The organism is Paenibacillus sp. O199 (assembly GCF_001636635.1).
Classification (GTDB): Bacteria; Bacillota; Bacilli; order Paenibacillales; family Paenibacillaceae; genus Paenibacillus; species Paenibacillus marchantiae.
Window position 1 is genome coordinate 200,543 of sequence record NZ_LGRP01000009.1, and the last position, 82,984, is coordinate 283,526.

89 protein-coding genes and 1 riboswitch are annotated in these 82,984 nt (G+C 46.5%); of the genes, 78 read left to right on the forward strand and 11 right to left on the reverse strand.

Annotated elements, in window-relative coordinates; all coding sequences use genetic code 11:
• From metG to A6049_RS16370, 5 genes are all read left to right on the forward strand, one after another.
• The coding region (gene metG / locus A6049_RS16350; RefSeq protein WP_240321472.1) for a methionine--tRNA ligase at nucleotides 1–1,847 on the forward strand (1,847 nt) is incomplete at its 5' end.
• 313 nt (nucleotides 1,848–2,160) lie between these two features.
• A complete protein-coding gene (locus A6049_RS16355) occupies nucleotides 2,161–3,150 on the forward strand; it encodes a metal ABC transporter solute-binding protein, Zn/Mn family (RefSeq protein WP_063565679.1) in 990 nt (329 codons plus the stop codon).
• Nucleotides 3,151–3,205: 55 nt separating this feature from the next.
• Nucleotides 3,206–3,964, forward strand: coding sequence for a metal ABC transporter ATP-binding protein (locus tag A6049_RS16360; RefSeq protein ID WP_063565680.1), 759 nt, complete (start codon nucleotides 3,206–3,208; stop codon nucleotides 3,962–3,964).
• A gap of 48 nt (nucleotides 3,965–4,012) precedes the next feature.
• Nucleotides 4,013–4,816, forward strand: a complete 804-nt coding sequence (locus A6049_RS16365; protein ID WP_063565681.1) for a metal ABC transporter permease — start codon at nucleotides 4,013–4,015, stop codon at nucleotides 4,814–4,816.
• 48 nt (nucleotides 4,817–4,864) lie between these two features.
• Nucleotides 4,865–5,578 carry a cytochrome c biogenesis CcdA family protein gene (locus tag A6049_RS16370; protein WP_024631017.1) on the forward strand — a complete coding sequence of 238 codons (714 nt, stop codon included), beginning with the start codon at nucleotides 4,865–4,867 and terminating at the stop codon, nucleotides 5,576–5,578.
• Nucleotides 5,579–5,719: 141 nt separating this feature from the next.
• Here A6049_RS16370 and splB read toward each other — a convergent pair whose 3' ends face one another.
• Entirely contained in the window at nucleotides 5,720–6,790 is a 1,071-nt protein-coding gene (splB, locus tag A6049_RS16375) for a spore photoproduct lyase (protein ID WP_063565682.1), read from the reverse strand.
• A gap of 232 nt (nucleotides 6,791–7,022) precedes the next feature.
• On the opposite strand from splB, the gene mntR reads away from it, so the two are divergent.
• From mntR to A6049_RS16390, 3 genes are all read left to right on the forward strand, one after another.
• Nucleotides 7,023–7,451, forward strand: a complete 429-nt coding sequence (gene mntR / locus A6049_RS16380) for a transcriptional regulator MntR (RefSeq protein ID WP_063565683.1) — start codon at nucleotides 7,023–7,025, stop codon at nucleotides 7,449–7,451.
• Nucleotides 7,452–7,659: 208 nt separating this feature from the next.
• Nucleotides 7,660–9,258, forward strand: a complete 1,599-nt coding sequence (locus tag A6049_RS16385) for a family 10 glycosylhydrolase (protein WP_063565684.1) — start codon at nucleotides 7,660–7,662, stop codon at nucleotides 9,256–9,258.
• A gap of 84 nt (nucleotides 9,259–9,342) precedes the next feature.
• Nucleotides 9,343–10,344 (forward strand): patatin-like phospholipase family protein, encoded by a 1,002-nt coding sequence (locus A6049_RS16390; protein WP_063565685.1) that lies wholly within the window; start codon nucleotides 9,343–9,345, stop codon nucleotides 10,342–10,344.
• Nucleotides 10,345–10,412: 68 nt separating this feature from the next.
• Here the strand turns inward: A6049_RS16390 and A6049_RS16395 are convergent, their stop codons facing one another.
• Entirely contained in the window at nucleotides 10,413–10,745 is a 333-nt protein-coding gene (locus tag A6049_RS16395) for a hypothetical protein (protein ID WP_063565686.1), read from the reverse strand.
• 5 nt (nucleotides 10,746–10,750) lie between these two features.
• On the reverse strand, nucleotides 10,751–11,743 hold the full coding sequence (locus A6049_RS16400) for a DUF1385 domain-containing protein (RefSeq protein ID WP_063565687.1): 993 nt from the start codon (nucleotides 11,741–11,743) through the stop codon (nucleotides 10,751–10,753).
• A gap of 215 nt (nucleotides 11,744–11,958) precedes the next feature.
• Between A6049_RS16400 and A6049_RS16405 the strand changes: the two genes are divergently transcribed.
• The 5 genes from A6049_RS16405 to A6049_RS16425 all read left to right on the forward strand — a co-directional run bounded on the left by A6049_RS16405 (nucleotide 11,959) and on the right by A6049_RS16425 (nucleotide 16,471).
• The gene (locus A6049_RS16405) at nucleotides 11,959–12,537 is read left to right on the forward strand and encodes a YqhR family membrane protein (protein WP_063565688.1); all 579 of its coding nucleotides are present in this window, start codon (nucleotides 11,959–11,961) and stop codon (nucleotides 12,535–12,537) included.
• Between the two features lie 77 nt (nucleotides 12,538–12,614).
• Complete coding sequence (gene aroQ / locus A6049_RS16410; protein WP_063565689.1) at nucleotides 12,615–13,058, forward strand: type II 3-dehydroquinate dehydratase; 444 nt, start codon at nucleotides 12,615–12,617, stop codon at nucleotides 13,056–13,058.
• 39 nt (nucleotides 13,059–13,097) lie between these two features.
• Nucleotides 13,098–14,171, forward strand: coding sequence for a M24 family metallopeptidase (locus tag A6049_RS16415; protein WP_063565690.1), 1,074 nt, complete (start codon nucleotides 13,098–13,100; stop codon nucleotides 14,169–14,171).
• Between the two features lie 297 nt (nucleotides 14,172–14,468).
• A complete protein-coding gene (gene efp, locus A6049_RS16420) occupies nucleotides 14,469–15,026 on the forward strand; it encodes an elongation factor P (protein ID WP_053784402.1) in 558 nt (185 codons plus the stop codon).
• 191 nt (nucleotides 15,027–15,217) lie between these two features.
• A complete protein-coding gene (locus A6049_RS16425; RefSeq protein ID WP_063565691.1) occupies nucleotides 15,218–16,471 on the forward strand; it encodes an aspartate kinase in 1,254 nt (417 codons plus the stop codon).
• Nucleotides 16,472–16,549: 78 nt separating this feature from the next.
• Here A6049_RS16425 and A6049_RS16430 read toward each other — a convergent pair whose 3' ends face one another.
• Nucleotides 16,550–17,299 (reverse strand): 2-phosphosulfolactate phosphatase, encoded by a 750-nt coding sequence (locus A6049_RS16430; RefSeq protein WP_063565692.1) that lies wholly within the window; start codon nucleotides 17,297–17,299, stop codon nucleotides 16,550–16,552.
• 276 nt (nucleotides 17,300–17,575) lie between these two features.
• Here A6049_RS16430 and spoIIIAA point away from each other — a divergent pair, with 276 nt between their 5' ends.
• The 26 genes from spoIIIAA (at nucleotide 17,576) to A6049_RS16560 (ending at nucleotide 40,282) form a co-directional block, all read left to right on the forward strand.
• Entirely contained in the window at nucleotides 17,576–18,580 is a 1,005-nt protein-coding gene (gene spoIIIAA, locus A6049_RS16435) for a stage III sporulation protein AA (RefSeq protein WP_063565693.1), read from the forward strand.
• Nucleotides 18,573–19,091 (forward strand): stage III sporulation protein SpoIIIAB, encoded by a 519-nt coding sequence (gene spoIIIAB, locus A6049_RS16440; protein ID WP_063565694.1) that lies wholly within the window; start codon nucleotides 18,573–18,575, stop codon nucleotides 19,089–19,091. Before spoIIIAA ends, spoIIIAB begins: the two co-directional genes overlap by 8 nt.
• A 29-nt stretch (nucleotides 19,092–19,120) precedes the next feature.
• Nucleotides 19,121–19,324, forward strand: coding sequence for a stage III sporulation protein AC (gene spoIIIAC / locus A6049_RS16445; protein WP_017687585.1), 204 nt, complete (start codon nucleotides 19,121–19,123; stop codon nucleotides 19,322–19,324).
• Nucleotides 19,325–19,356: 32 nt separating this feature from the next.
• Nucleotides 19,357–19,746: a stage III sporulation protein AD gene (gene spoIIIAD / locus A6049_RS16450; protein WP_017687586.1), complete on the forward strand. Its 390-nt coding sequence runs from the start codon at nucleotides 19,357–19,359 to the stop codon at nucleotides 19,744–19,746.
• A 21-nt stretch (nucleotides 19,747–19,767) separates the two neighbouring features.
• The gene (spoIIIAE, locus tag A6049_RS16455) at nucleotides 19,768–20,958 is read left to right on the forward strand and encodes a stage III sporulation protein AE (RefSeq protein WP_063565695.1); all 1,191 of its coding nucleotides are present in this window, start codon (nucleotides 19,768–19,770) and stop codon (nucleotides 20,956–20,958) included.
• Nucleotides 20,959–20,988: 30 nt separating this feature from the next.
• The gene (gene spoIIIAF / locus A6049_RS16460) at nucleotides 20,989–21,867 is read left to right on the forward strand and encodes a stage III sporulation protein AF (RefSeq protein ID WP_063565696.1); all 879 of its coding nucleotides are present in this window, start codon (nucleotides 20,989–20,991) and stop codon (nucleotides 21,865–21,867) included.
• Nucleotides 21,868–21,882: 15 nt separating this feature from the next.
• Nucleotides 21,883–22,521, forward strand: a complete 639-nt coding sequence (gene spoIIIAG / locus A6049_RS16465) for a stage III sporulation protein AG (RefSeq protein WP_063565697.1) — start codon at nucleotides 21,883–21,885, stop codon at nucleotides 22,519–22,521.
• Nucleotides 22,522–22,587: 66 nt separating this feature from the next.
• Complete coding sequence (locus A6049_RS16470) at nucleotides 22,588–23,427, forward strand: SpoIIIAH-like family protein (protein WP_063565698.1); 840 nt, start codon at nucleotides 22,588–22,590, stop codon at nucleotides 23,425–23,427.
• 139 nt (nucleotides 23,428–23,566) lie between these two features.
• Nucleotides 23,567–24,031 (forward strand): acetyl-CoA carboxylase biotin carboxyl carrier protein, encoded by a 465-nt coding sequence (gene accB / locus A6049_RS16475; RefSeq protein WP_063565765.1) that lies wholly within the window; start codon nucleotides 23,567–23,569, stop codon nucleotides 24,029–24,031.
• Between the two features lie 55 nt (nucleotides 24,032–24,086).
• Nucleotides 24,087–25,430, forward strand: a complete 1,344-nt coding sequence (gene accC / locus A6049_RS16480; RefSeq protein WP_063565699.1) for an acetyl-CoA carboxylase biotin carboxylase subunit — start codon at nucleotides 24,087–24,089, stop codon at nucleotides 25,428–25,430.
• A 227-nt stretch (nucleotides 25,431–25,657) separates the two neighbouring features.
• Entirely contained in the window at nucleotides 25,658–26,068 is a 411-nt protein-coding gene (locus A6049_RS16485) for an Asp23/Gls24 family envelope stress response protein (RefSeq protein ID WP_024630996.1), read from the forward strand.
• Nucleotides 26,069–26,216: 148 nt separating this feature from the next.
• A complete protein-coding gene (gene amaP, locus A6049_RS16490; RefSeq protein WP_063565700.1) occupies nucleotides 26,217–26,756 on the forward strand; it encodes an alkaline shock response membrane anchor protein AmaP in 540 nt (179 codons plus the stop codon).
• Between the two features lie 14 nt (nucleotides 26,757–26,770).
• A complete protein-coding gene (locus A6049_RS16495; RefSeq protein WP_053784412.1) occupies nucleotides 26,771–27,004 on the forward strand; it encodes a DUF2273 domain-containing protein in 234 nt (77 codons plus the stop codon).
• Between the two features lie 195 nt (nucleotides 27,005–27,199).
• Nucleotides 27,200–27,652, forward strand: a complete 453-nt coding sequence (nusB, locus tag A6049_RS16500; RefSeq protein WP_063565701.1) for a transcription antitermination factor NusB — start codon at nucleotides 27,200–27,202, stop codon at nucleotides 27,650–27,652.
• 50 nt (nucleotides 27,653–27,702) lie between these two features.
• Entirely contained in the window at nucleotides 27,703–28,560 is an 858-nt protein-coding gene (gene folD / locus A6049_RS16505; protein ID WP_063565702.1) for a bifunctional methylenetetrahydrofolate dehydrogenase/methenyltetrahydrofolate cyclohydrolase FolD, read from the forward strand.
• Nucleotides 28,561–28,569: 9 nt separating this feature from the next.
• The gene (xseA, locus tag A6049_RS16510; RefSeq protein ID WP_072735304.1) at nucleotides 28,570–29,934 is read left to right on the forward strand and encodes an exodeoxyribonuclease VII large subunit; all 1,365 of its coding nucleotides are present in this window, start codon (nucleotides 28,570–28,572) and stop codon (nucleotides 29,932–29,934) included.
• The gene (xseB, locus tag A6049_RS16515) at nucleotides 29,924–30,181 is read left to right on the forward strand and encodes an exodeoxyribonuclease VII small subunit (protein ID WP_063565703.1); all 258 of its coding nucleotides are present in this window, start codon (nucleotides 29,924–29,926) and stop codon (nucleotides 30,179–30,181) included. The genes xseA and xseB overlap by 11 nt, the downstream gene beginning before the upstream one ends.
• Nucleotides 30,174–31,079: a polyprenyl synthetase family protein gene (locus A6049_RS16520; RefSeq protein WP_063565704.1), complete on the forward strand. Its 906-nt coding sequence runs from the start codon at nucleotides 30,174–30,176 to the stop codon at nucleotides 31,077–31,079. Before xseB ends, A6049_RS16520 begins: the two co-directional genes overlap by 8 nt.
• 281 nt (nucleotides 31,080–31,360) lie before the next feature.
• Nucleotides 31,361–33,268 carry a 1-deoxy-D-xylulose-5-phosphate synthase gene (gene dxs / locus A6049_RS16525; RefSeq protein WP_063565705.1) on the forward strand — a complete coding sequence of 636 codons (1,908 nt, stop codon included), beginning with the start codon at nucleotides 31,361–31,363 and terminating at the stop codon, nucleotides 33,266–33,268.
• 72 nt (nucleotides 33,269–33,340) lie between these two features.
• The gene (locus A6049_RS16530) at nucleotides 33,341–34,186 is read left to right on the forward strand and encodes a TlyA family RNA methyltransferase (protein ID WP_063565706.1); all 846 of its coding nucleotides are present in this window, start codon (nucleotides 33,341–33,343) and stop codon (nucleotides 34,184–34,186) included.
• A gap of 81 nt (nucleotides 34,187–34,267) precedes the next feature.
• Complete coding sequence (locus tag A6049_RS16535) at nucleotides 34,268–34,756, forward strand: hypothetical protein (RefSeq protein ID WP_240321473.1); 489 nt, start codon at nucleotides 34,268–34,270, stop codon at nucleotides 34,754–34,756.
• Between the two features lie 124 nt (nucleotides 34,757–34,880).
• On the forward strand, nucleotides 34,881–35,330 hold the full coding sequence (gene ahrC / locus A6049_RS16540) for a transcriptional regulator AhrC/ArgR (RefSeq protein WP_063565708.1): 450 nt from the start codon (nucleotides 34,881–34,883) through the stop codon (nucleotides 35,328–35,330).
• 56 nt (nucleotides 35,331–35,386) lie between these two features.
• Nucleotides 35,387–37,105, forward strand: a complete 1,719-nt coding sequence (gene recN, locus A6049_RS16545; RefSeq protein ID WP_063565709.1) for a DNA repair protein RecN — start codon at nucleotides 35,387–35,389, stop codon at nucleotides 37,103–37,105.
• A 120-nt stretch (nucleotides 37,106–37,225) separates the two neighbouring features.
• Nucleotides 37,226–38,557 carry a SpoIVB peptidase gene (spoIVB, locus tag A6049_RS16550; RefSeq protein WP_063565710.1) on the forward strand — a complete coding sequence of 444 codons (1,332 nt, stop codon included), beginning with the start codon at nucleotides 37,226–37,228 and terminating at the stop codon, nucleotides 38,555–38,557.
• Nucleotides 38,558–38,749: 192 nt separating this feature from the next.
• Nucleotides 38,750–39,565, forward strand: a complete 816-nt coding sequence (gene spo0A, locus A6049_RS16555; RefSeq protein WP_063565711.1) for a sporulation transcription factor Spo0A — start codon at nucleotides 38,750–38,752, stop codon at nucleotides 39,563–39,565.
• Nucleotides 39,566–39,781: 216 nt separating this feature from the next.
• A complete protein-coding gene (locus tag A6049_RS16560; RefSeq protein WP_063565712.1) occupies nucleotides 39,782–40,282 on the forward strand; it encodes a hypothetical protein in 501 nt (166 codons plus the stop codon).
• A 36-nt stretch (nucleotides 40,283–40,318) separates the two neighbouring features.
• On the opposite strand, the gene A6049_RS16565 is transcribed toward A6049_RS16560, so the two are convergent.
• On the reverse strand, nucleotides 40,319–41,125 hold the full coding sequence (locus tag A6049_RS16565) for a FlxA-like family protein (RefSeq protein ID WP_063565713.1): 807 nt from the start codon (nucleotides 41,123–41,125) through the stop codon (nucleotides 40,319–40,321).
• A gap of 188 nt (nucleotides 41,126–41,313) precedes the next feature.
• Here A6049_RS16565 and A6049_RS16570 point away from each other — a divergent pair, with 188 nt between their 5' ends.
• The 5 genes from A6049_RS16570 to A6049_RS16590 all read left to right on the forward strand — a co-directional run bounded on the left by A6049_RS16570 (nucleotide 41,314) and on the right by A6049_RS16590 (nucleotide 48,485).
• Nucleotides 41,314–43,272: an AraC family transcriptional regulator gene (locus A6049_RS16570; protein WP_063565714.1), complete on the forward strand. Its 1,959-nt coding sequence runs from the start codon at nucleotides 41,314–41,316 to the stop codon at nucleotides 43,270–43,272.
• Between the two features lie 186 nt (nucleotides 43,273–43,458).
• Nucleotides 43,459–45,438 (forward strand): AraC family transcriptional regulator, encoded by a 1,980-nt coding sequence (locus A6049_RS16575; RefSeq protein ID WP_063565715.1) that lies wholly within the window; start codon nucleotides 43,459–43,461, stop codon nucleotides 45,436–45,438.
• Nucleotides 45,439–45,595: 157 nt separating this feature from the next.
• Nucleotides 45,596–46,633, forward strand: a complete 1,038-nt coding sequence (locus A6049_RS16580; protein WP_063565716.1) for an NAD(P)/FAD-dependent oxidoreductase — start codon at nucleotides 45,596–45,598, stop codon at nucleotides 46,631–46,633.
• Between the two features lie 192 nt (nucleotides 46,634–46,825).
• On the forward strand, nucleotides 46,826–47,470 hold the full coding sequence (locus tag A6049_RS16585) for a hypothetical protein (protein ID WP_063565717.1): 645 nt from the start codon (nucleotides 46,826–46,828) through the stop codon (nucleotides 47,468–47,470).
• Nucleotides 47,471–48,008: 538 nt separating this feature from the next.
• On the forward strand, nucleotides 48,009–48,485 hold the full coding sequence (locus A6049_RS16590) for a hypothetical protein (RefSeq protein WP_024630975.1): 477 nt from the start codon (nucleotides 48,009–48,011) through the stop codon (nucleotides 48,483–48,485).
• A 223-nt stretch (nucleotides 48,486–48,708) separates the two neighbouring features.
• Here the strand turns inward: A6049_RS16590 and A6049_RS16595 are convergent, their stop codons facing one another.
• A complete protein-coding gene (locus A6049_RS16595; protein ID WP_024630974.1) occupies nucleotides 48,709–49,302 on the reverse strand; it encodes a thymidine kinase in 594 nt (197 codons plus the stop codon).
• A 184-nt stretch (nucleotides 49,303–49,486) separates the two neighbouring features.
• Between A6049_RS16595 and A6049_RS16600 the strand changes: the two genes are divergently transcribed.
• Nucleotides 49,487–49,699, forward strand: coding sequence for a hypothetical protein (locus A6049_RS16600; protein WP_063565718.1), 213 nt, complete (start codon nucleotides 49,487–49,489; stop codon nucleotides 49,697–49,699).
• An 8-nt stretch (nucleotides 49,700–49,707) separates the two neighbouring features.
• On the opposite strand, the gene A6049_RS16605 is transcribed toward A6049_RS16600, so the two are convergent.
• Together A6049_RS16605 and A6049_RS16610 are read right to left on the reverse strand one after the other, a co-directional pair.
• A complete protein-coding gene (locus A6049_RS16605) occupies nucleotides 49,708–50,055 on the reverse strand; it encodes a potassium channel family protein (RefSeq protein WP_063565719.1) in 348 nt (115 codons plus the stop codon).
• A 186-nt stretch (nucleotides 50,056–50,241) separates the two neighbouring features.
• Nucleotides 50,242–50,565, reverse strand: a complete 324-nt coding sequence (locus A6049_RS16610; protein ID WP_063565720.1) for a DUF2627 domain-containing protein — start codon at nucleotides 50,563–50,565, stop codon at nucleotides 50,242–50,244.
• Between the two features lie 244 nt (nucleotides 50,566–50,809).
• Between A6049_RS16610 and lpdA the strand changes: the two genes are divergently transcribed.
• The 5 genes from lpdA to lipB all read left to right on the forward strand — a co-directional run bounded on the left by lpdA (nucleotide 50,810) and on the right by lipB (nucleotide 56,768).
• Nucleotides 50,810–52,234, forward strand: coding sequence for a dihydrolipoyl dehydrogenase (gene lpdA / locus A6049_RS16615; RefSeq protein ID WP_063565721.1), 1,425 nt, complete (start codon nucleotides 50,810–50,812; stop codon nucleotides 52,232–52,234).
• Nucleotides 52,235–52,373: 139 nt separating this feature from the next.
• Nucleotides 52,374–53,402 carry a thiamine pyrophosphate-dependent dehydrogenase E1 component subunit alpha gene (locus A6049_RS16620; RefSeq protein WP_063565722.1) on the forward strand — a complete coding sequence of 343 codons (1,029 nt, stop codon included), beginning with the start codon at nucleotides 52,374–52,376 and terminating at the stop codon, nucleotides 53,400–53,402.
• Between the two features lie 2 nt (nucleotides 53,403–53,404).
• Entirely contained in the window at nucleotides 53,405–54,391 is a 987-nt protein-coding gene (locus A6049_RS16625; protein WP_024630968.1) for an alpha-ketoacid dehydrogenase subunit beta, read from the forward strand.
• Nucleotides 54,392–54,439: 48 nt separating this feature from the next.
• Nucleotides 54,440–55,894 carry a dihydrolipoamide acetyltransferase family protein gene (locus A6049_RS16630; protein ID WP_063565723.1) on the forward strand — a complete coding sequence of 485 codons (1,455 nt, stop codon included), beginning with the start codon at nucleotides 54,440–54,442 and terminating at the stop codon, nucleotides 55,892–55,894.
• A 166-nt stretch (nucleotides 55,895–56,060) separates the two neighbouring features.
• Complete coding sequence (gene lipB / locus A6049_RS16635) at nucleotides 56,061–56,768, forward strand: lipoyl(octanoyl) transferase LipB (protein WP_063565724.1); 708 nt, start codon at nucleotides 56,061–56,063, stop codon at nucleotides 56,766–56,768.
• Nucleotides 56,769–56,795: 27 nt separating this feature from the next.
• Here lipB and prli42 read toward each other — a convergent pair whose 3' ends face one another.
• Nucleotides 56,796–56,897, reverse strand: coding sequence for a stressosome-associated protein Prli42 (gene prli42, locus A6049_RS32620; RefSeq protein WP_090810668.1), 102 nt, complete (start codon nucleotides 56,895–56,897; stop codon nucleotides 56,796–56,798).
• 83 nt (nucleotides 56,898–56,980) lie between these two features.
• Between prli42 and A6049_RS16640 the strand changes: the two genes are divergently transcribed.
• Nucleotides 56,981–58,114, forward strand: coding sequence for a tripeptidase T (locus A6049_RS16640; protein WP_063565725.1), 1,134 nt, complete (start codon nucleotides 56,981–56,983; stop codon nucleotides 58,112–58,114).
• A gap of 126 nt (nucleotides 58,115–58,240) precedes the next feature.
• Here the strand turns inward: A6049_RS16640 and A6049_RS32625 are convergent, their stop codons facing one another.
• Nucleotides 58,241–58,375, reverse strand: a complete 135-nt coding sequence (locus A6049_RS32625) for a Z-ring formation inhibitor MciZ (protein WP_090810664.1) — start codon at nucleotides 58,373–58,375, stop codon at nucleotides 58,241–58,243.
• Between the two features lie 121 nt (nucleotides 58,376–58,496).
• Here A6049_RS32625 and A6049_RS16645 point away from each other — a divergent pair, with 121 nt between their 5' ends.
• From A6049_RS16645 to sigF, 11 genes are all read left to right on the forward strand, one after another.
• Nucleotides 58,497–59,072, forward strand: coding sequence for an NUDIX domain-containing protein (locus A6049_RS16645; protein ID WP_063565726.1), 576 nt, complete (start codon nucleotides 58,497–58,499; stop codon nucleotides 59,070–59,072).
• Nucleotides 59,072–60,292 (forward strand): endonuclease Q family protein, encoded by a 1,221-nt coding sequence (locus A6049_RS16650; RefSeq protein ID WP_063565727.1) that lies wholly within the window; start codon nucleotides 59,072–59,074, stop codon nucleotides 60,290–60,292. Before A6049_RS16645 ends, A6049_RS16650 begins: the two co-directional genes overlap by 1 nt.
• 187 nt (nucleotides 60,293–60,479) lie before the next feature.
• Entirely contained in the window at nucleotides 60,480–61,109 is a 630-nt protein-coding gene (gene spoIIM, locus A6049_RS16655; protein ID WP_063565728.1) for a stage II sporulation protein M, read from the forward strand.
• Nucleotides 61,110–61,217: 108 nt separating this feature from the next.
• Nucleotides 61,218–61,685, forward strand: a complete 468-nt coding sequence (fur, locus tag A6049_RS16660; RefSeq protein ID WP_063565729.1) for a ferric iron uptake transcriptional regulator — start codon at nucleotides 61,218–61,220, stop codon at nucleotides 61,683–61,685.
• 157 nt (nucleotides 61,686–61,842) lie between these two features.
• On the forward strand, nucleotides 61,843–62,085 hold the full coding sequence (locus A6049_RS16665) for a DUF4227 family protein (protein ID WP_063565730.1): 243 nt from the start codon (nucleotides 61,843–61,845) through the stop codon (nucleotides 62,083–62,085).
• Nucleotides 62,086–62,158: 73 nt separating this feature from the next.
• A complete protein-coding gene (locus tag A6049_RS16670; RefSeq protein WP_063565731.1) occupies nucleotides 62,159–63,049 on the forward strand; it encodes a tyrosine recombinase in 891 nt (296 codons plus the stop codon).
• 179 nt (nucleotides 63,050–63,228) lie between these two features.
• Nucleotides 63,229–64,053: a purine-nucleoside phosphorylase gene (locus A6049_RS16675; RefSeq protein WP_063565732.1), complete on the forward strand. Its 825-nt coding sequence runs from the start codon at nucleotides 63,229–63,231 to the stop codon at nucleotides 64,051–64,053.
• 302 nt (nucleotides 64,054–64,355) lie between these two features.
• On the forward strand, nucleotides 64,356–65,477 hold the full coding sequence (locus A6049_RS16680; RefSeq protein WP_231952730.1) for a D-alanyl-D-alanine carboxypeptidase family protein: 1,122 nt from the start codon (nucleotides 64,356–64,358) through the stop codon (nucleotides 65,475–65,477).
• Nucleotides 65,478–65,620: 143 nt separating this feature from the next.
• Nucleotides 65,621–65,974 carry an anti-sigma F factor antagonist gene (gene spoIIAA, locus A6049_RS16685; RefSeq protein WP_036663380.1) on the forward strand — a complete coding sequence of 118 codons (354 nt, stop codon included), beginning with the start codon at nucleotides 65,621–65,623 and terminating at the stop codon, nucleotides 65,972–65,974.
• The gene (gene spoIIAB, locus A6049_RS16690) at nucleotides 65,971–66,426 is read left to right on the forward strand and encodes an anti-sigma F factor (RefSeq protein ID WP_053784445.1); all 456 of its coding nucleotides are present in this window, start codon (nucleotides 65,971–65,973) and stop codon (nucleotides 66,424–66,426) included. The genes spoIIAA and spoIIAB overlap by 4 nt, the downstream gene beginning before the upstream one ends.
• A gap of 14 nt (nucleotides 66,427–66,440) precedes the next feature.
• Nucleotides 66,441–67,196, forward strand: a complete 756-nt coding sequence (sigF, locus tag A6049_RS16695) for an RNA polymerase sporulation sigma factor SigF (protein ID WP_024630954.1) — start codon at nucleotides 66,441–66,443, stop codon at nucleotides 67,194–67,196.
• 89 nt (nucleotides 67,197–67,285) lie between these two features.
• On the opposite strand, the gene A6049_RS16700 is transcribed toward sigF, so the two are convergent.
• Nucleotides 67,286–68,218, reverse strand: a complete 933-nt coding sequence (locus A6049_RS16700; protein ID WP_063565734.1) for an EamA family transporter — start codon at nucleotides 68,216–68,218, stop codon at nucleotides 67,286–67,288.
• 109 nt (nucleotides 68,219–68,327) lie between these two features.
• On the opposite strand from A6049_RS16700, the gene A6049_RS16705 reads away from it, so the two are divergent.
• The 16 genes from A6049_RS16705 to A6049_RS16780 form a co-directional block, all read left to right on the forward strand.
• Nucleotides 68,328–69,239, forward strand: a complete 912-nt coding sequence (locus A6049_RS16705; RefSeq protein WP_063565735.1) for an AraC family transcriptional regulator — start codon at nucleotides 68,328–68,330, stop codon at nucleotides 69,237–69,239.
• A complete protein-coding gene (locus tag A6049_RS16710; RefSeq protein WP_063565736.1) occupies nucleotides 69,236–69,457 on the forward strand; it encodes a hypothetical protein in 222 nt (73 codons plus the stop codon). Before A6049_RS16705 ends, A6049_RS16710 begins: the two co-directional genes overlap by 4 nt.
• 542 nt (nucleotides 69,458–69,999) lie before the next feature.
• On the forward strand, nucleotides 70,000–70,656 hold the full coding sequence (locus tag A6049_RS16715; RefSeq protein WP_063565737.1) for a stage V sporulation protein AA: 657 nt from the start codon (nucleotides 70,000–70,002) through the stop codon (nucleotides 70,654–70,656).
• A complete protein-coding gene (locus tag A6049_RS16720) occupies nucleotides 70,643–71,065 on the forward strand; it encodes a stage V sporulation protein AB (RefSeq protein WP_063565738.1) in 423 nt (140 codons plus the stop codon). Before A6049_RS16715 ends, A6049_RS16720 begins: the two co-directional genes overlap by 14 nt.
• 86 nt (nucleotides 71,066–71,151) lie before the next feature.
• Entirely contained in the window at nucleotides 71,152–72,759 is a 1,608-nt protein-coding gene (locus A6049_RS16725; protein ID WP_063565767.1) for a spore germination protein, read from the forward strand.
• A 104-nt stretch (nucleotides 72,760–72,863) separates the two neighbouring features.
• Nucleotides 72,864–74,195, forward strand: coding sequence for a diaminopimelate decarboxylase (lysA, locus tag A6049_RS16730; RefSeq protein ID WP_063565739.1), 1,332 nt, complete (start codon nucleotides 72,864–72,866; stop codon nucleotides 74,193–74,195).
• 224 nt (nucleotides 74,196–74,419) lie between these two features.
• Nucleotides 74,420–74,851, forward strand: a complete 432-nt coding sequence (locus tag A6049_RS16735; protein WP_024630947.1) for a peptidylprolyl isomerase — start codon at nucleotides 74,420–74,422, stop codon at nucleotides 74,849–74,851.
• Between the two features lie 146 nt (nucleotides 74,852–74,997).
• Nucleotides 74,998–75,161: riboswitch (FMN riboswitch) on the forward strand.
• Nucleotides 75,162–75,520: 359 nt separating this feature from the next.
• On the forward strand, nucleotides 75,521–76,624 hold the full coding sequence (gene ribD, locus A6049_RS16740; protein WP_063565740.1) for a bifunctional diaminohydroxyphosphoribosylaminopyrimidine deaminase/5-amino-6-(5-phosphoribosylamino)uracil reductase RibD: 1,104 nt from the start codon (nucleotides 75,521–75,523) through the stop codon (nucleotides 76,622–76,624).
• A 40-nt stretch (nucleotides 76,625–76,664) separates the two neighbouring features.
• Nucleotides 76,665–77,333, forward strand: coding sequence for a riboflavin synthase (gene ribE, locus A6049_RS16745; RefSeq protein ID WP_063565741.1), 669 nt, complete (start codon nucleotides 76,665–76,667; stop codon nucleotides 77,331–77,333).
• A 57-nt stretch (nucleotides 77,334–77,390) separates the two neighbouring features.
• Nucleotides 77,391–78,629: a bifunctional 3,4-dihydroxy-2-butanone-4-phosphate synthase/GTP cyclohydrolase II gene (locus A6049_RS16750; protein WP_063565742.1), complete on the forward strand. Its 1,239-nt coding sequence runs from the start codon at nucleotides 77,391–77,393 to the stop codon at nucleotides 78,627–78,629.
• A gap of 86 nt (nucleotides 78,630–78,715) precedes the next feature.
• Nucleotides 78,716–79,183 carry a 6,7-dimethyl-8-ribityllumazine synthase gene (gene ribH, locus A6049_RS16755; protein ID WP_063565743.1) on the forward strand — a complete coding sequence of 156 codons (468 nt, stop codon included), beginning with the start codon at nucleotides 78,716–78,718 and terminating at the stop codon, nucleotides 79,181–79,183.
• 102 nt (nucleotides 79,184–79,285) lie between these two features.
• A complete protein-coding gene (locus tag A6049_RS16760; RefSeq protein WP_063565744.1) occupies nucleotides 79,286–80,086 on the forward strand; it encodes a segregation and condensation protein A in 801 nt (266 codons plus the stop codon).
• On the forward strand, nucleotides 80,055–80,717 hold the full coding sequence (gene scpB, locus A6049_RS16765; RefSeq protein WP_063565745.1) for an SMC-Scp complex subunit ScpB: 663 nt from the start codon (nucleotides 80,055–80,057) through the stop codon (nucleotides 80,715–80,717). The genes A6049_RS16760 and scpB overlap by 32 nt, the downstream gene beginning before the upstream one ends.
• A gap of 190 nt (nucleotides 80,718–80,907) precedes the next feature.
• The gene (locus tag A6049_RS16770; RefSeq protein WP_063565746.1) at nucleotides 80,908–81,639 is read left to right on the forward strand and encodes a DUF2953 domain-containing protein; all 732 of its coding nucleotides are present in this window, start codon (nucleotides 80,908–80,910) and stop codon (nucleotides 81,637–81,639) included.
• Nucleotides 81,640–81,922: 283 nt separating this feature from the next.
• On the forward strand, nucleotides 81,923–82,417 hold the full coding sequence (gene ytfJ, locus A6049_RS16775) for a GerW family sporulation protein (RefSeq protein WP_063565747.1): 495 nt from the start codon (nucleotides 81,923–81,925) through the stop codon (nucleotides 82,415–82,417).
• A gap of 134 nt (nucleotides 82,418–82,551) precedes the next feature.
• Nucleotides 82,552–82,984 (forward strand): D-alanyl-D-alanine carboxypeptidase family protein (locus tag A6049_RS16780; RefSeq protein ID WP_205412022.1); only part of this gene is annotated, 433 nt, incomplete at its 3' end.

Consider the following 82,984-nt stretch of genomic DNA (forward strand, 5'->3'; position numbering starts at 1 on the left):
CACAAGAGAAAGGGCAGTCACCGCAGGCTTTTATAGACGACATCGTTGTTGGCATCAAGGATCTGTGGAACAAACTGGATATTTCCAATGACGACTTCATTCGTACGACGGAAGAGCGCCACAAAACAGTGGTTCAGGATATCTTTGACCGTTTGTTGAAACAAGGGGATATCTACAAGGGTGAGTACGAAGGCTGGTACAGTATCCCGGATGAGACCTATTACACGGAAACCCAGCTGGTTGATGTGGAGAAGAATGACAAAGGCGAGATTATCTCGGCTAAAAGTCCGGATAGCGGGCATCCGGTGGAGCTGGTAAAAGAAGAATCCTACTTCTTCCGGATGAGTAAGTATGCTGATCGTTTGCTGAAATATTACGAAGAGAATCCGGGTTTTATTCAACCGGAGTCCCGCAAAAATGAAATGATCAACAACTTCATCAAGCCAGGTCTGGAAGATTTGGCCGTATCTCGGACTACTTTCGAATGGGGCGTCAAAGTTAAAGGCGATCCGAAACACGTTGTATACGTATGGATTGATGCGTTGTCTAACTATATTACAGCTCTGGGCTATGGATCATCCGACGAATCGCTTTACAACAAATTCTGGCCTGCGGACGTGCATCTGGTAGGAAAAGAAATTGTTCGATTCCATACGATTTACTGGCCGATTATGCTGATGGCGTTGGACCTACCTTTACCGAAGAAAGTATTCGCTCACGGTTGGCTGTTGATGAAAGACGGCAAAATGTCCAAATCAAAGGGTAATGTCGTTGACCCGGTAACCTTGATTGACCGTTATGGTCTGGATGCACTGCGTTATTACCTGCTCCGTGAAGTTCCATTTGGTTCAGATGGTACATTTACTCCAGAAAGCTTTGTAGAACGTGTGAACTCCGACCTGGCAAATGACCTTGGAAACCTGTTGAACCGTACGGTAGCCATGGTGGACAAATATTTCGAAGGCAAAGCCCCTGAGTTTACTTCTGGTGTGACCGAATTTGATGCATCTCTTGAAGAAGCGGGTCTTGCTGCTGTGGAGAAAGTGGAGCAGGCAATGGAAAATCTGCAATTTTCCGTAGCGTTGACAGCGATCAGTCAGTTTGTTAGCCGCAGTAACAAATACATTGACGAGACTCAGCCTTGGGCTCTGGCTCGTGATGAAGCGAAACGCAACGAACTGGCATCGGTAATGTCGCATCTGATTGAAAGCTTGCGGATTGCTTCCATCCTCTTGCAACCGTTCCTAACACGTGCTCCGCGCAAAATCTGGGAACAACTCGGCATTCAGGAAGGTGAACTGACGGCTTGGGATTCAGCGAAGCAATGGGGCGTTATTCCGGCTGGAAACGCTTTGCAGAAGGGTGATCCGATCTTCCCACGTCTGGACTCTGAAAAGGAGATTGCTTATATTGCTGAAGCGATGACTGGAGGCAAAAAAGCTGAAGCGCAGCCTGAGGCAGCTCAAGCTGATGCTAGAGGCTCTTCTGAAGCCGCTCAACCCGTCTCAGCACCAGAAGGCAAAGAAGAGATCGGTATTGATGATTTCGCCAAAGTGGAATTGCGTGTCGCTCAAGTTATTGCCTGTGAACCGGTCAAGAAAGCCGATAAATTGCTGAAGTTGCAGCTGGATCTGGGCTATGAGCAACGTCAGGTTGTATCGGGAATCGCGAAGTTTTATTCACCTGAAGATATGGTTGGACGCAAAGTCATCTGTGTTACGAACCTCAAGCCTGTGAAATTGCGCGGTGAACTGTCCCAGGGCATGATCCTGGCAGCATCCCATGGCGACCAGCTTACACTGGCAACGGTACCGGATAATATGCCTAATGGCGCACAAGTGAAATAGGACTTTGACCGTGTAACCAAGGATTTGATTTATATAGTTGTAATAGAAGGTGGCTCGATGAGAATCGGGTCACTTTTTATTTTGGGATGAAATCGGATCTGATGCAAAGAAAACAAGCATATACTGTTATGAACTCCGTGCTCAAGGAAAGAATGAATAGGACAGAGCGGCTTGACAAGTTCGAGCAGGTTACCTATAATTCTTTCAGTAATGTTTACGATTAAGAGATGCGGAGTGAATACTAGTGAAACTTTATAATGGAAGAAATCTAGACCAGGTAAACCGGACTCTAGCGACAGGTAGAAGAAGGCATATGAAATTGTTGCTAAGCGGTCTGCTTGTTCTTAGTTTGCTCATATTGTCGGCATGCGGTCAGAATAATTCGGAGAGTGCCAAGCTGGTGGAAGGCAAAGTGAATGTGATTACAAGCTTCTATCCTGTCTATGCGTTTACTTCGACAATTGGTGGGGAAGATGCAAATGTCATTAATTTGCTGCCAACAGGTGTTGAACCACATGACTGGACGCCGAGGAGTCAAGATATTGTGAATACATCCAAAGCACAGTTGTTTCTATACAATGGTGCAGGTCTGGAAGGATGGGTACCCAACTTCCTGAAGTCATTGAATAGCGATACCAAGGTGAAGTCAGTTGCAGTAAGTGAAGGGGTTACTCTATTGACTGCTGAAGGTGATGATGGACACGGTCATGGTGAAGAACAGGTGGATGAACATAGCGACGAACATGCAGATGAAGCTAACGCAGAGGACATTGCAAACCATCATGTGGACCCTCATACGTGGGTAAGTCCAAAATCGGCAATGGTAATGGCTGAGAATATTAAAAACAGCCTGGTTGAAGTAGACCCTGCACATAAAGAAGGATATGAACAGCGCTACGAAGAGCTGCGGACCAAGCTGGAAACGTTGGATCAGCACTTTACGGATGAATTGTCCAACGTACCCAATAAGGAAATTGTCGTATCACACCAAGCCTTTGGGTATCTTGCACGTGATTATGGGTTGACCCAGCATGCTATTATGGGACTTTCTCCAGATGCGGAACCCACAGGTCAAGATATTGTGAAGTTGGCCAAGTTGGTGAAGGATGAAGGGATTAAATACATTTTCTTCGAAGAGCTGGTATCTGATAAACTGGCGAAAACCCTCGCCAATGAAGCGGGTGTAGAGACAATGGTCCTGAATCCGGTAGAAGGTTTAACCAAAGAACAGGCTACCAACGGGGATGATTATTTCACCCTGATGGAGAAAAATTTGCAAAATCTGCTGATCGCATTAAAATAAGATAGACTGAAGGATTCGTTTGCAATCCTTATATATAATGAAGGGCGGCTTTGCCATGCAGCAAATCATGCCATTGTGTCATGATCCAATTATAGAGATCGATAAATTATCATTTTCCTACGGCGACCAGCGAGTGATCGAAAATCTCGATTTTATGGTCCAGGAAAGGGATTTTGTCGGTATTATCGGTTCAAACGGGGCGGGCAAAACGACATTGCTGCGAATGCTGGTTGGACTCTTGCCTCCAGCTGAGGGAGATATCAAGCTATTCGGACAGTCGATCCGCCGATTCAAGGATTGGGAACGGATTGGTTATGTTCCGCAGAAGAATGCATTTAACCCATTGTTCCCTGCAACGGTACGGGAAGTCGTGATGTCTGGATTGTACAACAACAAGAATATGTTCCGCCGAATGTCCCGTAAATGTCAGCAGCAGTGCACAGATGCTATGCAAGTGATGCGGATTGAGGATTTGGCGAACAAACGGATCGGACAACTGTCCGGTGGACAGCAACAGCGTGTGTTTTTGGCACGGGCGCTTATTAATCATCCTGATCTGCTGATTCTGGATGAACCGACGGTAGGTATCGATGCCGAATCCCAGGCCAGCTTTTTTGAACTCATTACCCATATGCATGAACATCACCGGATGACATTCCTGATGGTTTCACATGATATGGACCGGATGGAGAGTTATCTCGGTTCCAAAGCTGCGGTGACGAACGGGAAAATTCATTTCCATGTCCGTCATTCCCATGAGGTGGAAGATTGTGCCGAGACTAATTTGCAGCATACCACCACCCAGGTACGTTAGAAGCGAGTGCAACCAGATTAGAGCAAGGCCGAAGGAGTCGTGTGTGTTTTGGAAATTTTAATGAGTGATTTTTTTCAGCGGGCGCTGGCGGGGGGATTGCTGATCGGCATCACCGCTCCGTTGATCGGATTGTTTTTGGTGCTGCGCCGTTTATCCATGATCGGGGATACACTGTCTCATGTTACTATTGCCGGGGTTGCACTCGGATTCCTGATTGAAGTGTATCCGATTGCGGTGGGGCTTATTTTCGCCGTGCTCGCATCATTTGCAATAGAGAAACTGCGTAAGGCGTACAAGAGTTACGCCGAGTTATCGATCGCGATCATCATGTCCGGTGGAGTAGCGCTGGCTTCGTTGTTCTTCACGCTGGGCAAAGGTTATAATACAGATGTTATGAGTTACCTGTTCGGCAGTATTTATACACTGGACTCCACGGATTTGAAGCTGGTTGGTGTGGTAACGTTGATCGTGGTCGTCGTTGTAGCACTGTTACATAAGGAGTTTTTCCTACTCAGCTTTGAAGAGGATGCCGCAGCGGTTACCGGATTGCCTGTGAAATTGCTTAACATGCTGATTACGGTGATGACAGCCCTTGTCATTAGTACGGCGATCAAAATCGTGGGCGCATTGCTGGTATCGGCATTGCTTACCATTCCGGTAGCTGTAAGCTTGCTGATGGCACGAAGTTTCAAATCGGCGATTATATTATCCGTGGTCATTGGCGAAATTGCCGTGGTCATTGGACTGGTTGTGGCCGGGATCTGGAACCTTGCACCAGGAGCAACAATTGTACTTTTGCTTATCATGATGCTGATTCTTACGATGATTGGAAAAAAAGGGTTCCGAGCCTGAGTCTGAACGTGAGCAAGTGAGCCCCCAGGGAAGGGAGATATCCGCTTCATGCCTGATGTTAATGTGTGGCTGGCTTTTGTAGCAGGATTAGCTTCGTTTATATCGCCATGCTGTCTTCCGCTGTATCCGTCGTATCTTTCCTATATTACGGGGATGACGGTACAACGGTTGAAGGATGAGCGCAATCAGCGTGAAGTTCGCTTCAAGACATTGACTCATACGCTGGCGTTTATTTTGGGCTTCTCGGCTGTGTTTTATTCGCTCGGACTGGGAGCCGGATTGTTTGGCCAATTTTTCAATGATAACCGTGATCTCATTCGTCAATTATCCGCGATCTTGATTATGTTAATGGGTTTATTCCTGCTTGGTTTGTTCAAACCTCAGTTTCTGATGAAAGAGCGTAAGATGGACATGAAATGGAAACCAGCGGGTTACTTGGGCTCCTTTATTTTTGGCATTGGTTTCTCGGCAGGTTGGTCACCTTGTATTGGACCAATTTTGACTGCCATCATCGCGATGGCTGCGAGCGAACCAACAACCTGGTTGGCTTTGATTACGGGATACACAGCTGGATTTGCGTTACCGTTCTTCATTCTGGCCTTTTTCATCGGTTCTACACGATGGATCTTGCGTTATTCCAATATCATGATGAAAGCCGGGGGCGCATTAATGTTGTTCCTCGGGGTGCTGTTATTTACGGATCAGATGACGAAAATTACGATCTGGCTACAGCAAATTACACCAGACTGGATGATTATCTAGCGCAGCAACGAGGGTGTTTGTTTTACTCGAAGGTTATTTTAAATAAGAACAAAGCAGGCTACATGGAAACCAGAACGATTCTGGACTCATGTAACCTGCTTTTTTAATCAATAGCTCTTAATAAAAGTGTCTGGTTAACGCTTAGGTGAAGTAATCAATATTGGCCAGTGGGAAATGCTCAAAAATGCGCTCGGTAATAAACTCGCGCAGGGCATCCTGCTGATCATCCTTATACACATATTTGTACTGGCCCCAGCGGCCCCATTTCATTTTCCGCTTTTCGATATCCATCTCCAGCTTGGTTTTGGGGTATCGCTTCTCAATGGTGGCTTTTGCCGTTTTGGTAAAACGGTGCTGGATCATCTCAAAGGTTAGATCCTTGGTCGCTTCTTCGGGAAGTGTATCGGCAAGCTTTTGTAAAAGCTCGCTATATCCTTCTTCCCATCCGTCGTACCACATAATTGGGGCAATAATGAATCCGAGCGGGTATCCCGCATGAGCTATTTTACCTGCGGCTTCAATTCGCTCTTCAAACCGTGAGGTGGCTGGTTCAAAATTTTTGATTACATAATCGGAATTTACGCTAAATCGGATACGAGTGTGTCCGTTATGCTTGATGTTTAATAAAGGATCAACATGATGGTATTTGGTTACAAAGCGAAGTCGCCCGTGCTCCTCATCCGCCATAAAACGAATTAGGTCACCGAGATTTCCCGTAATATGCTCCAGACCTACGGGATCAGATGTACAGGCTGCTTCAAAACGGGTAAGTTCAGGTGCGCGCTCCTCAATGTATCCCTTGGCGGCCTGAATGATTTCTTCGGTGTTTACATAGACACGGACATAGGGCTTGGCCCCAAGAGTCGTTTGAAGATAACAATAATGACAGTGGCCCATACAGCCTGTTGAGATGGGAATGGCATATTCCGCCGAAGGCTTCGATTGGTCAAACTTGAGTGTTTTACGCACGCCGACGACAAGGGTACGCTTCGCCATTCGGTACTTTTCCTGTTCCGTTTCACCAGGGAGATTGGTAATTCGATTATGGGATGTCGTCATCTGATATGGGATATCCCTAGAGGTAACCCATTCCATAATTCGTTTACCTTTCTCATATTCCAGCGCACCGGGTTCAAAATACACCAAATCGGGAATAAAGGGTTTAGTGCCTTTTGCTTTGCGAACGGGTGGATGCGCTACACTTGTACTCACGAAATCACTCCTTTCAATACGGAACCTTGCTTAGTTTGCCTCGTTTCGGGATAAGTCACCCTTGCCAATACTTGCGTAATGGTGAAGGAAATCGAGCCCTGAGGAGTGTTTTATGGACTGTAAATAGTGAATGAATTGTGCAGGACTTGCCAATGCGTATTGATAACATGTATCATTATAAGATAGTGACCAGGCAAGAATATTGCCGGTCAGAGAGAAGAGAGGGAAGCAGATGCCAACGCCCAGTATGGAAGATTATTTGGAGCGTATATACAAATTAATTGATGAAAAGGGCTATGCTCGTGTGTCTGATATAGCTGAAGGTTTGGAAGTACATCCTTCATCGGTGACGAAGATGATCCAAAAGCTGGACAAAGACGAGTACCTGATCTATGAGAAGTACCGCGGGCTGGTACTTACGCCAAAAGGCAAAAAGATGGGCAAACGGTTGATGGAGCGCCATCATCTGCTTGAACAATTTTTGACGACGATTGGTGTTCAGGAAGAAAATATTTACCAGGATGTTGAAGGAATTGAACACCATTTGAGTTGGGATTCCATTACCTGCATCGAATCTTTGGTTGAATATTTCCGCCAGGATGAGAATCGACTGCGTGATCTTAAAAGTATTCAGGATGTCATGAGCAATACAGAATCTTAAGGTTTTAAAGCCAGACTCACCTGAAAAATTACAATGAATATCCATTCAAAATCAGAGGATGCACCTGCCGCTAAAACGGTAGGAAGCGTCCTTTTGCTTTTTTTTGACCAAAATTTGGCGTTTATTCGCAACTTAACAATCATTAGGAGCGTCTATTAAACTAGCAGAATTTGCCGCGAATTTATAATTATTATGGAGGATTGCACTGATGAAGCTTCGTAAAGGATTGATCCTGCTGCTCATTTTTGTTCTGGGTTTACAAACATCAGGACTGACGGCGCAGGCAGCTAGTCAAAAGGAAATTGTTATTTATTTGGATGGTCAGCGTTTGGAGTCGGATGTATCACCTTACATTTTGCCCAAAGTAAATGTAACGATGGTCCCTCTGCGTGTTATTAGCGAAGGACTGGGTGCATCTGTACTTTGGTCACAGGCTACCCGCACAGTTACAATCAAGAAGTCCGATTCAGTCATTACGATGACAAGTGGACGCCAGCAGGCAACGGTGGATAGTACCGTGGTTGATCTTGATGCATCAGTAGAACTGAAACAAGGCCGCGTCATGGTACCGATTCGATTTGTCAGTGAGAACTTGGGAATCCAGGTCACCTGGAACCAGTCTGAGCAGACGATTAATCTGGCCACAGGCAATGCTCCCAATCCTACTCCAGTGACACCAGCAGAGCCTGGAGGCACGGGAACTACGCCAAATACGGATGAGATGCGAGGAGCCTGGATTTCGACTGTAAATGGAGACTGGCCTTCATCTAGTGCCAAAGGGAATGTAGAAAAACAAAAGTTGGAGTTCATTCAGCAGCTTGATACGTTGAAGGATATGGGGATCAATGCCGTATTTGTTCAAGTGCGAGCCAATGGGGATGCGATCTATCCATCAGGTCTTGTACCGTGGAATAGCGTGCTGACAGGTACACAGGGGAAAGATCCCGGGTATGATCCACTTGCATTTATGATCGAGGAAGCTCACAAGCGTGGTCTTGAGTTCCATGCTTGGTTCAACCCGTTCCGGGCTACTAACTCCGCAACGACAACCGGTCTTGCTGCCAATCATGTATCCAAGCTTCACCCGGACTGGATTGTTAACGCATCAGGCAAACTGTATATTAATCCAGGCATTCCGGAAGCGAGACAGCATATTATTGATTCCATCATGGAAGTGGTTAATCAGTATGATGTTGATGGCGTACATTTGGATGATTACTTCTATCCTTCCAATGTAACGTTTAATGATGATGCGGCTTTCAAAGCTTACAACACATTGAATACGAGTGACCGTGCAGAATGGCGCCGGGACAACATCAATGAATTCGTCAAGCAGCTCGGAGAGAGCATCCACAAGATGAAAGCTGGCGTTCAATATGGCATTAGCCCATTTGGCGTATGGCGTAACAAATCGGTTGATATGACAGGTTCTGACACAAAAGCCGGAGTAACCGCTTATGACAGCATGAATGCAGATGTGCGGACTTGGATCAAGCAGGAGTGGATTGACTATGTTGCACCCCAAGTGTACTGGAGCATGACACTAAGTGCAGCACGATATGACAAGGTGGTTGACTGGTGGGCCAATGAAGTGGCAAATACCGATGTGAAATTGTATATTGGTCACTCTCCTTATAAGCTGGGCACACCGGAAATCGGGTGGCAGACATCCCAGGAGATTATTGATCAGCTTATATATAATGAGAAATATGATACGGTGAAAGGGGATATTTTCTTCAGCTCACAGTACCTGACGAAAAATCCGCTCGGACTGATCGCCAAATTAAAAGCCTATTATGGACTGTAAAACATTTTAACGTAATATGACCAACCCCTGTTCTCATACAGTGGCAGTAGTAGCATGGACTGCCTGGAGAACGGGGGTTTTATTGTGTTGATTAATGGAGTATTTGAAGGTGGCGGCGTAAAGGGAATTTCGCTTGCCGGCGCCGTAAAGGGTGCAGAAGATCACGGTGTTGAATTCAATCGCGTAGCGGGCACGTCCTCGGGTTCCATCGTAGCTGCTTTGCTGGCGGCTGGCTATTCGGCGGAAGAGATGAAAGGCATTATCGAGAATACGCCGTTTGCTTCGTTACTGCGACGTTCCCCCATATTTGATACCAAGTGGATCGGACCCGCAGCGAGGCTATTTTTGAAGAAAGGGCTATATTCTGGGGAAGCGCTGGAATGCTGGATAGGGGATATGCTGAAAAAAAAGGGAGTTCGGACGTTTGCTGATCTGCCTCCAGGTAAGTTGCTAATCATTGCATCCGACATTTCCAACGGCACTATTTTGGTGCTTCCAGACGATATCAAACGATTCGGAATTGATCCTTCCAAACTGGAAGTAGCCAAGGCTGTACGTATGAGCTGCAGTATCCCCTATTTCTTCGACCCGGTTGCCATTCGCAGATCCCCGATCCTGTCCAAAGGATTACGTTTTGCGGACCAGTTTGTTTACATCGTCGATGGAGCATTGCTGAGCAATTTTCCGCTCTGGCTGTTTGATGGAGAGCGTACAGAACGTGGAGGAGATCTCATCCCTGTAGTCGGTTTTAAAATGGTTGGCAAAACCGAAGGAGAGCCAGCTAGAATCAGAGGACCTCTAAGTATGCTTCAGGCATTGGTTGAAACGATGCTAACTGCTCATGATGAGCGATATATCGAACAGGTTAATCGATTCCGTACTGTGAAAATTCCTACCCTTGGAATTAAACCGACAGAATTTCACCTTTCCGTACAGGACAGTACAGCATTATATCAATCTGGGGTCATTGCCGGGACTGAATTTTTCAGTGGATGGAATACCAAGATATATGGTGAGCAGCTGGACAAACAGAGACGAGAACTGAGAAAAAAACAAGCGGAAACACCACCGCTGACTCCTGTATAAAAATGAAAAAGCAATTCTCCGCATGTTTGGAGAATTGCTTTTCTGTGTGTTTCGCCGATATCAGCGCTTTAGTGATACTTAGGTACGTCTTCATCACTTTTACCCTTTTGACCCTGAATCACTTGGAAAGGATAATCCTTGCGTTTTTTGGAAGAACCGCTACTTTTTCGGGCACCAGACTGTGCATTAACTTTAGCCATGGTTTTAGCAGATGGTTTAATCTTCGGTGATGATGTCTTGCGTGCCCAACGGCGGGGCGGATATTTATAGAGCAGGAACACAACTCCGAACACGACGAGGGGGATGATAATTTGGGATAAACCTCCACTTCCCAGCCTAGTCAAGATTCCAATAGCAGCGAGTGCGATGAACGTCCAAAATATGATTGCCTGCTTCTTCATATCATTCACCCTTTCACAGGATCAAGTGTTGCAACAGGAACTTCCGACGTGGCCGAAACGTTTGCGAGTTTGGCATCCAATTCACGCATACGGTTAAACGAAGCAATGGATACTTCTACCTGTTCATTCGTTGGCTCTTTGGTTGTCAACAATTGCAGCCACAGCCCCGGGTATCCGAGATAACGAAGTACAGGGATGTCACGTACCGAGTTGGTCATCTTCAACAATTCGAATGAAATACCGAGTACTACTGGCAACAACAGTAACCGCTGTCCCATACGTTCCCAGAGGTTGTCGTATGTGAAGAGCGAGTACAGAAATATGCCGATAATGACAGTCAGCATAATAAAACTGCTTCCGCAACGGTAATGCAGTCGGCTATACTTCTGCACATTCTCTGGTGTAAGCTCTTCTCCGGCTTCATGAGCACTAATGACTTTATGTTCTGCACCATGGTATTGGAACAGACGTTTAATCATCGGTGTCTGGGAGATCAGCCACAGATAGGCAAGCAACAGAATCAGCTTAATTCCGCCTTCCAGTAAATTATGCAAAAACTGATTGTCGAATGCATTTTTGAACAGAAAATTCTCAATAACAACCGGCAACAATGTAAGCACAATTTTACCAAAGAGGAAAGAGAGGATAGCTACTGCGGTGACGCCGATAATCATGCTAAGGCTCCAACCTGAGCCTTCTTTTTCTTTTTGCTTTGCTTTTTCTTCTGGTTCCAGTTCATCATCAGCATATGCGTCAGCAGAATAATTGAGATGTTTGCTTCCTTTGACGCTCGAATCTATAATGCTGACAATCCCGCGCAGTAGTGGAATCCGCCGCAATTTCATGACCCAGGACTTGTCTTGCTTGGGAACTTCCAGATACGTAATTTCGCCGTCTTTTCTTCGCACAGCTGTAACGTTGACATGTTTACCGCCGAACATTACGCCCTCAATGACAGCTTGCCCCCCGTAGCTGACAGGCTTGGATTGTTGAGGCAAATTATTCACCTTCCTATTCTGTTCTATACCTTCATGGTCGAAGGCAGTTTAATAACCCTATTGTATCGAATTTTGAGAGCAATTTCTAGTTTACGAGTCGATCTAAGGGCGATGTTGTTAACTTTGTCCTGATTTGTACATACTACCCGGTAGAGTTAGGACGAAAATGGAGATTTATTCGCAGTTTTGCAAACTGAACGTGAAGGAGAATATCGATGACAGAGCATACGAGTGAACGCACATCCCATAAGGAAAATCAGCGTGCTGACAAAGGAGAGCAGAAGGACCGGGGTAGACGTCCTACCCAGCGACAAGACCAGGCACATTATTTTACCAAGCCGTTCCCTTTTGCAGTGGAGCTAGGTTTTTTCGCAGGTTTTATCTGGGGAGGTTTGCATTGGCTGTTCTATCTGCTTCATTTTACGATTGTGCCATTGGGATTTTTGGCTGAACCGTTTTTTAAACATAATTTTATCTATACTGCAGCAGGGCATTTGACCGGCTGGCTGTTTTTTATTGTTTTTTCGGTTCTCGCTTCCCTGATTTACACGTTCACTTTGAAAAAATGGGAAGGCCCGCTTCCAGGCATGGGTTACGGGATTTTTTGGTGGCTCATTATCTTTGTCCTAGTAGGTCCAAAACTGGATATGGTGAAGCCCTTAAACCGTTTAACATGGGATTCAATCATTACAGAAATTTGTTTCTTTTTGCTGTGGGGGCTGTTTATTGGCTACACAGTAGCCATGGAGTTCACCGATGAACGGAAACGTGAGCCAGAGCAAGCGGGAGCATAGCCGCAAAAAAGCTTCTCAATCCGGCAATGGCTGTGTTAAAATAGCAGATGGTTATTTGCAGAAAGGGTGGAGCAGCTATGAAACGGATTGTTGTAATCAATGGCCCGAACCTGAACATGCTCGGAGTACGTGAACCCGGCATCTATGGAACGCTTAGTCTGAAGGATATTGAGGATAAAATTCGCAGACAGGCGGAGGAGCTGGGCGTCTCCATCGCTTTTTATCAATCCAATCACGAAGGGGACATCATTGATCGAATTCATGCAGCGATGGGCGATGCAGACGGAATCATGCTGAATGCCGGAGCGCTGACCCATTACAGCTATGCTGTGCGTGATGCCATCAATGCCGTAAAAGTTCCTACAGTAGAAGTACATCTATCCAACATCCATGCACGCGAAGCGTTCAGACATCATTCAGTAATTGCTGCCGAAACAATCGGACAGATTGCCGGATTTGGCGAAGTAAGCTACGAACTGGGGCTGCTGGCTCTTGTGCGTCATCTGAACAAACAAACCTGAGCCGGGGACCCGGGAATGTGAGAGAAAGAAGGGTTACCGATGGAAAACAAACGAGTAAATAAGTTGCGTGAGGCCATGCATGAACATGAACTCACGGCTATGCTGATTACAAATCCGATTAACCGTCGTTACATGACGGGCTTTACAGGTTCAGCAGGATATGTGCTGATTACGGAACAGGAAGCTTATTTGCTTACCGATTTCCGTTACATGACACAGGCGCCGCAACAAGCCAAAGGATTCACCGTTGTGGAACATGGACCAAAACCGTTGGAATCCGTACGTGAATTGCTTGCATCGGCGAATATCAAACAGGTTGGCTTTGAGCAGGATCATGTCACTTACGGCACACATACTGCTTATGCTGAAGCACTTCAGTCTATTGAATTGAAAGCTGTATCCGGTATAGTGGAGCAACTTCGCATGTTCAAGGACGAAGATGAGATCGCTGTAATGCAAAGAGCTGCGGATCTGGCAGATGCAACATTCAGTCACGTTTTGCAATTTGCAAAACCGGGTATGACTGAACGTGAAGTGGATTTGGAGATGGAGTTTTTCATGCGCAAACATGGAGCAACTTCCTCTTCGTTCGATACCATTGTGGCATCGGGTGAACGTTCTGCTATGCCTCACGGTGTAGCAAGTGGCAAAGTCATCGGACAAAATGAGTTAATTACATTTGACTTTGGTGCGCTTTTGGATGGATACTGTTCAGATCTGACACGTACCATCGCAACGGGCACACCTGTACCTGAACTGCGTAAAATTTACGATATCGTACTGGAAGCCCAGTTACATACGCTGGCGAACCTGAAACCGGGCATGACCGGACGGGAAGCAGATGCATTGGCACGTGATATCATTGCAGGGCACGGATACGGAGAGCAATTCGGACACAGCACGGGTCACGGTCTGGGTATGGAAGTCCATGAGGCTCCTCGTTTGTCCAAGCTTAGCGACGATGTATTGAAACCGGGCATGGTGGTAACCGTTGAACCGGGTATCTACATTGACGGCCTTGGCGGCGTGCGTATCGAGGATGACGTGGTGATTACCGAGACAGGTATTCACATTTTGACGAATTCGGACAAGAAGTTCACCGTAATTGGCTAAATTACAGCCAACGGTGATATAAGACGATTTTTAATTTATGCTTTTGAATGAAGTAAACATGGAATTATACAATAACGAAGAGGGCAGAAAAAACCTGAAGAAGCGAAGTGCTCGCCTTTATCCCCGGATTTCTCCCTATTAGGATAGGGATTAAAAGAAATCTGGGGATAACAGCGATCGGAAGGTTGTTTTGCCATCGTAGTGGTCTGTGTAATATGACAGTTTGACTTGTTCAAACTTAAATTAACCCATCGTCTTATATCACCTACTTTTCAACCATATCAGGAGGGATTTTTTGTGATTTCAGTAAACGATTTTAAAACAGGCTTGACCGTACAAGTGGACAACGACATTTTCACTGTAATTGATTTCCAACATGTTAAACCAGGTAAAGGCGCTGCCTTCGTACGTTCCAAACTGAAAAACCTGCGCAACGGTAACACCGTTGAGAAAACATTCCGTGCAGGTGAAACCATTGGCCGTGCCATCATCGAAAACCGTGGCGTTTCCTACCTGTATGCAAGTGGTACAGAGCACACGTTCATGGACAACGAAACATATGATCAGTTCACGCTGACAAGTGATCAGTTGGAATGGGAATTGAACTTCCTCAAAGAAAACATGAACGTAAAAATCGTTAGCTACCAAGGTGAAATCCTCGGAATTGACTTGCCTACAAGCGTTGAGTTGAAAGTTATCGAGACAGAGCCAAGCGTAAAAGGTAACACAGCACAAGGTGCTACTAAAAACGCAAAAGTTGAAACAGGCTTGAATGTACAAGTGCCACTGTTCATCAACGAAGGCGATGTTCTGCTGATCGATACTCGTGAAGGTAAATACTCTTCCCGTGCGTAACGTTCACATGGTGTAAGCTAAATAATGCGTTAATTCAACCCTTTGCCATTTCTATGGCAAAGGGTTTTTTCGAAAAAAGATTAGCCTATCAGACGCTTTCGTAATATACTGGGTTAAAGTCATTTTTCGGAGAGAATAATGACGGTGGACATCAATTATGCATACTGCACAAGGTAGGGAGTGGATTTGCGTTGTCATTGTACGTCATGAAATTTGGGGGCAGCTCGGTCGGAGATACAGAGCGCATGAAGCGTGTAGCCGGACGTGTTGTAGAAAAAGCGGATGAAGGACATCAGTGTGTAGTCGTGGTTTCGGCCATGGGGGATACCACGGATGATCTGATTGATCAGGCGAAACAGCTGAACAGTGAACTGCCTGCACGTGAGATGGATATGCTTTTGACTACGGGAGAACAGATCTCGATTTCATTGTTATCCATGGCGATTCAGGCGCTGGGACGCAAAGCCATCTCATTTACAGGCTGGCAAGCGGGATTCCGGACAGAGGCGGTACACGGCAAAGCGCGGATTAACGATATTCATCCGGAACGGGTGAATCAGGCGTTGGCAGAAGGCAACATTGTAATCGTTGCTGGCTTCCAGGGAATGACGGAAGAAGGCGAGATTACGACGCTTGGCCGCGGCGGATCTGATACAACGGCAGTAGCCTTGGCAGCAGCCATCAAGGCTGACGCTTGCGAGATTTACACGGATGTAGACGGGATCTATTCCACCGATCCGCGTATCGTGAAGGTTGCACGCAAGCTTAAGGAAATTTCGTACGACGAGATGCTGGAACTGGCCAATCTGGGAGCAGCGGTATTGCATCCGCGTGCAGTTGAATACGCGAAGCATTCCGGTGTGCCTTTGATTGTAAGATCCAGCTTTAACCATAATGAAGGAACGGTTGTGAAGGAGGAAGCAACAATGGAACAAGGCGTGGTAGTTAGTGGAATTGCCTATGACAAAAATGTGGCTCGCATCAGTATTCTGGGTGTACCAGACGTACCGGGGGTTCTCGCTGAAGTATTTGGTGCCCTTGCATCAGAACAGCTGGATGTTGACATTATCGTTCAGAGCGGTGTGATGGACGGTAAAGCAGACTTCTCGTTCTCTGTTGCGCTGACTGATCGGGAGAACGCACTGCGTGTCATTGAAGCACTTCATAGCCGCCTGCCTTACCGTGAAGTTACTTCCGAAGAAAACCTTGTTAAAGTCTCGATCGTTGGTGCAGGCATGGTTAGCCATCCGGGTGTTGCTGCGAAGATGTTCAAAGTCATCTCGGGCGAAGGCGTTAGCATTAAGATGGTCAGCACTTCCGAAATCAAGGTATCTTGTGTAATTGATGGAGAGAAGCTTCATGACGTAATTAAGGCGTTGCATACAGCATATGATTTGGATACGGCTGAGCAGGCCGTAATTGGCGGACCGCAAGTTCGCAGATAAAAAGCGGAAATTGTTAAGACACACCAAAGGTGTACTGTGTATTCCCATTCGGGATCACAGTACACCTTTTTAGATTGTTCACAGCAATTTAAACAGCGGTTCCTTACGCGTTCCTCTGAATGGTTGCATCCGGTTCCCTTCACCCATCTCCGGAACGCAGTCCAGCAAGTTCAATTGGGTACAATACGTTACGTCATGCATCCTCCCTAACCTCTCCAGTCTTCGGCCACCAGCGGATACTCTAACCAGATCGGGTAATTTGTCCTCGGCATGAGTGGCAGCCTGATGGAGCGCCAGGCCCAGATCGTTCAGCATAATTGGGAAAGGGGATTGTCGGTATAGCTCCTCGATAATGCTGCCTGCACATAAACCATCTTCCAGCGCGAACTCATCCTGATCCCCGGCGCATAACAATAAGATATCCCGGCGCAGCTCGCACAGAACAGCCGCCACAGCTTTCACATTAAGGAATGAGCCTGCAAACACATGTCTAGCCTTGGATGCCTTAATCAGGGCGCGTGTTCCATCTGTTGTAGTCAGAATAATGGTTTTCCCCGCAATATTCGGAGTCATATATTCATAGGGGGAATTGCCCACCTCGAATCCTGTGATTTTTTTATCAAAACGCTCCCCGCCACGAATGGCATCCTTCACGTTCAATTGTTTCGCTTGAGGAACAGTTTCTACAGCAATGACGTCTGCTGCATCGTATGCCAGTGCCGTAACAATCGTACTGGTTGTTCGCAACACATCGATTACAACCACACATCGTCCTGCAATATCCATTCTTCGAACTTCATTCACATTGCCTACCACATCGACTCGCACTCCCTACAACTCCTTTCTATATTTGAGGATAGTTGTTTCTGTCCTTTTTTATCCCGGAATGAATATCACCTGTCTGCAAGCACTATATGCACTTGGATCTAGACGGGTGCCTAGAACTGGAACAGTTGACTGATCTATGATTTTTAACTCTCATCCCTATTTTGAAGAAAATGATAGATTTCAGCGTCATAAAATCAATGTACACACATAAACTTGAGATATGAACAAGCACCAGGAACGCAACAAAACCGAATTCAAGGTTGGAGGGGCCTATTCATGATGGTGAACTGGAAGGATATCTTTCCGGAACCGATTCGAACCATTCTGGGAAGAATGCCGCCCGCTTTATTAGATAAAGTGGAGGAAGTACGTATCCGTGAAGGAAGACCGCTGGAAATCAATGCAGGAGACACCTATCACTTCCTCACACCCCAGGGCAGTCCGACTTCGAAGCCTGATGAAGCCTATATTCCCTTAAAAGAGGTAACACACAGGCTGCTGGATCTGATCAGCAATCATTCGCTTTATACATTGGAAGAGGAACTGCGTAAAGGGTTCATCACTATTCCTGGCGGGCATCGAATCGGACTGGCTGGCCGGACGGTGTTAAGTGGAGGCCGCGTCGAATACTTGCGCGACATTAATGGATTTAATGTCAGGGTAGCCAGAGAGATTCACGGAGTCGCTGATCGCATTCTGCCTTATCTGCTGGACATGAAAAGTGGACAGGTCATGCACACCTTAATTCTTTCACCTCCGCAGCAAGGCAAGACCACATTACTGAGGGATCTGGCAAGACAGATTAGTAGTGGAACCAAACTTACGGGTGTCAATGAACTTGTTCAGGGCATACGTCCACGTCTAAAGGTTGGCATCGTTGATGAGCGGTCCGAAATCGCTGGAAGTTACAAGGGCGTACCTGGATTTGATGTGGGACCTCGCACCGATGTCATGGACGGTTGTCCAAAGGCTGAGGGAATGATGATGATGCTTCGCTCCATGTCTCCCGATGTCCTGATCGTGGACGAGATAGGCCGACCGGAAGATGCGGAGGCGGTGATGGAAGCACTTCACGCAGGCGTATCTGTCATCGCTACTGCGCATGGTCGTGATCTGGCTGAGCTTTCTTCCAGACCTGCGCTGAGAACCCTGATCGTCGAGCAGATGTTCCAACGCTATGTACAGCTGCAACGGACGAGCCGGGGCATGACCTTTCGATTGGCCGATGGCAAAATGCGTGGTCTCCAGCAGACAGAAGTGGGAGGTGAGGCCTTTGGTTAACATGCTCGGTGCAGTCATCATTCTGCTGGCCAGTACCCTCGCCGGATTCTACAAGGCAAGGCAGTATGCCTTGAGGCCAAGACAACTGCGAGAGTTAATCGCGGCTCTCCAGCGGTTGATGACAGAGATTAACTACGGGCTGACCCCGTTACCTGATGCCATGGGAAAAATGGGAGCCCAGACAAAAGAGCCTGTTCGGACGCTGTTTCTCCACGCAGCCAGGCAAATGGAACCACCTCATGGACATACTGCTCGTGAGAGTCTTCAGTCTGGTATAGAAGAGGCGTGGGGAAGATCAGCCATGAAGGCGGACGAGCGGGAAGTCATGCTGCAATTGAGCTTCAGCCTTGGCACCAGTGATCGTCAGGATCAGACCAAGCACATCTCGTTAGCCATTCAGCAACTTATGCATGAGGAATCCCGTGCCCAAGCCGATCAAATGAAATATGAACGAATGTGCCGCAGTCTCGGGATGCTTGTCGGAGCGTTAATCGTCATTCTGATCTTCTGAAATAGCCGGGATAGTGAGGTGCCAAGGTCATGAATTTAGAAGTGAACGCAATCTTTCAAATTGCGGGCATCGGAATCATCATTGCAATGATTCATACGGTGCTGAAACAAATGGGAAAGGAAGATATGGCTCACTGGGTGACCGTGATCGGATTTGTCGTTGTATTGTTCATGGTAGTCCGAATGTTGGACAGCCTGCTGCAAGAGATCAAATCGATATTTCTTTTTCAATGAAAACGGTCATGAAGCCGGGATGGTGGTGACCTGTGGAAATTATCCAAGTTGTAGGTCTGGCGCTCATCGCAACGGTTCTCATTCTAGTTATCAAAGAACAGAAGCCCATGTTCGCTTTTCTGATTGCTGCTGCCACAGGCATCGTGATCTTCATGCTACTGATTGGCAAGATTGGCGCGGTGATCGAAGTGTTGAAACGGCTTGCCGAGAATTCAGGCATGGAGAGCATTTATCTGAAAACTGTACTGAAAATTATAGGCATAGCGTACATTGCTGAATTCGGAGCACAGATTGTCAGGGATGCAGGCCAGGAGAGCATTGCTTCCAAGATTGAACTTGCTGGCAAGGTGCTGATCCTTGTACTCGCGATACCTATCATCAGCATTATTATCGAAACCGTCATGAAGCTGATGCCGGTGTAGAGGGAGGCGTGCGGACTTCATATGAAAATGATGCATCACAAGCCGCAGTGGCGCCTTACCTTCGTGCTGACGCTGTGTTTTCTGTTTGGAATCATGGGACAGGTATTCGCCGGTTCTCCCTCGGGAGAGTGGATGCAGCAGCAGGCTGACCAGCTTCCCAAGGATCAGGTGGAAAAATATTGGGACCAACTCATGCAACAATACGGTGGTTTTTTCCCGGAAGGAAAAACGCCTTCCTTTATGGATATGTTAATGCCTGGCAATGAAGGGTTCAGCCTGAAATCGGTGTTTATAGCGATTGGGACCTTCATGCTGCATGAGATTTTATATAACGGCAAACTTCTGGTCACGATTGTGATGCTGAGTGTGCTGAGTATGATTTTGGAGACGTTACAGACCGCTTTTGAGAAAAACAATATTAGCAAAATCGCTTACTCCATCTGTTACATGGTCATTATTATCATCGCCATAAACAGCTTCAGTGTGGCGATTGGATACGCCAAGGATGCCATAGCGAGCATGATCAACTTTATGATGGCCATGGTGCCCCTGTTGTTTACACTGCTGGCTTCAATGGGAAATGTCATTACCGTTTCTGTGACCCATCCGCTTATCATTTTCATGATTCATCTGGTTGGTACATTGATTCATATGCTGGTGTTCCCATTACTCTTTTTCTCAGCCGTATTACATCTCGTCAGTTCCTTGTCCGACAAGTACAAGCTTACACAGCTGGCAGACCTGTTACGGAACATTAGTGTGGCTCTACTCGGAATACTGCTCACGATGTTCCTGGGCGTAATTTCGGTGCAGGGGGCATCGGGCTCCGTGGCAGATGGTGTCAGTCTGAAAGCAGCGAAGTACATCGCAGGCAACTTTGTCCCCATTGTCGGCAGAACGTTTGCGGATGCAACGGACACAGTTATCACAGCGTCACTGCTGGTGAAAAATGCAATCGGACTAACGGGTGTCATCATCATCTTGTTTTTATGCGCGTTTCCTGCACTTAAAATTCTGACGCTAGCCCTGATCTACAACATAACTGGCGCGATCATGCAACCGCTAGGGGATACGCCGATTGTAGGATGTCTGCAGGCGATAGGTAAAAGCATGATTTACGTATTTGCGGCACTAGCAGCCGTCGGACTGATGTTTTTTCTGGCAATCACAATCTTGCTAACCGCAGGCAATCTGACCGTCATGATGAGATGAGGGGATGCTCGAGAGAAAGGGGCTGGAAGGATGGGGTGGCTGAGCAGCTGGCTCCGGGAATTGATCATGATCGTTCTGCTGGCGACTTTCGTGGATATGCTGTTGCCCAATCGATCCATGGAACGCTATGTCAAGCTTGTGCTGAGCCTTCTTATCCTGCTGACCCTGTTATCGCCCATAACGAAGCTCTTGAAAAGTGATCCGGTTGGCGAGCTTAAGCGAGCGATGACCGCCATGGATTCGCCATCGGATGGAAATGTAACACTTGAACAGATTTTGGCTCAGGGCAAGCGGCTGCAATCCAATGAACAGGAACAATCGCTGCAATGGACAGCCAAAGAACTGGCTAACGTAATGAAAGAGCAAATTGAAGAAACAACCGGGGAGAGAGTGCAGTCTGTCGAGGTAAAGCTCGCCATGGATACAAGCCAGCCGGAGACGGATTTGGCCTCTTCGGTGGAACTTCCAGTGATCCAGTATGTTTTGGTGGAGATGTCGGGTGAGACAGCAGCCGGGAAAGTCAACTCCAATACATCTCAACAGGAAGCGGGGGGAGCTACAAAACCGATATTCGGCTCTGACCCGGAATCCGAAGCCACTGAATCACCTCCAGTAAAGGAGCCAATCGAGATTGGTCAGATTGAGGTCCCGGAAGTACAGATCGAAGTGGAAAGTGGCAGCAATCGTGAAAGTAGCGTGGGCAATGGTAACTCTGACGAGCCGCAAAATGGACAGGAAGCTGACTCCACACCTGTGTCGGGTGAGCTAGCAGAGACAAACTCTCAGCAAGGACAGACGTCCTCCCGATCTGAACGAGCGGTACAAATTATTACGCTGTTGACAGAGAAGTGGGATATTGATGCAAACAAAGTACAGGTGAAAGAAAAGAAAAGTGCTTCGGCGCTGTAAGAAGGAGGGTATCCGATGAGGCAATGGCTCAAAAAGATGGAAAGCTGGTTCGGCGGAGGAGAAGGTGGGCAACGGCGTAGTCAAACCTTTCGCTGGCTGATTATTCTTGGTTTGATCGGAGTCGGAATTATGCTGTTCAACTCTTTCGTCAATGTCAAAAAGATTGATTCCGAAAATATCGGTCGCGAGCCTCCTGATCCGGCTACATCCATGGCATCCATACAGACGGATCCGACGGATCAGAATCCATTTCAGGCGATAGAGATCGCATTTGAGGACAAGATCAAGGGTGTGCTGGAAAATATCGTTGGAGTGGGAACTGTTGATGTGATGGTTACCGTGGATTCTACAGAGGAGCTTGTTGTACAGCGTAATGTGAAGGATTCGCAGCAGCTCACGGAAGAAACGGATGCAAGCGGGGGCAAGCGACATATGACGCAATATACCCGGGATGGTGAGATTATTACGTATGAAATATCAGGGGATCAGACACCGATTGTCACGAAAAAGCTCAAACCGCAGATCCGGGGCGTGCTTGTCGTTGCCAGAGGTGCAGAGAACAAGGTTGTGAAGGACCTGATTACAGATGCTGTGGAAAAAGGACTGAATGTTGCGGCCTACCGAATTTCGGTTGTTCCGCGCAAGCAGGATTAGTCCGGAACCATGAATCAAAAGATTTGATTGTCATAAGAATGAAGCCAATTCGAGGAGGAAGTTCTAATGAATAACAAACGTCAAACGGTATGGCTCGTATCCATGCTGAGTCTGATGGTCATTTTGTCCGCTTACTACCTGTTCACTGAAGATTCCGGTCCGGTTAATACGCCTGTAGCTGACAGCACGCAGGTGGATGGTATGAAGCAGGGAGAAGCGAAGGAAACGGCTGGAATCCTTGATCCAACAGAAGGTTTGGTTGTGAATGAAGTGGTGAATGGCGGCGAAGTTACAGGAACTGAAGGAGAGCAAGCGGCAACTGAATCTGTTGATAATCCTGCGGTTGTAGACGGTAAAGAAGCTGGAGACACCGAGAAATCACCAGCTGCGGAATCGGGAGAGAAACAAGGCGAAGCGGGTAAAGGCAGCGAGAAAGGGACAGACAAAGGCGCAGCAACCACTCCTGAGACAAATACCGGAACAGAAGGCAGTGCGACGAAAACAGATGAGGACGTCCTCAAGGAGATGGAGGAGCAGAATACGGCGGCGTCCGCGAGCAGCCAGTTCCAGAACTACCAGTGGCAGCGTGAGGAAAGTAACAATCGCAAGTATGAAGAACTCATGACCGTTGCAGGCGATCTGAGCAAAACGCCAGAAGAAAATGCCAAAGCAACAGAGCAGCTTCGTACGCTGGAAGAAAAAGAAGCCAAAATCAATGGTATTGAAGAAACCCTGTCGCAGCAGTTTGCCAATGCCATCGTTCAAGAGGAATCCGACAAGTATAAAGTCGTTGTTCTCAGTGACAAACTGGATGTAAAACAGGCGGTTTCCATTGTGGATCTGGTTATGAAAGAACTGGCTGTATCCCAAAATAAAATCAGCGTGCAATACGTGACAGAACAGTAATCTAAAATATGGAAAAGTAGCCCCGAGAGCTGGATTAGATCTCGGGCTCTTTCCATTTTTAATGATTATGATATAATACATAAAGCCATATGACCGTCCTAGTGAGACTGGCATGATGCCGAAGGAGTGAATAATGGAAATGTTTAAATTGAGTGAGATCAAAGAGCTGATCAAACTGGTAGATGAAAGTTCCGTTCAAGAGTTGGAAATTGAAAACGAAGGATCACGGTTGTCGATTCGCAAACCGGGTAAAACCGAATATGTTCAGGCAGCTGCTATTCAACCGCAAATGATTGCTGCACCACAGGTGCAACCGGCTGCAGTTGTAGCTGAGGCTGCTCCGCAAGTCGATACTACAAGTCATTTACATAAAATTGTATCTCCGATGGTGGGTACTTTTTACAGAGCTTCCTCGCCGGAAGCAGGTCCTTTTGTAAGCGCTGGTGATAAAGTTGTTGAGAAAACAACGGTATGTATCATTGAGGCGATGAAGCTGATGAACGAGCTTGATGCTGACATCAAGGGAGAAATCGTTGAAGTGCTGGTTGAGAACGGACAGCTGGTTGAGTATGGACAACCCCTGTTCCTGGTGAAACCGGAATAACGGTTATAGCCGCATAACGGCAACTGCATGAGCTTCGAAGGAGGACAATAACGAAATGAAATTTCAAAAAATACTGATTGCGAACCGTGGCGAAATTGCGGTACGTATTATTCGTGCCTGTCGTGAAATCGGCATTTCGACGGTAGCAGTCTATTCGGAAGCGGATAAAGACTCCCTGCATGTTCGTCTTGCAGATGAAGCGTATTGTATCGGGCCTACACTTTCGAAAGACAGTTATCTAAACTTCACAAATCTGATGAGTGTAGCTACACTGACGGAATGTGATGCGATCCACCCAGGCTATGGATTCCTGGCAGAGAATGCTGATTTTGCAGAAATCTGTGGTTCCTGCAATATTACGTTCATCGGCCCTTCTCCGGAAGCCATTACCAAAATGGGTGATAAGGCTGTTGCCAAACAAACGATGAAGGATGCAGGTGTACCTGTAATTCCGGGATCCGACGGTTTGGTTGAAAATATGAATGAAGCCATTATGATTGCTAGAGATATTGGATATCCTGTCATTATCAAAGCTACTGCTGGTGGTGGAGGTAAAGGGATTCGTATTGCTGAAGATGAAGAGACGTTGATCAAACAAATTACAGCTGCCCAGCAGGAAGCACAGAAAGCTTTCGGCAATGCCGGAGTATATCTGGAGAAATTCCTGACAGGCATGAAGCACGTGGAGATTCAGATCATTGCAGACAAACATGGAAATGCAGTGCATCTGGGCGAGCGTGATTGTTCCGTTCAGCGTCGACGTCAAAAGCTCGTGGAAGAAGCACCTTGTCCTATCATCTCTGAAGAAGTGCGTACATTGATGGGAGATGCCGCAGTACGGGCAGCGCTTGCCGTGAATTACTCGGGAGCAGGTACACTTGAGTTCTTGCTCAGCCCTAACGGTGAATTCTATTTCATGGAAATGAATACACGTATTCAGGTAGAACACCCTGTAACGGAAATGGTTACAGGAGTGGATCTGATCCGCGAAATGATCTCGGTAGCTGAAGGCAATCCGCTTTCTTTCCGTCAGGAAGATGTTGTGATCAATGGCTGGTCCATTGAGTGCCGTATCAACGCAGAAGATCCAGACCGTAACTTTATGCCGTCACCAGGCAAAATTGGTTTCTACCTTGCACCAGGAGGACCGGGTGTACGTGTAGATAGTGCAGCTTATCCGGGCTACACGATCTCTCCTTATTACGACTCCATGATCGCTAAATTGATCGTATGGGGAGCAAACCGGGAAGAGGCCATCGCGAAGATGAAGCGTGCATTGGCTGAGTTTGCGATTGAAGGCATCTCCACAACGATTCCTTTTCATCAGAAATTGCTGGAGCATCCAACGTTCGTTCGGGGTGACTTTGATATCAAATTTCTTGAGGAAAATGAGATTTAAAAGGTATATTGGGCTTGTTTGTCATAATGTAGCCCAAATGATATAGTATGTAATAATAAGAGCGCATGTCTCCTGCAGAGGATAAGCCGCCGCACATACGCGGATGAAGGGTTGCAGGAGTTCCGGTAAAGCCGGACCGGAAGGGTTCTGAAGGCCAGATTGGCCTGAGTACCAGCGCCCTGACGGATGGCCGCAAACTTATTTCGCGAAAGGTGTGTTGAACAGTTATGAGTACACTGCCGACAGAATTTGAACGAACGGATATCGGTGAAATCCAGATCGCACCTGAAGTTATTGAAGTGATTGCTGGACTGGCTACAGTTGAAGTCAAAGGTGTTGCAGGCATGAGCGGCGGATTCGCTGGTGGATTTGCTGAATTGCTTGGTCGCAAAAACCTTTCCAAAGGCGTTAAGGTTGAAGTAGGTCAGCGTGAAGCTGCTGTGGATGTTTCCGTTATTATTGAATATGGTTACCGTCTGCCACAGGTGGCTACTGAAATTCAACAGAACGTGAAGCGCTCCATCGAGAACATGACAGGATTGAATGTGAATGAAGTTAATGTGCACATTCATGACGTTCAGTTCAAGAGCACCGAGAAAGTTGAAGAAATTGACCTGAACAGTCAGCGCGTAAAATAAAAGAAGACAGATTCCCCCGGCATCACTGCCGGGGGTTATCCCGTCTTGGACAGGTCTTCATAAAAAGCGGAAGCTTGCACCGGAGGATCATCCTTTTGCCAAAGGGCAGGTTAAGCCATGTTAGTGAGCAAGGGAGGCTGTGCAGTTCGTGGCTAAAATACTGGATCGGCTTCTGTTGTTTATATACAGCATAAGCGTTGGAGCAATATCGGCAGCAGTCATACTTCTTATCAGTGGTGTGCTGCCTTACGAATTGAATTACCAGCAGGAACAAAACGTCATTATTGCGGCGGTTGTTGCCGCAGCGATTTTGTTTATCCTGAGTTTGCGATTTTTCTACATCTCGGTTCGGCGTGATCGTGCTTCATTGCCGTCTGTAGATCAACGTACCGAGTATGGTGATGTGCAGATTTCGATGGAAACGATTGAAAATCTCTGTCTCAAAGCGACTTCCCGTTTCCGGGGAGTACGTGATGTCAAAGCTCGTATTCGTGTGGTTGAATCTGGACTGGAAATTATGATTCGCGCTGTAGTGGATGGCGAGATGCCAATCCCGACGCTGACAGCCGATCTGCAGAAGGCAATACATGATCATGTACATGAGATTACGGGTATCCCGGTTTCTTTTGTCACCGTGTATATTGCCAACGTTACCCAGTCGTCTAACTACAAGAGTCGAGTGGAATGAGGTGAGTTTCACTGATGCTGTGGAGAGAGATTTGGGATAGTCACAGAGGCCGAATTACCGGAATTGTCGGCGGCATCTTTTTTGGATTTCTTTATGTATGGATCGGTTTTTGGGATATGTTGTTCTTTGCACTCTTGGTGTTCATAGGTTATACGTTAGGCAGACGAAGCGACTCGAAGCTGGGCTCGTTCATTCCCTGGAGGGAATGGGGGCAATGGCTCGGCGATCGCTGGCGTCCCTTTAAGTGAGCCACCTGAACCCTGCAATATGTTTCTTCCGAAAATAGAGCTGTAGTTTAGGTTGCCCGTTTTTTGGAGGAAACGATTGCAGGTTTTTTTGTGAAAAGGGATAACAATATAATAAGATCTCTGATTCCATCAAAGATTTTATATTTTAAAATAAGCATGATGACGCTCCACAGGGAGCGCTGCAGGAGGCAGGACATGAAAAGACGTTTGGCAAGGGAAATTGCAGTACAAAGTCTGTATCAGATGGAAATGAATGAAGTGGGCGCAGCTGAAGCCGTGAATATGTTGATTAATGAAGCCGCTGAAGACAATGAAACCGAAGTGGTTATTCATGATGCAGATGTAATGCGTACCTACGTGACCGAAATGGTACAGGGCGCATGGAACAATAAAGAAGCGATTGACGGATTACTGGTCGATTATTTGAAAGGCTGGCAGATTAGCCGTCTGTCACGTGTAGACCGCCAGATCCTACGGCTTTCAACGTATGAAATGGTGTTCCGTGATGATATTCCGGCAAAAGTATCCGTCAATGAAGCGATTGAATTGTCCAAGTATTTTGGTACAGATGAATCCGGTAAGTTCGTTAACGGCGTACTTGGGCGTATGATTCAGGAAGTCAGCACGATTAAAGCAAAACTGTCTTAATTTTGTGAGTCACTTAATTATATGTTCACATAAGGGAGAGAGAGAGTACAATGACAGCATCTATTATTAACGGTAAAGAAGTATCCCAAGAGATCCGCGCAAGCATGACGACAGAAGTAAAACAGCTTAGCGAACAGGGGGTAGTACCTGGTCTGGCTGTTGTGCTCGTCGGGGAAGATCCGGCATCCCAAGTATATGTGCGTAATAAAGAAAAAGCATGTCACGACCTCGGTTTCTATTCCGAAGTTCATCGTCTGGATGCAAGCACCTCCCAAGAGGATCTGCTCGCGCTGGTGGACAAGCTGAACAAACAGGAATCCATTAACGGAATTTTGGTTCAGCTCCCATTACCGAAGCATATCGAAGAGAAAGCGGTAATCGATGCGATCGCCGTGGACAAAGATGTGGATGGATTCCATCCGGTTAATGTGGGGAACCTCGTCATTGGTGACGATAGTCTGTTGCCATGCACCCCTGCGGGCGTGATCGAGCTGATCAAGCGTACCGGTCTTGAAATGTCAGGCAAACATGCCGTAGTCATCGGACGCAGCAACATTGTCGGCAAACCGGTATCCTTGCTGCTTCAACGTGAGAACGCAACGGTAACGATGTGTCATTCCCGTACAGCGAACATGAAAGAGATTACGCGTCAGGCAGATATTCTTGTGGTTGCTATCGGACGTGCAAACTTTGTGGATGCCGATTTCGTCAAACCGGGTGCCGTTGTAATCGATGTGGGGATGAACCGTCTGGATAACGGAAAACTGGCAGGAGATGTAGATTTCGAGAGCGTGAAGATGGTATCTGGCCCAATTACTCCGGTTCCTGGAGGCGTTGGCCCAATGACAATCACTATGTTAATGCAAAATACACTGATCGCGGCCAAACGCGCTCACGGATTGGCCTAGGTCGAATCTGTGGCAGATCAAAAGATCTATTCCATCAAAGACCTGAACCGATACATCCGGATGAAGCTAGAATCGGATCAGGTACTGTCGGATGTATGGCTGCGCGGAGAGATCTCCAATTTTACACATCACTCCAGCGGTCATATGTATTTTACATTGAAGGACAAGGACAGCCGAATTAAGTCCATTATGTTTGCTTCCCATAATCAACGATTGCCCTTTGTACCGAAGGAGGGTGCAAGGGTTATTGCTCGTGGTAATGTCTCGGTGTATGAGCGGGATGGACAATATCAATTCTACGCTACACACATGCAACCGGACGGTATTGGAAGTCTGTACTTGGCCTATGAGCAGTTGAAAAAAAAGCTGGAGGACGAGGGACTGTTCTCTACATCACGGAAAAGGCAGATTCCCCGTTTTCCACAGACGATTGGTGTGGTAACCTCACCTACAGGTGCAGCGGTAAGGGATATCATGATTACATTGCAACGCAGATATCCTTCTGCCCAAGTGATTCTGTATCCTGTACTCGTTCAAGGTAAAGGTGCAGCTCCTTCCATTGTGAAGGCCATCAATAACCTGAACCGAATGGGTGAAGCCGATGTGCTGATTGTCGGACGAGGCGGCGGATCACTGGAAGAGCTGTGGGCTTTCAATGAGGAGATCGTGGCAAGAGCGATTGTGGGTTCGGCCATTCCAGTGATATCAGCCGTTGGGCATGAAACGGATTTTACGATTGCCGATTTTGCTGCTGATCTACGTGCGGCTACACCTACGGCTGCTGCCGAACTGGCAGTACCCAATCGAGCTGAGCTGCTTGATCAGATCGCTCAGCGCCAGCGTCAGCTGCAGCACAGTTTACGTCAGCGTGCTGTTCATAATCGCGAGCGACTGGCCAGATTGCAACGCTCACCTGTGCTTGTGCATCCCAGACGTACCTTAATGCAGCATACGGAGCGACTGGATATGCTGCAACAACGTCTTCTGCGAACTGTAGATACACGTATGAAATGGACAACCGAGAAACAGGAACGTTTGCGTGCAGCGCTGCAGCGGTTCAATCCTCGTGAACAGGTGAATGCAGCAAGACGGGAGAATGCATCAGCCCGGCGTCAACTGGAGGTTGCAATCCGATCCATTGCGAGAGCGAAGCAGCAGCAGTGGAAATCATCTGTACGTCATTTGGATGCGCTTAGCCCGCTCAAAGTTATGTCACGCGGATACAGCCTTGTCTATGACGAACAGGAGCAACGATTGATCAAATCGATGAAGGATGTACAGCCTGGAGATTCGATAAAGATTAAATTAACAGACGGACAGTTGGACTGTCAGGTTTGGGGAATGAAGGAGGACGACAATACCCATGGCGAATGAACCGGAATTGAATTTTGAAGAGGCAATGGCGGCATTGGAAGACATCGTAGGTCAGCTTGAGCATGGTGATGTTCCACTGGAACAGGCCATCGATTTGTTTCAGCGCGGAATGAAACTTTCCCAACTTTGTGGTTTGAAGTTAGAACAAGTGGAACGTAAGATCGAGATGATCGTAGAAGAGGATGGGGAACTTCGCAAGAAACCGTTCGGCGCTGCCGTCGACGAAAGTGGTGAAGTCAATGAGTAATCGTCCTTCGTTTGAAACGTATCTTGAGGAAGTCACAGCTGAGGTGACGGGAGAGTTGCAGCAGACTCTTCCTGTTCACTGGGATGTGCCTCAGTCACTGGCTGACGCGATGCAGTATTCACTTATGGCCGGGGGCAAACGCCTTCGTCCACTTCTGGTCGTTGCTGCGGCGGAAGCCTTCGGTGCACAGCGTACAGCTGCATTGCCGGTAGCCTGCGCCGTGGAGATGGTTCATACGTATTCGTTGATCCACGATGACCTGCCTGCCATGGATAATGACGACTATCGCAGGGGAAAATTAACGAATCACAAAGTATTTGGTGAAGCGACAGCTATATTGGCTGGCGATGCACTTTTAACGCACGCTTTTTATAGTATTGTTCAGGCAGGTCGTCGCAGTGGTGTGTCAGCAGACGCATTGTTATCCATTGTGGAGGAATTGTCGGAATTGGCTGGCGCAAGAGGCATGGTTGGCGGACAAGTGGCTGATATGGAAGGCGAACAGGGCATGACAGATCTTGCCCAATTGCAATATATTCATCTGCACAAGACCGGAGATTTAATTGTGTTTTCTCTCATTGCGGGCGCACGTATTGGTGGTGCGACAGACGGACAGTTGGAGGCGCTGCGCGTATTTGGCAGAGATCTGGGGTTAGCTTTCCAGATTCAGGACGATATTCTCGACCTGACGGGTGACGAGCAGAAAATGGGCAAGAAGACGCAAAGTGATGTGAATCAGCAAAAGGTTACATACCCTTATTTTATTGGTATGGATGCCTCTCTTCAAGAGGTGAAGTCCCTTACGCAATCTGCAAAAGATGCACTTGGCAGAGCGGAGTTACCTGACCCTTCGAGACTGATGGAGATTGCAGATTATCTGATGAGTCGAGATCATTAGTTTTGGTTGAGCGTCTCTGTTTCAAATCACCCAGAATCGTTTAATCAATTTAATGTGCTTTTTCTGGGCTTCATGAAGAGAGTCTGTTCCAAGTGGGTTTGGGAATACATATTGAGGAAGATCATACGAACCTTGCTGGCGAAAATGCTCGTTATCAGGAGTATAGTGCCGTAAATTATGATTCTTGTTCTTTTATGTTATAATGTTTTAATGTCATTTAATAAACTGTGTATATATGGATTACACCAAATCAAACAATCTAGGAAAGCGGGGAGATTCTCGTGCTGCTTCCACAAATTAAACAACCCAGTGATCTAAAGTCGATGTCTCAGGATGATCTCGTTCTTTTGTCGGCAGAGATCCGGCAGTTTCTGATTGAGAAGCTGTCCGTTACAGGGGGCCATCTCGCACCCAACTTAGGAGTGGTTGAGCTCACGGTAGCCCTGCATTACTGCTATAACAGTCCAGTGGACAAAATGATTTTCGATGTAGGGCATCAGGCTTATGTGCACAAAGTTCTAACGGGACGGATGGATCGCTTCGATACACTTCGTCAGCATAATGGCTTGTGTGGATTTGTTAAACGTAACGAGAGTGAACATGATGTATGGGAAGCGGGCCACAGCAGCACATCGTTATCTGCTGCGATGGGCATGGCGCTTGCCCGTGATCTTAAGGGTGAAGACAATCAGGTTATCGCGATGATCGGGGATGGAGCGCTTACAGGTGGTATGGCCTTTGAAGCTCTCAATCACATTGGTCATGAGCAGAAAAAGCTGATGGTTATCCTCAATGATAATGAAATGTCCATTGCTCCGAATGTGGGGGCTATGCATAAATATTTGAGCAAAATTCGTTCGGATCGCCATTATTTGAAAGCCAAGGATGACGTGGAAGGAATGCTCAAAAAAATTCCTGCCATAGGGGATCGTTTGGCCAAATCGGCGAGCTGGATTAAAGATAGTGTCAAATACATGATGGTTCCAGGAGTTCTGTTCGAAGAGCTGGGCTTCACCTATTTGGGACCCATTGATGGACACGACATTCCGAAATTGATTGAAACGTTCAAACAGGCGGATAACGTCGATGGTCCTGTAATGGTTCATGTACTGACAACCAAAGGTAAAGGCTATCAGCCAGCTGAGGCCGATTCACACAAATGGCACGGAATTTCTCCGTACAAAATTGAATCAGGTCAAGTACTTAAGGCTGTAGGCAAACCGATGTATACGGAAGTGTTCGGTAAAACGTTGATTGATCTTGCCAAGCAGGATAAACGAATTGTTGCGGTAACACCAGCCATGCCAACAGGTTCAGGTCTCATTCCTTTCAGTAAGGAATTCCCTGATCGCATGATTGACGTGGGTATTGCCGAACAGCATGCAGCAACCATGTGTGCAGCACTGGCAATGGAAGGGTTGAAGCCGGTATTTGCCGTCTATTCGACGTTTATGCAGCGTGCGTATGATCAGATTGTACATGATATTTGTCGTCATAATGCCAATGTCATGTTCGCCATTGACCGTGCTGGATTTGTCGGTCCAGATGGTGAAACGCATCAAGGTGTGTACGATGTGGCGTTTATGCGTCATATTCCGAATATCGTCCTGATGATGCCTAAGGATGAGAATGAACTGCGCCATATGATGAAGACGGCGCTTGAATATAATGAAGGCCCGATTGCTTATCGTTATCCACGAAACAATGTTGTAGGCGTGCCTCTTGATAATGAACTCATTCCGATTCCAATCGGTACATGGGAACAGCTTCGTCCATCTGAAGGTTATGCTATCATCGCTTCGGGGTCAATGGTACAGCTTGCTGAAGAAGCTGCAGAGACGGTTAAAAGAGAAGGTATTACGGTTGGCGTAATAAACGCCCGCTTCCTTAAGCCGCTTGATGAGCAGATTCTGCGTGATCTAGCAGTTCGAGGCACGAAGTTAATTGTGCTTGAAGAAGCATCACAAGCAGGCAGTATGGGCAGTGCAGTTCTGGAGTTTTACGCAGAACAAGGACTGCATGATGTTCATGTACAGCTGATGGGCATTCCGGATCGATTCATTGAACATGGCAGTATTGAGGATCAAAGAGCTGAAGTGGGACTCACGGTCGAGAATGTGAGTTCGGAGCTGCGCAGTATGGCAGCCCAATCTTCATATGGTATGTCCAGAACTCGGTTCCCTTCATAACTGGAACAATCAGAGAAACTAAACTAAACACATTATTGATTAATTAGGATTACTACATGATAGGAGAAAGACATGTCACTCCCGAAAGAACGAATTGATGTTCTGCTGGTTGAGCAGGGATACTACGAAAGTCGTGAGAAGGCAAAAGCTGCAATCATGGCTGGACTGGTATATGCCAACAATGAGCGGATTGAAAAAGCGGGCATGAAGATTCCACGGGAAGCCGAACTTAAAGTAAAGGGTTCAGTACATCCCTATGTCGGTAGAGGCGGATTAAAGCTTGAAAAAGCGATCCGTCACTTCGATCTCGATATGAATGGACTTGTAATGCTCGATATCGGTTCATCCACTGGTGGATTTACCGATTGTGCCCTGCAACATGGTGCATCTCATGTATATGCCATCGATGTTGGTTATAACCAGCTGGATTGGTCACTCCGTAATGATGAACGGGTTACTGTAATGGAAAGAACCAATTTCCGTTATGTGACTCCCGCAGATTTACATGGACCTGTGCCGAATTTTGCTAGTATTGATGTATCCTTTATTTCGCTGAGAATTATTTTGCCGCCGTTGCTGGCACTTCTAAAGCAACCGGCAGACATTGTGGCGTTAATTAAACCTCAGTTCGAAGCAGGCCGTGAGAAAGTCGGCAAGTCCGGCGTTGTTCGTGATACTAAGGTTCACAAGGACGTTTTGCAGACGATGCTTCGTTTCGCAAATGAGCTTGGATTAAAGCTAAAAGGTTTAACATTCTCGCCGATTACAGGCGGAGAAGGAAATATTGAATTTCTCGCTCACTGGCGTCTGGAAGAACCAGAGGCAACACAACAAGAGAACGTTCAGGCTTCACTTGATGCACTTGCAGATCAAGTTGCAAGGGATGCTGCCCATACTTTTACAGGAAACTCATCATAGGATGGGTTTCTTTTCGCTGGAAAGGTGACATTCTAAAAGGAAATCGGTTGTCGAATCTCGAATATGTCTTCGAGGTGAGCGATGATGGATGGGCAATATGACACAATTGTTATTGGTGTACTTGCTGTCTGCTTAATTTTATGGCTGTTCTCTGGCTTTCGGAATTGGGTTAATCGTCCGATTCCAGTAAACTTGTCGGGTATGCAACTGAATTTAGAAATTCAGGATTCACCCGCAGTGGATCTGCTTGAAGCGGAAGGATATGAAGTCATCGGAGGTAAAATGAAAATTCCTTTAGCCTTTGAAGCGGATGAATCCGTTTATTACAGCAGGCTGTTCATTGATTATGTAGCAGAGCGTGATGATGAGAGATATCTGGTGAAGACGTCCCGTCGCAGGCAACCTCTTGAACTTACTGGGCCATCCCTGCGAGACCGCTTCCTGTATTATTTATTGTTATATCCCGGCTGTGAAGGGTTGTTGTATGTGGACTTGGAGGAGTCGGATATCAAGGTAATCAGGCTCATGGACTATCAGGAAGACGTGTATGATGGAGATGATCTGGACTAAGGGTAGTTATGAAACCTGAAAGTTGTTTATATAACGAATGAACGAATTGCAGGATGGCAAACGTTATGGAAATTAGAATTTTCCGTTTTATTGCAATACATTGAACTTTTAACTGGAGGCATGTATGAAAGGACAACGACACATTAAGATACGTGAAATCATTAGTCAAAACGAAATTGAAACCCAGGATGATCTGGTTGAAGCTTTGCGTAAATCCGGATTCCAGGTGACTCAAGCCACTGTATCACGGGATATTAAGGAGCTTCTTTTAATCAAGATTCCCATGGACGATGGACGATATAAGTATTCGCTACCTACAGACCAACGATATAATCCGATTCAGAAACTGAAACGTGCCCTTGTGGACAACTTCTTACACATCGATCATACAAACAATCTGGTCGTAATGAAGTGTTTGCCTGGCACAGCTAACTCCATTGCTGCCTTGCTCGATAATATTGAATGGACGGAAGTGATGGGCACCATCTGTGGAGATGATACCATACTCATTATCTGCCGGACGGAAAGTAACAGCGTGACCGTAATCGAGCGGATTATGGGTTATATTTCCTAGAATATAATGGTTCAAAAACATAATTTCTGAGTGAGTCATCCGGAGGTGTTTTGCAGATGTTAATTACATTATCGATTCGTAATCTGGCTGTTGTAGAAGAAGTTGATGTTGTTTTCCACCCGGGATTTCATGTCTTGTCTGGTGAAACAGGAGCGGGTAAATCGATCATTATTGATGCCTTGGGTCTGATTGCAGGTGGACGAAGCTCTGCCGATCTGATCCGTTATGGATGTGAGAAGGCCGAGATGGAGGCTCTGTTTGAAATGGAGCCTAGCCATCCGGTATGGGTAACGTTAGAGAAGCTTGGCATCCATTGTGAGCCTGAGGAGCATCTGGTGATCCGCCGGGAACTGAATACCCAAGGCAAAAGTACATCTCGTATTAACGGCCAATTGGTCAATTTAACGATGCTCCGTGAAGTCGGAGAAAAATTAATCAATATTCACGGACAGCATGAACATCAAAGTTTGTTGCGCGCAGAAAGTCATCTGGGGCTTCTGGATACATACGGGGCAGCAATCATCGGTCCAGTCAAGGCGGAATATCAGGAACGATACAGTAAATTTATTACGGCGGAAAAAGAACTGCGTGCACTTCAGGAATCCAGTCAACGTGCGTATCAATTGCTGGACATGTACCGTTTTCAACTTGAAGAGATTGCAGCTGCTTCTTTAACGCAGGGTGAGGATGAATTACTCGGAGAAGAACGGGTCAAACTATCCCATAGTGAGAAAATGATGGACAGTGTTGCTGGTGCGTATGATCTGCTTAGCGGTCAACGTGGGTTAGAAGCTGTAAGTATCGCGCTGTCACGAATTGAAGATATATCAGGATATGATAGCAAAGGCTTGCAGCCTATTGTTGAACAGCTCCAGTCAGCATTTTATCAGTTGGAAGACGCGACGTTTCAGTTGCGTGATTATCGGGAGAAGATCGAATTTAACCCGGGTAGATTGGAAGAAGTGGAACAGCGACTGAATCTGATTTCTGGCCTCAGACGGAAATACGGTGACAGTGTGGAACTTATTTTGAATTATTATGAACAAATTAGCCATGAAACCGACCAGTTGGAGAACAAGGATGAACGTTTGGAGAAGCTGCGTAATGAACGTGACAAATTGCTCAAATTAGTCATGGAGTCTGCGGAGGAACTCAGCCGGGTTCGTAAACAATGTGCAGAGGAACTTGCAGCGCAGGTGGAAAGTGAACTGAAGGATTTGCAGATGGAGAGAACGACGTTACGAGTTCAAATTACTCCTTTTGAAGATGCAAAAGGGATCGAATGGAATGGGCGTCGCATTCGCCTTACGCGTCAGGGTGCAGATAATGCGGAATTCCTGATCTCTCCGAATCCAGGTGAGCCTTTACGTCCGCTCGGCAAGATTGCTTCCGGTGGTGAGTTGTCCCGAATGATGCTGGCGATGAAGAGTATTTTCGCACGTCATGACCGGATTCCGGTGTTGATCTTTGACGAGGTGGATACAGGTGTGAGCGGAAGAGCAGCACAATCCATTGCGGAGAAATTATACCGTCTGTCCTCCACTTGCCAAGTTTTCTCTATTACTCACTTGCCACAGGTCGCTTGTATGGCCGATCATCAGTATCTCATCGAAAAGCATGTGTATGACGGACGCACGATGACACAAGTGGAATCGCTGTCAGACGAAGGCAGAGTGAAGGAATTGGCACGTATGCTCGGCGGTGTGGAAATTACAGAAAAAACGCTGCATCATGCACAGGAAATGCTGAATTTGGCGGAAGCCAAAAAAGGGTGAAACGAGCGGCTGGCGTAATGATTGACAGTAATAAAAGCCTGGGGGCGAGGTTATCTTATAGGTACGCAATTGGCGACCATCTTTCGTCAAGCGAAAGAAGCAAAGGGAGTGTGACAGCCATTGAATTCCCCCCTCAGGAAGAAATTGCTAGGTCTTTTATTTGCCTTCTTTCTATGTGTGATCAGCCAGGCCATTCAGCCTGTGCAAAGTTATGCTTCATTGCCTGATGAACTTCAGGTATTTGCAGGCAGGCAGGCTGACGTTCATCTCGCTGTACCGGCTGCTTCAAGTGCTGTTGTGGATCGTCCTGATATCGTCGGTTTTGATGGAAAGGAAACTGCGGTCCATGTAACGAAGCAACAACCTTTGCATCTTCATCCCCAACAAACGGGACATGCCAAATTAACGTTGAAGTTGTGGGGAAAAATTCCGGTAAAAACAGTTAACGTAAATGTGATTCCGGATTTGCGTGTAGTACCCGGGGGACAAACCATTGGCGTCAAAGTAAAATCTGCAGGTATTCTGGTTGTAGGGCACCATCTGGTCCGTTCTGGACAAGATGAACGTGTATCCCCTGGAGAATCAGCAGGCATCAAGCTTGGAGATCTGATTACCCATATGGACGGTAAACGCCTTGATGGTGTATCGGGTGTAGCTGAAGCCGTTGAGCTTGCAGGCAAGAGCAAAAAAGGCATTGATGTCGTTTTAAAACGCGGTAAAGAAACGGTTAAAACCCGTTTGACACCGGCTTATGACGCGGAAGACAAAGCCTGGAGGCTTGGCTTGTACATTCGTGACTCCGCCGCAGGTGTAGGAACATTAACCTTCTATGCTCCGGATCAAGGCGTATATGGCGCTCTAGGACATGTCATCACGGATATGAACACGCAGACTTCCATCGTTGTCGGTAGTGGTCAGATTGTTCAGTCTAATGTAACGTCAATCTCTAAGAGTGAATCCGGTGATCCAGGTGAAAAACGAGCTCATTTCCTGAAAGAAAGCAAAATTTTGGGCAATATTGAACGTAATACGGCTTTTGGTATCTTTGGTAAAATGTCCGGAAATCCTGAACATAGTTTGTATTCAAAAGGAATTCCTGTTGCTTTCTCCCATGAAGTAAAAGAAGGTCCTGCAGAAATTCTCACAGTTGTTGAGGGTCAGCAGGTGGAGCGTTTCTCGATTGATATTGTTCACGTAGCAGACCAATCCGAACCGGCGACCAAAGGTCTGGTGCTTCGAATCACAGATCCGAAGCTGCTGGATAAGACCGGAGGCATTGTACAAGGCATGAGTGGTAGCCCCATTGTGCAAAATGGTAAACTTATCGGTGCCGTGACCCATGTGTTTGTCAATGATCCGAAATCAGGTTATGGCTGCTTCATTGAGTGGATGTTACAAGATGCAGGAGTCATGATGAAAAAGGATAATGCAAAAAACCTTAAGGCGGGATAACCTCCTTAAGGTTTTTTTGTCGAATGGAAACATATAATATCGGATAATGAAATAAATTATTTATTATATAGCAATGAGAAAAAAAAATAAAGAAAAATAATTTTCGACAGAAGGAATTTCCTCCCCTGTGTCGAAAATTTAACCTGTAAGGAAATGTACGAAACGATGTTTAAATTAAAGGAGGATACCGTTTTGCAAAAAATTGAGGTATTGCTGGCCGATGATAATCGTGAATTTACGAATTTGCTTGCCGAATATATATCCGAACAGGAAGACATGGAAGTAACCGGAATTGCTTACAATGGAGAAGAAGTGCTGCAGTTGCTGGAGCAGACTCGCGATGTACCGGATGTACTTATTCTGGATATTATTATGCCTCACCTGGATGGACTGGGTGTACTGGAGCGTCTGCGCAACCTGAATCTGTCTCCACAGCCCAAAGTCATTATGCTTACGGCTTTCGGACAAGAGAATATCACGCAGCGTGCCGTGCAACTCGGAGCTTCTTATTACATCCTGAAACCATTTGACATGGAAGTACTCGCGAATCGTGTACGTCAACTGGTTGGCACGCAAACCACGATCTCCACAGGCGGTGGTGGCGGTTCATCGATGTTTATGAACAAGTCCAACGTGGTGCCGATGGGTAAGCACAAAAATTTGGATGCAAGCATTACGTCCATCATACATGAAATCGGCGTTCCTGCGCATATTAAAGGATATCAGTATTTACGCGAAGCCATCACTATGGTGTATAACAATATCGAAATTTTGGGTGCTATCACGAAAACCTTGTACCCAGCGATTGCCGAAAAGTTCAAAACAACGCCGTCTCGCGTCGAACGAGCCATTCGTCATGCTATCGAAGTGGCTTGGACACGTGGTAACATCGACAGCATCAGCCACCTGTTTGGTTATACCATCAATATCAGCAAGTCGAAACCGACGAACTCCGAGTTCATCGCGATGGTCGCTGACAAGCTTAGAATTGAGAATAAGGTGTCCTGAAAGGATCAGGAATGATATATAATAATTCTTGATTACTTATGTATTGAGCAGATTGAAATTTATGATTTAACATAAATAATGAAACCTAAAAAACCGTTACAATCGGGCTTAAATAGCCTTTTTGTAACGGTTTTTTATAGATGTAGGAGGCGTTTACAACCTCTACTCTTGTTATAATGAAATAAATTTTAATGCTTTAAAAGAAGTGCAAAGGAGATGGATCTACTGAATAAAACTGAAATTTCACAACTAATCTTTTCTAAGTATCTCGAAGCAGGTAATTTGGTGAGTTATTTTGGTCAAGAAATAGTTCATATTGATAATTTAAAAAAATATTCAGATGAGCAATGGTTAAGTAAGAGTGAAGAAGTACTAACTTTTGATTTTGATGGCTGGTCAGCCAATGTAACTTTTACTAAAAACGGTTCTTATCATAGTGACAGCTTAGATTTCTTCTTTTCTACAAATGATGCTAATAAGTATACTATTGGACTTTATGAAGATCTGCAGCGCTTCATTCTTAGCAGTGGAATAAATGTGAACCAGTTTGTTTCCGACAATGAGCTCGTAATTTTGTTCAAGAACGCAGCCAGTGCTCATTATTTGTTGCAGAATGATCGTTATGTGCTTCGAAAGCTGTCGGGAGCTTTTTTAGATTATGCTCAGACATATGCCTACTATAAAAAAATATATGGTGAATCAACATCCATTTTTTAATATGGTCTGAAACTACATATCACCTCTGTCACCTGTTCAAACCCGAATGTCGAGCGATGTAAAGGAAGGGGCAGGGGATTCATTTGATTGAGTCTCTTGAATTTTTCCTGGGTCTTTATCATTCTGCGTACCATTGGAATTCTTCGATTTGCTTTCAGCCTTATTTCCCTCAACGACTTCCTGATTTTCCTTTTCCACAGAGGATGAAGGTGTAGGAGACGAAACGGATTCTTTTGGTTCAGGCTGATGTATCTCTTTCATCAAATCTCCAATCTTCTGACCTACTTTGCTCATTTGGGAGCTGATGTCCTGCACGATTTCTCTTTTTTTCTGGAATACCGTACGTTCAGCATTTTCAAGCATCATCGATTTTCCAGCATCATTGCCAGCATTAATCTCCAGAACCAGTCGGTCAAACTTGGTTTCACCTTCAATGGTTTGTATGGAGCTGTTCATGCGATCTCGCAAACCGACCAGTTTACCTAACTGATCGTAAGTCTGACTGTGCTTAATTAGATGGTCCATGGATGGGGGTTGAGCTTCGTCATTGCGCTGAGGCTGTTGTTCTTTGGTCTTCTCAGGCTGTTTTAATTTGTTCTTTTCCTCCATTTCCTCTGCTTTGATCTGGGCGATCTGCGTGTCGATTTGCGTAATGGAGCTCGTTAATGATTTGATTCGTGCTGCTTTGGTTTTAGTGTCCAGTTCATCATTGGATTTTACAGCTTGTACTTCTTCATTAAGCCTAACCTTCTGCTGCATAAGTCCCTGAATTTCCTTATCTCTACTGGAGACTTGGCTCCCGGGGGTGAAGCTGCTTTTGGAGGCAGGTGAAATTGAATTCATGGTCTTTTCCCCTTCTTCGTTATATCGTGGATCTACTTACATATATCGGATGTTACGAGAAGCAAATGAAGATACGCTGGTAATAAGTTCACCTTCACTTGTGTGTTGCTTACTTGCTAATAATGATTGATAATGGTTATCAATGAGTGTGTTTAGTCAATCTATTTAGACGGAGTTGGGTTAATGAAATGTGGAATAATTATTACATACTCTGGAACTATGCTGCTGTGAGTATTGCGGATATACGTTATATGGAGTTAGGGCCAACCGAGGAGCTAACATATAAATTTCCTGCGAGCACGTTTGTATTCACCATCCAGGGTAAAGCCTATGTGACCATAAACGACCAGAAGCATGAAGTGAGTCGTTTTTATGTTCTTCATGGTGGAAAAGGGAGCGTGCTGCATATTGAAGCTGGACAATCTGGATTAAACCTGTTTTACCTTATGTACAAATCAAGCTTGCCAAGTGGAGGAAGAACCGATTTGGGCAACATGATGGAGCACATGAATCCATTTCAGCTAACCTATGGTTTTGCCCCTGAGTCACCTGTTGTGCTGTATGAGCAAGTAAAACAGATACACGCTTTATGGAATCAAAAGAACCCCATACATCATTTTCAGGCAAAAAGTCTTTTTTATCCTTTTATAGAGCAAGTATCAGCACAAATTCCTCATGCTGCAACTCGTTATTCCATTACGAATCAGGTCAGCAAAGTCATCAAAATTGTGGAATCCTCTTATGCTGAGCCCCTAACGTTGCATGTTTTGGCGGAGAAGGTCGGCAGCAGTCCCAGAAGTCTGTCCCGCAAGTTCAAACAGGCCACGGGTTATAGTCCAATCGACTATTTGATTCAGTTCCGTTTGTTCAAGGCCAAGGAGATGCTGCTGCATACCGACGCTACATTAGATGAGATTGCAGCAGGCATCGGTTATCCGGACGGATATTATCTGGGACGTATGTTCAAAAAACATACAGGTGTTTCTCCGCTTCAGTTCAAGGAGAAAACATCTGTACCCCTAAAATGGCCTGATCTGACATCGACCTTGGCGCGAAATGACATTTCCAGTGGAAGAGCTGGAAGGTATGTTTATAACGATGATGATAATCATTATCAATATAAACACGGAGGGTCATTGTACATGAATAGACAGACAAGAACAGGAATGCTGCTTAGTATTTTATTAAGTCTCACTTTACTGCTGAGTGCCTGCTCGACAGGGGCAACTAGTAATTCTGGGGGAGAAACATCGGGAAGCAAAGGGACTTCGAGTGCTACCAGCACAGTATCCGCCGATAGCCAATCGAACAATTCCGAGCCTCGGATCATCTCGACGGTCAAGGGAGATATTACGGTCCCGGCTGAACCCAAGCGAATTGTGGTGGATTTATATTTAGGAAGCCTGATTGCTTTGGGAATCAAGCCAGTCGGTACACCGGAAATGAACTTGAAGAATCCCTATTTTATCAAATCACTTGAGGGAGTAGAGAATATTGGTGAATACGAAACTATTTCTCTTGAAAAGGTGTTGGAACTTCAACCAGATCTGATTGTCACAGGTGATCCTGATTTGTTTGATTCTTTTAGCAAAATTGCGCCTACGCTTGTTGTTCCTTATGGAGAGTTGAAAAATACCCATGAAGAGATCACTTATTTCGGTAAAGCGTTGAACAAAGAAAAAGAGGCTGAGTCATGGTTGGCCGATTACGACGGACGAATTGCGGATGCCAAGAAGCGTGTAAGTGAAGCAATCGATGCAGATGCAGAAGTATCCGTTATGCAATTTTACGATAAAGGACCGTTAGCCTTTGGTGATAATTTTGGGCGTGGAGGTCAAGCTGTGTACAGTGCTCTCGGATTGAATCCTCCGGCAGACAAAAAAGAGATATTAATGAAAGATCAGCTTGTTGAAGTCTCGTCCGAATCCATACCCGAATTTGCCGGTGATTACATTATTCTTACGGCAGACAACCTGACTGTAGAGGAATTGAAATCCAAGCCAGTATGGAGTTCGCTTGATGCCGTCAAGAATGATCGTGTGTTTATCTGGAGTCCGGATCGTTCATGGTACTTTGACCCTATTGCAACGTTGGATCAGACCGAGGAATTGGCAGCTTGGTTCACGAAGACAGCTGTTCAAAAGTAAATCTTTCGGATCATTGATTGGTGAAATTGAATCCTGGTCAAAATTCAGTTGATAATGAAAATTATTATCATCTATAATGAAGGAATGATAGTGAACCACTATAACGCTTCGGTTAGAGGATGGTTTGCAGAATAATGACCTGCACAAGGTCTTGTTCCTGGTGAGACTGGGATTGGAGAGTAATCGATGCAATTAAACGAACAGATGCAAAGCTGGAATCACGCGGCTGTTAAAATTCTGGATATACGCCGGATCGCCATGGAGGCAGGGGAGATACAGGAGTCCTATTTGCTTCCGGCAAACGCTTTTATATACAGCATTCGGGGTGCAGCTCAACTTAAATTGGATGGGAAAACACACGAAGCACAGCGATTCTGTATTCTGCATGGTGGTAAAGGATCATCACTGGATATTCGGGTGAGCGAAAAGTTTGAATATTACTTGCTGTTCTACAGGGCATTCCTTGCGTTCCCAACTCATCGTAAAACATGGCGGTTGTCACAACCTCCTCAGATTGCTCCGTTCTCTTTGCAATATGGATTTACGCCGAGCAATCCTCTTGCTATATTGCGCTATTTTGGAGAACTGGAGAAAGCGTGGGATCAGGCGAGCAGACTGGACTTGCTACAAGTAAAAAGTTTGTTCTACCAATTTATTCATGAGCTGTTGTTTCAATTGGCAGAGCAGGAAATCAGAACAGTGCTTCCAGATCCTATTGAGCAAACACTTCGCTACATCCAGGAGCATTATAGGGAACAGGTGACTCTGGATTTTCTGGCTGAACAATTCAACTACAGCTCCCGTCATTTATCTATGCAATTTAAAAGAAAGACAGGACACAGTCCGATTGATTATCTCATTCAAACGAGACTGACCAAGGCCCGGAATCTGCTTGTGCAATCCGATGCCACCCTTCGCGAAATCGCGGCAGAAGTGGGATATACGGATGTGTATTATTTCAGCCGTATTTTCAAAAAACATGTGGGCCTGTCCCCCACACTCTATCAGCGGAAAATAAGGAACCAGACCCTGGCAGAGGATCGTCCATTACAATTCTCCGAATCGTCCATTGGCTGGAGATGGATGCGAGGATATATTGATTATGAGAATCATTATCAATATATAGACGGAGGGTCTACATCAATGAAAAGAAGAAAAACAAGCTCCAGCATGATTTTGGTTGCACTTTTAAGCATCACAATGCTTTTATCGGCATGCTCCGCTGGCTCTACAACAACAACAGTTACGGGGGAAGGCACGAATACGAACTCATCTACGAGCACAGCCGCATCTTCATCATCAGATTCAGGTAGTCAAACGAACAATGAAAATGGAACACGCACGGTCTCCACGGTTAAAGGTGATGTTGTTGTCCCGGCAAACCCTAAACGGGTGGTTGTACTTTATCTTCAAGGAGATGTTGTAGCGCTTGGAATTAAGCCTATTGCGACGTCTGACGTATTTGATGGGGCTGCATATAAGAATGAGCTTGAAGGGGTAAATTCACTAGGCACCTGGTTCGAACCAAACCCTGAGGCTGTCATTGATCTGGACCCGGATTTGATCATTGTTCCTTCAGAAGAGACTTACACGCTATTAAAAGATATTGCACCAACTGTGTATGTCCCATATGAGAAATTGACAACGGAAGAAAGACTTCATAGTATCGCTAGCATTTTCGGCAAAGAACAGGAAGCAGACGTTTTAATCGACAATCTTAACAGTAAAGTTGAAGAGAGCAAGAAAAAACTTGCTGATGCAGGCATACTGGACAAAACGGCCTCCATCGTCGAGGGTGGGCTGAAAGAGATGGTCATTGTAGAAAGTAAGCAATACGGCCGAGGATCTCAGGCTATATACGAGTACTTGGAAATGAAAGCACCTGAAGCGGTCCAAAAAAAAATTGACGTCGTTTCCGACGCGGCAGGTTCGACCTTGTCCATGGAAGTTCTTCCTGAGTATATGGGAGACTACGTGTTTCGTTCGGTATATGAAGGGGCAGATAACCTTAACGATAATCCAATTTGGAATAGCATACCCGCTATCAAAGAAGGCCGTCTAATCGAGATTGATTTTGATTTCTTCTATTACTCGGATATCTATTCCATCAACAAGCAAATCGATTTCGTTGTTGAGCATCTACTCGCAGCTCCCAAAGTAAAGTAATCAACAAATAAATAACCGATGGTAGTTTTGTATAAGAAATGTTTGAATTTTAGCCATTGTATTTTGATAAGTTTCCCATTAGACTAGGAAAAGAGTGATAATGAGAATCGATATCAAATAGTCGAGCGCTTTGGATCGAACTGATGGAGGTAACTACATGGATCAGCATTTGGAATTATATGATGTAACAATTATCGGCGGTGGACCTGCCGGCATGTATTCTGCATTTTACAGTGGGATGCGTGATATGAAGACCAAGTTGATTGAGGCGCGGGATAAATTGGGTGGTCGCATGCTCTTTTATCCAGAGAAAATGATCTGGGACGTTGGCGGCGTCACCCCGATTCTGTGTGAAAATTTGATTAAACAGCTGGAAGAACAGGCGAGAACATTTGAGCCAACGATTGTGTTTGAACAGCAAATTGAAGGATTTGAGCGTCAGCCTGATGGCACGATTCTGCTGACATCGAATACAGGAGAACAACACTGGACACGTACCGTCATATTGGCGATCGGGTATGGTATATATAAAATGGCCAAGCTGGAGCTTGAAGGTGCTGACCGTTATGAGGTTACCAATCTTCACTATACAGTACAGGAGCTGGAGCCTTTCCGTGGTAAACGGGTACTGATCTCTGGTGGAGGTGACTCCGCGGTGGATTGGGCCAATGAGCTTGAAGCACTGGCAGAGCAAGTGACGGTTGTGCATCGTCGTGACCGCTTTGGTGGATTGGAGCGAAATGTACTGCGGATGAGAGAATCCTCGGTGGATATTCGTACACCATACGCCGTTGATACCCTACATAGTCAAAGTGGGGAGATCATCGAACAAGTGACGATATCCCATGTTGAAACTGGTGAGAGTGAAGTCCTTGATGTGGATGCGATTATCGTCAACCACGGCATGAAGAGTGACTTTGGCCCGCTCCGGGATTGGGGACTTGATCTTGGTGAATGGCATGTCAAAACAACAGAGAAGCTGCAGACGAATATTCCAGGCGTCTTCGCTGCAGGAGACTTTGTAGATTATGCAAGTAAACTGTATCTGATTGCCGGTACATTTACGGATGCGGCCCTCGCAGTAAACAGTGCAAAACTGTATATGGACCCTGAGGCGGAGAAAGTTGCCTATGTGTCTTCCCATAACAGCCGGTTTAAGGAAAAAAATAAAGAACTTGGTGTTGTGGAAGAATAGAATCAAACGAAGTAGTTCTGGCTAATGCCAGAACTGCTTTTTTTGTTTCCATTTTCGGTATGAACCTCCACGAACTGCACAACATAGAACAGGCACCGGAATTGAACATACATCATCAACTGTCTATAATGAGCCTTAGAAGTTAGGAATAACAGCAAGAAACGTCAAACAGATTAGAGTGGAGTGCACAATATGGAAAAAAAATTTCAACGTATATCCACATTTATTCATCGGTGGTTCAAAGGCCCTGAGAAAAAACGCATCAAATGGTCGGAAGTCTATCTCGCTGTTGCTGGGAAAATGCATCGACTACTGGTGGAAGGCCGGCGCGCACGTTCAGCGTCCAGAAGGCTGCATCAGGATTTGCCTATTACCGCTTTGGGCCAAATGAAGCTGGAGCCAGGAGATATTTTATATACGCCAAGTTCGGAATCGACTTATTACGCCGGGCATATGGGGATTATTGGACTCGACGGTAAAGTGTATCACGTACACCCTTATGGGCCCGTGTTTGCCGATTCCTTGGATTGGTACATTACTCGCTTTTATGAGGGGGATCGTTTCATTGTATTTCGTTCCCGTCTTAATCAGGCTGGTGTGAAGGCAGCGCAGTGGGTACAGGATCATTACAAGCAGGTAAAATTCTATCGATTGCAGACGAATCTGCGCAGCATTGAACGGAACTATTGTTCCAAATTTATATATCAGGCGTACCAATTTACAACTGGACTTGATCTGTGGAGTCGCAAGTTTGTGAAGCTGAATCAGGGATACATCTATCCGTTTCGAATTGAGCGCTCACCCGCGCTTGAGGTTCTTGGAACGTTTTATAAATAAGGCAAGTTAACCGACGGAAGTTCCTTTCTCATACAAGAGGGTGGGGCAGGTTCTGTCGGTTTTTTTTGTATGCGTAGAGTTCAAAAACAGGAAAAAGGCTCAAAACGTCGAATAGATTATGAGATAGGCATGCACAACTTGGAATCGTATACATAACCAATGCAGGATCAATTTTTGCCCAAGCATAAGCAATTCACCCCTTAGAAGGCAAACAAGGAAGAGAGAGAAAGAGATGAAATGGCTGAACTTTGTGCGCAGGTTCAAATCAAACTCAAACGTAGTAAACCTATCCGATTACACTCCCAGGAAGGAAAGGAGGCAATATTGTTCCATCTGTAGTAAAAAAGTGAAGTCCATCGTGTATTATGCGACTTCCCAGGGAAATGTTGCAGGTGTATGCAGTTCTTGTAAATCAGTGGCGGAACATCGAGGAATGTTACCCATTTAATAAGGAAGAGATACGCTCAGGAAATAACATTGCTTTGATTTATGAGCGTTTTTGTAGTACATTAGCAAATGTATTCGAAGGAGGATTCTAATGTACTCAGGTAGACAAGACGATACTTTATACATCATGACCTACACCTTAAACAGCGGTATCAAGGGTACGGTTCCACTGTCAAATAAGCAGATTATTGAGTGGCTGGATTGCTACAGAAATGAGAAGCGCTTCGTGACCGAAATCGGCAAGGAGTTTTTTGGATTGAATGCAGGATTGGTAGCAGATTTTAAAGTTCAGAATCATTTATCGGATTATCAGCAGACAATTATGCCTACACAGCAGCAGGATAACATGGAACGTTTGTCCAGCGCATATAAATCAACCGAGTTATTAATGAAGATTGATTGTAAATGTGGCACGGCATATGTTACGGAGTCTCCATATAAGCGCACCAAATGGTATTGCACCAAGTGCAAAGAGATTGTATTTTTGGATGCCAAAAAAGGAATGGTAGAAACGTCGCGTGGCGACGCTTACTACATGACCAACAAATATTTTGTTTCCCGGGACTAGCGGGAGATGACGAATGGGAAGCATCGCTGTGAGGCGGTGCTTTTTTGTGTGCAAAGAAAGAGCAAATGACCGAGTTAAGCAGAGGTATATTAAGGGTATGCTGGTAAAAAGGAGTTATAATAAAAAAAGCCCTCGGGGGCTTTTTTTGAAATCTCAGGAAACCTGTAGCAGTAGATACCGCCGATCAGAACCTATAGATTAATCATGGAAAAGCTGATTCAGCTCAGCATTCAACTTTGTGAGGAGGAATGAAGCAGCAGCGACAGCGCGGCTCGTAAGCTTCTGAATCGCCTATCATGACGACAGGACCAAGCGTTACAGGCTCTCCATTAACGATACGCTGGGTGAAAGCCGCATCCGGGCTTCCGCATACGGCACAGAATGCCGACAGTTTCTCAATATCATCCGCCATAGCGAGCAAACCGCCTACATATCCAAATTCCTTGCCACGGTAATCCATATTCAGTCCATCCACAATGACGTGTTTGCCACAGTAGGCTAGCTCGGAGACCAGTTCCATGATGGCACTGCTGAAGAATTGTACTTCATCAAATGCAACAACATCGGCATCTTTGGTCTGAGTCAGGATCATCTCTACGGATTCCGGGGTCAATTGCCGGGGAATGGAATGGGCAGGCAGACGATAGCCGATACGGCTAACGATCTCGTCTTGAGCAAACCGATCATCTTCGGCAGGTTTGTAAGCAACGACCTTTTTACGGCCAAATTGAATTAATTTCTGACAACGGCGAATGAGTTCACCGGATTTTTCACTAAACATAGGTCCTGTAATTACGGTAATTCGTCCTGTTTGCACAGTTCTGCTACTCCTCTCACATACGGGATTCAACAAAAAAAAGCGACCATTACAGAGTACCACAAAATCTTTAGTAAGAGCCAGAACTAATCTGAGCAGCTTTGTGTTACTATATGGATTGTTAAGCTGTTGGTTACGGCAGTGTAATGCATAAGCCAGGAGCGATTGAAAAGAGGTGTTAACGATGAGTGAAGCATTATCCGAATTACAAGAGCGATATGAACATTTGAAAGGACAGTCAGTCCTTGACGAAGCTGCGCAGGCGTTGTTTGCAGACTTGTTCGCTGAAGCGGAGCGGCTGCAAGCCAGTAATCTGACGTTGCGCAGAACGATTCTGAAGTCCTCTTCCAAAGAGTCGCGTATGTCTACCAAGCTGCGGGATGCATTATACGAATAACCCGGAGACTACTCCGGGTTCTCTTCTGTCTGCAATTTGCGGGGAAATAGAATACCTGCTGTAATTCTGGCAATCATGGCGAAGGTGAGGCCGATACCTGCGAACATATAGATGACCGTAAATGCCTTGCCGAATCCGGTCGATGGTACAAAATCCGGATGCCCCACCGTCGTTAGAGTTACTGCGCAGAAATAGAGGGCATCAATCCAGTGCAGACCTTCAACGCGAGTATAGAATAACGTGCCCGAGAGAAGTGTCGCCGCAGTTAATACAAACAGAGCCAGGAACTTCTGGTCCTTGAAGGCATGAAAAATGCCTTTAAGCAATCTTTTTAGCGTAACGATAAACGAGATCATGTTGAACCATCCTGTCTATGGAAGAGTGGGCATTGTGCATATTCAAGATGCTAGCTCTGAATTTATGCAAAATACGTGTTTGAATAAATAAGCATTATACCTGATCGAGTACCGTATATAAAGGCAGATGTAAAGTTCGGATGTTGAAATGTTGCGGAGCCAGAAAAAATGACAAAAAGCCCGGACTCAGGAAGTCGTACCGGGCGTCTCAGCTTTGTCGGCTGAGGGTGCGCTTTTTGAACGAAAACGGGGTCCTACATAATTACGCTTGCGGTCACGGAACAGAATCCAACCTCCCAGAAAACTCATGCCTGCGGCGAACAGGACAAGTCCTCCACCAAAGGAGAGCCATTGAAATCCTGGTGAGATCTGCTCGTTCCCATGCTCGGCATAATACAGGAAAAGGGCGTCCTTCATCATTAGAAAACCCTTCATTGCCATTAACCCGGGAATGACCAGAACAATAATCGCCACAAATCGTGCAAAGACCAGTCTAGTATTCATCACCATTAAACTCCTTCTGCCTGAGGTTGACGTAAAATAAAGGTTGCGCTTACAGGTCATACCTGATTCCATCATAGCTTGCTTTCCAGAAGCTGTCCATGCGTTTCAGGGTCAAATTTTGAGTTGACTGCTCAAGGAGAGTACAATGGAATATAGATAACGTCTATGAAAAAGAGAATCATTCGAATCATCATCTTACAAATATATTGAAATTGTATTGAAATTATATGGATAGAGGAGAACATTTAAGATGCCAATTACATGTGATGTTGCCATTCTTGGAGGAGGAACGGGAGGGTACGTTGCTGCCATCCGTGCCGCACAGTTAGGAAAACAGGTTGTTATTATCGAGAAGGATAAGCTGGGGGGCACTTGTCTGCATCGTGGCTGTATTCCGAGCAAGGCATTGCTGCGAAGTGCGGAAGTGTACGCTGAGATACAAGAAAGCGAAATGTATGGGATTGAAACAGCTGGAGCAACACTTGTATTTCCGAAGGTTCAGGCGCGCAAGGATGCAATTGTGGAGCAGCTTCATCAAGGTGTGCAGTATTTAATGAAAAAAAATAAAATTCAGGTCGTACACGCCAAAGGGCGCGTGATCGGACCTTCCATTTTCTCCCCTCAGAGCGGTGCAGTGGCTGTCGAGTTTGAAGATGGCGAGATGGATACAGTTGTGCCAACCAACCTCATAATTGCTACCGGATCTCGCCCACGGGTGCTACCAGGTCTTGAGCCAGATGGCCGGTACATCATGAGCAGTGATGAGGCTTTGCGAATGGACGAATTACCAGCATCCCTGATCATTGTTGGTGGTGGGGTGATTGGCCTCGAATGGGCCTCGATGCTGAATGATTTTGGCGTTGAAATTACAGTTGTTGAAGCCGCTGCTCATGTATTGCCAGCAGAGGATGAAGATGTAGCCAAGGAAATGCAGAGATTGCTTGGGAAACGTGGTGTTCGCTTCCTAACTGGCGCTAGCGTTCTGACAGAGACATATAGCATACAGGAAGACGGTATTCAGATTGATGTCAAGCTGGGGGATGAGAAGCAAGAGACTCTGAAAGCGGACAAGATGCTGGTGTCGGTTGGTCGTCAGGCCAATGTCGAAAATATCGGACTCGAAAATACGGATATCAAACTCGAACGCGGATTTATTGCTGTGAATCAACATCTGCAAACGGGTGAGGGACATATTTATGCAATCGGCGATGTCATCGGCGGTTTGCAGCTGGCGCATGCAGCGAGTCATGAAGGCATTTTGGCAGTGAATCATCTGGCAGGTGAAACGGTACATGCCGTCGAATCACATCGAATCCCGCGCTGTGTCTATACTCGTCCGGAAGCAGCGAGTATCGGATTTACGGAGCGCGAGGCCAAAGAGCGTGGTTATGAAGTGAAGACAGGCAAGTTTCCGTTCCAGGCGATTGGAAAATCTTTGGTTCATGGAAGTCGGGATGGATTCGTGAAGGTAATCGCGGATGCCAAGACGAATGATATATTGGGAGTACATATGATCGGTACCCATGTGACGGAACTGATCGCAGAGGCCTCTTTGGCTCAGATGCTGGATGCCACACCTTGGGAAGTGGGACAGACGATCCATCCTCACCCAACATTATCAGAAATCATGGGTGAAGCCATGTTGGCAGTTGACGGAAAATCGATTGGAATGTAAGCCGGACAGGCTTATGAGAAAGGTCCTTTCCTTTTTTGGGCAAATGGGATTATAATAAGGTTAAGCTAAGTCTTAGTACCAGGTTATAAGATCGGGTAGTAAGACGGGCAAAGGCTCTGATTAAAAGGAGGTACCTCATATGAGTTCAAAAGGTACTGCAGACGCGGTCCATCGGCATGAACAGCTGGGACTTAGCGATGGTGAAGTATTGGATATGTACAAATACATGCTGCTCGCACGCAAGTTTGACGAGCGTTGCTTGCTCTTACAGCGGGCCGGCAAAATTAACTTTCACGTATCCGGTGTAGGACAGGAAGCTGCGCAAGTAGGCGCTGCATTCGGTCTGGACCGGGATCACGATTATTATTTACCGTATTACCGCGATTATGGCTTTGTACTGGCAGTTGGCATGACTCCACGTGAGCTGATGCTGTCTGCTTTTGCGAAGGCGGAAGATCCGAATAGTGGAGGACGGCAAATGCCGGGTCACTTCGGTCACAAAAAGCTGCGCATTGTAACGGGCTCCAGTCCGGTTACGACACAGGTTCCGCACGCTGTAGGGTTTGCACTGGCTGCCAAAATGAAGAAGCAAGAATTCGTTTCTTTTGTAACTTTTGGTGAAGGGTCAAGCAACCAGGGAGATTTCCACGAAGGTGCCAATTTCGCAGGTGTTCATAAACTTCCTGTGATTATTATGTGTGAGAACAATCAGTATGCCATCTCGGTGCCAATTCACAAGCAGCTGAGTGGTAAAATATCAGATCGTGCACTTGGGTACGGGTTCCCCGGACTTCGTGTAGATGGAAACGATGCGTTGGAAGTATACGGTGCAGTCAAAGAAGCTCGTCGCCGCGCAATCGCTGGTGAAGGACCAACACTTATTGAAGCAATGATGTATCGGTTGTCTCCACACTCCACTTCCGACAATGATCTGGCATACCGGACCAAGGAAGAGGTTGAAGAGAACTGGAAGAAGGACGGCGTGCTTCGCATGAAGAACTATCTGATCGATTGCGGCATCTGGGATGAAGCCCGGGATGCGGATCTGGCTTCCCAGCTTGCGCTGGAAATGAAAGAAGCGACTGAATACGCAGACAACGCGCCATATCCGAAACCTGAGGACACTCTGACGCACGTTTATGCGGACAGCGAAGAAGGGGGACGGTAAGTATGGCGGTTATGGAATATATTGATGCAATCCGTCTCGCGATGAAAGAAGAGATGGAGCGGGATGAAAATGTCTTTATCCTTGGTGAAGATGTCGGGGTTAAAGGCGGTGTGTTCACTACAACCAAAGGGTTGCAGGATCAGTTCGGCGAAATGCGTGTCATGGACACACCTTTGTCCGAATCAGCGATTGCAGGTGTAGCTATTGGCGCTGCGATGTACGGTATGAAACCTATTGCCGAGATGCAATATTCGGATTTCATGTTGCCTGCAACAAATCAGATTATTAGTGAAGCGGCCAAAATTCGCTATCGCTCCAACAATGACTGGAGTTGCCCGATTGTTATTCGTGCGCCGATTGGCGGCGGTATTTTTGGTGGGCTGTATCACTCCCAATGTCCGGAATCGATCTTTTTTGGCACACCAGGTCTGAAAATTATAGCTCCTTACTCGGCATACGATGCGAAGGGACTGCTCAAAGCAGCTATTCGCGACCCGGACCCGGTTCTCTTTTTTGAAAACAAAAAATGCTACAAGCTGATTAAGGAAGATGTGCCAGAGGATGATTACATCGTTCCAATCGGTAAAGCCAACGTGCTTCGCGAAGGAGCAGATATTACGGTTATCGGTTATAGCCAGCCACTTCATTTTGTCATGCAGGCTGCTGAGGAGCTGGAGCGTGAAGAAGGCATTACTGCCCATGTACTGGATTTGCGTACATTGCAGCCACTTGATCGCGAAGCCATCATTGCATCCGCTCGTCTGACAGGCAAAGTGCTGATTGTGCATGAAGATAATAAAACCGGTGGTGTAGGAGCGGAAGTTGCGGCTATCATCAGTGAAGAATGTCTGTTCGAACTAGACGCGCCGATTCAGCGTCTCTGCGGACCGGATGTACCGGCAATGCCGATTAGCCCAACATTGGAGAAGTTCTATATGCTGAGCAAGGATAAAGCCAAGGAAGCGATGCGTACGCTCGCCGAGTATTAATTCGTGTAGTGAGATAGTTTAAAAGCAAAGTTTGGAGTGATATAACCAATGAGTATGAAATGGATCGAGGTCATTATGCCGCAGCTGGCGGAATCGCTGGTCTCGGCTACCATTGCCAAATGGTTGAAAAAACCGGGTGACCGGATTGAACAATACGAACCGATCTGTGAAGTGATTACGGATAAAGTCAACGCAGAGATTCCATCAACCGTTGATGGAATTATGGGTGATCTGTTGGTCGAAGAAGGTACGACCATTGCGGTTGGCGAAGCCATCTGCCGCATGCAGGTAGCTGCTTCTGATGAAGAAGCAGCAGAGCAAGTAACGCATGCTTCGCAGCAACAGAATGGTGATCATGTTCATGCACAACAAAGTGCGAACTACGTACCTGCTGCTGGTGCAGCGAGTACAACAGGGCACGATCCCAATCAGCCGATGCGTAACCGCTATTCTCCTGCGGTTCAATCCCTTGCAGCTGAACATGGTCTCAACTTGCAGAGCATTCAGGGCACAGGAGCAGGTGGTCGGATTACACGTAAGGATGTACTGGCAGTGATTGCACAGGGGGGAAACGCGGGCGCAGCGTCTGCACAGTCTTCTACTGTAGCAGGACAGCAGGTCTCTTCGGGAGTACCTTCAGGTTCTCCTTTCAGCGGATTGAATCGGGGGAATGCAGACTTGGGCGCATCTGCGGGAGAAACCGTTCCAGCAGCCGACGCAGGCGTTCCTGTAAGACATTCCGGCATACATCTGACCGAAAGTCCGAAAATTCCCCAAATCGAAGTAGAGGGTGGCGGACAGGGAAGATCCGAATACTTTATCGACGTTACTCCAGTTCGTAATGCCATTGCTCGTAATATGCGTCAAAGCGTATCGGAAATCCCTCACGCGTGGACGATGATTGAAGTGGACGTGACGAATCTGGTGATGCTGCGCAACAAACTCAAGGATGAGTTCAAGCGCAAAGAAGGCATCAACCTGACGTACTTGTCCTTCATGATGAAGGGGGTCGTTAATGCGATTAAAGACTACCCGATCATGAACTCCGTCTGGGCTGTTGACAAAATTATTGTCAAACGGGATATCAACCTGTCGATGGCAGTGGGTACAGAAGACTCTGTACTGACACCGGTAATTAAACATGCGGATCAGCGCAACATCGCTGGCCTGGCTCGTGAAATTGATGAGCTGGCACGTAAAACACGTGAAGGCACTCTGAAGCTGGACCATATGCAGGGCGGTACGTTCACGGTTAACAATACGGGGTCATTTGGTTCGATTCTGTCGCAACCTATTATTAACTACCCGCAGGCGGCGATTCTTACCTTTGAGTCGATCGTTAAGAAACCTGTGGTCATCAATGACATGATTGCTGTCCGTTCCATGGCGAACCTCTGTCTTTCCCTGGATCATCGTATTCTGGATGGGGTCATCAGCGGACGTTTCCTGCAACGTGTAAAAGAGAATCTTGAAGGGTACACCATGGAATCGAAAGTGTATTAAGAGAGAGCAAGTGCATCATTTCAATGAATTACTAATGATGCCAAGCCCTGAATAGATGGATAATGGGAAAGTGTATGTGCCATTGGCCGTGCACTTTTCCCGTTTTCTTCAATAGAATGCTCATCATCATACAATGAACATTGAAACAGAAGGGTGTGGGGGAATCATGAGCAAGCCGCTGGATGTGGTATACATACCGATGCTTGATTATGAAGAGGCTTGGAACCGCCAGAAAGCGATTGTGCAGCAACTGGATGAGGGAGAAGGAGCAGAACAGATGCTGTTGCTCCAGCATCCGCCGACGTATACGATCGGTTCACAGAATCACCCGGAGCACCTGCTTCTCAGTGAAGACGAACTGCGGGAGCAAGGCATCTCCTTGTTTCAAATTGACCGCGGCGGTGATATTACTTATCATGGCCCTGGCCAGTTGGTAGGTTACCCGTTACTTGTTCTTGGACGGGATGAAGCCTTGGATTTACATGGCTATTTACGTCGCCTAGAGCAGATGATTATTGATTACCTGGCTGATCAGGGTATTGAATCAGGGCGTAAAGAGGCTTACACCGGTGTATGGATCGGAGATTTGAAAATTGCCGCCATCGGCGTAAAGTTCAATCGGTGTAAACATCGGCGCGGCTTCGTGACGAGTCATGGATTTGCTTTTAATATCACCTCCGGCATTCAGCACGCAGGCTTTCAGGGGATTGTTCCTTGCGGGATTGAGCAGTATGGTGTGACCTCGTTGGAGGATATTACAGGGAAGACCTACAATGTGGAGAAGGTTGCGCAGGATATCGTTCCATACTTTAACCGGATTTTCCCGTATGAGATTACCTGGATTACAGAAAAAGAAGCCCTTCCCCGTCTGTAAATCAGACAGTCAAAAGGCTTCGGGTTTCTATCCAAACAATAAAGGTTCGAGCGCAATGAAAAGGGTGGACCCAATCATGGCGAGCAGCATGAGATAGATAATGATGCGGAACCATTTCTTTTTTTGCATGATGAGAGAACTCCTTTCAACAAATGAATAAACAGACCATAGTAATTGTATTGTACCGTATCGAAGAAAGGTAGGAAAGTCCTATGATAAAACAGCAGCGTGTTATTGATCAATTTATGGAATTGGTGCAGATTGATAGTGAAACAACCCATGAACAGAATATATCAAAAGTGTTAAAAGAACAGTTTACTCAGCTGGGCCTCAGCGTGTATGAGGACGACACCATGAAGAAAACCGGACATGGCGCTGGTAATCTCGTGATTACCTGGGAAGCCGAGGGTGCGGAAGAAGCTACGCCCATCTTTTTCACATGTCATATGGATACCGTAACGCCTGGACAAGGAATTAAACCTGAGCTGGGTGAAGACGGTTGGATCCGCAGTGACGGCACGACGATTCTGGGTGCAGATGACAAGGCGGGGATTGCCGCTTTGTTTGAAGCGATTCGAGCTATTCAAGAGAATAACCTTCCACATGGAAAAATTCAATTTGTGATTACCGTAGGTGAAGAGTCGGGTCTGGTTGGTGCACGTGCAATGAATCCGAAGGATATTGAAGCCGAGTTCGGTTATGCCCTGGATTCCAACGGAGCTGTGGGTACAATCTGTGTGGCTGCTCCGGCCAGAGCGGAAATTCAGATGAAGATCTATGGGAAATCCGCACATGCGGGCGTGAATCCGGAAGACGGCATCAGTGCCATCCAAGTGGCGGCCAAAGCAATTGCAGCGATGAAGCTGGGACGAATTGATGATGAGACTACCGCGAACATCGGCAAATTCCAAGGTGGATCTGCACTAAACGTCGTTTGCGATTTTGTGCAGATTGAGGCTGAGGCCCGCAGTATTGTGCAGGAGAAGGTAGAACTGCAAGTGGCCCAGATGCGTGAAGCACTGGAAACGACATGCCGCAAATATGGTGCAACTGCTGAGTTCCGCAGTGAGATTCTATATCCTGCATTTGGCTTCCATGATGAACACGAGGTTGTTCAGCTTGCTCAGCGTGCCATTCGGAGCCTGGGGCTGGAGACTAGCACGTTTGCATCCGGTGGTGGCAGTGATGCCAACATCTTCAATGGGTTCAACATACCCACGGTCAACCTGGCTGTAGGCTATGAGGACATCCATACGACGAAAGAACGCATCCGTGCCGAGGATATTGTGAAACTATCTGAAGTGGTTGTGGCTATTATTCAGGAAACGGCTGCAAATAAAAAGTAATCCAAAGAGACTGAGGGTGAAACTCCCCGTGCTTCAACTAAGAAGTCCGAATCCGGTACAAACCGAGTTCGGACTTTTTGGCAAAACCATGTTATATTTCATAGGTATTGCAGACCAAGAACAGTATCATTTACGTCCAGCGAGCATATCGATTAATTTGGCATCTGGACCCCACTCACGCACCCATTGTTTGAGTATGAGCTGGACTTGTCTGGCTTGTCCGACCACGTGTACGGATTGCGGTGTTAAATAACTGTTCATTGGTAGTCCCCCTGATTTGCTATATTTGTTTGAAATCGCTATAAGCTCACCATATGCCAAAAAACAGAGGTTTATACGTATAAAGAGAACCAAAATTCGAAGAAGTGGAGTTGAAGAACAGATGAACCCAACCAATCATAAGCATTCTGCCAATCCAAAACTTGACGAAGAGACGATATCGACAAAGCCCATCTTCGAGGGCAAAGTCATTTCTCTTCAGGTCGACACGGTCAAGCTGCCTAACGGTCAGACTGCTACACGTGAGATCATCCGTCACCCTGGAGCAGTAGCTGTCCTCGCTCTGAATGGCGATCGTATGCTGGTCGTTGATCAGTATCGTCAGGCCATGGGACGTACGGAAGTTGAGATTCCGGCAGGCAAACTGGACCCGGGAGAAGAACCTGAAGTGGCAGCAGCGCGTGAATTGCGCGAAGAGACTGGTTATGTAGCTAAATCATTGCGGCATCTGCGTTCGTTTTATACTTCGCCAGGATTCGCGGATGAGATCATCCATCTGTACATCGCCGAGGAACTCGAAGCAGGAGACATGGCTTTGGACGAAGATGAATTTCTTGAAGTGTCCGAGATTACAATTGAAGAGGCTTATCAGTTGATGGATCAGAATCGCATCAGTGATGCCAAAACGATGATGGCTGTGTATGCATGGGATCTTTACAGAACAACAGGACGGTTTTAATGATGAATGAGCATCAGGCAGCGTCTGCAGGGTGGGAACCTTGTTATGCAGACCTCCATATTCACATTGGACGAACTTCGCGCGGTGAGGCTATTAAAATCAGTGGCAGCCGTGATCTGACATTCGAGAACATTGCTAGAGAAGCCTCGGATCGCAAAGGAATCCATCTACTCGGTGTCATTGATTGTCACTCTCCGGTTGTACAGATGGACATCGAACAGCTGCTTGAGAACGGCACGATGTCCGAGCTTGAGGGAGGGGGCATTGCGTATCAGGACACAACCATCCTGCTGGGTACGGAATTGGAGCTGCGCGAGCCAGGGATGCGGGAGTTCCATATGCTGGCCTACTTCCGTGATCTGAAAACCATGAAGTCCTTCACGGACTGGATGAAACGTTATATGAAAAATGTAAACCTGAGTTCACAGCGGGTATATGTACCCGCGCTTGAGATGCAGGCCGAGATAAAGGCGCGTGGAGGGCTTATTGTGCCAGCGCATGCGTTTACCCCGCATAAAGGCATATATGGCAGCACAGCCTCTCGTATGGCTGATGTGCTGGATACTAGCCTGATCGATGCGGTTGAGCTTGGACTAAGCTCTGATTCATCCATGGCCAGTTATATTCGGGAACTGGATCAGGTTCCCTTTCTGACCAATTCGGATGCTCATTCTCTGGGTAAGATTGGACGAGAGTACAACGAGTTGCAACTCGCGAAGCCTTCTTTTGACGAATTCAGCATGGCACTTAAAGGACAGGCAGGCAGAAGCATTACAGCCAACTACGGTTTGGATCCGAGACTTGGCAAATACCATCGTACCTACTGTGCATCCTGTGGGAGCATTATGGACGAGCATGTGATGTCGGCAGAACGTTGTCCACACTGTGGAAGTGTGAAGCTTGTGCAGGGTGTACTGGATCGTATACTGGCAATCGCTGACCGAGAGAGTCCGCATGTTCCAGCAAACCGACCTGCTTATCACTATCAGGTACCGTTGGAATTCATCCCGGGTTTGGGGAAAGCCAAACTGCGCCAGCTGCTGGACCGCTTTGGTACGGAAATGAACGTATTACATCGTACAAGCGAGGATGAACTTGTAGAGGCCGTTGGACCGGTTCTCGCAGGTCTTATCGTTGCAGCGCGGGATGGTCAACTCGAATTGTCATCTGGTGGTGGGGGCACTTACGGAAAGGTGTCTAGCAAGGAAAGATCAGAGTAGATCAGTTTGCGGTATGCTCGTAAGGTGAGTTAGCATCATTTGGTGCGGGAATGGCATTTTGTCATGGAGAAGAAATCTGATTCTGGACAAGAAGTCATACGTGTGCATTCCGGTTCATAAGAATGACTATGAGGATTTCACTCGACATCCTTGCAGCATGATAACCGGAAAGGGGACTCGTACCTGTATGCGTTCTGCCTACTTCACATTCAAAGGCCAAACCTCTTTATATGTATTCGTGGCTGTCTTGTTTCTGGTGGGTGTCATTTTTGGCGCCCTGATGGTTAATGCCCTATCCCTTGAACAACGCCAGGATCTGGAGGGCTACCTCGGTAACTTCTTCATGACGGTACAGCACAGCGGACAGGTGACTGAGACCGGAACCTATTGGGACATTGCTATGCTTCATCTAAAGTGGGTTGGCCTGATCTTCATTCTGGGTTTATCGGTCATCGGTCTGCCGGGCATATTGGTTCTGGATTTTCTGAAAGGGGTGCTCATTGGTTTTACAGTGGGTTACCTTGTCGGACAGTATTCATGGAAAGGGCTGTTATTTGCCCTGGTTTCCGTTGCGCCTCATAATTTATTCGTGATTCCGGTACTGCTCATTTGCAGTGTGTCAGCCATGACCTTTTCCTTATATATTATTCGGAACCGTGTTCTGATGCAGCGGACACCAGGCCGTCAGAGGCCTTTTGCTTCATATATGGTGTTAACTCTCGTTATGGCAGCACTGCTGTTAGGGGTTGCGTCATTTGAAACATGGGTTACACCTGCGATGATGCGCTGGGTCACACCGATGCTACTACCCGCTTAGCTTTGCGCGTGATAGTGTAAAATGTTGACTTTAATTATGTACTCCCCCTATAATGAAAGAAGTGGGTTAAGTTGCAGTGTGCAGTGATTTCCTAGGGGGAGGGAGAAAATGGAAGCACGGATCGATAAAATTAAGCAGCAACTACAGTCCCAAGGATATAAATTAACGCCCCAGCGGGAAGCCACCTTAAGAGTACTTCTTGAGAATGAAGAAGATCATCTGAGCGCAGAAGACGTATTCATGCTCGTGAAAGAAAAGGCTCCCGAAATCGGTCTCGCAACCGTGTACCGTACCCTCGAACTGCTGAGTGAGCTGCATGTTGTAGAGAAAATCAACTTCGGCGACGGTGTAGCGCGTTATGATCTACGCGGAGATACATCCAAGCATCACCATCATCACTTAATCTGTGTTCAATGCGGAAGTATGGATGAAATACGTGAAGACTGGCTTGGACCGCTTGAAGAGCGACTGGAGCGGGAATTTAACTTTTCGGTAGTAGATCACCGACTGGATTTCCATGGGATTTGTTACCGTTGCAAAGCTAAAAATGACCAGAAGCCCAAAGATGAAGAATAACATAGCATATCTTCAAGCTCTCACCGGCGGTTTTGACGGGAGAGCTTTTTTGGTCCAGCGTGTGATGTGAGGTTTACCCTGAATGTCATATTCCTGTGTTCGTTAACATACCCTGATTCTAGACGAGTCGGATTCGAACCAGAAAGGGGTACAACCCATGATTATATCGCTGCGGAAAGGGCTCCGTTTTATTCGATTTATCGTATTTTTTGCTGCATTAGTTTATCTGTTCTATCATGTCCTGGATTTGTTCAACGGATGGATCTCACCTGTGGACCAATATCAGATGCCAACAGGAAATGCGGTTAAAGTATTTCAGGAAACGGTTTGGCCAAGTAACGGGGAAGGACGTCCTACAATGGCAGAGCGTCTCCGTTTATTCTATTGGTACGGAGAGTAGCTGGACAGCCAGGGATGCAAATACGGAAGCAGGTTGCCCGTGTGGCAGTCCTGTCAGATGAGGAGCGTTGTGCATGAAGCAGACGATACACGCCTATGCCTTATACTTGCAAGAGGATAAAGGGATGTCGAGCAGCACGCTGGAATCGTATCTTCGGGACGTGGACAAGTTCATCGAATTTGCGGATAAAGAATACGGTATCCGGGAAGCGGAGCAGGTGCGCCGGACGCATGTTATCCTGTTTGTAGGTCAGCAGAAACAGGCAGGACGTGCGAATGCAACCATTGCCCGCAGCGTTGTATCCCTGCGCTCCTATTTTCATTTTTTGATGCGGCGTGGTGACATATTACAGGACCCTACGTTTGATGTGGAGGCTCCAAAAGCAGACAAGACACCACCGCAGGTGTTAACCATCCAAGAGATCGAATTGCTGCTCGCGTCCCCCGATACCCGTTCACCGCAAGGGGTGCGTGACCGGGCCATGCTGGAGTTATTATATGCGACAGGCATTCGTGTATCCGAACTGATTGCACTGGATGTGCGGGACGTACAGCCAGGCATGCGCTTTATCCGCTGTGGAGGTGCCGGTAAAGAACGAATTTTGCCAATCGGTGCGCCTGCAGCAGAGTGGGCAAGTGTTTATGTGAACGAGTACCGTAACCTGCTAATCAAAAATGAGACGGACGAGCAGGCTCTCTTTGTCAACGTATCCGGTAGACGATTAACCCGGCAAGGCTTCTGGAAGCTGCTCAAAAAAGCAGCGATGGATGCAGGAATCTCGGGTGAAATCACACCACATACGCTGCGTCATTCCTTTGCTGCTCACCTGATTGCCAGTGGGGCAGATACCCGTGCGGTACAGGACATGCTCGGTCATGTGGAGCAGCCTGGGCAACAGTATGGGCATCATGGTCGCAAAACGATGAAAGAGATATATGAATCTCATCATCCGCGGGCAAAATAGTTTGTACTTGGATACAAATTTGCAAAAAAATGCGGAACAATAGTCCGATTTAGGATAAAATAAATTGAACACATTTAAACGCCGTTATACATAAGCGAATGCATCATTTCAGCGTGTAGTTTCCATTGATGTCATTTGCGGATACAGACGGATCGTTTCAACTCAAGGGGGAACATCTTATGACAGCATTAAACCAACAGATGATTTTGGAAGCGGCATCTTACATCCAAAGCAAAAGTTCCATTAAACCGGAAGTCGGTTTGATTTTAGGTTCAGGACTTGGCATTTTGGCAGAATTGATTGAAGATGGCGTAAGCATCGCCTATCAGGATATTCCGCATTTTCCGGTGTCCACAGTAGAGGGACATGAGGGCGAATTGCTGGTGGGAACCATCAAAGGCCGTCCGGTCGTTATGATGAAAGGTCGTTTCCACATGTACGAAGGATATGGTCCGGAACTGACTGCCTTCCCGGTACGTGTTATGAAAGAACTGGGCGTAACTTCGCTGCTCGTAACGAACGCTGCAGGTGGCGTGAATACCTCTTATGAGGCGGGTGACCTGATGCTGATCTCGGATCATCTGAATCTCACAGGCAAGAATCCATTAATCGGACCGAATGACTCCGCACTGGGTGTGCGCTTCCCGGATCTGTCCGAAGCGTACAGCCGCCGTCTGCGTGCGCTGGCGAAGGATACAGCCGCGTCACAAGGTTTTGATGTACGTGAAGGTGTATACGCAGGTATGCTTGGTCCAAACTATGAGACACCAGCTGAGATCGTGATGCTGCGTACGCTGGGTGCGGATGCTGTCGGCATGTCTACCGTTTCTGAAGTCATCGTGGCACGCCACGCCGGCATAGAAGTACTCGGTATCTCCTGTATCAGCAACATGGCTGCCGGCATTCTGGACCAGCCGTTGTCGCATGATGAGGTTATGGAGACGACAGAACGTGTTCGTGAATCGTTCCTGGCCCTTGTGCTGGCTGTTATTCCACAAATGTAACTGATCAATAAGAAGACGATCTACCCTAATGTGATTCATTGGGGCAGATTGTCTTTTTTTTATTTCCTTAACGGGCAGCTTTCTCATCCAATGAGTGTCAGGCTCGTTTTTTGTGTTTCACACGGATTACATAAAAAGTTCGGGAAATCATTCTTTACATGGAATAATTTACTTCAATCGGGCCGACAATGATTAGCAGTACATGCATGGAACATGCAGTAAGCAAGTCATTTGAGGAGGTAACCCTAGTGAAGAAACGAATAATGGCATCGTTCATGACCCTTTGTATCCTGCTGCCCCTGATGGCATCAACCGCGCTGGCTGAAGAAACTCCCAAAGCAGCGGGGGGAACCGATTTGGCCCCGTCGGCACGCTCTGCCATTTTGATGGATGCTGATACGGGCACTGTCATTTTTGAAAAAAACAGTCATGATCAGCTGCCACCGGCGAGCATTACGAAGATTATGACCATGCTGCTCACCATTGAAGCGGTCGACTCTGGCAAGCTGAAGCTGACGGATAAAGTGAGAACGAGTGAATATGCCGCATCCATGGGTGGATCACAGATTTTTCTGGAACCTGGGGAAGAGATGACGGTCGACGATATGTTAAAAGGTATTGCTATGGCTTCCGGTAATGATGCCTCTGTAGCGATGGCTGAGAAAATTGCCGGTTCGGAGGAAGCCTTTGTACAACTGATGAATGAGCGGGCGAAGGAACTCGGAATGAAGGATACTCATTTTTCCAACTGTAACGGCCTGCCGGTCGATAACCATTATTCTTCGGCCCATGACATTGCGGTCATGAGCCGTGAACTGCTGAAGCATCCGGGGATTACGAAATATACCGGTGCATACCAGGACTACCTTCGTAAAGATAGCGAGAAGCCATTCTGGCTGGTGAATACGAACAAGTTGGTTCGTTTCTACTCCGGTGCCGATGGGTTGAAAACAGGATACACTTCCGAAGCCAAGTTTTGTCTCTCGGCTACAGCGATGAAGGATGGGCTTCGTACGGTCGCGGTAGTACTCGGAGAACCCAATACCAAAACACGGAACAGTGAAGTTTCCTCGATGTTTGACTATGCTTTTGGGCAATACACGATGAAAGCCCTGTACAAGTCAGGGGACCTGCTGGGTAGTCTGAAAATTGAAAAAGGTGAAGTTGCCGAATTGCCGCTGAATGCAACACAAAATTATAGTGTGTTGATGCGCAAAGGTGCGAAATCGGATGAGATCCGTCATGAATTGCTGATGGCAAAAGAAGTGAAAGCTCCGGTCAAAGCAGGTCAGAGTGTAGGTAAACTAGTCGTCTACCAGGGCAATGAAGTCATCAAGGAGTTCGACATTCAGGCTCCGCAGGGTGTGGACAAGGCTGGCTGGTGGAAGCTGTTCAAACGCACAACCTCCAAACTGTTCGATTAAACGGCGATTTATGCAGGATGCGTGCATCCTTTGAACGTATTTTGTAGTTAATTAGGGGTTTTCTTCTAGTTTTGTCGGGGGGCAGGAAAAGCCTTCGGGAACGTAGAAATCCTTGTTCAAGACAGGGAGGAGAGTGAGCAAACGTGAACTTGCATGTGGAAATGGAACATCACCGCGGGATTCTGATTGTGCGATTATCCGGGGAGCTGGATCACCATACAGCTGACATGGTACGGATGCAGATGGATGAAGCTATCCAGCGCAGACAATGCGAGCATTTGGTACTTAGCCTGAAAGATCTGCAATTCATGGATAGTTCGGGTCTGGGTGTCATTTTGGGTAGATACAAGCTCATTAAGAATAAAGGCGGCAAGATGGTTGTCTGTGATGTCAATCCGCCAGTGTATCGTTTGCTGGAAATGTCAGGTTTGTTCAAGATTATGCCGATTTACGAAAATGAGGGAACTGCTCTCTCGGGTCTGGAGGTCGTCTCATGAATGAAGGAACGGGGACAAATTTCATGAATCTGCAATTCGCGGCCAAGTCGGAGAACGAATCGTTCGCACGGGTGACGGTTGCTGCCTTCATCTCCCAGCTTGATCCTACGATGGACGAGCTTAGCGATCTGAAGACGGTCATTTCGGAAGCCGTAACGAACAGCATCATCCACGGATACAACAACAATGCGGAAGGTGTCGTGTCCATTCAAGCCGAGATTCGGGATGACATGATTACCATCATTGTGGAAGACCGTGGTGAAGGCATCGAAGATCTTGAACTTGCCAAACAGCCGCTGTATACGTCCAAACCCGAACTTGAGCGCTCGGGCATGGGCTTCACCATTATGGAAAACTTCATGGATGAATTCGAAGTCAGCAGTGAGCCCGGCAGAGGCACCTCCATCAAGATGAAGAAAAGGATTGAATCCAAGAAAGCATTGTATAATTAGGGGTTGGTAGTCTTATGGATGCTGAAGTGAAACAGTCTTCACAGACCTATTTGGACGATGCCGAGGTCAAACGGCTGATTGCGCTCAGTCAGTCGGGTGACCATGTCGCACGGGATACGCTGGTGAACTGCAACATCAGACTCGTCTGGTCCGTCGTACAACGTTTTATGAACAGGGGATATGAGCCGGAAGATCTGTTCCAGATTGGTTGTATCGGGCTGCTCAAATCGGTGGATAAATTCGATCTCAGTTATGATGTGAAATTCTCCACCTATGCTGTCCCGATGATTATCGGAGAAATTCAGCGCTTCCTGCGGGATGACGGCACGCTTAAGGTCAGTCGTTCGCTCAAGGAAATGGCGAATAAAGTCCGCAAAAAAAGGGATGAACTCTCCAAACACCTCGACCGTCTTCCAACGATTAAGGAAGTAGCCGCGGAGTTGGGGGTAACCCCAGAGGAAGTTGTATTTGCTCAGGAAGCCAACAAACCGCCGACCTCCATACATGAGACGGTGTTTGAGAATGACGGCGATCCGATTACACTAATGGACCAGATTGCCGATGAGTCTCAGGAACGGTGGTTTGACAAACTTGCGCTAAACGAAGCGATTGGCGGTCTCAGCGAAAGGGAACGGCTGATTGTATACCTCCGGTATTACCGGGATCAGACCCAGTCCGAGGTCGCTAGCAGGCTGGGTATATCCCAGGTGCAGGTGTCACGACTGGAGAAAAAAATACTTCAATCCATCCGCGACCAGATCGCACAGTGATTTTGGATTGCTGACAACAATATGGGTGTTAAACCACCAATATACGACAACTAACAACCTTCTATCGCGCATTTAATATGCGAAGAAGGTTATTTGTCGTTGACCTGAATGGGTTTGGGGCGATTCGACTGCAACAATAATATCAATCCAATGATACATGCGGTCCCCAGCCATTGAAATATCCCGAAGGGTTCATGCAACCAGATAACAGTGGTGCCAACGGCAGCAAGCGGCTCCGCGCTTCCCATTAAACTCGTTTCTTTGGCTGACAGGCTTTTTAAACTTTCGATATAGAACCAGAATGCAATCATTGTCCCTAAAATAATGGTAAAGGCCAAATATCCGTAGGTTTCCAAACGCAAGCTAGCAAAGTCCATTTTCCACGGTGGGTGGATGAGACTCAGCGCAGCGCCTCCGATAATCATTGCCCAGCCTACCACAACAAGTGAATCAAACTTTTCAATCCGTTTCACGGCGTAGAGGGTATAGAAGGCAGCGGCAACTCCGGATAACAACCCCCACAATACTGCGGGTAAAGGCACAGACAATTGGGAGAGAGAACCATTGGTGAGCAGGAGAAAACACCCGCTCAGAGCCAGAATCGCTGATGCAACATCCTTTCTGCTTAGAGCAGCCTGTTTTCGCCAGATCATATAGACTATGATCATGACTGGTGATAGATATTGAAGTAGTGTCGCTACTGCGGAGTTGCCATGTTGAATAGACGCCATGTACGTATATTGAACAGCGAGCATCCCGAATAATCCGAAAATGATTAGCTGCAAGGCTGTTTTTTTCTGCTTCCACATATCGAAAATTTGCGAGCGCCTTGTTGTAAAGGATTGAACCGTCAGAAGCAGTATACCCGCAATCAGCAGTCGAACCGTTACAAACCAGTTGACTTCAATTCCGTATTGTTGAAACAGTTTTTGTGAAACTGTTCCGCCAATGCCCCAGCATATCGCACCTGTAAGAACGAAGAATAGGCCTGATTTTCTAGATCTTTGAATAGATATTTTCATGAATAGCGCCCTCACCTTAAATATAAGAATAGTGCTATATTAAAACGAAATAGGCTATAATAATATCAATATCGCACAGATAAATATCATTATATTGAGATGAGAGAATATGCTTAAGATAGAATTTGGAATTGATAAGAACGGGAGGGAACTGACGGAGCATCGTACAGTTATATTGCCTGTGGCGTGTTATGAAACCACAATTGCACGCAATGTTCACGGGCATATTCCTTTGCATTGGCATGATGAATTGCAGTTTGTCTTGGTTGTCCAGGGCGAAGCTCTTTTTTATGTGAATGATCAAAAGATCATTGTGCTCCAAGGCGACGGGCTGTTTATCAACAGTGGTTGCATGCACATGGCAGAGGAACGGGGTAAGCAGGATAATTGTATTTATCTTTGTCTAAATGTCTCTCCGCATTTTGTTGTGCCTTCCGAGTTATATTTGAAGTATGTTCATCCTTATATCTCAGCAACCAATTTACCTTATCTTCATATCAAAAGGGAAATTTCATGGGGAGTTCAAGTCCTCGACGCCATCCGGCATGTTAAAAAGGATTTGGATGAGCAGCCTCCATTTTACGAAATGAATGTGGCTGCAAGCCTTTTGACGATATGGAAACATCTGATTACAAGTGGATACGCGCTGGAATATGATCCATCCGAAATCATCAGAAGCAGGCGAATGAAGGATATGGTCGAATGGATTCACCTGCACTTCGCCGAACCAATCCAATTGGAGGACATTGCGAGGGCCGGTCAGTTAAGCCGCTCGGAAACATGTCGTTATTTCAAACAAATGTTGAAGACAACACCCATGCAGTATGTTATTGATTATCGAATTCAAAAAAGTGTGGAGTTGTTGCAACTCCAAGAACGTAGTATTACCGAGATTGCTTATGAAGTTGGTTTTAATAGCACGAGCTATTTTATCCATCAGTTTCGTAAAACCATGCAAATCACCCCGTTAAAGTTCAGAAGAGAAGTGGAGTTGAGAATTAAGGAGGGTATTGAACATTGAACAAAAAAATGAAAGTATTGTTATCCGTCCTGCTGATAATCACGGCTTTTGTTTTTGTTTATATGCGTTATTTCCACCCGTTCCCCAAAGATATTGAAGTAATCCAAATTACTCCTTCTTCAGATATAACCTCTTCACAGGAAGTCCTGACAACGATGCGTAAGGCTTTCACAAAGATACCTGATCAGACAATCCATAAGGTTTTCTCTTCTCAATAAGTCGCTATATTAGCGGCTTTTTTTGTTTTTGTGCATTAGTCATAAAGAAAAGTAATAGAGAAAAAGCTGTAATTAAGCCAGCTATTAAATCTCCTACTACCGCCTCCCTGCACATTTATTGCAGGCCTTTGAAAAAAAGGGACCCGTGCAGCGGAGGGATGGAATCGGACAAAGGAGCGAAGCGTGAGGGCTCGTCTAAGGATACACACAAGCAACGTAGGCGGCAGATTAGACCTGAAGAAGCGAAGCGTTCGCCTAAAAGCTTTCTGAAAGAAAGCTACTTCGAAAGCATACACTGTCTCCAAATTTCTAACATTTAGAAATAAATCAAAAGAATTTGGAGACAACAGCGATCGGAAGGTTGGTCTGCAGCTGGAGTGCCTGCGTGTAGTTCCCTTACTAACCTGAGAGCAACAGCGACCGATGGCCGATCCATCCCGAAGCGCCCGCAGGGTCCACACAACCTTTTTCCAACCAAAATGTAATAAATTTGCACATTCTTCAAATACTAACCTAAATTACGCAGTAAAGGAGTGTTCCGGATGTCCCTGACACCCACTCCAACGGTCTATGTTCGTTTGCGCAGCCGTATTCGCATCCAAAGAGGCCGAAGTGTCAAGCTTGGAGATGTAGCTCACTTGCTCACCTCTCCCGAAGAACAGGAAGGAAGGCTGCTTGAGCTTGAATTGCTGCGCCCCGGACCGGAGGACGGCAATCTGATCCTCATTGATATATTGCAGATCATCCCCGAGATCCGTCGAACCTTGCCAGATGTCACCGTTGAATTAATCGGATCGGGTCATACGCTTGTTGAGGTGGTTGTAGGAAGTGGCAAGCCTTCCAAATCTCTGTTCATCCTGGTGTGGCTGCTGCTTTTCTTTGGATCAGCATTGACCATTATGAATTTTCATGCGGACGTAAACATGCAGGAAGTCCAAATTCGAATTGTAGAGATGATTACGGGCCACCGGGATGAGCATCCGTATCTGTTTCAGGTGGCGTATTCTCTCGGGATCGGGTTTGGTATGGCTGTGTTTTTCAATCATTTATTCAAGAAAAAGTGGAATGAAGAACCTACCCCTTTGGAAGTGGAAATGTTCCTATATCAGCAAAATGTAGACAAGTATGTAGTGATTGAAGAAACCGAACGTATGCATGAAGAGGAACGCAGGGAGATGAATGCGGATGAGCGTTCTTAACGGAGCAATCAGCATTGTGCTGGGCATTGCGGGGGGAATCGCTGTAGGAAGCGGTGTGATTGCGCTTATTCTCGTGCTTGATATGATCCCAAGACTAGCTCAACTTACGCGAACCTATGACAAAACCCATTGGTATGAAGGGGCCTTGATCGGAGGTTCGCTGCTCGGTACTGTTGCGGATTTTTGGCACTGGAAGGTACACGGAGCGCTGTTGCTGAGCCCGATCATCGGACTGTTTTGTGGTGTGTTCATCGGTCTGCTTGCTGCGGCACTGACTGAGGTGCTGAATGTACTGCCAGTGCTGGCAAAACGACTGGGCATGAAATCGTATTTGTTTGGATTGTTGCTTGCTATGATTTTGGGGAAGATGACGGGCTCCCTGTTTGACTTTTTTGTATACCAGCGTTAAAACGTTAGGCCTAAGGAGGATGGGAAATGGACGTAAGATCGGACAACGACGGGCATGAATCCAGCGAAGCAACATCCGAAGAGAAGATGCATAAATCTCCTTATGAGATTCAGGAGGAAGAAGAAAAGAAGGCTTACGAAAAGAAGAAGCAAAATGAAATGTCTGACAGTATCGAGGAATCGGTAGAATATTGGCAGGAAAACGACGATATATCCCCTCGCATGAGTGATAACAAATATACGCTTCAGCAAGTGTTGGGACTTGGAGAGTCCTTTGATGTGAATATGAGGGAAATGGTCTTGGGTGGCAAACATGTTGGATTGTTGCTGCTGACTGGGTTTGCAAAGGATGAGATTCTGCTTGAAGTGTTAAAAAGGCTAACCTATCTTACACCGGAGCAAGTGTCCGGACATGCGCTGAAGTCGTATTTCGAATGTTACATTCCTCATATTCAAGTTGAGCGAGTGGAGAAAATGAGCGCCGTCATCAACAAGGTCCTCACTGGCATGAGTGCCATGTTTGTCGAAGGGGATCGTTCCGTTATTATTATGGATACCCGCAGCTATCCGGTACGTTCCCCAGAGGAACCTTCGCTGGAGAGAGTGGTGCGGGGTTCAAGAGACGGATTCACGGAGACACTTCTGACCAACGTGGCGTTAGTGCGCCGAAGAATACGGGACCCAGGATTAAAATTTGAAATTATGCAGGTTGGACGCAGATCGCAAACGGATGTCTGTGTTGTATATATTGACGATATCGTGGACAAGGTTCAGGTGGATTCCGTTCGTGAAAAAATCAAACGAGTAAATATCGACGGCATCCCTGCTGCCGATAAACAGCTTGAAGAAGCGATTATTAACAAGGGTTGGCACCCGTATCCGTTGGTTCGTTATTCGGAACGACCGGATGTGACAGCTTCCCATCTGATGGACGGAAGGGTTGTTGTTTTTGTAGATACTTCACCCAGTGTGATGATTCTGCCCACGACCTTTTTTGACCTGTGTGAGCATGCGGAAGAGAACAGACAGACCGCCTTTATGGGAACCTATCTGCGCTGGGTACGATTTGGGGGTATTCTGATTTCGCTTTTCCTGTTGCCGCTATGGCTGTTGATGGTTATTGACCCTGCCATTAAGCCAGCAGGAATGGAGTTCATCGGTCCTCATGAAAATGCCCAGCTCCCGCTGATTCTGCAGTTCCTGCTTATTGAATTCGGAGTGGATTTATTACGGATGGCAGCAGTCCATACCCCGACGCCACTCGCTTCGGCCATGGGTTTGATTGCGGCAATTTTAGTCGGGGATATCGCCGTAAAAACAGGATATTTTGTCAATGAAGTGGTACTTTACATGGCGATTGCCGCGATTGGTATGTTTGCAACACCCAGTTATGAGCTTGGTTTGGCTAATCGATTGGTCAGATTGTTTTTGCTCGTTGCTGTGGCGATATTCAAGGTTCCCGGATTCGTTGTCGGGACGACGTTCATTATCGTGGCGCTCACTTTGCATCGCTCCTACAACTCTTCTTATCTCTGGCCGTTCATACCGTTTAATGCAAAGGCTTTGGGTAACTTTTTGTTCCGTTTGCCGCTGTTGGAAAATAAAAAACGTCCTTCGATCAACAAAACGCGTGACAATACCAAAATGGACAGTGATCCAGACGGGGAACTGCAAAAAAGTAAAAAACACAAATGATCTGCCGAAAAATCCATTCTTCTCATTTTCTAATTTGATATACTGGTGTAAAATCATTGGAATAACAGCTGTTCCAGTATATAAAAAAGTGAGGAATGCAGATTATGTATTTACATGGTACAAGTAAAATAAATGCACAGGGACATCTGGAAATTGGTGGAGTCGATACAACCGACTTGAAAGAACAATTTGGAACTCCCCTGTATGTTGTGGACGAGCAATTGGTTCGTGAGCGCTGCAGAGAGTATATGGAAGCGTTCCGTGCTTCAGGCCTGGGTTTCCAGGTTGCTTATGCAAGTAAAGCATTCTGCGTAATGGCGATGTGTGCCCTTGCTGCGGAAGAAGGACTTTCCTTGGATGTTGTATCCGACGGTGAATTGTTCACGGCACTTCAAGCCGGTTTCCCGGCAGAACGCATTCATTTCCACGGTAACAACAAAACGCTGGAAGAGATCGAAATGGCGCTTGATGCAGAGATTGGCTGCTTCGTTGTGGATAACTTCAATGAACTGCACTTGCTGCAAGCTGTAGCCGCAGACAAAAATCGCAAAGTTAACATTTTGCTTCGTGTGACGCCTGGTGTTGAAGCGCATACGCATGAATATATCTCGACAGGACAAACGGATTCCAAATTTGGATTCGATATCGGGAACGGAACGGCATTTGAAGCCATTGAATTGGCTTCCAAGCAGTCAAATCTGGTATTGCTCGGTGTGCATTCACACATCGGATCCCAAATTTTCGAAGTTGAAGGCTTCCAAATGGCAGTTCAACGCGTTGCTGAGTTTGCAGCAGATGTGTATGAGCGTCTTAACGTGGCATTCAAAGTGGTTAATCTGGGCGGTGGCTTCGGTATCCGCTATATCGATGGAGATACACCGCTTGAAGTTTCTCAATACGTGAAAGCCATCACGGATGCGGTGAAAAATCATTTTGCTCAAATCGGCTATGCCGTGCCTGAGATCTGGGTTGAACCAGGCCGCAGCATCGTAGGTGAAGCGGGAACTACGCTCTACACTGTTGGAACAAGCAAAGATATTCCAGGAGTTCGTAAATACGTAGCTGTTGATGGTGGAATGACAGACAATCCACGTCCGGCGCTGTATGAGTCCAAATATGAGGCTGTATTGGCAAACCGTGCAAATGAGGCTGCTCAGGAAACGGTATCTGTTGCTGGTAAATGTTGTGAGAGCGGCGATATGCTGATCTGGGATCTGGACCTGCCTAAAGTGCAAAGCGGCGATCTACTCGCAGTAGCTTGCACAGGCGCATACAACTACTCGATGGCAAGCAATTACAACCGGATTCGTCGTCCGGCAGTTGTGTTTGTCAAAGACGGTCAAGGGGATGTAGTGGTACGCCGTGAGACGTATCAGGACATCATCCAGAATGATCTCGTACCTGAGCGTATTGCAAAACAGCCAGTTACCCGTTAATTTAAGGACATCTAGCTGAGCACTATTATGAAGAAGACAAAAAAGGGCACTCCTTTTTTGTCTTCTTTTGCATGTTTAGGGCCGGATTTTGAAAAAAATCTTGCTGATTATTTTGCGATCAATCCATTTTCGGTGTACACTAAGAAAAGTGCTATAAAGCTTGGCCCAGGGTCATGCGTTCTGGCACCATTAACGATGGTCAATACGAAAGGAGTCATTTACATATGGCGAAACAAGCGAAAATCAAAATGGCAAACGGCGGAGAAGTTGTAATCGATTTGTTCGATCAAGAAGCTCCAAACACAGTAGCAAACTTTGAGAAACTGGCTAACTCCGGTTTCTACAACGGTCTTGTATTCCACCGTGTTATTCCGGGCTTTGTAGCTCAAGGTGGATGCCCTAACGGTTCCGGTGCAGGCGGCCCAGGTTACACAATTAACTGTGAAATCAACCCGAACAAACATGAGCGTGGAACTTTGGCTATGGCTCATGCAGGCCGTAACACAGGGGGAAGCCAGTTCTACATCTGCTACCAACCGCAACCACATTTGGATGGACAACATACTGTATTTGGTAAAGTAACCAAAGGTATGGAATTCGTGGACGCTTTCGAAGGTCGCGACAAAATGGAAACAGTTGAAGTAGTAGAAGCTTAATCAATAAACGTATGTAAACCGTTTCGCAATTAGCGAAGCGGTTTTTGTTTACACTTAAGCTTATTAAAAGTTAGTATGTGACAAAAAGGAACAAAAAACAATTGATTTTTTGACGTTAAAGTGCTAACATCCAATTAATAACGCAACGAATCCTTCAGGGCAGGGTGTAATTCCCTACCGGCGGTGATGCAGTATGTGAGGATATCTATCCAGCATTGATGCAAAGTCCGTGACCCGTCTGCCTGTGGCAGATGGCTGATCTGGTGTAATTCCAGAACCGACAGTATAGTCTGGATGGGAGAAGGAGAGGGTGCAGTCCTTAGGGGCCGCATTCCGCAGGAGTGTTGCTGTACAGTTTTTGACGAATTCATTTCCTGTGCAGGGAGAAATCCGGTTACTTCCGGAAATCTTCATACATATGCCACATCATAGAAGCTCTTTACCTGTAATTGAAGTTCATTAAGGTATGTGTCTGCTTTCACTTGCCTGAAATGAAGTTTTGGGCGATGTGTTGTTGGCAATGTATCAATAGTACTGCTGGTGACACATGTCTCTCATCATCCCCATCGAACGGTTTGTTCGACGGGGATTTTTTATTGGATATGGAACATGCCTCTCTGTTGGAAGGGAGGTCTATAACTTAAGATTTTAACCGTGGGGTGAACGGACTTGGAAATGATTAATGATGAATTTTATATGGCGCTAGCACTGGATATGGCAGAACGGGCACAAGGACAGACCGGAATCAATCCGGTAGTCGGTTGTGTCGTGGTAAAAGAAGGACGTATCGTGGGCCTCGGAAGTCATCTCAAACGGGGAACGGGTCATGCAGAGGTTCATGCACTGAACATGGCGGGTAGTGATGCTGAAGGCAGTACAGTGTACGTTACGCTCGAACCCTGTAGCCATTATGGCAAGACTCCACCATGCAGTGAACGTCTCATTCATGAGAAAGTGAAACGTGTCGTTGTATGCTGCGAAGATCCGAATCCGCAAGTATCCGGCAGAGGAATCAGCATGCTGCGTCAACAAGGGATCGAAGTTGAAGTTGGAGTGCTGCGTGAGCGCGGAAGACGGATGAACGAGAAATTTATCAAATACATTACAACAGGTCTCCCCTTTGTAACTTTGAAGACGGCCTCTACACTGGATGGCAAAATTGCTACGCGTAGCGGTGACAGCAAATGGATCTCTAACGAGTCAGCTCGCGAGATTGTACACGCTCTTCGCCATCGCCATCAAGGAATTATGGTTGGTGTGGAAACGGTCATTGCAGACAATCCCGAACTCACGACTCGCTTGCAAGTGGAAGGGATCAGCCCGGTACGAATCGTGGTCGATTCCAAGCTACGTCTGCCTGTAGGCGCCAAAATGGTCAAGGATGGCCTTGCACCTACCTGGGTGCTTACAACAGATGAGGCGAGCCCTGAAGCGGCAGAGCGGCTGGAAGCCTATGGGGTGGAGATTATACGTTGTGGTCCAGGACCACGTGTTGATCTACTGAGTGCACTCAGCAAGCTCGGTGAGCGTGAGATTGGTTCAATTCTGCTTGAAGGCGGTGGAACATTGAATGGGTCCATGCTGGAAGCGCGGTTGGTAGATCGACTGCTCATGTTCATTGCTCCGAAAATTGTCGGAGGATACGAAACACCAGGCAGTTTCCGCTTTGAGGGTGTAGAGCGCATGAGTCAGGCGATTCAATTACATCAGCTGGAAATTGAGCAAGTTGGAGATAATATCAGCATTGGCGGAATTCCGGTTTGGCCTGAATAAATGAATTAACGATAATGAAATAAATAAAGGAGGCGGTAGCATGTTTACCGGTTTGGTGGAAGAAGTCGGTCAGATCCGGCGGATAGGTCGGAAAGGCGAAGCGATGGTCCTGAATATCGGAGCTTCCGCCATCATGAACGACTTAAAGATTGGCGATAGTGTAGCTGTAAACGGGGTATGCTTAACTGCGACAACCCTGGAGGGTGGCGGATTTACTGCCGATGTGATGCCCGAGACATATCGACATACCAATCTTAGTCAATTGCAATCCGGCAGCAAAGTTAATCTGGAGCGAGCCATGCTGTCAGGTGGACGTTTTGGCGGGCATATCGTTCAGGGCCATGTCGATGGCACTGGGGTCATTGGCAGCATTACACGTGACCAGAATGCAATTGTTTTCGAGATCAAACCTGACGATATGCAGCTGTTCAAATATCTGATACCCAAAGGGTCTGTAACCCTGGACGGAATTAGTCTGACCGTTGTGCATACTTCACAGACCGCATTCACTGTATCCATTATTCCACATACCATTGGTGAGACCGTATTAAATGTGAAAAAGACGGGAGATACCATCAATATTGAGTGTGATATTTTGGGCAAATATGTGGATCATCTGCTGCACTATGGTAAGGGACATCAGGAGACCGGTGCGGGCAAGCCGCGAAGTATCAGTGAGGATTTCCTGGCTAATCACGGCTTTGCTTAACAAATCGTAATTGATAAACTACAAATATAAATTGAAATGGAAACTGGAGGGGGACCTATGTTAGAGAAATCCATTCTGAATTCTATTGAGGAAGCCATCTACGATCTCATGCAGGGTAAACCGGTTATTGAGATGGATGATGAGGATCGGGAGAATGAAGGCGACTTTATCGCTTTGGCGGAAAAGGCTACACCTGAAGTGATCAATTTCATGATTACCGAAGGCAGGGGTCTGGTGTGTGTTCCCATTACGCAGCAACGTGCCGATGAACTCAACCTAAAGCCTATGGTTCAGCAAAATACGGACTTTCATGGGACGGCTTTCACCGTCTCTGTAGATCATAAAGATACCACAACGGGCATCTCGGCTCATGAACGCTCCATTACAGTCAAGGGTCTAATCGATCCCGAAGCGAAAAGCGGAGATTTCCGCAAGCCGGGGCATATGTTCCCACTCATCGCCAAAGATGGCGGTGTGCTAAGACGCGCGGGACATACGGAAGCAGCCGTAGACCTCGCTATTATGTGCGGTTCTTATCCGGCAGGTGTAATCTGTGAAGTGATTAAGGAAGATGGCACGATGGCCAGACTTCCGGATCTGCAGGAGATTGCCCGCAAGCATGATCTGAAGCTGATTAGCATTCAGGACATGATTCGGTACCGGAATGAGAAGGAACAGTTGGTTAAACGCGAAGTAGCTGTACGTATGCCAACAGACTTTGGTGAATTCCAGGCGGTGGCATACACAAATGCAGTGGACAACAAGGAGCATGTCGCTTTGGTTAAAGGCGAAATTGACGGATCGAAGCCTGTATTGGTCCGCGTACACTCCGAATGTCTCACAGGGGATGTATTCCATTCTCATCGATGCGATTGTGGTCCACAATTCGATGCAGCATTGAAACAGATCCATGACGAAGGCAACGGCGTCCTGCTCTATATGAGACAGGAAGGACGAGGCATTGGACTGATCAACAAGCTCAAAGCCTACAAACTGCAAGAGGAAGGTCTGGACACCGTGGATGCCAATCTGAAGCTTGGGTTTGCTGCCGATCTTCGAGATTACGGCATTGGTGCCCAAATTCTCAAAGATCTAGGGGTTCGTCAAATTCGGTTGTTAACCAACAATCCACGCAAAATTAAAGGACTTGAAGGGTACGGACTTGAAGTGGTGGAACGTGTTGCCATTCAGATGGAAGAGAACGAGGACAATACGGTCTACTTGCACACGAAGCAGGCGAAGCTCGGCCATATGCTAAAGTTCGACGATATCGAGCAGAATGAAGAAAAAAACTGAGTAGTTTTTCTGAGGTTAAACAGGGTGAACTAGTTTCCAAAGATCAGCTGCGTACATCATATAATACAATTAGGGAGATGACTTGAATGCCACACTTTTTTGAAGGACATTTGGTATCAGAAGGATTAAAATATGGAGTGGTTGTAGGACGTTTTAACGAGTTCATTACAAGCAAATTGCTCAGTGGAGCACTGGATGCGTTCAAACGTCATGGTGTACAAGATGATGAAGTGGATGTAGCGTGGGTTCCAGGAGCGTTTGAAATCCCGTTGATTGCCCAAAAAATGGCTGAAAGTGGAAAATATGATGCTGTCATTACGCTGGGGACGGTTATCCGTGGTTCAACAACACATTATGATTATGTGTGCAATGAGATGGCTAAGGGTGTAGCCGCAATTAACCTGAAAACAGGCGTACCTACAATCTTCGGCTTGGTTACAACAGAGAATATTGAACAGGCCATTGAGCGTGCTGGAACAAAGGCAGGAAACAAAGGCTGGGATTCAGCTACTGCCGCTATTGAAATGGCGAACTTGACGAAACAGCTAAAATAGTGCTTATTTAATATAGTGCCCTGCTCAGCGCAGACGAAAACGGGAGACCGGATTCGGCGGCTTAGCGGGGGTTTTTATTTTTCTGGCGGGAGGATTCGTCTAGTGACGGTAGTTACATACAAACTGGAGACTTTTGAAGGGCCTTTGGATCTGCTGCTTCATCTGATCGATAAGGCAGAGATTCATATCCAGGATATTCCCATCAGCGATATTACCGATCAATATATGGCGTATCTGCATTCGATGCAGGAGCTGGAGCTGGATATTACGAGTGAATTTCTGGTAATGGCGGCAACACTTCTGTCGATCAAGAGCAAGTTATTACTGCCCAAACCACCGGTAATCGAGGACTTTGAGGATTATGCATATATGGAAGATGAAGATTATGATCCACGTGCAGAACTGATTGCGCGTCTGATTGAATATCGCAAATACAAGGGAATTGCGCGTCACTTGCACGAACGGGAGTGGGAACGCAGCCTTATTTTCTCCAAAGAGCCCGAGGATTTGCGGCCGTATATGCCTGTAGAAGCACAATCGAATCCGGTCGAGGGTTTGCATACCTCGGATCTGATTGCGGCTTTCCAGAAGGCGCTGCGCAAGGCGGAGAAGCGGACAACTGTAACTCGGATCCATCGGGATGAAATCTCGGTTAAGGATCGTATTCGCGATGTCATCGGTGCGTTGGAAAGTATGGGACCGGGAGGCAGGCTGTTATTCTCCAAGTTGCTGGATAACCAAATTTATCGGCACGAGATTGTCGTAACTTTTCTGGCGGTGCTGGAACTGATGAAGATGAAGCAGATCGTCTGTTATCAGGAGCGGATGTTTGAGGATATCGTTATGGAGTGGAGAGGGGAAACAAAGAATCATGGATTTTCCGAAATTGAAATCGATTATTGAAGGCCTGCTGTTTTTGTCCGGAGAAGAAGGTCTGAGCATCAAACAAATCGCCGAAATCGTAGATCAGCGAACCGAACTGGTGTCGGATGCGATTGAGGAAATGATCGCTGAATTTGCCAAGCAGGGACGAGGCGTACAAATTCTTAAAATTGCAGGGGTAGTCCAACTGGGTACCTTGCCGGAACATGCGGCCTATTTTGAGAAATTGGCTTATTCACCTGCACGTACCTCTTTATCCCAGGCGGCGTTGGAGACGCTCGCTATTGTGGCGTACCGTCAGCCTATCACACGGGTAGAGATTGAGGAGATACGTGGGGTGAAATCTGAACGTGCCATTCATACACTTGTGAACAAGGATCTCATTCAGGAAGTGGGACGGGCTGAGGCCATTGGACGCCCAATTCTATATGGCACTACCAAGTCTTTCCTGGATTACTTTGGTTTGGCTTCGCTCAAAGATCTGCCGGAGCCAGGGTTGTTTGAAGATTCCGAGAACCTGGAGGAAGAAACACAGCTGCTTTTTGAAAAATTGGATGTGCAGCATGTGGACCTGGACCTGGATAGTGCAAATCTCGAGAATGATGCAAATGCAAACGATATTAATAACGAAGATGATCCTTCGAACTCATAACTTTGCAGTCTGGATCGATCCAAAACCGGTTGCCCTTTCGGGGTGCCGGTTTTTTTGGCGTGGTATGTGGAATGGAGTGCAAGGTAGTCGTTCAAAGATTAAATGGAATTTTCAGGTCAGACGTGAATTTTTTCCTATATAGAGTGTCATACTAGACGAGAAAAGAATTGAGGGCTTGGAGGTAAGGCCTGTGTGGATTTGGCTTGGAGGAATCGGCTTGTTGATCGCACTGCTTCTTGTCGCAGTCCTCATCTCGTATGTTCATGTGCATTTTACATTCAGGAAACACAATCATGATGATTATGCCAAGATTACGGTTCGTCTGTTATATGGCATTGTGCGTATTAACTATGAAATTCCTAGTATTGTCTTTCGTAATATGAAGGAAGGTTTTCTGGTGAAGACGGAGCAGCGAATGAATCATTCGAGGGGAGAAGCCCAGAGCAGCGAGCGTGTTAACAAACGTAAAGTCAAAAAATGGGCTAAGGATGTAAAAATCATGCTCAGGGCAACGGAAGCATTAAAGCTCTGGATCAAGCAAACACTCACTCGTGTACATATGACTCATTTGTCCTGGTCCACTCGCATTGGCGTCGGCGACGCAGCATATACGGCTGTTCTCATCGGTTGGGTGTGGAGTATCAAGTCGATCATCATTGGATACCTCTCTTATCAAATCCGTTTTGAACAAACGCCAAAGTTACAAGTTGTGCCGGTGTGGGAAGACGAGATGGAGTTCCAAACCGAGCTGGATTGGAAACTAAAGATCCGGATTTCAGCAGTCATGATCGCAGGACTTACGCTCTTAACCCGAGTGCTTCAAGTAGAGGGAGGATGGCGGATGTGGTTCAAACTCTTACAAGAACAACGGCGCAGACGCAAGCTGAAGCTGAAGAAACAACACAGTAAATCGCAAATTTAATTGTATGTACTGTTCCTGTGTTATACGCCTTTCATTTAAAATGATTGCGGGGTGGCGGGGGTGGAACTATGCGTCTTGGCTGGGTCTACTCGGTAGTTAAGAAGAAACCGAGTATGAGAAAATTTCCTATAGTTTGCTTGCAACTGCCGGATTTTATTTTGCCCAGTCAGCGGTTTGTAGTATTGAGGTTTAGTTAAATGGCTGGCTTACATAAGTCCCTTCAAGTTTGGGGATGATATGGTTAGATCAAACCTAGCTTAAATTGAAACTGGAGGGAATTGAAATGTCAGATCATCCAATTCAAGGCTTAATGGAAACCGCAATGGAAAATATCAAGGCCATGGTGGATGTCAATACAATCGTGGGCGATGCGGTCGAAACACCTGATGGTACCGTAATTTTGCCGATCAGTAAAGTGGGATTTGGATTCGCTGCGGGTGGCAGTGATTTTCATGTAAATGATGGAAACAGCAAAGGTGGAAGCGGCGGGAGCAGCGGAAGTAGTACCACTGAACATGCCAGCTCCGCATCGGTTGCCTCACCATTTGGAGGCGGAAGCGGGGGGGGCGTATCCATTCGTCCTATCGCGTTCCTGGTAGTTGGCAAACAGGGCGTACACATCGTGCCGCTTGACAACTCAACGCATCTGTTCGAGAAATTGATCGATTCCACACCGTATGTGATGGATAGAATCCAGGACATGTTCCGCAATCGTAATACAGCACAACCGGCAGAGTCCGGCATTCCTGTCACACCTGATCCTTCTACGTACAGCTAAATAATGATTCGGTTAAGATCCCTTCCGCAGCATGTGCGAGAGGGATTTTTGCTGTTTTCTAACACTGGGACATACTTCGGGTTGTCCAGACATAAGCTAGTACAAGATTCCAAGTGACCCGGAGGAATGAATCGATGCGAAAATTAATGAAATTTATGGCATGTATGCTTGTACCTTTGTTTCTGTTTCCCTCATTTGGGCTTGCTGAAGCCCAGGGAACTATCCCCGGCCCCTCAAACCATGCGCAAAGCGCTGCTCTCATTGATGTGACGTCGGGCCGAATATTGTACAGCAAAGATGGGGATAAGGAACTGAGGATTGCCAGCTTGACCAAAATCATGACGGCAATTGTTGCGATTGAACACGGTAAACTGGATGACAAAGTAAAGGTAACTTCTTCGGCTTTTGCCAAAGAAGGGTCGTCCATCTATCTCAAGCTGGGTGAAGAAATGACACTTGAAAACATGCTATATGGGCTGATGCTGCGATCAGGCAACGATGCGGCCTCGGCGATTGCTGAACATGTCGGTGGATCTGAAGAAGGCTTTGTCCTGTTAATGAACAAAA

Coding starts and splice junctions, on each gene's coding strand:
- lysA (WP_063565739.1), top strand. CDS start 72,864: ATGTATTTACATGGTACAAGTAAAATAAATGCACAGGGACATCTGGAA.
- nusB (WP_063565701.1), top strand. CDS start 27,200: ATGAAAAGACGTTTGGCAAGGGAAATTGCAGTACAAAGTCTGTATCAG.
- A6049_RS16570 (WP_063565714.1), top strand. CDS start 41,314: ATGTGGAATAATTATTACATACTCTGGAACTATGCTGCTGTGAGTATT.
- recN (WP_063565709.1), top strand. CDS start 35,387: ATGTTAATTACATTATCGATTCGTAATCTGGCTGTTGTAGAAGAAGTT.
- A6049_RS16620 (WP_063565722.1), top strand. CDS start 52,374: ATGAGTTCAAAAGGTACTGCAGACGCGGTCCATCGGCATGAACAGCTG.
- spoIIIAE (WP_063565695.1), top strand. CDS start 19,768: ATGAAAATGATGCATCACAAGCCGCAGTGGCGCCTTACCTTCGTGCTG.
- ytfJ (WP_063565747.1), top strand. CDS start 81,923: ATGTCAGATCATCCAATTCAAGGCTTAATGGAAACCGCAATGGAAAAT.
- A6049_RS16650 (WP_063565727.1), top strand. CDS start 59,072: ATGATGAATGAGCATCAGGCAGCGTCTGCAGGGTGGGAACCTTGTTAT.
- A6049_RS16565 (WP_063565713.1), bottom strand. CDS start 41,125: ATGAATTCAATTTCACCTGCCTCCAAAAGCAGCTTCACCCCCGGGAGC.
- fur (WP_063565729.1), top strand. CDS start 61,218: ATGGAAGCACGGATCGATAAAATTAAGCAGCAACTACAGTCCCAAGGA.
- A6049_RS16580 (WP_063565716.1), top strand. CDS start 45,596: ATGGATCAGCATTTGGAATTATATGATGTAACAATTATCGGCGGTGGA.
- ribE (WP_063565741.1), top strand. CDS start 76,665: ATGTTTACCGGTTTGGTGGAAGAAGTCGGTCAGATCCGGCGGATAGGT.
- A6049_RS16415 (WP_063565690.1), top strand. CDS start 13,098: ATGGAAAACAAACGAGTAAATAAGTTGCGTGAGGCCATGCATGAACAT.
- A6049_RS16485 (WP_024630996.1), top strand. CDS start 25,658: ATGAGTACACTGCCGACAGAATTTGAACGAACGGATATCGGTGAAATC.
- A6049_RS16625 (WP_024630968.1), top strand. CDS start 53,405: ATGGCGGTTATGGAATATATTGATGCAATCCGTCTCGCGATGAAAGAA.
- mntR (WP_063565683.1), top strand. CDS start 7,023: ATGCCAACGCCCAGTATGGAAGATTATTTGGAGCGTATATACAAATTA.
- lpdA (WP_063565721.1), top strand. CDS start 50,810: ATGCCAATTACATGTGATGTTGCCATTCTTGGAGGAGGAACGGGAGGG.
- A6049_RS16640 (WP_063565725.1), top strand. CDS start 56,981: ATGATAAAACAGCAGCGTGTTATTGATCAATTTATGGAATTGGTGCAG.
- A6049_RS16630 (WP_063565723.1), top strand. CDS start 54,440: ATGAGTATGAAATGGATCGAGGTCATTATGCCGCAGCTGGCGGAATCG.
- A6049_RS16585 (WP_063565717.1), top strand. CDS start 46,826: ATGGAAAAAAAATTTCAACGTATATCCACATTTATTCATCGGTGGTTC.
- A6049_RS16360 (WP_063565680.1), top strand. CDS start 3,206: ATGCAGCAAATCATGCCATTGTGTCATGATCCAATTATAGAGATCGAT.
- A6049_RS16370 (WP_024631017.1), top strand. CDS start 4,865: ATGCCTGATGTTAATGTGTGGCTGGCTTTTGTAGCAGGATTAGCTTCG.
- xseB (WP_063565703.1), top strand. CDS start 29,924: ATGGCGAATGAACCGGAATTGAATTTTGAAGAGGCAATGGCGGCATTG.
- A6049_RS16705 (WP_063565735.1), top strand. CDS start 68,328: ATGCTTAAGATAGAATTTGGAATTGATAAGAACGGGAGGGAACTGACG.
- A6049_RS16575 (WP_063565715.1), top strand. CDS start 43,459: ATGCAATTAAACGAACAGATGCAAAGCTGGAATCACGCGGCTGTTAAA.
- A6049_RS16750 (WP_063565742.1), top strand. CDS start 77,391: ATGTTAGAGAAATCCATTCTGAATTCTATTGAGGAAGCCATCTACGAT.
- A6049_RS16590 (WP_024630975.1), top strand. CDS start 48,009: ATGTACTCAGGTAGACAAGACGATACTTTATACATCATGACCTACACC.
- lipB (WP_063565724.1), top strand. CDS start 56,061: ATGAGCAAGCCGCTGGATGTGGTATACATACCGATGCTTGATTATGAA.
- accB (WP_063565765.1), top strand. CDS start 23,567: ATGTTTAAATTGAGTGAGATCAAAGAGCTGATCAAACTGGTAGATGAA.
- spoIIAB (WP_053784445.1), top strand. CDS start 65,971: ATGAATGAAGGAACGGGGACAAATTTCATGAATCTGCAATTCGCGGCC.
- A6049_RS16605 (WP_063565719.1), bottom strand. CDS start 50,055: ATGATCTCGTTTATCGTTACGCTAAAAAGATTGCTTAAAGGCATTTTT.
- sigF (WP_024630954.1), top strand. CDS start 66,441: ATGGATGCTGAAGTGAAACAGTCTTCACAGACCTATTTGGACGATGCC.
- A6049_RS16725 (WP_063565767.1), top strand. CDS start 71,152: ATGCATAAATCTCCTTATGAGATTCAGGAGGAAGAAGAAAAGAAGGCT.
- ahrC (WP_063565708.1), top strand. CDS start 34,881: ATGAAAGGACAACGACACATTAAGATACGTGAAATCATTAGTCAAAAC.
- A6049_RS16680 (WP_231952730.1), top strand. CDS start 64,356: ATGGCATCAACCGCGCTGGCTGAAGAAACTCCCAAAGCAGCGGGGGGA.
- A6049_RS16385 (WP_063565684.1), top strand. CDS start 7,660: ATGAAGCTTCGTAAAGGATTGATCCTGCTGCTCATTTTTGTTCTGGGT.
- folD (WP_063565702.1), top strand. CDS start 27,703: ATGACAGCATCTATTATTAACGGTAAAGAAGTATCCCAAGAGATCCGC.
- ribH (WP_063565743.1), top strand. CDS start 78,716: ATGCCACACTTTTTTGAAGGACATTTGGTATCAGAAGGATTAAAATAT.
- A6049_RS16675 (WP_063565732.1), top strand. CDS start 63,229: ATGACAGCATTAAACCAACAGATGATTTTGGAAGCGGCATCTTACATC.
- A6049_RS16720 (WP_063565738.1), top strand. CDS start 70,643: ATGAGCGTTCTTAACGGAGCAATCAGCATTGTGCTGGGCATTGCGGGG.
- accC (WP_063565699.1), top strand. CDS start 24,087: ATGAAATTTCAAAAAATACTGATTGCGAACCGTGGCGAAATTGCGGTA.
- A6049_RS16670 (WP_063565731.1), top strand. CDS start 62,159: ATGAAGCAGACGATACACGCCTATGCCTTATACTTGCAAGAGGATAAA.
- A6049_RS16645 (WP_063565726.1), top strand. CDS start 58,497: ATGAACCCAACCAATCATAAGCATTCTGCCAATCCAAAACTTGACGAA.
- A6049_RS16405 (WP_063565688.1), top strand. CDS start 11,959: ATGACAGAGCATACGAGTGAACGCACATCCCATAAGGAAAATCAGCGT.
- A6049_RS16520 (WP_063565704.1), top strand. CDS start 30,174: ATGAGTAATCGTCCTTCGTTTGAAACGTATCTTGAGGAAGTCACAGCT.
- A6049_RS16610 (WP_063565720.1), bottom strand. CDS start 50,565: ATGGTGATGAATACTAGACTGGTCTTTGCACGATTTGTGGCGATTATT.
- scpB (WP_063565745.1), top strand. CDS start 80,055: ATGGATTTTCCGAAATTGAAATCGATTATTGAAGGCCTGCTGTTTTTG.
- A6049_RS16395 (WP_063565686.1), bottom strand. CDS start 10,745: ATGAAGAAGCAGGCAATCATATTTTGGACGTTCATCGCACTCGCTGCT.
- aroQ (WP_063565689.1), top strand. CDS start 12,615: ATGAAACGGATTGTTGTAATCAATGGCCCGAACCTGAACATGCTCGGA.
- spoIIIAC (WP_017687585.1), top strand. CDS start 19,121: ATGAATTTAGAAGTGAACGCAATCTTTCAAATTGCGGGCATCGGAATC.
- spoIIIAA (WP_063565693.1), top strand. CDS start 17,576: ATGATGGTGAACTGGAAGGATATCTTTCCGGAACCGATTCGAACCATT.
- spoIIM (WP_063565728.1), top strand. CDS start 60,480: ATGCGTTCTGCCTACTTCACATTCAAAGGCCAAACCTCTTTATATGTA.
- spoIIIAF (WP_063565696.1), top strand. CDS start 20,989: ATGGGGTGGCTGAGCAGCTGGCTCCGGGAATTGATCATGATCGTTCTG.
- A6049_RS16560 (WP_063565712.1), top strand. CDS start 39,782: ATGGATCTACTGAATAAAACTGAAATTTCACAACTAATCTTTTCTAAG.
- prli42 (WP_090810668.1), bottom strand. CDS start 56,897: ATGCAAAAAAAGAAATGGTTCCGCATCATTATCTATCTCATGCTGCTC.
- A6049_RS16665 (WP_063565730.1), top strand. CDS start 61,843: ATGATTATATCGCTGCGGAAAGGGCTCCGTTTTATTCGATTTATCGTA.
- A6049_RS16535 (WP_240321473.1), top strand. CDS start 34,268: ATGATGGATGGGCAATATGACACAATTGTTATTGGTGTACTTGCTGTC.
- A6049_RS16530 (WP_063565706.1), top strand. CDS start 33,341: ATGTCACTCCCGAAAGAACGAATTGATGTTCTGCTGGTTGAGCAGGGA.
- A6049_RS16470 (WP_063565698.1), top strand. CDS start 22,588: ATGAATAACAAACGTCAAACGGTATGGCTCGTATCCATGCTGAGTCTG.
- spoIIIAG (WP_063565697.1), top strand. CDS start 21,883: ATGAGGCAATGGCTCAAAAAGATGGAAAGCTGGTTCGGCGGAGGAGAA.
- A6049_RS16495 (WP_053784412.1), top strand. CDS start 26,771: ATGCTGTGGAGAGAGATTTGGGATAGTCACAGAGGCCGAATTACCGGA.
- A6049_RS16600 (WP_063565718.1), top strand. CDS start 49,487: ATGAGTGAAGCATTATCCGAATTACAAGAGCGATATGAACATTTGAAA.
- A6049_RS16700 (WP_063565734.1), bottom strand. CDS start 68,218: ATGAAAATATCTATTCAAAGATCTAGAAAATCAGGCCTATTCTTCGTT.
- A6049_RS32625 (WP_090810664.1), bottom strand. CDS start 58,375: ATGAACAGTTATTTAACACCGCAATCCGTACACGTGGTCGGACAAGCC.
- A6049_RS16715 (WP_063565737.1), top strand. CDS start 70,000: ATGTCCCTGACACCCACTCCAACGGTCTATGTTCGTTTGCGCAGCCGT.
- A6049_RS16355 (WP_063565679.1), top strand. CDS start 2,161: ATGAAATTGTTGCTAAGCGGTCTGCTTGTTCTTAGTTTGCTCATATTG.
- A6049_RS16735 (WP_024630947.1), top strand. CDS start 74,420: ATGGCGAAACAAGCGAAAATCAAAATGGCAAACGGCGGAGAAGTTGTA.